Raw genomic sequence first — 113,935 nt, forward strand, 5'->3', positions numbered from 1 at the left:
TCCCGGCCGGCAGGCTGCGCGCCAGGGTAACATCACCGATACCGTTGCTGCCGTGTTTGCCGTCGTCGTAGTGGCCCAGATGCGTCAGTGCGATAATCACGTCCGGCTTCTCGGTGGCGCGTAACTCAGCCACCGCTTTGACCGTCTCGGCGACGGGATCACGAAATTCGATATCGGTTAAGCCGGCCGGATTGGCCAGCCGTGCCGTATCAGGCGTGATCAGCCCCAGCACCGCAATTTTCAGGCCGAGACGATTGAACACCGCCCAGGGTTTGAACATCCGCTCGCCGCTGCTTTTCTGGTAGACGTTGGCGGCCAGCAACGGGAATCGCGCCCACTTCTCCTGCTTGCGCAGCACCGCAATCGGCTTATCAAATTCATGATTGCCGAGCGCCATCGCATCGTAGCCAATCAGGTTCATGCCACGGAAATCGGGTTCGGCATCCAGTTCATCCGACTCCGGCACGCCGGTATTTACGTCACCCGCCGAAAGAATTAACGCGCCACCGCCTTTGGCCTGCACCTCGTAGCGCAGGCTATCCATCAGCGTTTTCTGTGCTGCCAGACCATATTCACCCTGCGGATTAAACCAGAAGTGACCATGTTCATCATTGGTGTGCAGCAGGCTAAAACGGTACGTGCGGTCTGGCTCTGCAGCCTGAGAAAACAGCGGCATTAACGCCAGTACCAGCGCACCGCCCAATCCTGCCCATCGTGATAACAACACCGTTAATCTCCTTATTTCTCTCTGGCCGGTTTCTCTCTGCGGGTTCGCTGACCGGACTGCCCCACTGTTTCGCACATTATTCTGATGAACTCAAGGCCAACGCACACTGGGTGCGCGATTAACCCTAACCGGGGGCGCGTTTTCAGCGCGCCGTAAGCGGGCCCGGCAGGCTGAATCGTGAACTCCAGCGCAAAACCGCGCCAGGATGAGGTTTATCAGGCGGCCAGGCGCATTTTCCGGTTATTCGCGTCACGCTTAGGGCATTTAACGGCATGCTTTTTTATTTAGCCGGCCCTTGATAAAGCGTCAATCCGGCCCATATTCTCGATAATCAGCCAAAACAGGCTTTCTGTTGCGTTTTCATCTCTTTTAATCGTTTTTTTCTGCTCTTCCCGCAAATTGCTCAGCGAAAGCGCCTGTTTTGCATTAAACTCATTTGTTACAAGCGGATACATTTGTATACAAGGAGACAGGCATGCATCACACCACACCGTTGATCACCACTATTGTCGGGGCGCTGGTTCTGGCCTTTCTCCTTGGGATGCTGGCAAACCGCCTGCGTATTTCACCGCTGGTCGGCTACCTGCTGGCGGGCGTGATGGCCGGCCCCTTTACGCCGGGTTTTGTCGCGGATACCAATCTCGCGCCGGAACTGGCGGAGCTGGGCGTGATCCTGCTGATGTTCGGCGTTGGCCTGCATTTTTCTATGAAAGATCTGATGTCGGTAAAGTCGATCGCCATTCCCGGTGCCGTCGCGCAGATCGCGGTGGCGACGTTACTGGGAATGGGGCTGTCATGGACGCTGGGATGGTCGTGGATGACCGGTCTGGTGTTTGGCCTCTGTCTCTCTACCGCCAGTACCGTGGTGTTACTGCGGGCATTAGAAGAGCGCCAGCTGATTGATAGCCAGCGCGGCCAGATCGCCATTGGCTGGCTGATTGTTGAAGACCTGGTGATGGTGCTGACGCTGGTACTGCTGCCCGCGATTGCCGGCATGATGGAACAGGGGAACGCCAGCGCCGGTTTGCTGGCGTGGGACCTGCTGTGGACCATCGGTAAAGTCGCCGCCTTTATGATACTGATGATGGTGGTCGGCCGCCGCGCCGTGCCCTGGATTCTTGCCCGCAGCGCCGCCACCGGCTCACGCGAGCTGTTTACGCTGGCGGTGTTAGCGCTGGCGCTGGGGATTGCCTTTGGCGCCGTTGAATTTTTCGATGTCTCATTCGCGCTCGGCGCCTTCTTTGCCGGTATGGTGCTGAACGAATCTGAACTGAGCCATCGTGCCGCCCGGGATACCCTGCCGCTGCGCGACGCCTTTGCCGTGCTGTTCTTCGTCTCGGTCGGTATGCTGTTTGATCCCGCCATCCTGGTGACGCAGCCGCTGGCGGTGCTGGGCGCGCTGGTGATTATTGTGGTGGGGAAATCGATGGCCGCCTGGCTGCTGGTGACGCTGCTGGGCCACTCCCGCCGCACCGCCTTAACTATCTCGGTCAGTCTGGCGCAGATTGGCGAGTTCGCCTTTATTCTCGCCGGACTCGGCATCTCGCTCGGCCTGCTCAGTGATGAAGGACGCAATCTGGTGCTGGCGGCCGCGATCCTGTCGATCATGCTCAACCCGATTCTGTTTACCCTGCTGGAGCGTTTTCTGGCGAAAACCGAAACCATCGAGGAGCAGACGCTGGAAGAAGCGATCGAGGAAGAGAAGCAGATTCCGGTGAATTTCTGCAATCATGCGGTGATTGTCGGCTATGGCCGGGTCGGTAGCCTGATCGGCCAGAAGCTGATTGAGGCCAACGTGCCGCTGGTGGTGGTTGAAAATTCTCGTCCACGCGTCGAAGCACTGCGCGAGCAAGGGATTAAAGCGGTGCTGGGCAATGCGGCACGCGCTGAAACCATGGAACTGGCGCGGCTCGATTGCGCCCGCTGGCTGTTGCTGACTATCCCGAATGGCTATGAAGCGGGCGAAGTGGTCACCGCCGCGCGCGAGAAGCATCAGAATATCGAGATTATCGCCCGCGCCCACTATGACGATGAAGTGGAATATATTATGGAACGCGGCGCAACCCGCGTGGTGATGGGCGAACGTGAGATCGCCAGCAGTATGCTGCAAATCCTGCAGGATGAGATGACGCAGGGCGAAGATTTACAGCCCTGCGATGTCGTGCGCTGATTCATCTGGCCCGGCTAGCTGTGAGACCGTGACGGCACAGGGAACAGGGTCAGATCGGAAAGACGCTAAAGCCAATCCATGACCTGCCCGGCCCGCCCGATTACGCACCTCATCCCTGAGGTGCGCCCGTTGCCGGGCCAACGCGTAGCGTTTTTATCCAGGCGGCGGGACGCTTTCCTCCTCTGACCCCGTTCCCTGCGCGTTAAGCTAATCCATCGCTGCCAGATTCAACCTGATTTGAGCTTGCCAACTGTCTGCCGCGCGGTAGCTGCCCGCTTTACCGATCCCAGTAGGACTCTTCCAGGCTGTCTTCCCGCTCCGGTAAGCCACGGGTTAAGCGTGGTGAATGCTGATTCAGCACCTGATAGCTAACGCGGTTGGCATACTTACACACCTGCGCCAGCGACGAATAGGTCAGATACGGACGCGCATGTTTGCTGGAGTTAGGGACGTTGAGGCGATGGTAGTTGTTGGCGGTAATGTCATGCAGTAACGCCGCCAGCGCGCCATCCCCGGCACCGTTGGTATTCATGATCTTCTCCGGTCCGCCCATGTAAGGCGCAATGTGCGAGAAAATCCGCAGCGGTTGCTGGCAATCCTGCTGGCGCATCACCCGGCTGAACTCATACTGGTTAAACTCAGCGATAGCGCCCGGCAACAGCGGATGGTTGGTTTTCCGTTTGAATTCGTCTTCGGTATAGCCCGCCATATACAGCCCGGTTGGTCCGGCGGTACAGAGCACCAGGTCGACCCACTCCAGCGCCATATCGGAGGCCAGCAGCGGATCGGCTTCGCCGGTCAGCGCCAGCGCTTCCTCTTCATTCATTGCCACGATCGTAACGTGCTCGCGCAGGAAGTCGCGCCAGAACTGCGGGTTATCGCCAATCACATGTTTGGTTCCCAGCGTCAGTACCACCGGCACATTATGACGTTTGGCGTACTCAATCGCCCGTAAGGTGGCCTGCGGCATCGGCTCGCCTTCCGCACAGCGCACCAGATAGGAGGTCAGCACCAGCGCCGAGGCTCCGGCAATCACCTCTTCCGGCACATTATCGGGATGCAGCTGGTTCATCTGGCCCGGGCTGATGGCGAAGGTTCGCTCACCGTTCTCACCAATCAGCGTAAAGCAGCGGCCAATCGCGCCGTCTACGCCCTGCAGGTAGTTGAGATCCATCCGGCTGGAGGTATTACACAGATAGCGATAGGCGTAGCCACCGATCTGGATGTTGTTGCACATCACGCCCAGCAGCACCGATCGATCATCGGCCAGCACCGAGAAGTTGTGCAGGGTATTGCCAATGGTACCGCCGGCAAACTGGTGGGTAATCAGCGCATCGCGCATCAGTTCGTTGTAGAGCGCTTCCGCCACCGCATCGTCAATCACCAGTGAATGGCCGGCACTGAGGCCATAACGGGTCAGGAAAGCCTCATCAACTTTCGCTTCGATATCGACCAGCGTCTGATCGATACCAACCACCCAGCTTCCGGCGTCAACGTCGTGTTGAGCAGGCTGTAACAGAGGATCGCGCGCGCTGACCGGGAAGTAGTGTTTGGATTTGCGTTTGCCGGGAAATTTCATGGGAATGCCGTCTGGAAAAACAGGCAGAGAATGATATCACACTCTCTGCCTTCGCTTAACGGCGTGCGCTGACCAGCTGGACCATCATTTCAATGTGGGCTTCGTCGGCGTTCAGGGCCGGAATGTACTCAAACTTCTCGCCACCGGCGTGCATGAAGATTTCGCAGTTTTCACCGCTGATCTCCTCCAGCGTCTCCAGACAGTCTGAAGAGAAGCCGGGGCTCATCACCTGTACGTGTTTGATCCCTTTGGCTGGCAGGCTTTTCATGGTTTCGTCGGTGTAGGGCATCAGCCAGGGTTCACGGCCAAAGCGCGACTGGAAGGTCAGCATGAACTGATCTTCTCGCAGGCCAAGCGCTTTGGTCAGTGCCGCGGTAGTGTCGGCACAGCGCTGAGGATAGTCATCGCCTTCATTAGCGAAGCGCTGCGGGATACCGTGGAACGACATCACCAGCAGATCGGGCTGACCGTGACGCTCAAAAGAGCGTTCAACAGAGGCCTTCAGCGCCGCGATATAGGCAGGATGCTCGGCGTAGTCGCGAATAAATTGCACTTCGGGCAACGAACGGTAATCTTTGAATACCGCGGTTAATCCATCCCACACCGCTGCCACCGTTGAGCAGGAGAACTGCGGATAAAGCGGCAGCACGATCAGGCGCGTCACGCCCTGCGCCATCAGCTTATCCACCGCGCTTTTCATGCTGGGATTACCGTAACTCATGCCAAGTTCGACCGGCATATCCACGCGCGCCGCCAGCGCATCACGCTGACGCTGGCTGTATACCAGCAGTGGCGAACCGCCTTCCATCCAGACTGAGGCGTAGAGCTTCGACACGCGCGGCGAGCGAAACGGCAGCACGACACCATTCAGAATCGGCCACCAGAGCCAGCGCGGGGTATCGACCACGCGAGGATCGCTTAAAAACTGTTTCAGATAGCGTTTAACAGCAGGTGTGGTTGGGGCGTCTGGCGTACCTAAATTAACCAGTAACACGCCGGGCTTATCTTGCCTCATTGTGATTCCTTGATGACGACGGGGATGCGTGAAAACGAGGAAATTGTAGCGGAATTAGTGGGAGGTAAAAGCAATTACTGCAAAAGGGGCCAGTAATACCGGCCCCGATACGCTTAGCCGAGGATCTTCGCCAGCTCAGCGCTTACTTCGGTCACCTTACGGGTGCCGTCGATTTTGTGATAAGCCGTGTGGCCTGCTTCCGCTTCTTTGCTGTAGTAAGCAATTAACGGCGCGGTCATCTGATGGTATTCCACCAGGCGCTTACGCACGGTCTCTTCCTGATCGTCTTTACGGGTGGTCAGCTCTTCGCCGGTCACGTCATCTTTGCCTTCCACTTTCGGTGGATTGAAAGTGACGTGGTAAACGCGGCCTGATGGCGCGTGAACACGACGGCCAACGATACGCTCAACGATCAGTTCGTCCGGTACCGCGAACTCCAGCACGTGATCCACGGTGATCCCGGCTTCTTTCATTGCATCCGCCTGAGGAATGGTGCGCGGGAAACCGTCCAGCAGGAAACCGTTTTTGCAGTCTTCCTGAGTGATACGCTCTTTAACCAGCGCAATCACCAGCTCATCGGTTACCAGTTTGCCAGCATCCATAATGGCTTTCGCCTGGTTGCCCAGCTCGCTGCCCGCTTTTACCGCTGCACGCAACATGTCGCCGGTGGAGATTTGCGGAATGCCGTACTTCTCCATGATGAATTGGGCCTGAGTCCCCTTACCTGCGCCCGGAGCTCCGAGCAGAATAATACGCATTGCGTAAATCCCCTTGCGAATCGCATTGATCTATCTTAGAAGGCGAAGAACATACCATTATGACCCGCTCATCACAAGGAAGGGCGCGGATCGCACCCGGCTACTTTACTGCCTTTCCGGCCCGATAACAGCGCCTGTCGACCTGCCCGCGCCTTTTTCAGATTTACCGCCAGCGCCAAACAACACCTGCAATCGCTTACCCAACTGATGGGTCATATTGATGCTCTTTTTGCCGCTGCCGCGCACGTTGGCATTGAGCTGCAGCCGCGCCTGCTGCGGCCATTTCACCACATCCTCTGCGTCACACAGGCTGGTGATGATTGCCGGCGGCACGCTAAAGCTGGCAAAGGGTAAACCTGGCTGGTGGCTGGAGTGCAGCACCGGCGGACCAGCAAGCGACAGCGCATCCACGGTAGCGGCGTTGTAAGGCCGCCACTGCGGATCGTCAAAGCGCCGCAGCGCGTGGTTAACCGCCGTCAGAGTCAGCCCCTGCTCAAACAGACGCAGTTCACTGCGCACCAGGGTACTGAAGTCACAGGTGCGCAGCGCCACCAGCACCAGATCGCCACAGATCTCGGCATGACGATCCAGCCGGGTGACAAACAGATGCGCATCATCGATCAGGTTATGGTGCAGCACGCTGGCAAAACTTTCGCTCGCCTCAGTGACGCCCTGATTCTGGCAATCGCGCAGCGGGCGAACCCGGCCGTTCGGCAGATCGACGTGCGGTACCAGCATGATGTTGCCGGCCATCAGTGGAATTGCCGGCAGCACGTTAAGTTCGGTCACCGGATAGTGGGAGGCATAGCGGGTCTGATTGCGCGCCTGCTCCTGGCGCAGAAACAGCTGCGACAGCAGCACCCGTGCCACATGCAGCGAAGGGGCGAAGAAAAGATCAAACTGCTCCAGCTTGTAAAAACGTGACAGCGCCAGGCGCAGACGGTCGCGCGTCTCTGACGGCGTGGCAGAGGAAGAAGGGGCGTGTGCCATGGTTGTCTCGTTTTAGTTATGTTGCGAGGTAGCGGAGCGCGAAGTGAGGCGGAATCGCCGGAAAAAACACAGATAGTGGGCTGAGTCAACCCGCCAGAATCTGCCCTGTAGAGTAGGGGAATGCGGCTGGACTTTAAAATGATATAAATGAACAATCGCTGTTAGATTTTTAAACAGGGGATGAGGATGACCGGACTGCCACCGCTGAGAGCGCTGCACTATTTCCACCAGGCGGCATTACACAGCAGCTTTAGCGTGGCGGCGGATCGGCTGCACGTTACGCACAGTGCGATCAGCCACCAGGTTCGGCAGCTGGAGAGCTGGATGGGTAAGCCGCTGTTTGTCCGCGGCAACGGCCGGGTAAAGTTAACCTCACACGGTGAACGTTTGCTGCTGAGCTGCCATCAGGCGTTCAGTGAATTACTCAGCAGTTGCGAAACCATTCGTACCGACCTGCGCCAGCATATCAGCCTCTCCTGCGCCCCCAGTTTTTTATCACAGTGGCTGATTCCGCGCATCGCCAGCTTCTACCAGCGTTACCCGGAAATTGAGATCCGCTTTCAGCCGCTGACCGCGGTATCGCAGTTGCGCAGTGAACATATCGATGTGCTGATCCTGAGCCACGGCGAACCGCCTGAGGATGACATTGACGCCACGCTGGTCAGTGAAGATGAGATCGGTCCGCTGTGCGCGCCGCAGTTTGCCAGCCAGTTGCAAAACGGCAGCGATCTCTCCGCCCTGCCGCTGCTGCATGCTGATACGCGCCTGCACGCCTGGAGAGAGTGGGCGGAAAAAGCGGGCGTCAGTGGCGGTTTTAGCGGCGGTAAGCATTTTGACAGCCTGACGCTGGGTATTCAGGCGGCACGCAGTGGGCTGGGGATATTAATGGCGCCGCGCCTGCTGGTCCGGCAGGAGCTGGAAGATGGCACTCTGATGGCGCCGCTCGGGTTTGTCCGGGTTGAACGGGCCACCTGGATGATGACCAAACAGAGCCGGCGTCACGATCCGGCCATCAGCCTGTTCCGCGACTGGCTGCGTGAGGCTGCGCAGCCATAAAAAAAGCCGGTGATGATCACCGGCTTCAGAGAACTGATAAATTCACTGCTTTTTAACCCTGAAAGCCCGCACACTCAGCGCTGAACGGCGTCAGCGTCAATGCGATGGGAGCAGGATATCTGCATTCAGGCCGATGAAAACTACCGGCCTGTTGTCATTATGCTGTCAGCAGCTGGTTCATGCGACGGATAAACTGGTTCGGATCGTCGAGGGTGCCGCGCTCAGCCAGCAGCGCCTGATCCAGCAGCAGTTCGATCCACTCGCCGAAGCGGGTTTCATCTTCGGTCTCCGCCACGCGTTTCACCAGCGAATGATCCGGGTTGATCTCGAAGATATACTTCACTTCCGGCACGTCCTGACCGGCGGCGGCAAACAGCTTCGCCATCTGGGTGGTCATTTCGTTGGCATCGGTGGTAACGATGGCTGGTGTGTCGGTCAGACGATGGGTCAGACGCACCTCTTTCACCCGCTCGCCCAGCAGCGTTTTCACCCGCTCAACAAACGGCTCCAGCGCTTTTTCCGCCTCTTTCTGCTCTTCGGTCTCTTCATCCGCCAGCTTGCTCAGCGACTCATCGGCTTTGCTCACCGACTGGAAGGTTTTACCGTCGAACTCCGTCAGGTAGCTCATCATCCACTCATCGATACGATCGGAGAGCAGCAGCACTTCAATACCTTTCTTGCGGAACAGCTCAAGATGCGGGCTGCTCTTCGCGGCCGCATAGCTGTCTGCGGTGATGTAGTAAATCTTCTCCTGACCTTCCACCATCCGGCTGACGTAATCCTCCAGCGAAACGGTTTGCGCCGCGCCTTCGCTCTGGGTGGTGGCAAAGCGCAGCAGTTTAGCAATCGCTTCCTGGTTAGCGTGATCTTCTGCCGGCCCCTCTTTCAGCACCAGACCGAACTCTTTCCAGAAGGTCTGATATTTTTCGCTGTCGTCTTTCGCCAGTTTTTCCAGCATCTGCAGGGTGCGTTTGGTCAGCGCGCCGCGCAGGCTCTGGGTCACACGGCTATCCTGCAGGATCTCACGGGAGACGTTCAGTGGCAGATCGTTAGAGTCGATCAGACCGCGCACAAAGCGCAGGTAGTTCGGCATGAACTGCTCGGCGTCGTCCATGATAAAGACGCGCTGTACGTAGAGTTTCAGGCCGTGCTTGTGATCGCGGTTCCACATATCGAACGGGGCACGCGCCGGGATGTAGAGCAGGCTGGTGTACTCCTGCTTGCCTTCCACACGGTTGTGGCTCCAGGCGACCGGATCGCTGAAGTCATGGGCAATGTGCTTGTAGAACTCGTGGTACTCTTCGTCGCTGATCTCAGACTTGTTGCGGGTCCACAGCGCCTGGGCTTTGTTGATTTTTTCCCAGCTGGTGCTGCCGCTCTCTTCATCTTTGCTTTCGATTTCAACCGGCAGCGCAATGTGATCGGAATATTTGCTGATGATGCTGCGAACGCGCCACGCGTCGAGGAACTCATCTTCACCTTCGCGCAGGTGCAGGGTAATTTCGGTGCCGCGATCGGCTTTCTCGATATCAGCCAGGGTATATTCGCCCTCACCCGCCGATTCCCAGTAAACGCCTTCGTCAGCTGACGCACCGGCTGCACGGGTGCGAACCGTGACCTTATCCGCCACGATAAATGCGGAGTAGAAGCCGACCCCGAACTGACCAATCAGCTGGCTGTCTTTGGCCTGATCGGAACCCAGTGATTCCAGAAACGCTTTGGTGCCCGATTTGGCGATGGTCCCGAGGTTCTCAATCACCTCGTCGCGACGCATACCGATACCGTTGTCGCTCAGCGTCAGGGTGCGGTTGTCCTTGTCAACAGAGAGACGGACGCGCAGTTCGCCGTCACCTTCATACAGGCTGGCATCGGACAGCGCACGGAAACGCAGTTTGTCTGCCGCATCCGAGGCGTTGGAAATCAGCTCACGCAGGAAAATCTCTTTGTTTGAATAGAGAGAATGGATCATCAGGTGCAGAAGTTGTTTCACTTCTGACTGAAAGCCACGGGTCTCTTGTCCTTTCATGGTCATTGCTACCTCAACAAAACAGGTTGAACAAACGTTGAGGTTGATGTGGGGATGACGGCGAGGTTTTCAAGCCGGTGTCTGTCACAACACCGGCAAGTGATTAAAATTTAATCTTGTGACGTCCGGCCAGTGAATGGGACAGCGTGGTGCCATCGACCATCTCCAGCTCACCGCCAACCGGGACACCGTGGGCGATGCGGCTGGCGTCAACGCCATACTGACCGCACAGCTCTGCAATGTAGTTGGCGGTCGCTTCCCCTTCCACCGTGGGATTGGTGGCGAGGATCACTTCCTGAATGGTTTCACTCTCCAGCCGCTGCTCCAGGCGATCCAGACCGATATCGGCCGGACCAATGCCATCCAGCGGCGACAGGTGTCCCATCAGCACAAAGTAACGACCGGCAAACTGGCCCGTTTGCTCAATGGCGTGAATATCCGCCGGACTCTCCACCACACAGATCAGTCCATTCTGCTGACGCCGTGGATTGGCGCAGATGGTGCAGATCTCCTGCTCGGTGAAGGTACGGCAATCGGCACAGTGACCGATCTCTGACATCGCCCGGGTCAGCGCCTGTGCCAGGCGCATCCCGCCGCTGCGATCGCGTTGCAGCAGCTGAAACGCCATGCGCTGCGCCGATTTCGGCCCAACGCCGGGCAGACAGCGCAGCGACTCCATCAGTGATTCAAGCAGTGGGCTGGTTTGCATCAGAACGGCATCTTGAAGCCTGGTGGCAGCTGCATACCGGAGGAGACAGAAGCCATCTTCTCTTTCTGGGTTTCATCAATGCGGCGTGCGGCATCGTTGAACGCCGCAGCGATCAGATCTTCCAGCATATCTTTGTCATCTTCCAGCAGGCTGGGATCGACTTCCACGCGGCGGCAGTTGTGCGCACCGTTGATGGTAACCTTCACCAGGCCTGCGCCTGATTCACCGGTCACTTCCAGCGCGGCGATCTCTTCCTGAACCTTAGCCATTTTGTCCTGCATCTGCTGGGCCTGTTTCATCAGGTTGCCCAATCCGCCTTTACCACCAAACATAGTTTTCTCTCTCAGCTGAGGCCACAACGCTATCGTTGAGATAGCGGCAGCGTGTTCAAACAGGTCGGATACTCTCCTCATCCAGATCGGCGTCAAAAAACCGCTGTAACGTCTGAATGTGGGTATCACAGGTGATCGACTGACGCGCCTGCGCCAGCTTCTCTTCGTAAATGGCCTGACGCCACTCCAGTGGCGTCAACACCGTTGAATTATCGTCTTCAACCACCGAGAGTTCAACTCCCTGCCCGGCGGCTTCACTCAGGGCGGCACTCAACACCTGCTGAGCGGACGCCGAATTGAGGTGGCGCTGGCTGGAACGCAGATGCAGGATAACCCCGGTTTCGGTGGTCTCTTTCCATGCGTTCAGCGCCAGCTGCTGCACCAGCTTAGGCAACGGCAGAGCGGCAATTTCCGCCGCCCAGGGATCGCGCTGCTGGGCTTCTTCCGCCAGGCGCGCCGCCAGCTCAGGGGTTTTCTCATGCTCCAGCGCAGAACGCAAGGCCTTTGGCGTGGCGACCGGTTCGGCCACCACCACCGGCTGAGTCTGCGCTTTCCAGCGATAGGCCTCTTCTTTTACCGGTGCCGCAGGCTCCCGCTCGCGGATACGCTGCTGGCTGCGCTCGGTAACCGAGGCCAGCCGCTCCAGCGCGGAGTTGGCCGGCCGCGCACCTGGCGCCGCCGGCTCACTCTTTTTTGGTTTGTTCGCTCCCTGACGCAACAACTGGGTGCGCGCCTGCAGGAGCTGACTGGTGGAACTGGAAAGCGCGCTATCGGTGGTCGGCGCTGGCGCGGCGGTCGGTGACTGTGGCACCGGCTCCGGCGCGGCCATCTGCGGCTGTGCCGCGACCGGCTGCTGTGCCGCCGGTGACGGTGCTGAAGAAGATGGTGCTGCCGTACGCACTGGCGATGGCGGTGACGTCGCAGAGGATTGCGACGGCGCTACCGAGGGCCGGGGCTGCGCCGCGGCCTGCGGTGACGGCGGCTGTTCCGTCGGTGGTACCGGCGCTGATTGCTGGGTTAACGCCGGGCGGGCAATCGGTTCAGCTACCGCAGCTTTGGGATGAAACGCCAGTGCGCGCAGCAGCGTCATCTCTACGCCCATCCGGCGATCGGGCGCAATCGGCAGATCTTTGCGGCCCATCAGTAAGGTCTGATAATAGAGCTGCAGATCGGCAGGCGGCACCACGCGCGCCAGCTCACGCAGCCTGAGCGCGTTGCTTTCGTCATCGTCGTTCAGCGAGGTTGGCAGCAGTTGCACCATCGCAATCTGGTGCAGTAAGCGCAGCATTTCAACCAGCAGCGCTTCCCACTCCACGCCGCGCGATGCGGCCTGACTCAGCAGCGACATCACCTGTTGACCATCACCATCGACCAGCGCTTCCAGCAGGCCGAGCGGCTGCTCGTCGTCCAGCGTGCCGAGCATGGCGCTGACCGTGGTGCTGGTCACGGCACCCTGCCCCATCGCGATCGCCTGATCGGTGAGACTCAGGGCATCACGCATACTGCCGTCAGCGGCGCGGGCCAGCAACTGCAGCGCCCGCGTTTCGCTGTCGATCTGCTCCTGCTGCAGAACATGCTCAAGCTGCTGACGGATCTGATCGACATCCAGCGCTTTGAGATGGAACTGCAGGCAGCGGGAGAGGATCGTCACCGGCAGTTTCTGCGGATCGGTGGTCGCCAGTAAAAATTTGACGTGTGACGGTGGCTCTTCCAGCGTTTTCAGCAACGCATTGAAGCTGTGGCGCGACAGCATGTGTACTTCATCAATCAGATAGACTTTGAAGCGGCCGCGCGCCGGTGCGTACTGCACATTGTCGAGCAGATCGCGGGTGTCTTCGACTTTGGTACGCGACGCGGCATCGATCTCGATCAGATCGACAAAACGGCCCTGCTCGATCTCCCGGCAATTATCACACTGTCCACAGGGCGTGGCGGTGATTCCGGTTTCGCAGTTAAGGCCCTTAGCCAGCAGACGCGCAATGGTGGTTTTCCCTACGCCGCGTGTGCCGGAGAAGAGATATGCATGGTGGATACGTCCCAGAGACAATCCATTCGCCAGCGCCGTCAGAACATGTTCCTGACCGACAACATCAGCAAAAGCCTGGGGACGCCATTTTCGCGCAAGTACCTGATAGCTCATGTGGATTCGACGAAGTTGGATGGAAAAGATGAGCGCAGACGCTCTGCAACCCCTGTACAGGATTGCAGTAGTCTAACAGCTACGCTTTTGCCTGGCACTCGTTATCTTGAACGAGAAGGCGTGACGACCCTGCCGCATGACAGGGTCGAAAAAAAGGCTTAATGGCCGGGGAAATTGACCAGGCTGTAGCTCTCAACACCGAGGGCTTTCAGACGCGTTTCACCGGTCAGATCGAACAGGTTAATAATGAAAGCGGCATCCCGGACTTCGCCGCCTGCGCGACGAATCAGTTTGACGGTGGCTTCAATGGTGCCGCCGGTCGCCAGCAGATCGTCCACCACCAGCACCACGTCGCCCGGCTGAATCGCATCTTTGTGCAGTTCCAGCCGATCGGTGCCGTACTCCAGCTCGTAAGCCTCGCTGTAGGTTTCACGCGGTAGCTTACCCGGCTTACGCACCGGAACAAACCCTACGCCCAACCCTAACGCCACTGGCGCGCCGAACAGAAAACCGCGCGCTTCGGTGCCGACCACTTTAGTGATGCCTTTATCACGATAGCGCTCAACCAGCAGCGCAATTGACGCGGCATAGGCTTTAGGATCTTCCAGCAGACTGGTTACGTCACGAAACAGGATGCCCGGCTTCGGATAATCAGGAATGCTTTTAATGCTGTTTTTAATGAATTCAAGCTGCTGCGCAGTGTCGGTCATAATGATACGCCTGGTAAAAAATTCTGTTTCGCGCAGCTTCAATAGCGCCAATACCTGGTAAAAGGCTCAGCGGAAGTCAATTCACAAAGGGAAGCCACGCACGAAGACGCCCAAATCTAAGCAAATGACCGGATAAATGCAACTTTATCGCGGCGGTGGCGGCGCATCCGCTGTTTCTGACACCACCGGAATCCGCCACATAAACAGCAGCAGTATCGTCAGCATCACCAGCAGCAGAATCCGTATCCACCACAGATGGACCAGCGCAATTGAAATGGCAAAGGTCACCACAATCAGGCAGATAGCGCGCCCTTTCGCACCGGGCGGCATGGCGCGATGCTGCTGCCAGTGGCGCAGATAACGCCCGAACGGCGAGCGCCACAGCAGCCAGTGATGAAAGCGCGGCGATGAGCGGGCAAAGCACCAGGCGGCCAACAGCATAAATGGCGTGGTAGGTAATAATGGTAATACAATGCCCAGGGTCCCCAGCATAATCGCCAGCCAGCCGAGGGTTAATAACAGAATGCGTTGCATGAATGCCGCCCAACTCTTTCCTCATCCGCCTACGTTAGCACAACGGAGCCTGACGGCATGAGCGCGATCTCCGCACAACAGCGTCTGCAGCAGGCACTTATTGCGCTACGTCAGGATATCGCGGCACATCCCGACGGACACTGTCGCCTGCCGCGCTTCGACAGTCAGCTGTTCCGCACCAAAGGAACCCGCCTCGCCGACTATCTGGCTGAGGTGGAGCAGAATTTTACCCGGCTATGCGACAGCGCCAGCGATCTGGTCCGTAGCGCCTGGCTGGCCGAACGACTGGTCGATCAGGTGGCGGCATTGCAACGTGAAGCGAGCACCCAGCAGCTGCGTACCCGGCGTGAAAAGCCACTGAGCAATCCTCGCGCCGTCAAATATCAGGAATATCGTGAATATGAGCGGCGGCTGCTGGCGATGATTGATCAGCGCGAACAGCGACTGGCGCTGGCGGAAACGCTGGCGGTTCAGCATCAGCTGAAGCAGGATCTGGAGACATTAGAGGGCCGTCTGGCACGCTGTCGGCAGGCGATTCGCTCGGTAGAATGGGCATTATCGCTGCGCGGCGGTCAGCAGGAGGAATAAAGCGCTGCGGCAAAAAAGCGCTTCTATACTCGTTAGGGTTCGGCACGGAGAAAAATAATGGGTTTACTGATCTGGCTACTCTGCGGATTGCTGTTAGGGTTGCTTAAACGCATCGTGATGCCCGGCCGGCCGGGTGGCCTGTTTGCGACTCTGACGCTGTCGATGATTGGCGCGCTGATTGGCGGATACATTGCCAGCTATTTTGAACTGGGTAGCCTGGCGACGCTGCACATCGGCGCATTAGGCATGGCGATTGCCGGTTCCCTGTTAATGCTGCTGGTGGCAGCGAAACTGCGTATATAGGAGGAGAGATGTCACTGGAGAATGCCCCGGATGACGTTAAACTGGCGGTGGATCTGATTCAGTTACTGGAAGAGCATCAGCTGCCGGTTGAAACCGTGCTGTCGGCGCTGGCAATAGTGCAGCGTGATTTTGAGAACAAACGTGACCGCCAGCCACCGGCTTAGCCGCGGGCGGTCAGGGTCGGGCTGAGGCGCAGCATATCGATAAAGGCATCCACCAGCGCAGGCGCATCGCCGGCTAAATCGAAACTTTCTGGCGTAAACAGCCAGCTTTCCATCATGCCATTAACGTAACCGCGCATAATCAGCGCCGCCTGGCGGGTATTGAGGCTACCCGGAAGCTGTTCCGCTTCGATGCACTGACGCAGCACATCTTCAATTTTGTCGTAGCATTCGAGCAGTAAGCTCTGCTGGATATTCTTCAGCGCCGCCATCTCGCCAACAAACTCGCATTTATGGAAAATAATCTCCATCAGTGCGCGGCGTTGCGGATCGTTTGCTGTTGCGTCAAAGATATAGACCAACATGGCGCGTAAAACAGAGAGTGGATCGCCGGGATATTTTGTTTGATACTCAAGTTCCACATTATCCAGCCCGGCATCACAGCGAAGCCAGATTTCATGCAAAACATCAGCTTTGTTTTTGAAATGCCAGTAGATGGCTCCCCGCGTGACGCTGGCCGCTGAAGCAATATCCGCCAGTGAAGTGGCAGAAACGCCCTGTTGTGAAAACAGGATGACGGCGGCATCGAGAATTTGATGCCGTGTTTCAAGTGCTTGCGCTTTGGTTTTTCGTGCCATAGGGGGCTTTTTTTACAGACGTGTAAGTTTACATACATTTGTGAATGTATGTACCATAGCATGACCCGCGATTTGACGCAGCAATGGGTTCTTCGGATTGTGATCCATTGATCAATTGATATCGGACACTAGAGGTTTATTTATGAATAAAATCAGAGGATTATCGCCTCTGGCGGCCGTCCTGATGCTATCAGGCAGCTTTTTGTTAACAGGATGTGATAACAATAAATCCGAACAAGCCGCCCAACAACAGGCGCCAGAAGTGGGCGTTGTCACCTTAAAAGCCGAACCGCTGAAAATTTCCACCGAACTGCCTGGCCGTACCTCTGCATATCGCGTGGCTGAAGTCCGTCCTCAGGTTTCCGGTATCATTCTGAAGCGTAATTTTATTGAAGGCAGCGATGTCAAAGCGGGTCAGTCGCTTTATCAGATCGATCCTGCAACCTACCAGGCCGCTTATGACAGCGCAAAAGGCGATCTGGTGCAGGCAGAAGCCAATGCCCGTATCGCCCAACTGACCGTTAAACGTTATAAGCCGCTGCTGGGCACCAAATATATCAGTCAGCAGGATTATGACACTGCCGTGGCTACCGCCGCGCAAAACGATGCCGCGGTTCAGGTCGCCAAAGCCAACGTTGAGACGGCTCGCATTAACCTGGCCTATACCAAAGTTACCTCCCCTATCAGCGGCCGCATCGGCAAATCATCGGTCACCGAAGGTGCGCTGGTGCAGAGCGCACAAACCACCGCGCTGGCCACCGTGCAACAACTCGACCCGATGTACGTTGACGTCACCCAGTCGAGCGAAGATTTCATGCGCTTACGTTCCGAACTGGAGTCAGGTCAGCTGAAGCAGAACGATGGCAAAGCCAACGTGACGTTGCTGATGCAAAACGGCAGCAGCTACGCCCAGCCGGGTACGCTGGAGTTCTCTGACGTGACCGTTGATGAAACCACCGGTTCTATTACCCTGCGCGCCATCTTCCCGAACCCGAACCATGTGCTGTTACCTGGCATGTTTGTTCGCGCCCGTCTGGATGAAGGCACCAACCCAAGCGCGCTGCTGGTACCGCAACAGGCGGTCACCCGTACGCCAACCGGTCAGGCGACCGTGATGGTCGTGGGTGCGGATAATAAAGTGGAATCACGTACCGTGACCGCCACGCAAGCAATTGGCGATAAGTGGTTAGTGACCGACGGTGTGAAAGCAGGTGAACGTGTGATCAGTACCGGTCTGCAACGCGCCAAGCCGGGTGCACAGGTTACTCCACAAGAAGTCTCAGACGATGCTAAAGCTGCGCCCGATGCAAAGTCGCAGTCTGATAAGTCATCGTCATAACAGGAGCCGTTGATTCATGGCTAAGTTCTTTATCGATCGCCCCATCTTTGCGTGGGTGCTCGCCATCATCATCATGATGGTCGGTGCGCTATCGATTCTCAAACTGCCGATCGAGCAATATCCCAATGTTGCGCCGCCGGCGATTGAGATTCAGGCCACCTACCCAGGTGCAGATGCGAAAACACTGCAGGATTCGGTGACCCAGGTCATCGAACAGAATATGAACGGCATCGACGGACTGATGTATATGTCCTCGAGCAGCGACTCATCCGGTACTCTGACCCTGACTATCTCGTTTGAGTCCGGCACCGATCCGGATATTGCGCAGGTTCAGGTGCAGAACAAACTGCAACTGGCGACGCCGTTACTGCCGCAGGAAGTGCAACAGCAGGGGATTCAGGTTAAAAAATCTTCCAGCAGCTTCCTGATGGTGGCCGGTTTCATCAGTGATGATGACAATATGACGCAGAATGATATTTCTGACTATATTGCCTCTACCATCAAAGATCCGCTTAGCCGTACCAAGGGCGTGGGTGACACTCAGGTGTTTGGTGCCCAGTACGCAATGCGTATCTGGATGGACCCGCACAAGCTGAACAACTACAACCTGACGCCGGTTGATGTGATCAGTGCGCTGAATACTCAGAATACCCAGGTAGCAGCCGGTCAGCTCGGTGGTACACCACCGGTGCCAGGCCAGCAGCTGAACGCCTCTATCATTGCGCAAACCCGTCTGACCTCTACCGATGAGTTCGGCAAAATTCTGCTCAAGGTGAATGAGGATGGCTCGCAGGTGCGTCTGCGTGACGTGGCGAAGATTGAACTCGGCGCTGAAAACTACGATATCGTAGCCCGGTATAACGGCAAACCGGCTTCCGGTATCGGTATCAAACTGGCGACCGGCGCCAATGCGCTCGATACTGCTAACGCGGTGAAAGCTGAACTGGCCCGGATGCAGTCTACCTTCCCGGCCGGTATGAAGGTTGTTTATCCTTACGACACCACCCCATTTGTGAAGATCTCCATCTTCGAAGTGGTGAAAACGCTGTTAGAAGCGATTGTGCTGGTGTTCCTGGTAATGTACCTGTTCCTGCAGAACTTCCGCGCCACGCTGATCCCGACGATCGCCGTGCCGGTGGTGCTGTTAGGTACCTTCGCCGTTATCAGCGCCTTTGGCTATTCAATAAACACCCTGACGATGTTCGCGATGGTGCTGGCTATCGGCCTGCTGGTGGATGACGCCATCGTGGTGGTCGAGAACGTTGAGCGCGTCATGGCGGAAGAGGGACTGCCGCCTAAAGAAGCGACCAAACGGTCAATGGAGCAGATTCAGGGCGCACTGGTCGGTATCGCCCTGGTGCTGGCAGCCGTATTTATCCCGATGGCCTTCTTTGGGGGTTCAACCGGGGTTATCTACCGCCAGTTCTCTATTACTATCGTTTCGGCGATGGCCCTGTCGGTGCTGGTTGCGTTCATTCTGACGCCAGCGCTGTGTGCCACCATGCTGAAGCCGGTTAAAAAAGGCGAACACGGCCAGACCACCGGTTTCTTCGGCTGGTTTAACCGTATGTTCGATAAGAGCACTAATCACTATGTGGATAGCGTAGGCCATATCGTTCGCAGTACTGGCCGCTATATGCTGATCTATCTGGTGATTGTGGTGGGCATGGCGTTTCTGTTCCTGCGCTTACCGACCTCATTCCTGCCGGAAGAGGACCAGGGCTTGCTGCTGGCACAGGCGCAGTTGCCTGCTGGCGCAACCCAGGAACGTACCCAGAAAGTACTGGACCAGGTGACCGATTACTTCCTGACGAAAGAGAAGGATTCGGTGAAGTCGGTGTTTACCGTTAACGGCTTTGGTTTTGCCGGTCGTGGACAGAATACCGGTATCGCCTTCGTCAGTCTGAAGCCGTGGGATGAGCGTGGCAGCAGCGATCTGAAAGTGCCGGCGATTGCGGGCCGTGCCATGCAGGCGCTGGGCGCGATCAAAGATGCGATGGTCATTCCATTCAACCTGCCCGCGATTATCGAACTGGGTAATGCCACCGGCTTCGACTTTGAGCTGATTGACCAGAATAACCTGGGTCACGAAAAGCTCACCGAAGCACGTAATCAGCTGTTCGGTATGATCGCTCAGCATCCGGATACGCTGGTCGGCGTACGTCCTAACGGCATGGAAGATACACCGCAGTACAAGCTGATTATCGATCAGGAGAAAGCGCAGGCACTGGGCGTTTCCCTGAGTGATATCAACACTACGCTGGCGGCCTCGTGGGGCGGCTCTTACGTCAATGACTTCATCGACCGCGGTCGCGTGAAGAAAGTGTACGTAATGGGACGTGCAGATTCCCGTATGCTGCCGGACGACATTGGTAAGTGGTATGTGCGCAACAGCAGCGGAACCATGGTGCCCTTCTCTGCCTTCTCGTCAGCAAAATGGCAATATGGTTCACCGCGTCTTGAGCGTTACAACGGTCTGCCAGCGATGGAGATCCTCGGACAGGCTGCGCCAGGTAAGAGCTCCGGTACGGCAATGGATCTGATGGAAGAGCTGGCCTCGAAGCTGCCTGCCGGTATCGGTTATGACTGGACCGGAATGTCCTATCAGGAACGGCTGTCAGGCAACCAGGCGCCTGCGTTGTATGCCATCTCGCTGATTGTGGTCTTCCTCTGTCTTGCGGCGTTGTACGAGAGCTGGTCGATTCCGTTCTCCGTTATGCTGGTGGTGCCACTCGGGGTCATCGGTGCACTGATCTTCACTACGCTGCGTGGATTAAGTAATGACGTCTACTTTGTGGTGGGGTTACTGACAACCATTGGCCTCTCGACGAAGAACGCCATCCTGATCGTCGAATTTGCTAAAGATCTGATGGATAAAGAGGGCAAAGGATTGGTTGAGTCGACGCTGGAAGCCTGTCGTATGCGTCTGCGTCCTATCCTGATGACCTCGCTGGCGTTTATTCTCGGCGTACTGCCGCTGGCGATCAGTACCGGTGCCGGTTCAGGTTCGCAGAATGCCGTCGGTACCGGCGTGGTCGGTGGTATGGTTACCGCGACCTTACTGGTTATCTTCTTCGTTCCGGTGTTCTTTGTGGTGGTCCGTCGCCGCTTTAATAAGAACAAATCGGAAATCGAAAAAGGTCACCCGGTTGAACACAACCCGACTCACTAATGCTTACTGAGTAGTGAAAAGGTAAAAGGCCGCGCAAGCGGCCTTTTTTATTTCTGTTTGCCGGACGGCGGCTGTCTGGTTTTCCCTTTTGCTGCGCTGACGCTTTTGCCCCGACCTTTGCCTGTACCTGGCCTTTCCTGCTCCCCTTTTTCTGCGCCAACGTTACTACGCCGTTGCCTGCCCTTGCGGCTTCCGATCCTGCCGACGGTTGCAATCCCGGTAAACCCGGCGCATAATATTGTTATATTATAACATTACATAGGTGAGTATTATGAAAGCGAATATCCATCCCGACTATCGCCATGTGGTTTTCCATGACACCTCGGCGGACGTCTGGTTCAAAATCGGTTCGACCATCCGCACTGACCGCACCGTGGAATTTGAAGGCGAAACCCTGCCTTACGTCACGCTTGATGTGTCGTCAGCCTCGCATGTGTTCTATACCGGTAAGCAGAAAGATTTTGCCAAAGAGGGCAGTACCGCACGCTTTAACCAGCGTTTTGGTCGCTTTCTGGGCCGTAAGTAAGGGAGAGGATCATGCAGGTATTAAGCTCGCTGCGCTCAGCAAAAAGTCGCCACCGGGATTGCAAAGTGGTGCGCCGTAAAGGCCGTATTTACGTCATTTGCAAATCAAATCCGCGCTTCAAGGCGGTGCAGGGAAGAAAGAAAAAACGCTAGTTTATGTCGTGATGAGTGGCCGGGGATGCCCGGCCTTTTTATCACTATTGCATACTCTTCAGCATCGCATTTACGTTGTGTCTGAATGCCGCTTCATAGGTTGGTGCCGGACCGGTCGCCGGTGACAACGCCTCGGGATAGAGCTCGCCGCCTGGCTGGGCACCGGTCGCGCTGGCAATCTGCTTCACCAGTCGCGGATCGGTCTGGTTCTCAATAAAGTAACGCTGGATATGCTGCTGTTTCAGCTGTGAGATCAGGCTGCCAACTTCACTGGCACTGGCCTCTGACTCGGTGGAGAAACCGACCGGCGCCAGGAAGGTGACGCCATATCGCTGACCAAAATAGCCAAACGCATCGTGGCTGGTCAGCACTTTACGTCGTCCGGCGGGCACCCGGTCAAACGCCGTTTTCGCCCAGAGATCCAGTGCCTGCAGCTGCTGAATGTAGTTTTCACCACGCTGACGAATCTGCGCGGCATCCTCCGGGTCAGCCATGACCAGCGCATTCATCACGTTGGTGGCGTAAATTACGCCGTTCTGCATACTGTTCCAGGCGTGGGGATCGGTGATGGTTTTCCCCTCTTCCTCCATGCTGCGCGTGGTGATGCCGGTTGAGGCCACCACCGGCTGCCCGCGATAGCCCGACGCGCTGACCAGCCGGTCCATCCACCCTTCCAGCCCTAAACCGCTGACAAACACCAGATCGGCTTTCGCCAATGCCTGACTGTCCTGTGGCGTCGGTTCGAAGGTGTGCGGGTCGCCATCCGGCCCGACCAGGCTTTTAACCCTGACATGATCACCACCAACCTGTTTTACGATATCTGCCAGCACTGTAAAACTGGCTACCACATCCACCGTTTTTGCCATGGCTAATGGCGCGGCAAACAGCGCGGCGAGCGCCAGACTAACCGGTAATTTCTTCATAGCTACCCCTTACGTTTAATGGCGGCGCAAAATGCCACCGCACGGCCCTGTCAGAATCGAAAGAAAAAACAGCATGGCGGCGCTCAGCACCACGGCGGGTCCGGCCGGCAGCGAAAAGTGCCAGGAGAGCATCAGCCCCGCCAGCGCCGAGATCACCGCCATCAGAATGGCAATCGCCAGCATCGCGGCGAGATGGCGGCTCCAGAACCGGGCGCTGGCGGCGGGCAGCATCATTAATCCCACCGACATCAGCGTGCCGAGCACCTGAAAACCCGCCACCAGATTCAGCACCACCAGCATCAGAAACAGGCCATGCACCAGCGGCGCGCTCCATCTGCCCTGCGCGCGCAGGAAGTCACTGTCAAAAGCGTCAATCACCAGCGGGCGATAGAGTATTGCCAGCAGGATCAGGGTAAAGGCGGCGATACCGCCGACCAGCAGCAGCGCACCGTTATCCACCGCCAGCAGCGACCCGAACAGCACATGCAGCAGATCCACGCTTGAACCGCGCAGTGAGACCAGCGTGACGCCAAGCGCCAGCGAACCCAGATAAAAACCGGCGAAGCTGGCATCTTCTTTCAGCGGCGTATAACGACTGACCGCCCCGGAGAGCAGCGCCACCGCCAGCCCGGCAATCAGGCCGCCAATGCCCATCGCCACCAGCGAAAGGCCGGAGATCAGGTAACCGATAGCGGCACCCGGTAACACCGCATGGGACAGCGCATCGCCAATCAGGCTCATGCGACGTAACGAAAGGAACACACCCAGCGGAGTCGCGCTGACCGCCAGTGCGATACAGGCCACCAGCGCACGTCGCATAAAACCAAATTCGATAAAGGGCTGAATCAGCGTCACGGTGCCACCTTCTGCATTGCTGAACCGGCGACTGGCGTCTGGCTGAAGGTGCCGTCATCCATCGACAGCACCTCGCTGAAGTAGCGCGCGACCAGAGGACGGTCGTGCAGCACCACCAGCAAGGTAGTGCCCGCCTGCTGCTGTTGCTCCAGGATCGACATCAGTAATGTCACGGTCTGGCTGTCAATGCCGTTAAAGGGTTCATCCAGCAACCACAGCCGGCTACGCTGCAGCATCAGTCGGGCAAACAGCACGCGTTGCAGCTGCCCACCGGATAAGGTAACCGGCTGCGCATCGGCGTACTCTGCCATCTGCACCGCCTCCAGCGCCTGCCAGATCTCCCGACGTAATGCCCGATGAATGCCGCCAAACCAGCCGCAGCGCGGCCAGCAACCGATCGAAACCAGTTCATATACCGTCAGCGGAAAACGGGTTTCCAGTTCACTACGCTGAGGCAGCCAGCCGGTATCACGGCGGGTGACCTGCAGCTGGCACCGCCCTTTTACGGGCGGTAGCAGCCCGGCAATGGTCTTTAGCAGCGTTGACTTGCCGCTGCCGTTAGCGCCGACCAGCGCGGTCATGCTACCCGGCACGATCTGACCGTTTATTTCCGGTGTCACCTGCTGTCCCTGGTAACCCGCCTGTAGCCCGTGAAACACAATCATCCGCTGATTCCCCACCACATGGCTGCCGTCAGTAGGGCGATGAAGAGCATCGCCACGGCCAGTCGTCCACCCAGTGACATTAACAGTCCACTCTGCCGCATCTTTTCACCATTATGTTATAACATAACAACTATACTATCTGATCTTGCCGCCCGGCAACCTGCCCAATGTGTATCAAAAAATATATTTAATCCGGCGGCGAGTCGGTCCCGATGCAGGCAGCATGGCGATGACGTCAGGTTTATCGTGGGGAAAATGCCCGAAATCGACAATTTCATTCGCGGCTGGCTTGCAAAGCGGTTGCAGAAAACCAATGATAGGTTTATCAACTGTTATTAACGGATCGGTTATGCTGTCACGAATTGAATGCGATATTGCACAGGACGAATCGGACTGCGCAAAAATAGCAGCGATTGTTCAGCGGAATATTCTCAAAATATCGGATGGGCTGGTAGGCGATTTACACTGGTATTCACAAGATGCCCGATTAGTTCCAGGCAGCCTGAAAATTATTTCTGTGGAAAAGCAGGGGCCCAATAGTTTTAAGTTACTTTACGATTTTGCCTGGAATTTATTTAGTCCCTGCCTGGATCTAAATGAAACCGTTAGCCAGTCAGAACGGGTTTCCTTTCATATTGAGCCCGGTGCGCTTGTGTTTGATGTGATCGGCAACCAGCGGCCTTCGCCCGCCGACGAATTGTAATATTTAGTAATGGAGGTGAGCAGAACTAATGGTTTTACACTATATTTGACGAATCCCGTTTAATAACTGCCTGATAAATCGCTTCCTGGCCGCTTTACCCTATATCGCCGCCGCGCGGCAACTGTGCTAGCTATGGAGGGGAAAAAGATGGACGAATACTCACCGAAACGGCATGATATTGCCCAGCTTAAATACCTGTGTGAGAGTCTGTTTGACGAGAGCATGGCAACATTAACGGATAGCCATCACGGCTGGGTTAATGATCCCACTTCTGAAAGCAATTTACAGCTCAACGATTTGATCGAGCATATCGCCTCTTTCACCATGAATTACAAAATTAAGCACGTTGAAGATGAAGCGCTGATTTCGCAAATCGATGAATATCTTGATGATACCTTTATGTTGTTCAGCAACTATGGTGTCAATACTCAGGATCTGCAACGGTGGCAACGTTCAGCTAAACGCTTATTTAACCTGTTCACTGAAGAGTGCGCTTTTCTCCAGCAACCGAGCCATTCATTATAAGTACTGACGTGAGAACGGTTTATTTATGAACAAAAACCTGACTAAAACGGATTATTTGATGCGACTGCGTCGTTGTCGCTCAATCGATACCCTTGAAAGGGTCATTGAAAAAAACAAGTATGAATTACCTGAAGATGAGTTAGCGGTATTTTACTCAGCGGCCGATCATCGCCTGGCTGAACTGACGATGAACAAGCTTTACGATAAAGTACCAGGTTCGGTGTGGAAATTTGTGCGTTAATTTGCACAACCCTTTCGTTCGATTGCCTCATCCTAAGCATTTAATACTCTCGCCTGCCGGCAATGGATCGGCCTCAGGCGAGTTTCGCCTGTCTGGAATCTGATAAGGGATAGGTTATGCGGGAGATAAAAATGGTGGGGGCCCTGCCAGCTACATCCCGGCACACGCGTCACCTGCTGCGGCTGCTTCCTTCCGGACCTGACCGAGTTCACAAGCTAGCATTGCGGGAGAACCAACAGGGCCCCCATTGACAAGCCCTCATTTCGAGAGCGCAGGCATTATCGGGGAAGGCCCTGGCAATTGCAAGCGCAGTCGGGACGACCGTTGGTTTCTTGAACAACCCACAGTTTGCCGCGTATCACTGGGGTTTGACGTGGTAAAGTTGACGCCCTTTTTCCAGACGGGATAAGCAGATGGATCAGCCTGACAGTTTTCAGCAACGCATCTGGCAAATTGTTGCCGCGATTCCTGCGGGCCAGGTAGCGACCTACGGCGATGTCGCGCTGCTGGCGGGCTCTCCACGCGCCGCCCGTCAGGTCGGCGGTGTACTGAGTCGCCTGCCGCAGGGCAGCACCCTGCCCTGGCATCGGGTGGTTAACCGGCATGGGGCGATCTCGCTTCAGGGGGACGGACTGTTTCGTCAGCGCGATGCGCTGGAGGCGGAAGGTGTAGTGGTGAGTGATGATGGCCGCATCGACCTTGAGGCCTACCGCTGGCGCTTTTAAGCCCGAAAAGGGGCGACAGAGTCGCCCCACAGTAAGTTACATGCTGGTCGGGGCTGGCACAGAAGCGGACGGCGTCACCTGAGTCGGTGATGTCGACGGCACGGTGGTCGCGGCACCCGGCTGGGTTGGCATCGCCATTGACGGAACCGGCACCAGCAGCAGCTCAGCTTTGGTGCCACCCTGGTTAATCACTGGCTTCACGCCTTCGGTAATAAAGGCCAGTTTGCCATCAATCGAGATAGCGGCGCTCAGCAGAATACGCGCGTTCGGCTGAATGTCGGCTGGGTTAAACGGCAGCACGAACTGGAACGGTGCCTGTTTACCTTCGGTGCGTACCACGCGCTGTGACAACACTTTCGATGGCGCATCGGCCACAGAGGCGTCAGAGAGCGTCACGGTGAGCACCGCATCCGGCGGCAGCGCAATACGCTGTCGGATATAGACCGAACCGCTGACGTTAGGCTGCGCAATCGCCGCCTGCTGTCCCGCCACGGCCGAGCCCAACGTTGGAGTTGGTACCGGTTTACCTTTGTCGGCGCATCCTGCAACAGCCACCGCCATAACTACCCCACTGAACACATGCCAGAGTTTCATTGATGTCGTCTCCTTTTGATCAAAATGATTTTCGGCAGCGAATCCTGCGTACAGCGCTTCACTCGCCGTATGTGCTTAATTCTGGCACAAAATCGGGAGTTTGCCTGGCGACGGCAAAGAGGAAAGTCTGATTGACGTGAACTGGTCGGATCTTTCACACTGAGCGGGTCACTATATTGAGGAATGCGCCATGAGCCAGGCACTGCAAAATTTGCTGAATTTATTAAATCTGGAAAAGCTGGAAGAGGGTTTGTATCGCGGTCAGAGTGAAGATCTGGGACTGCGTCAGGTGTTTGGCGGTCAGGTAGTCGGACAGGCGCTGTATGCAGCCAAGCAGACGGTCGCGGAAGATCGCATCATCCACTCCTTTCACAGCTATTTCCTGCGGCCCGGCGATAGCCAGAAAGCGATTATTTATGATGTTGAAACCCTGCGTGACGGCAAGAGCTTCAGCGCCCGGCGCGTCAGTGCGATACAGAATGGCCAGCCGATTTTTTATATGACCGCCTCATTCCAGGCACCGGAAAGTGGTTTTGAACATCAGAATGCGATGCCCGAGGTGGCCGGTCCTGAGAATCTGCTCTCCGAGCAGGTGATGGCGCAGAAAATGGCGCATATGCTGCCGGAAAAACTGCGAGAGAAATTTATCGCCGAACGGCCACTGGAGATTCGCCCGGTGCAGTTGCACAATCCGCTCAAGGGCCACGTTGATAAACCTGAACGTCAGGTCTGGATCCGTGCCAACGGCGTGTTACCGGACGATCTGCGTATCCATCAATATCTGCTGGGCTATGCCTCTGACCTCAATTTTCTGCCGGTCGCGCTGCAGCCGCACGGCAAGGGCTTTCTGGAAGCCGATATGCAGGTGGCGACCATCGATCACTCGATGTGGTTTCACCGTCCGTTCGACTTCAGTGAATGGCTGCTCTATAGCGTAGTCAGCACCTCGGCCTCGGGGGCGCGCGGTTTTGTGCGAGGCGAGTTTTATAATCAGCAAGGCGTGCTGGTAGCCTCGACGGTGCAGGAAGGGGTGATGCGCCAGCGCAGCGAATAAAAAAAGGGGCGATTGCTCGCCCCTGATTGGCTATTTAATAGTGAAGGTTACTGGTTATAGGCATTTTCGCCGTGGCTGTTGACGTCCAGACCTTCACGCTCATGCTCTTCCGGCACGCGCAGTCCCACAATCATATCCGCCAGCTTGAAGCCAATGAAGGCGACGACGCCAGACCAGACGATGGTCAGGCCGACGCTGAACAGCTGCACCCATACCTGATGGCCCATGGTCACGCCTTCTGCATAGCCGACACCGCCCAGCGAAGAAGAAGCAAAGACGCCAGTCAGGATACAGCCCACGATGCCGCAGACGCCATGCACGCCAAACACATCGCAAGGATCGTCGACCCGCAGCCATTTTTTCAGGGTGGTGACGCCCCACAGACCGGCCAGTCCACCGACCAGGCCAATGATTAACGCCCCGCCGACACCCACGTAACCACAGGCTGGGGTGATGGCGACCAGGCCCGCGATGAAGCCGGAACAGGCACCCAGCAGTGAAGGTTTACCGCGTACGGCCCACTCACCAAAGGTCCATGACAGTACCGCGCCCGCCGTGGCGACCACGGTGTTCAGGAAGGCCAGTGCTGCAATTTCGTTAGCCGCCGAGGCAGAACCGGCGTTAAAACCAAACCAGCCGACATAGAGGATGGCCGTACCGGTGAAGACCATTGGCAGGTTATGCGGTTTAAACGCTTCTTTGCCGAAGCCAGCACGTTTACCCACCAGGTAAGCGCCGACCAGTCCCGCCACGGCGGCATTGATATGCACCACGGTGCCGCCAGCAAAGTCCAGTGCGCCATCCTGCGCCAGGAAGCCGCCCGCCCACACCATGTGTGCGATAGGCAGGTAGGCCAGGGTCAGCCAGACGCCGACAAAAATCAGCACCGCAGAGAAACGGATACGTTCAGCGATAGCACCGACAATCAGGCCGACGGTAATACAGGCAAATGATGCCTGGAAGGCAACGTGGATATACTGGTAGAAGCTTCCCATCACCGCGGTCAGCTGAATATTTTTCAGCATCGCCCAGCCAAAGCCACCAAAGAAGGCGTTACCTTCGCTGAAGGCCAGTGAATAGCCATAAACCATCCATAATACGCACACCAGCGAGAAGGTCACCGCCACCTGAGTCAGCATCGACAGGACGTTCTTGCCGCGAATCAAACCGCCGTAAAACAGCGCAATCCCTGGAATCGACATAAACAGCACCAGCGCGGTGCAAATCATCATAAATGCGTTATCAGCCTTGTCCGCAACGGCAGGTGCAGCCATCGCGAGCGATGGTAACAGTGCCAGGCTGGTGAGGCCCAACTTAGCGAAAACTTTATTCATTTTTATCCATCCCATCACAGTACTGAGTCTTAATTACAGAGCGGCTTCGTCGGTCTCGCCGGTACGAATACGGATGACGCGCTGCAGTTCAGCCACGAAAATTTTACCGTCGCCAATTTTGCCGGTGTAAGCCGCTTTACTGATGACATCCACCACTTCGTCTAACTGGTCGTCGGCAATCGCGATATCGATTTTGACCTTAGGCAGGAAGTTCACGCTGTACTCTGCGCCACGGTAAAGCTCCGCATGGCCTTTCTGGCGACCAAATCCTTTTACTTCGGAGACGGTCAGCCCCTGAATGCCGATAGAGGATAAGGCTTCACGCACATCCTCCAGCTTGAATGGCTTAATTACGACGGTAACCAGCTTCATTGGATCCCCTCCAGCGATTAAATGAGTGAGTCTCACAGACACGCAGAGAGTTAAGCAAAGCCTGTGCCACAAATAAAAAAACAGCGGAATCAATCTCTGAGGCGAGACGGGGCAAGGCGTGTTTTAGCCGGGATCGGTGAGGAGAGGAAGGAATAGCCGCGCGTCAGCACAGCCAATGCACTCCTTTGGTGCGCCAGGCGTCAAAGGAGTGCATTTAACCAGATTATTCTGATAAAACCGCGCAAAAAAGGTGCAACTTACGCTTCAGTTGTTAAGGGGATGCCCGTCGCCAGATCATCGCCTACCTGCTGCAATTGGTACATCTGCCAGTAACGCCCCTGCAGCGCCAGTAATTGCGCGTGATTACCCTGTTCGACCACCCGTCCACGATGCAGCACCAGAATGTTATCGGCTTCGGTAATGGTTGAAAGCCGGTGCGCAATCACCACCAGCGTGCTGTGCTGGCGCAGAGTTCGCAGCGTCTGCTGAATCGCCTGCTCGGTACCCGAGTCGATATTGGCGGTCGCTTCATCAAGGATCATCACCTGCGGCAGGTCGACCAGCACCCGCGCCAGCGCCAGCAGCTGCTTCTGCCCTACCGACAGATTATTGCCCTGCTCACCCAGCCGGGTATGGATGCCGTCAGGCAATGCGCGCGCCAGAGGAGCCAGCTGTACCTGCTCCAGTACCGTCCAGACCACCTCTTCGCTGATATCACGGCCGAGCCGGACGTTGGCCAGCAACGTATCCGCCAGCACCACCGGGTCCTGCTGAACCATCGCGATACCCCGCCGCAGCACCGCATGACTGAGTTCACCAATCGGACGGTCATCAATGCGAATCTCGCCGCGGGTAATCGGGTAGTAGCCCATCAGCAGGTTCGCCAGCGTGCTTTTGCCGCTGCCGGTATGTCCGACCAGCGCCACAAAGCTGCGTGACGGCACCTCAAGATTGATATCGCTGAGCACGTCACGATCTTCACGGTAGGCAAAACTCAGATTCTTCAGAGTCAGGCGACCTGACGCCAGCGGCTGAGAATCGGGTCCATAGTGCTGCTGCGCTGCATCCATCAGTTCGAAGATACGCTCACCGGAGACCACCGCCTGCTGCAGCATCGACTGCTGCGTGGTGAGCTCAATCAGAGGCTCATTCAGCCGGCCCAGATAGGTAATAAAGGCGTACAGCACCCCGACTTCAAACACGCCAGGAACGGAGAAACTGAACAGCATCAGCAATCCGCACAGCACCATCGCCGAAAACAGGCTTAACAGCGGGCGCAGCAGAAAACCATCCAGCCGCAGCGTTTCCATCCGCGCCAGATAGTGAGAACGACTCGCCTCCCCCATCCGCTCGCCAAAGCGCGCCTGCTGACGAAACTGCTGGATGACGCTCATGCCGCTGATCACTTCGTTAAAGCCATTATTGATGTCAGCCAGATAGCTGCGGACCCGACGGGCAATCGGCGTGCTGTAACGCTGATATATCAGCATGACCACCAGCACCAGCGGAAAGATCATCATCGCCACCAGCGCCATGCGCCAGTCAAGGCTGAACATCGCCACCATCATGGCACCCACCAGCGCCGCGCTGCGCAGTACCGTCGCCACCACCGTGACATAGAGATCGCGGATCACCTCGGTGTCATTGGTCACGCGTGAAATAATCTGTCCGACCGGCTGGGTATCAAAGGCGCTGAGCGGCTGACACAGCGCAGCATTCATCACGTCGCAGCGCAACTGCTGCACCACGCCGATGGCGGCGCGATTAAACAGCAGTGCCTGCCAGTAATGCAGCGCTGCAGCCAGCAGTTGCAGCAAGATAAAGCTTACCGTCAGCCCGGCGACCAGCCCCCAGGGCATCTGATGTTTCGCCACCAGATTGTCGATAAAGTAGCTGACCAGCACCGGTCCGGTCACCTCGGCAGCGGCGGCAATCCATAACATCCCCACCGCCAGCGACAGGGATTTCCGCCACGGCTTGCCGTAACTGAGTAAACGTTTCAGGGTCGGCCACAAGCGTGCAGACTTAGCCATGCGGCACTCCTTTCTCATTCTCATCGTCATCCAGCGCGGCTTCCAGCTGCTGATAACGGTACATGTCGCGATACCAGCCGGGACGATCTGCCAGCGCATCATGATCGCCACGCTGGGCGATAGTGCCGTGCTGGAGCACCAGAATTTCACTGGCTTCCGTCAGCGCCGATAAGCGGTGCGCACTGATGATCAACGTCCGGCCCCGTCCCCACTGACGCAGGTTATGCAGAATTTCATGCTCGGTACGGCCATCCACCGCCGACAGCGCATCATCCAGCACCAGGATCTCGGCGTTCAGCAGCAGCGCGCGCGCTATAGAAATGCGCTGCTTCTGCCCGCCCGACAGCATGACGCCACGTTCCCCGACTTCGGTTTCATAGCCCTGCGGCAGCCGCAGAATATCGTCGTGGACGCAGGCCAGCGTGGCAGCCTGCTCAATCTCCTGCTGAGTTGCGCCCGGTTTCCCCAGCGCGATGTTGCTGGCGACGCTGTCGGAAAAGAGAAACGGCGTCTGACTTACCACCGCCAGCCGGCTGCGCCAGCTATCCAGCCGCAACTGCGGCAGCGGAATCTGGTGATAGCGGATATCGCCCTGCTGAATGTCAAAATGGCGCTGGATCAGGCTGAGCAGCGTGCTCTTGCCGCTGCCGGTCGGGCCGCATAGCCCCAGCATCTCGCCGGGCTTCAGTTCAAAGCTGACATTACTCAGCACCGGCTCGGCACTGGCCGGATAGTGAAACGCCCGGATCGCCACCTGCAGGGGACCGGCTTCCGGCGGCAGGATTTTATCCCCATCTTCCACTGCCGGTGCTTCCGCCAGCAGCGCGCGGATGCGGCTCCAGGCGGCGCTGCCGCGCTCGACGATGTTGAACATCCACGCCAGCGCCAGCATCGGCCAGATCATCAAACCGAGGTACATCACAAAACTGGTAAGCTGACCCAGCGTCATCTGATCGTGCCAGACCATCCAGCTGCCACCGCCGATCGCCAGCAGATTTGAGAAGCCGATGGCGATATAGATGGTGGGATCGAAACGGGCATCGACCCGCGCCACCCGCAGGTTTTTTTCGCCGGTATCGCGGGCGATCTCAGAGAACTGCTGCGACTGATGCTGTTCCAGACCAAAGGATTTGATCATCCGAATACTGGTCAGGCTCTCCTGTGTCTGGTCGTTGAGGCTGGAAAACGCGGCCTGCGCCACCTTAAAGCGGTGATGCAACTGATTGCCGTAGCGATGAATCACGATCGCCATGATCGGCATCGGCACCAGCGAAAGCAGCGTCAGCTGCCAGCTGATCTGGGTGCTCATCACCAGCAGCACGACGCAGCCCATCACCAGCGAATCGACCAGCGTCAGTACCCCTTCCCCGGCGGCAAACACCACCCGATCGACATCATTGGTGGCACGCGCAATCAGGTCGCCGGTACGGTGGCGCAGATAGAAGGCCGGTTGCTGGCGGCTGAGCTGGCGATAGAAATCTTCGCGCAGCTCAACCGCCAGCTGGTAAGAGGCACCAAACAGCAGCACGCGCCAGACGTAGCGCAGCAGATACACCACCACCGCGGTCGCCAGCATCACGCCGATCCACAGCATGATTTGACGCAGGCTCATGCTGTTTTGCGTCACGCCATCCACAATGACCCCGACCACATGCGGCGGCAGGAGTTGCAGAATGGCAATAATGATCAGTAAGGTGACCGCGCCCAGATAGCGCCGCCACTCACGCAGAAAATACCAACTTAGTTGACTGAATAATCGCACAACGCTGTTCTCAATCTCATGCCTTTATGAGGCGACGGGTAAAGCCGTGGTGTATTTAATCTCTTCCATGGCAAAGCTGGAGGTCACATCAATCAGGCCTGGGACGCCATTGACTAACCGCTTGTAAAAAGCATCATAACTTTTCATATCAGAGACCTGAATACGCAGCAGATAGTCATACTCACCGGCCATCCGGTAAAAGGCCATCACTTCCGGCATGCTGTTGACCACCGAGACAAACGCCTGATACCAGTCGCTGCTGTGCTGCTGGGTTTTCACAAACATAAACGCCGTCAGTGACAATCCGATTTTTTCACCATCCAGTAACGCCACCCGCGCGCGAATAATGCCATCATCTTCGAGCTTTTTCAGGCGCTTCCAACAGGGTGTGGTGGTGAGGTTGACCGCCTCGGCTAAAGCCTGCAGCGACAGGGTGCAATCGTGCTGCAGTAACGCCAGCAGTTTCAGGTCAGTTTTATCTAACATTCGCCACTCCGAGAGAATGATTTTCTCCATTAGCGCTATTTTAGCGTCAATATTGCAATCTCTTTTTCCTGCCCGTGCCTTAAAATAGCCGCAACTCTCACTGCCGGACGCTCAGAATGCACACCTGCTGGATTCGCCACGCTATCAACGAAATTAACGCCGATTTTCAACGATCGGCTGAGACCCATTTGATCCGTTTCGATCTGGCGGACTTTCCCGGCATCTGGTTTTACCTGAAAGATGAGAGTACCCATCCGAGTGGCAGCCTCAAGCACCGGCTGGCGCGCTCACTGTTTCTGTATGGCCTGGCGAATGGCTGGATTAAACAGGATACGCCAATAATTGAAGCCTCGTCAGGCAGCACTGCGGTTTCTGAGGCGTACTTCGCACGGCTGCTGGGCCTGCCGTTTATCGCGGTGATGCCCGCCAGCACGGCGAAACGTAAAATTGAGCAGATCACCTTTTATGGTGGGCAGTGCCATTTCGTTGAAGATCCCTGCCAGCTCTACGTGGAGTCGGAACGGCTGGCGCGCGAGCTGAACGGCCACTTTATGGATCAGTTTACCTATGCTGAGCGGGCAACCGACTGGCGCGGTAATAACAACATTGCCGAAAGCATTTTTCGCCAGATGCAGCACGAGCCTTACCCGGTTCCGCATACGCTGATCATGAGCGCCGGCACCGGCGGCACCTCCGCCACGCTGGGACGTTATATTCGCTATCAGGGCTTCGCTACCCAACTGCTGGTGGTCGATCCGCAGCACTCGGTGTTTTTTGATTACTGGCATCAGCGCGATGCCAGCCTGACCAGCACACGTGGCAGCCTGATTGAAGGCATTGGTCGTCCACGGGTAGAACCTTCATTTATGCCAGACGTGATTGATGAAATGATGAAAGTGCCCGATGGGGCGACGCTGGCCGCCATGCTGAAACTGGAAAAGATTCTGGGACGTAAACCCGGTGCCTCTACCGGCACCAACTTCTGGGGCATGATGCAGGTCGCGAAACGCTTACGGGCCGCCAATCAGCAAGGCGCACTGGTGACGCTGCTGTGTGACAGCGGCGAGCGCTATCCGGATAGCTATTACCAGCCGGAATGGGTGGCGAAGCACATTGGCGATATCACGCCGTGGCAGCGCGAGCTGGAATAAAAAACCGGACATCCTGTCCGGTACAAGGCAATCCTCAGCATTCGGGGGAATACGCGAGGCAGGGTGTGGCCAGCCAGTGATTTAAATAGTGAGACACCGCCTGTGTCTCGCAATGCCCCAATACCGGTAAATGCGGTAACGCCGCCTTTAACTGCGCCATCGCATTTCCCATGATGAAACCGTGGCCCGCCTGCGCCAGCATCTCCCGATCGTTCATCGCATCGCCGAACGCCATGCACTCCGCCAGCGTCAGTGAAAGATGATCGCATAACCGCGCCAGTGCGCTGCCTTTGTTGCAGTTTTTCGGCAACACCTCCAGGCAATCCAGCGCAGAGAAGCAGATATTGGCCTGCTCGCCCAGCGCGGCATCCAGCTGGGTTTTCAGCTGGCAGAGCGACGAGTGATGATCAACAAAACAGATTTTGGTGACCTGATGAGCCGGCATTGTTTTCAGATCACGCAGCTGATAGTGGAATCCGCTCATCTGATGGGCGGCCAGCAGCGCTGGCTGCGGACGATCAGTGAACCAGCCGCTATCGTTAAAGACATGCAGGCTGGCGTGGGTTTCCCAGTGGCTGTGGATCACCTCTTCCGCCACCTGAGGCGGCAGGTCGTGCGCATACAGCAGGTTACCCTGTTGATCGTGTATCCGGGTGCCATTACCGGTGATTAGCCAGGCTGGCAGGGTCATCTTTTGCCGCAGGATCTGCATCTCCAGAAGATGACGGCCGGTAGCCAGCGTCAGATGGATATCGCGCTGATGCAGCGCGTGCAGGCTCGCCAGCGTTTGCTGGCCCAACTGATGGTCAGGCAGTAATAACGTGCCATCCATATCAAAGGCGGCTAAGCGCACCATAATCATTCCTCTGCTGTCACAATGAGCACTACTATTGCCTGTTAATTACGGAACTAATAGTGAATACTTTGAAAAAACTGTTCCGGGTTTATGATGCGCCAGCTCAACCGTCTTAATCAGTTTCAGCGCCTGTGGCAGCAAAGCCAGGGCGCGGCTCAGCAAACCTGCGTCGCCGACATGGCGCGGCACTGCATCTGTAGTGAACGTCATCTGCGTACTCTGCTTTCTCAGTGGCAACATGCGGGCTGGTTGCAGTGGCACGGTGAGCCGGGGCGTGGCAAACAGGGCCAGCTCCGGTTTCTGCGCTCGCCTGAAGAGCTGCGTCAGCAGTTACTGCAACGCCAGCTCGATGCCGGAGATACCGCCGATGCGTTGCAGTTGCTGGATGTGCCGCCGGAACGGCTGATTAACATGCTGCGGCCACTGATGGGCGGACAGTGGCAGAACGATTCACCGGTGCTGCGCATTCCCTACTATCGTCCGCTGGAGAGTACCGAGCCGCGGCAGATCACGGGCCGCGCCGAGCAGCATCTGGTGCGGCAGCTCTATTCGGGGCTGACCCGCTTTGAACAGGATGAGCCGGTCGGGGATCTGGCCCATCACTGGCAACAGGATGCGTCAGCCTGTAGCTGGTTATTCTGGTTACGACCGCAGCTGGTGTGGCATAACGAGGAGCCGATACGGGCCGCTCAGCTGGTCGCGCAGTTCCGACAGCTGTTGCAGGAGCCGCGCGTCAGCACGCTGCTGGCTGATGTGGTCAGCGTTGATGCGCCTCATCCGCTGGCCGTGCGGTTTACCCTGAGACGCAGCGACTTCTGGCTGCCCCATCGACTCGCTCATCTGCTGTGCCTGCTACCGCATCCCGACGATAACCGCATCGGCAGCGGTCCGTGGAAGCTCATGCACTTCACCCCTGAACTGGTGAGAATCGAAAGCCATGCCCGCTGGCATCTGCGTCTGCCGTTGCTGCAGGCGGTGGAGTACTGGATCACCCCACAGCTGTTTGATCCGATGCTGGGCAGTAGCTGTCGTCATCCGGTACAGATTGCGATAGGCGATGCCGGTGATCTGAAATCCCTGCAACCGGTGAGCAGCAGTATCAGCCTGGGTTTTTGCTATCTGGCCTGTCGGCCCCGCGCGGGCTTCTCCCCGGATCAGGCGCGACGGCTGTTTCAGCTGATCCAGCAAAGCGGCATTATTGGTCGCTTACCGCTTGATGAGGGATTGATTACCCCCAGCCAGGAGTTGCTGCCAGGCTGGCCGGTGCCAGCTATTGATGCCGATCCGCTGCCGCTGCCTGCCCGCCAGCCTGACGCTGCATTATCAGCTGCCGGTGGAACTGCACCAGACGGCAGAGGCGCTGCGCCAGCTGTTGCAACAGCACGGTTGCCGGCTCAGCGTGGTGTTTCATCCGGTAAAGAGCTGGCACGGTATCCGGCAGCTGGATGAGGCCGATATCGTCATGGGTGACCGACTGATTGGCGATGCCCCGGTTTTCACCCTGGCGAACTGGTTACAGATCGATCGGCTGTGGCATCCCTTCTGGCCGACGCCGCAGGGCATCGCAGTTCAAACCCGTCTGCTGGCGATTCAGCAGGTTGCAGAGAGTGAGGCCCGCCGCCAGGCGCTGCACCAGCTCTATCAACAGCTGATGGCAACGGGCATCCTGCTGCCGCTGTTTAACTATCGCTATCAGATTTACGCCCCGCCCGGCGTTGAAGGAATCGAACTGAACACCCTGGGCTGGTTCGATTTTAGTCGCGCCTGGATCCCGCCACCGATTGATCCGCCACGCAGCTGTTCAGCGGCGGAATGAGGCATTACCATAAGCAGATAATTAACGATCAGGAAAACAGCATGAAACGCGCCGTTGTAGTTTTTAGTGGTGGACAAGATTCCACTACCTGCCTTATTCAGGCTTTGCAGCAATATGATGAAGTTCATTGTGTCACTTTCGATTACGGTCAGCGCCATCGCGAAGAGATCGATGTCGCACGCGATCTGGCCATCCGGTTAGGCGCTCGCGCCCATAAAGTGCTGGATGTCACGATGCTGAACGATCTCGCCGTCAGCAGCCTGACGCGGGATAATATTCCGGTGCCGACCTGGGACCCCAACGCCAGCGGTTTGCCGAGCACCTTCGTGCCGGGCCGCAATATCCTGTTTCTGACGCTGGCATCGGTTTATGCTTATCAGGTCGAAGCGGAAGCGGTGATCACCGGCGTGTGCGAAACGGATTTTTCCGGCTATCCCGACTGCCGCGACGAGTTTGTGAAAGCGCTGAATCATGCGGTCAGCCTGGGGATGGCGCGCGAAGTCCGATTTGAAACACCGCTGATGTGGCTGAACAAAGCGGAAACCTGGGCGCTGGCTGATTACTGGCAGCAGTTGCCGCTGGTACGCGAGCAGACCCTGACCTGCTATAACGGCATCAAGGGAGACGGCTGCGGTGAGTGTGCCGCCTGCCACTTACGCGCCAATGGTCTGCAGGGCTACCTTAACGATCGTAGCGGCGTGATGGCGGCGCTCAAGGCCAAAAGCGGCCTGAAATAACCGGCTTCGGGCGGCAATCAATCCCGGTTGCCGCTTCTGCTCTGTCAGGATGCAATCAGGCGTGTCAGCCGCTCACGTAACTCGCCCTCCAGCGGCACCGCTTTCTGACTGCGCAGATCGATGCAGACAAAGGTCAGCGCGGCATCGGCGACAACCGTTTCTCCTCCCGCCAGCAACACCCGCTGCGCAATAATGCCGCTTTTACCGTTCAGTTGAGTTATCTCGCTGTCGATAGCCAGCACGTCGCCCAGCACTGCCGGGCGACGATAGTTGATGTTGATGTTTACCACCACAAACGCCAGTTTTTGCTCAAGCAACCAGTGAAACGCCTCAACCTCTTCCAGCCATTGCCAGCGCGCCTCCTCAAGAAATTCCAGATAGCGCGCGTTGTTAACGTGCTGATAGACATCGAGATGGTAGCCGCGCACTTTAATTGTGGTCTGCATGTTTATGCTCTCCTGCTGCTGCGAGTTAACTGGTTGGACCTGTTCACTTTAGCAGAGTGGTTTCCCTACAGCAGAGAAAGCATCAGAGATGCGCGGCGCTTCACAATTTCAGTCGGGCCGCATTTCGCTCCACCAGGGCGTTACCGATACCCGGCACCTCATTTAATTGCTGAATCGCGCTGAACGGACCGTACTGTTCGCGATAGCTGACAATCGCCTGAGCTTTCTTCAGCCCGACCCCGTTCATCGCCGCCGAGAGCTGTTCTGCGGTCGCCTCATTGATGCTGACCTGCTCCTGCTGCGGTACGGCTGCAGATGGCGTTGAGGACAGGTCAGTTTTCGCGGCTGCGCGGCTGTCCGAAGCGGGCGCGGGTGCGGCAGAAAGTGAGGTCTGATAAAGCGCGCCGCCCAGCGCAAGTGAAAGGTAAAGGGCGAATAAAGTAGATTTAGCCATGCTGTATTTCTCCTTGTGGTTAACAGCCATCACAGAGTGTCACCAAAGAAGAGAGGCTTCAAAACAGCGATCTCAGATATGGAAAAGGCCGCGAATGCGGCCTTTGATTATTTCAGTTGTTACGCAGTTTTTGCGAGGCTTACTGCATTTGTGCGGCAGCGCCGTACTTAATTTTGGCCTCTTTACGCAGATTCTGCAGCAGCGCTTCGAAGGTCAGCTGGGCATTATTCTGCGTCACGCCTTTGACCATTTCATCAATCTGCGCCTGCGGCATGCTGCCGGTCGTCACTTTATCTACCGCCACCAGCACCACATTGCCCTGCATATCTTCGCTCACGCCCCAGGATGGCTTATTCTCTGCCGGCTGTGGCAGATTAAAGGCCGCCTGTGCTACCGGGTCCTGCGCGTTGCGATCAACCGTTTTGCTGGCGCTCAGAGTCAGGCCCGCAGCGGTTAACGCATCCTGTTTACCGGCTTTCAGGTCGGCCAGCAGCTTGTCCGCCTGCGATTTTGCCTGCTGTGTGGCTTTATCGTGTTTCAGGGTGTCCGCAATCTGGGTTTTAACCTGATCCAGCGGCTTGACCGCTTCCGGCTTGTGCTCGCTGATGCGCAGTACAAAGGCCCGGTCGCCGTCAACGCTGATGATGTCAGAGTTATTGCCAGGCGCACCGTTCTGACCAACCAGACCTCCGTTAAAGATCGCCTGTTTCACCGCGTCGAAGTCGAGCTCTTTCGGCAGCGCATCCTGACTGAACCAGCCGGTTTCTTTGGCTTTCAGACCGGAAGCCTGCTCGGCACCCGCCAGCGATTCATTATCGTTGCTGGCCGCTTCGCTGACTTTCTGCTGCAGTTTATAGAAGGCATCCACGCCCTTCTCCTGCTTCACTTTCGCGGCGATGGCATCACGCACTTCATCCAGCGGCTTAACCTGCTCTGGCTGAATATCGTCGAGGCGCACAATCAGGAAACCTACAGAGGATTTAATCACCCCGGACATCTGGCCTTTTTCAGTCAGACCCGCATTTTTCAGCTCATCTGGCGTGGTCGCAGGTTCCAGCCAGCCCATATCACCGCCTTTACGTGCGGAAATCGGGTCGATGGATTTGGTTTTTGCCAGATCAGCAAAGCTGGCACCGTCTTTCAGCTGGGCCAGCAACGCCGTGGCGTCCGCTTCGGTTTTGGTCTGAATCACGCTGTAGCGATTACGCTGCGGCTGGGTATAGTCTGCTTTATGCTGGTCGTACCAGGCCTGAATGTCGGCCTCGCTGGCAGCCTGCTGCATGCTGGCCGCATCCATCAGAATATAGCTGACACGGAACTGTTCCGGCGCCATGAAATTCGCTTTATGCTGCTGATAATACTGATTGATTTCATCATCAGTCACGGTCTGCTTTGCCGCCAGCGCGTTGACATCCAGCGTCGCCTGACGAATAGCGCGCTGCTGTGAAACCAGCTCCACCAGTTTGCTGGTTTCGCCCTTGAGCATAAAGTCCGTGTTCGCGACCGCGTTAATCAGCTGCTGATTAGAAAGTTGCTTACGCAGCGCTTCAGCATACTGGTCAGCACTGAAGCCCATGCTGCCGATCATGCCCAGATACTTAGCGTTATCAAATTTGCCGTTGGTCTGGAAAGCCTGCTGATTAAAAATCGCCTGCTTGACCTGATCGTCACTGATGCTGAGATGCAGATCTTTGATATAGCTGGCGAGCAGGGCCTGATCGACTAACTGCGACAGCGCCTGCTGGCGGATCTGCTGCATGTAACCGTCATTACTGGCCAGCTGAGAGAACTGATCGCCCAGCATCTGCTGCTGACGGCTGCGCTCACTGTTGAACGCCTGCTCCAGCTGCGCCCGGCTGATTTCCTGACCGTTAACTTTGGCTGCATAGTCATTGTTGCCGCCAATCAGATAGTTGCCAACGCCCGTCAGCACAAAGGAGAGGATAATCAACCCCAAAATAATCTTGAGCACGACATGGTTCGACGCCGCGCGTAAATTGTCCATCATGGTATGACAACACTCCGCTGTAGTGTGAATGTAAAGCTCGGGCGCAATACGCCGTTTCCTGACGCATTACGCAGCTGCAGACTTCGCTGTCAGCCTCAGTCCGGCTCAGGTCCCTGTTACGGCCTGATTATCGCCGGTTAAAACAAAAAAGGCACATCTGATTGATGTGCCCGTATGTTACATGAGAACGCGTTAACCGTCCTCTGATCCACTGAAGAAAATACGTCAATGAACGTTTTCGTTGTTATTAATTGACTGCGTCTTTCAATGCTTTACCAGCACGAAAACCCGGTACTTTACCGGCCGGAATAGTGATCTCTTTACCGGTTTGTGGGTTACGACCAGTACGTGCAGCACGCTCGCGCACAGAGAAAGTACCGAAACCAACCAGCGCCACTTCATCGCCGCCTTTCAGCGCGTCAGAAACAGAACCCATAAATGCATCTAAAACACGTCCCGCTGCTGCTTTAGAAATATCAGCATCCGCAGCAATTTTGTCGATCAACTGTGACTTATTCACTCTATTCATCCCCTCTTTTATTATTTCACATCGTCCCCGCGCTTCCCGCCGGATCCGAACGCGCAGCAAGTTATATCAAGCCTGTGGAGCCGAAACAACGTAATTTCTCCGAGAACACCGCTTCGGCAGCCACCTAAATTAGCGGCACAAAAAAAAGCTGGCAAGCACCATTTGCCCTGCCAGCTTCGCTTTTTAACGGTTTATGCCGTTAATCACTATTTTGCTGTCGCGACCTGCATACCGTAAGGCGCATTTTCCAGTGCCAGATTCAGCACTTCTTCAATGCGTTTCACCGGATGGATGTCGAGATCGGCAATCACGTTCTGTGGAATTTCTTCCAGATCGCGTTTGTTGTCATCCGGGATCAGGACCGTTTTAATCCCACCACGGTGGGCTGCCAGCAGCTTCTCTTTCAATCCGCCAATCGGCAGTACCTGACCACGCAGGGTGATTTCACCGGTCATCGCCACGTCGGCGCGAACCGGATTCCCGGTCAGACAGGACACCAGTGCGGTACACATGGCAATACCGGCACTTGGACCATCTTTTGGCGTCGCGCCTTCCGGAACGTGAACGTGGATATCACGTTTTTCGTAGAAGTCGCCATTGATGCCCAGTTTCTCTGCGCGGGCGCGGACCACGGTTAAGGCGGCCTGAATTGACTCCTGCATCACCTCACCCAGGGAACCGGTATAGGTCAGCTTGCCTTTACCCGGCACGCAGGCGGTTTCGATGGTCAGCAGATCGCCGCCCACTTCAGTCCACGCCAGACCGGTAACCTGACCCACGCGGTTTTCACTGTCAGCACGACCGTAGTCAAAGCGCTGCACCCCAAGGAAATCCTTCAGGTTTTCACCGTTGATGGTGATGTGCTTTTGCGTTTTGTCCATCAGCAGCGACTTCACGGCTTTACGGCACAGTTTCGACAGCTCACGCTCAAGGCTACGCACACCGGCTTCACGGGTGTAGTAGCGGATGATGCCGACGATTGCACTGTCTTCAACCGTGATCTCATGGGCTTTCAGTGCGTTACGCTCAATCTGCTTCGGCAGCAGATGCTGTTTGGCGATGTTAAGTTTTTCATCTTCGGTGTAACCCGACAGACGAATCACTTCCATACGGTCAAGCAGCGGTGCCGGAATGTTCATTGAGTTCGAGGTCGCCACGAACATCACATCCGACAGGTCATAATCAACTTCCAGATAGTGGTCGTTGAACGCAATGTTCTGTTCAGGATCAAGCACTTCCAGCAGGGCCGAAGCCGGATCGCCACGCATATCAGACGACATCTTGTCGATCTCATCCAGCAGGAACAGCGGGTTTTTGACCCCAACTTTCGCCATTTTCTGGATCAGTTTGCCCGGCATCGAACCGATATAGGTGCGGCGGTGACCGCGGATTTCAGCTTCGTCACGCACGCCGCCCAGCGCCATACGCACATACTTACGTCCGGTCGCTTTAGCGATTGACTGACCCAGCGAGGTTTTACCTACCCCTGGCGGTCCGACCAGGCAGAGGATCGGGCCTTTGATTTTGCTGACGCGACTCTGGACCGCAAGATACTCAAGGATACGATCCTTCACGCGCTCAAGGCCGTAATGATCGGTATCCAGCGTCTCCTGGGCTTTACGCAGGTCTTTTTTGACTTTACTGCGCGCATTCCACGGAACCTGCACCATCCAGTCAATGTAGCCGCGTACCACTGTCGCTTCGGCTGACATCGGTGACATCATTTTCAGCTTCTGCAGTTCAGCTTCCGCTTTTTCACGCGCCTCTTCCGGCATTTTTGCCGCGTCGATTTTGCGTTTTAACGCTTCGTACTCGTCAGGCGCATCGTCCATCTCGCCCAGCTCTTTCTGAATCGCCTTCATCTGCTCATTCAGATAGTACTCACGCTGGCTCTTTTCCATCTGCTTTTTAACGCGGTTGCGAATACGCTTCTCAACCTGCAGCAGATCGATTTCCGATTCCATCATCGCCATCAGATATTCCAGACGTTCGTTAACGTCGGACATCTCCAGCACAGACTGTTTATCAGCCAGTTTCAGCGGCATATGTGCAGCGACGGTGTCGGCAAGGCGCGCCGCATCGTCAATGTTGTTCAGCGAGGTTAATACCTCAGGCGGGATCTTTTTATTGAGTTTGATGTAGCCTTCAAACTGATTGATTGCGGTGCGCACCAGCACTTCCTGCTCGCGCTCTTCAATCTCTGGTGAAACCAGATATTCAGCTTGTGCCACAAAATGATCGCCGTTATCGGCCAGCGTCGTAATGTGGGCGCGCTGCAAACCTTCGACCAGCACTTTAACCGTGCCATCCGGCAGTTTCAGCATTTGCAATACAGACGCAACGGTCCCTACTGAGAAGAGATCGTTAATGCCAGGTTCATCCGTTGAAGCCTCTTTCTGTGCGACCAGCATGATCTTCTTATCATGATCCATTGCGGCTTCGAGGCACCGAATTGATTTTTCCCGGCCAACAAACAACGGAATTACCATGTGCGGATAAACCACCACGTCGCGCAGCGGCAACACGGGGATTTCAATGCGTTCAGAACGCTCAGGATTCATAGAGCTCTCTCTTAGTTTAATGTCCGCCAGGTGATGGGAACCGCATCAGGCAGGTATGCAGTTAAACCCACAGGTATCTGAGTATATGGGGATGATCGTCCGACATTCAACGTCACAGAGGTGAGAAAAGCAAAAGGGGAAACATTTTCCCCTTTTTTAAGATGACAACCTGGATGATCTGTTTATTTATTCGCCAGAAGCCTGCGCTTCGTGCTTACCGTAAATCAGCATCGGCTCAGACTGACCATCAATAACTGATTCATCAATCACCACTTTTTCGACATCTTCCATCGACGGCAGGTCGTACATGGTTTCCAGCAACGCCCCTTCGACGATTGAACGCAAACCACGCGCACCGGTTTTACGTGACATCGCTTTTTTCGCGATAGCGGTTAACGCCTCGTCACGGAACTCCAGCTCAACGCCTTCCAGGTTAAACAGCGCCTGGTACTGTTTTGTCAGGGCGTTTTTCGGTTCACGCAGAATCTGAATCAGCGCTTCTTCACTCAGTTCGCTGAGGGTGGCAACCACCGGCAGACGACCAATGAATTCCGGGATCAGACCAAACTTGATCAAATCTTCCGGTTCGCACTGTGAAAGCAGTTCGCCTTCGCTGGCTTTCTGCGATTTGCCTTTTACGGTGGCACCGAAACCGATACCCGATCCGGTTTCCACACGCTGGGCAATCACTTTATCCAGTCCGGCAAAGGCGCCGCCGCAGATAAACAGAATTTTCGAGGTATCAACCTGCAAAAATTCCTGCTGCGGATGCTTACGTCCACCCTGCGGCGGAACGGCAGCCACGGTGCCTTCAATCAGTTTCAGCAACGCCTGCTGCACGCCTTCGCCCGACACGTCACGGGTGATGGACGGGTTGTCAGACTTACGTGAAATCTTGTCGATCTCATCGATGTAGACGATGCCGCGCTGTGCTTTCTGAACGTCGTAATCACACTTCTGCAGCAGCTTCTGAATGATGTTCTCGACATCTTCACCCACGTAACCCGCTTCGGTCAGCGTGGTGGCGTCCGCCATGGTGAACGGGACATCCAGCAGGCGAGCCAGGGTTTCTGCCAGCAGCGTTTTACCGCTACCGGTTGGGCCAATCAGCAGAATGTTACTTTTGCCCAGTTCGATGCCATTGCTGGTATCACCATTGCGCAGGCGTTTGTAGTGGTTATACACCGCTACAGCCAGCACTTTCTTCGCCTTTTCCTGGCCGATTACATAATCATCGAGGTGATGGCGAATTTCATGCGGTGTAGGCAGCGCGCTACGTTCGCGATGCGGGGCAACTTCTTTAATCTCTTCGCGAATGATGTCGTTACACAGATCAACACACTCATCGCAGATATACACTGACGGCCCGGCAATCAGCTTTCGCACTTCATGCTGGCTTTTGCCGCAAAAAGAGCAGTACAGCAACTTTCCTGAACCGTCTTTGCGCTTATCTGTCATCAGTTAACCTCTTCTTGTTCTCAGGCCATACCGGCGTACGGCGCTGGCCGTGCGGAGACGGCCGAAATTCATTCAACCCAAACTATACCCTTATCCCGTTAACTATAGCGTAAGGACAAGGGTAAAGCGGGTCTTATTCTCGATGCGTCAGAATTGAATCGACTAATCCATACTCTACCGCTTCATTCGCCGAGAGGAAACGGTCACGCTCGGTATCACGCTCAATTTCTTCCAGCGTTTTACCGGTATGTTCAGCCATCAGCTCATTCATACGCTGCTTAACTTTCAGGATTTCACGCGCATGGATTTCAATATCTGATGCCTGACCCTGATAGCCGCCCAGCGGCTGGTGGATCATCACGCGTGAGTTTGGCAGGCAGAAACGCTTGCCTTTAGTGCCCGCCGTCAGCAGGAAGGCGCCCATTGAGCAGGCCTGTCCCATACAGATGGTGCTGACATCCGGTTTGATAAATTTCATGGTGTCGTAGATCGACATCCCGGCGGTAATCACCCCGCCTGGTGAGTTGATGTAGAGATAGATATCTTTTTCCGGGTTCTCTGCTTCCAGAAACAGCATCTGCGCCACGATCAGATTCGCCATGTGATCTTCAACCTGGCCGGTCAGAAAGATGACGCGCTCTTTGAGCAGACGGGAGTAGATGTCGTAAGAACGCTCACCGCGCGAAGTTTGTTCGACCACCATTGGCACCAGCGCATTGTGCGGTGCTGTATATTCACGATCGCCACTGTATGACATTACCGTCTCCTGGATAAATTTCATTGGCAACATTCTGTACCGATTCTACGTAAGACGAGCGGGAAAAACCACGCTGCGCCTCTTTCCGACACCTCAGGACGGTTAATCAGTCAGCATAACTGTTTTCTTGCATACTCCCTGTATCTGGGGATGCTGCCCAGTTGTTTCAAGCATAACAACCTTTTCCTCAATCGCTAACCCGGAAAAAGCGATGCGTGAAGAATTTGCCGATTAATTAGGCAAATAGCGGTCAGGAGTGTGCGCTCAAACGCGAAACACAAAAAAGCCCGCGACTTTTCAGTCACGGGCTTAGCACAGACGGTTAACTGCGTGATCAGGCCTGAGCGGTCTGATTCATCAGATCCTGGAAGTTGGTCTCTTTCTCGGTCACTTTAGCTTTCGCCAGTACCGCTTCAACCGCTTGCTCTTCCAGCGCGACGTTGCGCATGTTGTTCATCAGCTCGTTATTCTTGCTGTAGAACTCGATGACTTCCTGCGGATCTTCATACGCAGACGCCATCTCTTCGATCAGCGCCTTAACGCGATCTTCATCAGCTTTCAGCTCGTGGGTACGAATCACTTCGCCCAGCAGCAGGCCCACGACTACACGGCGTTTCGCCTGCTCTTCAAACAGTTCGCGTGGCAGTTCCAGCGCTTGCTGCTCGTTGCCACCGAAACGCTGTGCAGCCTGGCGACGCAGAACGTCGATTTCGCTGTCGATCAGGGCAGCTGGCACGTCGATTTCGTTAGCGGCAACCAGGCCATCAATCGCCTGAGTTTTCACGCGGTTACGGATTGCGCCTTTCAGCTCACGATCCATGTTCTTACGCACTTCTGCACGCAGACCGGCAACTGAACCATCTTCAACGCCGAAACGTTTGATGAACTCTTCAGTCAGTTCTGGCAGTTCGCGCGTCTCAACTTTCTTCAGCACGATCTCGAACTTCGCATCTTTCCCTTTCAGGTTTTCTGCGTGGTAGTCGTCCGGGAATTTCACGTCGATAGTGAAAGTCTCGCCCGCTTTGTGGCCCACAACGCCTTCTTCGAAGCCTGGGATCATGCGGCCCTGGCCCATCGCCAGGACGAAATCAGAGGCTTTGCCGCCTTCGAATTCTTCACCGTCTACTGAACCGTTGAAATCGATAGTGGCACGATCTTCCGGACCCGCTGCTGCATCGCTTTCGATCCAGTTAGCCTGCTGCTTGCGCAGAGTGTCCAGCATGGTGTCCACATCAGCATCGGTCACTTCAACCAGTGGTTTTTCGACTTCGATGTTTTCCAGGCCTTTCAGCTCAACTTCCGGATAGACTTCGAACTCAACCGCGTAGGTGAAATCCTGACCTTCTTTGTATTCGCCCGGCACATAGTTTGGTGCGCCAGCCGGATTGATCTTCTCTTTGATGATGGCGTCAACGAAGTTACGCGTCATCAGATCGCCCAGCACGTCCTGACGGACAGAAGCGCCGTAACGCTGCGCCACGATGTTCATCGGCACTTTGCCTTTACGGAAACCATCGATGCGGACTTTCCTGGCAACGTCAACCAGTTCTTTTTTTACTGCGCTTTCGATGCTGTCAGCAGCGACAGTAATCGTAATGCGACGGCCCAGGCCCTGAGTGGTCTCTACAGAAACTTGCATCTTGTTACCTCAAAAAATCACGTGCTCGGTCAACTTCAGACACCACACATAGTGAAATGCGCCGTATCCAACAACCGGGACGGCTTCCGTGAAGAGAACCTGATCCCTGTTACCAGAAGCGTCCCGAAGACATTCCGGAAAAATAGACGCAGCATTATAGCGGCATCGCTGGAATGAGTCGAGGATGCTAACTCACCACTTTTCAGCAGCTTTGCTGCTTTTTTGAGCCGGAGATCGCGTTTCTGGCGAAATAACAGAAAAAAACGGCCCGCAGGCCGTTTCAGAGGAGAGCGTCAGGCGAGCGTTCCGGCACCGCGACAGTTTGGCGAAGCCAGCACTGTATCCTGCAGTCCTTCCCACTCTTTCAGGGTATAGGTATGAAGGGCTAAAGCATGCACGCTGCCAGCTAATTCGGCCGCGAGTTCACCGTAGATGGCACGATGTCGCGCCAGGAAACGTTGACCAGCAAAGCAATCACTGACAATAACCACTTTGAAATGGCTCTCAGACCCGGCAGGAACGTTGTGGCGATAACTTTCGTCATGCACTTCCAGATGAGCCGGCTCAAAAGCCAGGCGCAGCTTTTCTTCTATTTGTTCGCGAATCATGGGTATTACTCCTCAATGGCGAGCGCTGTGCCCCATCTCTTTCAATCTTAGTCGCTTTTCCCGCGCTTTCCCGCAGCCCGACGGTAAATATTACATTTGCGGGCCGGGCCACAACGGCGCGCATGATAACGCAGAGGAAAGCGGCAGCAAACCCTGACCTGAACGATCCCGTTTAAAATCTGCCTGAGACGTATTTTCCCCTTTAACGGGGCTTTTTTCACTGCCGGGCAATGCTATGATGGCGGCAGTTTTTGCAAACCAACCCCCGACACCCACGAGAAAAAGTATGTTGAAAAAACTGTTATTCCCGCTGCTGGCTGCCTTCATTTTGGCCGGCTGTGCAACCAGCAATAATACCCTTACTATCCAGCCCAAAATTCAGCTGCCTCAGCAGGACCCTGGCCTGATGGGCGTAACTGTCAGCATCAACGGCGCCGATCAACGCAGCGATCAGGCGCTGGCAAAAGTGAACCGTGATGGTCAGCTAGTGACGCTGACGCCTTCGCGCGATCTGCGTTTCCTGCTGCAGGAAGTGCTGGAGAAGCAGATGACCGCACGCGGTTATATGGTGGGCCCGAATGGCGCGGTCGATCTGCAGATTGTGGTGAACAACCTCTATGCCGACGTGACCCAGGGCAATGTGCGCTACAGCATTACCACCAAAGCGGATATCTCCATCATCGCTACCGCGAAAAATGGCAACAAGCAGGTTAAAAACTACCGCCAGACCTACAGCGTAGAAGGTGCTTTCAGCGCCAGTAACCAGAAGATCACCGACGCCGTCAACTCCACCATGAGCGATGTCATCGCTGATATGGCGCAGGACACCAGCGTCAACGACTTCATCAAGCAAAACGCCCGTTAATTCCGCTTCACGCCTGCCCGGCGCTGCGCCGGGCACATCGTTACCATCAGGGTCAGCATGAACCACTATCTTCGCCTCTTCAGTCAGAAAAACGCCGCCGTCTTATTGCTGCTTGGCTTTGCTTCCGGGCTACCGCTGGCCCTGACCGCCGGTACGTTGCAGGCGTGGATGACGGTGGAAAATGTTGACCTGAAAACCATCGGCTTCTTTTCGCTGGTGGGACAGGCGTACGTGTTTAAGTTTCTCTGGTCGCCGATGATGGACCGCTACACGCCGCCGTTTCTTGGGCGACGTCGCGGCTGGTTACTGCTGAGTCAGCTGGCGCTGGTCGGCGGCATTGTGGCGATGGGTTTTCTGCAACCCAGCCGGGATCTGACTCTGATGGCCGCGCTGGCCGTGCTGATCGCTTTCTGTTCTGCGTCACAGGACATCGTATTCGACGCCTGGAAAACGGACATCCTGCCGCCTGAAGAACGCGGCAGCGGCGCGGCAATTACCGTACTGGGCTACCGGCTGGCGATGCTGATTTCGGGTGGACTGGCGCTGTGGCTGGCTGACCGCTATCTGGGCTGGCAGGCGACCTACTGGCTGATGGCGCTGATGATGGTGCCGGGCATCATTGCCACGCTGATGGCCAGTGAGCCGGATACACGCATCTCCACGCCGCATTCACTGCGGCAGGCGGTGGTCGACCCGCTTAAAGACTTTTTCCAGCGCAACAACGCCTGGCTGCTGATCACGCTGATCATCCTTTATAAGCTGGGCGATGCCTTTGCCGCCTCGCTGACGACCACCTTCCTGATCCGGGGTGTGGGCTTCAACGCCGGGGATGTCGGGCTGGTGAATAAAACGCTGGGGCTGCTGGCTACCATTATCGGCGCGCTGTATGGCGGCGTGCTGATGCAGCGTCTGAGCCTGTTCCGGGCACTGATGATTTTTGGCGTACTGCAGGCGGTGTCGAATTTTGGCTACTGGCTGCTGGCGGTGACCGACAAGCATCTGTGGAGCATGGCGAGCGCAGTCTTTGTTGAAAACCTGTGCGGCGGTATGGGAACTGCCGCGTTTGTGGCGCTGTTAATGACGCTGTGCAACAAGTCCTTTTCCGCGACGCAGTTTGCTCTGCTGTCGGCGCTCTCCGCCGTTGGCCGGGTTTATGTCGGTCCGGCTGCCGGCTGGCTGGTGGAACTCTGGGGCTGGCCGACGTTTTATGCCTTTACCGTGGTCGCTGGCTTACCGGGATTAGTGCTGCTGGCATTCTGCCGCCAGACGCTGGATCAGGTACAGCAAAGCGGCACCTTCCTGGTGCGCTGCTGCTACCCGCAAGGCTATCGCTGGACCAACCGTCTGTTCGCCACAGGGTGCGGCGTACTGGCGCTGTGGTTGCTGACGCTGGCGCTTAACGCGCTCGGCGTAACAGCCCTGGCACCGTGGCTTTCAACACTGTTTGAAATCGGAATGGCGCTGACCTTGCTGGCGGTGCTGGCGGGCGTGCTGCTCGACTATCGGGCGCTGAAAAACACGCCATCCTCTGCCGCCACCAGTCATTAGCGGAATCAATGTTTCACCGGTGACCGCTTATTGTTTGCCTGCAGCCAGAGGTCGCTGAGTTTTATCATCGCGTGTTATTTTTAAAAAAAACATTCTTGCTAAAATAGGAACCTCTGAAATACTAAAAACCGGTGAGCAATTAGTTTGGTTAAATTTCATCGATCAAATGATGCGAATTTGTTAAATAATCTGGAGATAAAAGTAAGGGTTATTCCTTTCCCTGATTTTTTAGCGGTTACTTCCATTGGTTTTTGTTATATTGGCCCCAACTGCTTGTCTGCGTTAATAATTTGTCACCTGAAGCAACATCTGTGACACCCTTAGCAAAAGGTGTCAACACGCCTCTGACACATCCTTAAGCTGGTTTACACTGCATAAACCTTCCCGTAAAATGCGCGCACACTTAAACGACAATAGAGCCCTTTGTCATTGAGGTCGTTAAATGAGACTCAGTAAATACAATAAAAGTTTGGGGATTTTGTCATTAATTGCAGGCACTTTATTAATGAGTGGCTGCGATAGTGCATTGTTAAATCCCAAAGGACAGATTGCACTGGAGCAACGTTCGCTGATACTGACTGCCTTTGGCCTGATGTTGATCGTCGTCATCCCCGCAGTCTTGATGGCCGTGGTGTTTGCCTGGAAATATCGGGCGTCCAACACGAATGCGAAGTATAGCCCGAACTGGTCACACTCTAACAAAGTGGAAGCCGTGGTCTGGACCATTCCGATCCTGATCATTCTCTTCCTCAGCGTGCTGACCTGGAAATCAACCCACGCACTGGAGCCCAGCAAACCGCTGCAATCTGATGTGAAACCGGTTGAGATCGATGTGGTTGCGCTGGACTGGAAATGGTTGTTCATTTACCCGGAACAGGGTATTGCGACCGTGAACCAGATTGCCTTCCCGGCAAATACGCCCGTGAACTTCAAAATCACGTCCAACTCCGTCATGAACTCTTTCTTCATCCCGACGCTCGGCAGCCAGATTTATGCGATGGCTGGTATGCAGACCAAGCTGCATCTGATTGCGAATGAGCCAGGGATTTTCGACGGTATCTCTGCGAACTTCAGTGGTCGCGGTTTCTCTGGCATGAAGTTTAAAGCCATTGCAACCAAAGACGATGCGGAATTCCAGCAGTGGGTGGCTAAAGTTAAAGCAGCCCCTAACACGCTGAACACTATGGAAGATTTCGAGAAAGTGGCTGTGCCAAGCGAAAATCATCCGGTGGAATATTTCTCTTCAGCTGATCCGAAACTGTTCTTGCAAGTCATTAACAAGTTCAAGATGAGCCACGGGAAAATGGACATGCCAGAGCACGAAGGTATGGACATGAGTCACGCCGCTTCCGCGGGAGCCGAGGAATAATACGATGTTCGGAAAATTAACACTGGATGCAGTGCCGTACCATGAGCCGATTATCATGGTTACGGTCGCCGGTATCATCTTAGGTGGTCTGGCGGTCATTGCTGCCATCACCTATTTTGGTAAATGGCAATATCTGTGGTCAGAATGGCTAACGTCTGTTGACCACAAAAAACTGGGTATCATGTATATCATCATGGCCTTCGTCATGCTGCTGCGTGGCTTTGCCGATGCGATCATGATGCGTACCCAACAGGTTCTGGCTTCGGCCGGGGAAGCAGGCATATTGCCACCGCATCACTACGACCAGATCTTTACCGCGCACGGCGTGATTATGATCTTCTTCGTGGCGATGCCGTTCGTGGTTGGCCTGATGAACATCGCCGTTCCGCTGCAGATTGGCGCACGCGACGTTGCGTTCCCGTTCCTGAACAACCTGAGCTTCTGGTTTACTGCGGTCGGTGTGATCCTGGTTAACCTGTCGCTGGGTGTGGGCGAGTTCGCACAGACCGGCTGGCTGGCCTATCCGCCGCTCTCCGGCGCGGAGTACAGTCCCGGCGTCGGGGTCGATTACTGGATCTGGAGTCTCCAGCTCTCCGGTATTGGTACGACCTTAACCGGTATTAACTTCTTCGTGACCATTCTGAAGATGCGCGCACCGGGCATGAGCCTGTTCAAAATGCCGGTCTTTACCTGGACTGCGCTGTGCACCAACGTCCTGATCATCGCTGCGTTCCCGGTTCTGACCGTTACGCTGGCGCTGCTGACGCTTGATCGTTATCTCGGCTTCCATTTCTTCACCAATGAAATGGGCGGGAACATGATGATGTACGTCAACCTGATCTGGGTCTGGGGTCATCCGGAAGTGTACATTCTGGTCCTGCCGGTGTTTGGTGTGTTCGCAGAAATTACCGCGACCTTCTCCAAAAAACGTCTGTTTGGTTACACCTCGCTGGTGTGGGCGACCATCGCCATTACCGTTCTGTCGTTCATCGTCTGGCTGCACCACTTCTTCACCATGGGTGCGGGTGCCAACGTTAACGCCTTCTTCGGTATCATGACGATGATCATCGCGATTCCGACCGGGGTTAAAATCTTTAACTGGCTGTTCACCATGTATCAGGGCCGCATTCAGATGCACTCTGCCATGCTGTGGACCGTTGGCTTCCTGGTAACCTTCTCCGTAGGGGGTATGACCGGCGTACTGCTGGCCGTTCCGGGTGCTGACTTCATTCTGCACAACAGCCTGTTCCTGATTGCACACTTCCATAACGTGATTATCGGTGGTGTGGTGTTCGGTTGTATGGCGGGCGTGACCTACTGGTTCCCGAAAGCCTTCGGCTTCACCCTGAACGAAACCTGGGGCAAGCGCGCATTCTGGTTCTGGATTATTGGCTTCTTCGTTGCCTTTATGCCGCTGTACGCACTGGGCTTCATGGGTATGACCCGTCGTCTGAGCCAGGATATCGATCCACAGTTCCACTCCTTGCTGGTGGTTGCTGCGGTCGGTGCCGGTCTGATTGCAATGGGTATCCTGTGTCAGCTGACCATGTTCTACGTTTCGGTCCGTGACCGTGACCAGAACCGCGATCTGACCGGTGACCCGTGGGGCGGCCGTACGCTGGAGTGGGCAACCTCTTCACCACCACCGTTCTACAACTTTGCCGTGATCCCGCATGTGCATGAGCGTGACGCTTTCTGGGAAATGAAAGAGAAAGGCGAAGCGTACAAACAGCCGGAAAAATATGAAGAAATTCATATGCCGAAAAACAGTGGTGCCGCGTTGATCATCTGTGCATTCGCCACGGTTATGGGCTTCGCGCTGATCTGGCACATCTGGTGGCTGGCAGGTCTCTCTTTCCTCGGCATGATCGTTACCTGGATCGTGAAGAGCTTCGACGAGGACGTGGATTACTACGTACCGGTTGCCGAAGTTCAGAAGATTGAGAAGCAGCACTTTGACGATATCAGCAAAGCAGGTCTGAAATAATGTCAACTGAAACTCTGATTAAGCATCACCACGACGCCCATGCGGAGCATGGGCATCACGATGCAGGAGCCAATAAAGTCTTTGGCTTCTGGATCTACCTGATGAGTGACTGCATTATCTTCGCAACCCTGTTTGCGACCTATGCAGTTATGGTCAACAACACTGCCGGTGGCCCGGCAGGTAAAGATATCTTTGAACTGCCATTTGTTCTGGTAGAAACCGCCCTGCTGCTGTTGAGTTCGATCACTTACGGCATGGCTGTTATCTCCATGAACAAGGAGCAAAAAGGTGCCGTTATCGGCTGGCTGGCGCTGACCTTCCTGTTCGGTCTGGGCTTCATCGGCATGGAAATCTATGAATTCCATCACCTGATTGCCGAAGGCTTTGGTCCGGATCGCAGTGGCTTCCTGTCTGGCTTCTTTACGCTGGTCGGTACCCACGGTCTGCACGTGACCTCAGGTCTGATTTGGATGCTGGTGCTGATGTTCCAGGTCTCTAAACGCGGCCTGAATGCCACTAACCGTACCCGTATCATGTGTCTGAGCCTGTTCTGGCACTTCCTGGACGTGGTCTGGATTTGCGTCTTCACCGTTGTATACCTGATGGGAGCCATGTAATGAGTCATTCTGTTAACGAACATGGCGCTTCTCACGGTAGCGTGAAGTCTTACATGATCGGCTTCATCCTCTCTATCATCCTGACGGCGATCCCGTTCTGGATGGTAATGGATGGCAGTGCCTCTCACGGTACCATTCTCGGTGTTGTGCTGGTCTGTGCAGTGATTCAGGTGCTGGTGCACCTGGTTTACTTCCTGCACTTAGACAGCAAATCTGAGGGTGGCTGGAACATGGTGGCCATTGTCTTCTCGGCAATCATCATCCTGATTGTCGTTGTAGGCTCACTGTGGATCATGTGGAACCTCAACTACAACATGATGCCTCACTAAAGAGTCGCGCGTAATGTTTAAGCAATACCTGCAAGTTACAAAACCAGGAATTATTTTCGGGAATTTAATTTCTGTGATCGGCGGATTTTTGCTGGCTTCTAAAGGCAGCATTGATTACGCCCTGTTTCTCACCGCACTGGTTGGCGTGTCACTGGTGGTCGCATCAGGTTGTGTTTTCAACAACGTGATTGACCGCGACATCGACATCAAAATGGAGAGAACCAGGAATCGGGTGCTGGTAAAAGGCCTCATCTCCGCGAAAGTAAGCCTGGTTTATGCCACTGTATTGGGTATTGCTGGCTTTGCGTTGCTCTATTTCGGCGCTAACCCGCTGGCCATGTGGCTGGCGGTGATGGGCTTCGTGGTGTACGTGGGCGTTTACAGCCTCTATATGAAGCGTAATTCTGTCTACGGTACGCTGATCGGCAGCCTGTCTGGCGCCGCGCCGCCGGTGATCGGTTACTGCGCGGTCTCCAACGAGTTTGATGCGGGCGCGTTAATCCTGCTGGCGATCTTTAGCCTGTGGCAGATGCCGCATTCGTATGCGATTGCTATCTTCCGCTTTAAAGATTACCAGGCCGCCAACATCCCGGTTCTGCCGGTGGTGAAAGGTATCTCGGTGGCGAAGAATCATATTACGCTCTACATTCTGGCGTTTATGATTGCCACGCTGATGCTGACGCTGGGGGGTTACGCTGGCTACAAATATCTGGTGGTCGCTGCGGCCGTCAGCGTCTGGTGGCTGGGCATGGCGTTATCGGGTTACAAGACCTCTAACGATCGTGTCTGGGCGCGGAAGCTGTTCGTTTTCTCTATCGTCGCTATCACCGCGCTGAGCGTGATGATGTCGGTAGATTCGATGGCACCCGCCTCAAAAGACCTGCTGACTTACATCGGGTAACCGATACCGCAACAGCATGAAAAGGGCGCGATTTTCGCGCCCTTTCTTTTTGTTACCACTGCTTAAAAACTATTATTTTACCCGCCCTGCCCCGCCCCCTAGAATGAACGCAGCACATTAACAGAGGTTGGAATGAACGATAATAAAATGACTCCGGTGGAGCTGCGCGCCACATGGGGCCTCGGTACGGTCTTTTCCCTGCGCATGTTGGGAATGTTCATGGTCCTGCCGGTCTTGACCACTTATGGCATGGCGTTACAGGGTGCGAGCGAAACCTTAATCGGCCTGGCGATTGGCATTTATGGCCTGGCTCAGGCGATATTTCAGATTCCTTTTGGTCTGCTCTCAGACCGTATCGGTCGTAAGCCGCTGATCGTTGGCGGGCTGCTGCTGTTTGTGCTCGGCAGCGTCATCGCGGCCTGCACCGAATCGATCTGGGGGATTATCCTGGGGCGCGCTCTGCAGGGCTCCGGGGCGATTGCCGCCGCGGTGATGGCGTTACTGTCCGATCTGACCCGTGAACAGAACCGCACCAAGGCGATGGCCTTTATCGGCATCAGTTTCGGTATCACTTTCGCGATTGCGATGGTGGTCGGCCCGATCGTCACTCATGCGCTGGGTCTGCATGCGCTGTTCTGGATGATCGCGATCCTGGCTTCGCTCGGCATTGTGATTACCCTGCTGGTGGTGCCATCTGCCTCTCACCATGTGCTGAACCGTGAATCCGGCATGGTTAAAGGCAGCTTCCGCAAAGTGCTGGCCAATTCCCGACTGGTTAAACTCAATATCGGTATTTTCTGCCTGCATGTGCTGTTGATGTCGAGCTTTGTCGCCCTGCCCGGCCAGTTTGAACAGGCGGGCTTACCGGCTCCGGAGCACTGGAAAGTCTATCTCGCGACGATGCTGATTGCCTTTGCCGGCGTGGTGCCGTTCATCATCTACGCCGAAGTGAAACGCCGCATGAAGCGAGTGTTTGTGGGCTGCGTCGGGACGATCGTGGTGGCTGAGATCGTGCTGTGGGGCGCGGCGGGTCACTTCTGGACGCTGGTGATCGGCGTTCAGCTGTTCTTCTTTGCCTTTAACCTGATGGAAGCGATTCTGCCGTCGCTGGTGAGTAAAGAGTCGCCCGCTGGCTATAAAGGCACGGCGATGGGTCTTTACTCCACCAGCCAGTTCCTCGGCGTGGCGGTAGGCGGCAGCATGGGCGGCTGGGTATTCGGTCACTTCGATGCGCAGACCGTATTCCTGGTCGGTGCCATCGTTGCCGCCGCCTGGCTGTTTGTCAGCATGACAATGCAGGAGCCGCCATACGTCAGCAGCCTGCGTCTGGTGCTGAGCGATGCGGCACTGGCGGCCCCCAATCTGGAGCAGCGCCTGAAAGCGCAGCCTGGCGTCAACTCGGTGTTCATCGTGCCGGAAGAGAAAAGCGCTTACATCAAAATTGATAGCAAGATTACCAGCCGCCCTGAGCTGGAAGCTCTGCTGGGTAGTTGCTAGCTTAAAAAAGTTTAGTGATAACGTCAGCTCGTTTCGCTTCAGGATCGAGCTGGCTCAGGGAACACGGTCAGATCGGAAAGTCGCAAAAGCCGCCATCCATGGCGCTTTCGCGTCTTTGCGAAAGGCACATGCTCCCTGAACAAGCGCGCGATCGCACAAACGCCCTACAGCTCCCAACTCCCTCCAGAATTTCGACTTTTTTAAAGCAACAGAAGCCCACCCAAACTCAACAACAAAAAACCCGGCCTTAGCCGGGTTTTTATCACTGCATTCATGCTGAAACTCAGCCTGCTGCCGCTTAATCGCGGAAGTTTTTAAACTGGAATGGCTGTCCCAGATTGCTGCCGCGCACGATTGCCATCGCACCCTGCAAATCATCACGCGCTTTGCCGGTCACGCGCAGGGCTTCACCCTGAATCTGCGTCTGCACTTTCAGCTTGCTGTCTTTAATCAGCTTCACCAGCTTCTTCGCGACATCGCTTTCAATGCCTTTTTTCAGTTTGGCATCCACCGCCCAGCTTTTACCGCTGTGCTCAATCTCTTCCGGCACCTCTAAAGCACCGCCTTCAATTCCGCGCTTCAGCAGTTTCTCACGCAAAATATCGACCAGCTGTTTGACCTGAAAATCGGACTCGCTGGTGATTTTGATGGTTTCATTCTTTTCGTTGAGCTCAAATTCGGCGCTCACGTTGCGGAAATCAAAGCGGGTAGACACTTCACGGTTGGCATTTTCCACCGCATTGCGAATTTCCTGCAGATCGACTTCTGAAACGATATCGAAAGATGGCATCTCTTCTTCTCCTGACGCTAAAGTGACATGCATAATACGCGTCTTAAGGCGCTAAATAAAATCAGGCTGCGTACAACGCTATACTTGTACAGTGACAGTAAATAATAAATGGATAGCCCGCCAGCGGGAGGCAGTATGAAAATTACCGTGTTAGGTTGCGGTGCTCTGGGGCAGGTCTGGCTCACGGCGCTGGCTCGCCAGGGACACGAGGTTCAGGGATGGTTACGGGTCCCTCAGCCTTATTGCTCAGCCAATGTCGTCGATCCGCAAGGCAACATTTCAAACCGTACGTTTATCGCTAACGATCCGCTGTTTCTGGCTGAAAGCCAGCTGCTGCTGGTGACCCTGAAAGCCCCGCAGGTCTCCCCGGCGGTTAAAAATCTTGAAAGCGTGCTGGCAGAAAACTGCCCGGTGCTGCTGTTGCACAATGGCATGGGGACGCTGGAGGAGCTGAAAGGGCTGACTCAGCCGCTGCTGCGCGGCGTCACCACTCATGCCGCGATGCGCGACGGCACGGTGATTAAACACATCGCCAGCGGCATCACTCATATCGGTCCCGGCAACCGCAAAAGCGCCGCTTACAGCGACCTGGCTGAGATTCTGCATCATGCGCTACCCGACGTCGCCTGGCACGACAATATCCGCGCCGCCTGCTGGCGCAAGCTGGCGGTCAACTGCGTGATTAATCCGATGACGGTAGAGTATGAGTGTCAGAACGGTGCGTTACGCGCCTATGCCGACCCGATCGCACGCTTGTGCGAGGAGATCAGCTGGGTCATGGAGCGCGAAGGTCAGGCCGTCGCCAGCGAAAGCCTGCAGGATATGATTTTCGACGTGATTGAAAGCACCGCCGCCAATACCTCGTCGATGCTGCAGGATATCCGCGCTCAGCGGCTGACTGAAATCGACTATATCAGCGGCTTTCTGCTGCGCCGCGCCCGCGCCCACGGCCTGGTGCTGACTGAAAACAGCCGTCTGTATGACATTGTTAAACGTAAGGAGTCTTATTATGTCCGCGAACGCATCGGTACTGGTTTGCCTGGCACATGGCAGTGAAGAGACCGAAGCCGTTACCACTATCGACCTGCTGGTGCGGGCCGGACTGAAAGTGGTAACCGCCAGCGTTGAGAGTGATGGCAGCCTTGAAATCCGCTGCTCACGTGGCGTTCGCCTGCTGGCCGATGCGCCCCTGGTCGAGGTGGCAGATAACGATTATACGGCGATAGTGCTGCCCGGCGGGCTGAAAGGCGCAAAGACATTCCGCGACAGCCCGCTGCTGGTCGAAACGGTGCGGCAGTATCATCTTAACGATAAAATTGTTGCGGCCATCTGTGCCGCGGCCGGTACGGTACTGGTGCCGCACGATCTGTTCCCGGTAGGCAACATGACGGGCTTTCCCGGCCTGAAACAGACAATTCCTGAAGAGAAATGGATGGAGCGTCGGGTGGTCTGGGACCCGCGGGTGAAGCTGCTGACCAGTCAGGGACCCGGTACTGCGATGGATTTTGCCCTGAAGCTGATTGATCTGCTGGTGGGAAAAGAGATGGCGCGCGAAGTAGCGGCACAACTGGTGCTGGCTCCGGGCATTTACGACTATCAGGCCTGATGATAACAGCGGCGGCCAGTCAGGACGGTGATCGTCCCGACTGGCGTTGTTACCGGCGGAGAAGCCCTACGGGCGGTAAACTTTAACGTTTTTAAAGCCCTGCTCATGCAGATAAAGCGCCTGCAGACGACTCATCACGCCGCGATCGCAATAGAGCAACCAGGTACGGTTCTGATCGAGATCGCCAAACTGGCTGCTGAGCTTATAAAACGGCAGCGATTTAACCTCAGTCGCACTGAGCTTGAGCGGATTCTCTTCCTGCTCATCAATCGCCCGAATATCCAGCACGATATCGTTATCGCCCAGCGAGGCCACAGTTTCAACTTCCACCACCTCTTCTTCGGTCTGCTCAGCGATGGTACGGATATCGACGTTGGTCGCCTCTTCCACTACCCGATTGAGAATAGCGAAGTCGAAATTCTGCTCCTCTGCCTCAATCTTCGCCTTAACCGCTTTCACCGTCGGGCTTTTTGAGATCACGCCGCAATACTCCGGCATGGTGCTGGCAAAATCTTCAGTACCGATCTCACGCGCCACCTTGATGATGTGCTCTTTATCATGCGAGATCAGCGGACGCAGAATCAGGGTGTCCGAGGCGTTATCGATCAGGCGCAGGTTAGTCAGCGTCTGGCTGGAGACCTGGCCGACCGCTTCACCGGTCACCAGCGCCTGCACGCCGTAGCGCTCAGCAATGATGGAGGCGGCACGCACCATCATGCGTTTCAGCACCACGCCCATCTGGCCATCATCCACTTTTTCCAGGATTTCACCCACCACCGGCTCGAAATTGATCGCCACAAAGCGAACCCGATGCGAACGGCCAAAGCGATTCCACAGGTAGTGCGCGACCTGACGAACGCCGATTTCATGCGCTGCGCCGCCCAGATTAAAGAAGCAGTAGTGCACGCGGCTGCCGCGACGCAGCAGCATATAGCTGGAGACGCCGGAGTCGAAGCCGCCAGAAATCAGCGACAGCACATCTTCCTGAGTGCCGATCGGGAATCCGCCCAGCCCTTCATAGCGCGCCGTCACCAGCGTCAGCCGGTTCTCTTCCACTTCAAGATTGACCGTCACGTCCGGGTTTTTAAGCTGAACGCGCGCGCTTTCGATGTGCTGATTCAGTCCGCCACCGACATAACGTTCCACATCCTGTGAACTGAAGCTGTGCTTACCGCGACGCTTAACGCGGACGCAGAAGCTTTTTCCTTCCAGGCTGTCGCGGTACTGGGCTAAGGTCTGCTCAAAGATATGATGAATATCGGTGTATTCGCGATCTTCTACCGCTAAAACGTGGTGGATCCCTGGAATGCGCGTCAGCTCATCAGGAATAATCTCCCCGAGCGCCGGATTTTTAGAACGCACTTCAATATGATCCCAATAGCGCACGACCGCGATATCCTCACTGACAGTCTTAAGGACATTGCGGATATTGCTGGCAAGAATCTTAATAAAGCGCAAACGCACCGACGGACTCTTGATGGTGATTTCAGGAAATAACTTGATGATAAACTTCATGGCGACACAGCTTCGTTGGGCAAATAAGTGCTAAAACAGGCAGCACTTAGCTGGTAAAATCACAAAATTGCGGGCTGCATGGCGCAACCGCATCCGAGGCGCAGGAGTATATCACCTTTGTCAGGTGACTGCTTCTTCAACAGCCGCCGCATTGATTATTTTGCTAATCATTTGGTCTCAGCTACCATGACCGATTGCAGGATAATGTCCCAACCGTGAGTCGACCCAAAATATGCCGAAAAAAGCCGAACAGCCAGCCAGCTTTGAAACGTCATTGCAGCAGCTGGAACAGATTGTCAGCCGTCTGGAAAGTGGTGAACTGCCGTTGGAAGAGGCACTGAATGAGTTTGAGCGGGGCGTGCAACTGGCGCGTACCGGTCAGCAAACGTTGCAACAGGCTGAACAGCGTGTGCGCATTTTGCTGAGCGACGATAAAGATGCCGAACTCACCTCTTTTACCCCGGAAAACGACTAATGGATTTTGCCCAGATGCTGAATGGGTATCACCAGCAGGTGAATGCCGCATTGACGCGCTTTATAGAGCCACTCCCTTTTCAGAGTTCTCCTCTGGTTAATGCCATGCATTATGGGGCATTATTAGGCGGTAAACGCCTGCGCCCTTTTCTGGTTTATGCCACCGGCGAAATGCTTCATGCCGACCCGGCGAGTCTGGATGCGCCCGCTGCGGCGGTTGAATGCATTCACGCGTACTCTCTGATTCATGACGATCTCCCTGCGATGGACGACGACGCACTGCGTCGCGGGCAGCCGACCTGCCACATTAAGTATGGCGAAGATACCGCGATACTGGCCGGCGATGCCTTACAGACGCTGGCCTTCTCGATTCTGACCGATACGCCAATGCCGGGCGTCAGCGCAGAGTATCGGCTTATGATGCTGTCGGAACTGGCGCAGGCCAGCGGCGTGGCGGGGATGTGTGGCGGTCAGGCACTGGATCTGGCGGCAGAGGGTCAGTCGGTGGATCTGGTTCAGCTGGAGCAGATTCATCGCCATAAGACCGGCGCGCTGATTCGCGCCGCAGTGCGGCTGGGTGCGCTGGCGGCAGGCGAAACGGGTCGGGCAGCTTTACCGGCACTCGACCGCTATGCTGAGGCTATCGGCCTCGCCTTTCAGGTACAGGACGACATTCTGGATGTGGTGGGCGATACCGCGGTTATCGGAAAACGTCAGGGAGCCGATCAACATCTCGGCAAAAGCACCTATCCTTCACTGTTAGGGTTAGAACAGGCCCGTGCTAAAGCGCGGGATTTGTATCAGGAAGCCCTTGATGCATTAGAAATTCTCGCAGCGCAATCCTATAACACCACAGCATTGCAGGCGCTGGCGAGCTTCATAATTGAACGCGACAAATAACTTCCATAATGAGTCTCTGATGAGTTTTGATATTGCAAAATACCCGACACTGGCGCTGGCAAATACGGTTCAGGAGCTGCGCGCCCTGCCGAAAGAGAAGTTGCCCGCGCTCTGTGATGAACTGCGTCAGTATCTGCTAGACAGCGTGAGCCGCTCAAGCGGCCACTTTGCGTCGGGTTTAGGCGTGGTCGAACTGACGGTTGCGCTTCATTATGTCTACAACACCCCGTTCGACCATCTGGTCTGGGATGTGGGTCATCAGGCTTATCCGCATAAAATCCTGACCGGTCGTCGCGATCGCATTGGCACTATTCGCCAGAAAAATGGCGTGCATCCGTTTCCCTGGCGCGGCGAAAGTGAATATGACGTGCTGAGCGTCGGCCACTCGTCAACCTCAATCAGCGCGGGTCTCGGCATGGCGGCGGCGGCAGAGCGCGAAGGCCTGGGTCGTCGCACCGCCTGTATTATCGGCGACGGTGCCATCACCGCGGGCATGGCATTTGAAGCGATGAACCACGCGGGCGATATCAAACCAGACATGCTGGTGATCCTGAACGATAACGAGATGTCGATCTCGGAGAACGTCGGCGCGCTGAACAATCGCCTGGCGCAGATCCTGTCGGGCAAAACCTATGCGCGACTGCGCGAAGGCGGAAAGCGCGTGCTGACCGGCCTGCCGCCGATTAAAGAGCTGGTGCGCCGCACCGAAGAGCATCTGAAAGGCATGGTGGTGCCGGGTACGCTGTTCGAAGAGCTGGGCTTTAACTATATCGGTCCGGTCGACGGTCACGATGTGCTGACGCTGGTCAATACCCTGAGCAACATGCGCAGCCTGAAAGGGCCGCAGTTCCTGCACATCATGACCCGAAAAGGCAAAGGCTACGCGCCGGCAGAAGAAGATCCGATCGCCTGGCATGCGGTACCGAAATTTGATCCCGCCAGCGGCGAACTGCCCAAAAGCGCAGAAGGCTTGCCGAGCTACTCGAAGATTTTCGGTAACTGGCTGTGCGAAATGGCAGCCGACGATCCGAAACTGATGGCGATCACCCCCGCGATGCGTGAAGGCTCCGGTATGGTCGGCTTCTCACGCGAATATCCTAACCAGTATTTTGACGTGGCGATTGCTGAGCAGCATGCAGTGACCTTCGCGGCCGGGATGGCGATTGGCGGCTACAAACCGATCGTTGCCATCTACTCCACTTTCCTGCAGCGCGCCTACGATCAGCTGATCCACGACGTGGCTATCCAGAAACTGCCGGTCCTGTTTGCTATCGATCGCGGCGGCATTGTTGGTGCCGATGGTCAGACCCATCAGGGCGCGTTTGATCTGGCCTATCTGCGCTGCGTGCCGGATATGGTGATCATGACGCCGAGCGATGAGAACGAATGCCGGCAGATGCTCTACACCGGTTATCACTATCAGGATGGTCCAAGCGCGGTACGTTATCCGCGCGGCACCGGCATCGGCACGCCGCTGGCACCGTTGCAAAGCCTGCCGCTGGGTAAAGGCGTGGTGAAGCGTCAGGGCGAAAAACTGGCGATCCTCAACTTCGGTACGCTGTTACCGGAAGCGGCTGCCGCAGCAGAAGCGCTTAATGCCACGCTGGTGGATATGCGCTTCGTTAAGCCGCTGGATGAGGCGCTGATCGCTGAGCTGTCGGCCAGTCACGAAGCGTTGATTACGCTGGAAGAAGGCGCCATCAAAGGCGGCGCGGGCAGTGGCGTCAACGAACTGGTGATGGCGAAGCGTCTGCGCATTCCGGTTCTGAATATCGGCCTGCCTGATGAGTTCATCCCGCAGGGTACGCAGGACGAAATCCGTCATGACTATCTGCTGGATGCAGAAGGTATTCAGCAACAGATCGCCAGCTGGCTGGCGCAGTAATCCCCTCCTCTGCGCTCCCCTCGGGGAGCGCAACCCTTGCTATGCTTATTCTCTGCTAAAAATCATGCGCTATGCCGCTGGAGCCATTATGAAAACCATTCAACTGGGTAATACCGATCTGCAGGTTTCGCGTCTCTGTCTCGGCTGTATGACCTTTGGAGAGCCGACCCGCGGCAATCACGCCTGGACGCTGCCGGAAGCGAGCAGTCGTCCGCTGATCCAGCAGGCGCTGAATGCCGGCATCAACTTTTTTGACACCGCCAACAGCTACTCCGATGGCAGCAGTGAAGAGATCCTCGGCCGGGCGCTGAAAGACTTTGCCCGCCGCGACGAGGTAGTGGTCGCTACCAAAGTCTACTTTCCGCTGAGTAACCTGTCGCAGGGCCTGTCGCGCCAGAATATCCTGCAATCGATTGATGACAGTCTGCAGCGCCTGGGAATGGAGCATGTCGATCTGCTGCAAATCCACCGCTGGGATTACGACACGCCGCTGGAGGAGACGCTGGAAGCGCTGCACGATGTGGTGCAATCCGGCAAAGCGCGCTATATCGGTGCCTCATCGATGCATGCCAGCCAGTTTGCTCAGGCACTTACGATGCAGAAGGATCGGGGCTGGCATCGCTTCGTCAGCATGCAGGATCAGTACAACCTGATTCAGCGTGAGGAGGAGCGTGAAATGCACCCGCTCTGCCTGCAGGAACAGATCGCCGTGCTGCCGTGGAGTCCGCTGGCGCGCGGCAAGCTGACCCGTCCGTGGGGCGAAACCACCGCGCGTTCCAGCTCAGATAAGGTGATGGAATCACTGTATGCCAACACTGAAGAGAACGATGCGGCGATCGCGCAACGGCTGGCGCAGGTCGCTGAGGATAAAGGGGTTAGCCGGGCGCAGGTAGCGCTGGCATGGCTGTTGAGTAAGCCAGCCGTCACCGCACCCATTATTGGTGCTTCGCGAGCTGAGCAGTTTGATGATTTGGTGAGGGCGGTAGAGGTGACGCTGAGTGAAGCTGAGATTGCCGCGCTGGAAGAGGTCTATCAACCGCATCAGGCGGTCGGATACGAGTAAACGCTGACGCGCGCACCTTAACCGCGGAGTTAAGGTGCGCGGCAATAACGGCATTCCATGCGGGATGCCAACAACCGTCTTAACCGGCCAGCCAGACCCCAAAGCCATACAGCATCGCCGCGGCAATCACGCCGGCAATAATATCGTCAACCATGATGCCCATACCGCCATGCACGTTGCGATCGAACCAGCGTATCGGCCAGGGTTTCCACATATCCAGAATGCGGAACAGCACAAAGCCGCCCAGCACCCACTGCCAGCTGTTAACCGGGATCGCCATCAGCGTGATCCACATGCCGATAAACTCGTCCCAGACAATGCTGCCGTGATCGTGTACGCCCATATCTTTGGCGGTACGATGACAGAGGTAAACGCCGACGCAGATCCCCACCAGCACCACCAGCGAGTAAAGATCCTGCGGCAGAGATGTCATCAGCCACCAGAAGGGAATCGCCGCCAGCGATCCCATGGTGCCAGGCACCACCGGGCTGAGTCCGCTGCCAAAACCGGTCGCCAGCAGATGCCAGGGATTGCTCATCCGCAGCCGGCCTTTTGCCACGTCGTTATTTAGCATCAAAGTGATCAAACCCTTTATGGCGGAACGTCGCTGGCTTGCCGTTTTCCAGCAGCAGCAGCCCTTCCGACTCCGGTGCCATCTGACCAATGCAGGTATAAGGCACGCCAAGATGACCCAGCGCCACGTCCAGCGCGCCGCGGTTCACCTCAGGCACGGTAAAGCAGAGCTCATAATCTTCGCCGCCGCTCAGCGCCCAGCGTAACACCTGATCGGGCTCGAAGTGATCGCGTAGCGCGGCAGAGAGCGGTAACGCGTCGAGGTTTAGCCGCGCGCCACAACCGCTGGCTTTCAGCACATGACCGAGGTCAGAGATCAACCCGTCAGAGAGATCCACCGTCGAGGAAGCCAGAGAGCGCAGCGCCTGCCCCTGCAGAATGCGCGGCATCGGCCGCAGATGGCGTTTAATCAGCGCTTCATGCACCGCCGGATCGCTGATACGGCAGTGATGTTGCAGCAGCGCCAGACCGGCCGCACTGTCACCCAGCGTGCCGGTGACGTAGATCCAGTCACCCGGTTTTGCGCCCGAACGTTTCAGGGCGCGGCCCTGCGGCACCAGGCCATGAATCGCCAGCGTCAGGCTCAGCTGGCCGCGCGTGGTATCGCCGCCCACCAGCTGCATATCATAATATTCCAGCAGCTCGAACAGGCTTTCGCTGAACGCAGAGAGCCAGCTCTCATCGACCTGCGGCAGGGTTAAGGCCAGCGTCAGCCACGCCGGATCGGCGCCCATCGCGGCGAGATCGCTGAGGTTAACCGCCAGCGCTTTGTAGCCTAAATCGGCAGGATGGATATCCCGTAAGAAATGCACGCCCGCGACCAGGGTATCGGTGCTGATCGCCAGCGTCTGTTTTTCCGGCACGCTAAGTAACGCACAATCGTCGCCGATGCCGAGTTCGACGTCACGACGGCTGCGCGTTCTGCGGTTGAAGTAGCGTGCGATGAGTTCAAATTCACCACAAGACATAATTGCGTTCCGCTTAACCCTTTATGAAAAAAGGCCGGCAAGCCGGCCTTTTTGTTTATTTGCGATGGGGTCGAATCTGTGGACCGGCTTTATCCAGTACGCCGTTAACAAATTTATGGCTGTCTTCAGCGCCGAACACTTTCGCCAGCTCAATCCCTTCGTTGATGGCCACTTTATAGGGCACATCATCGCGTTTGCTCAGCTCATACAGCGAGATACGCAGGATAGCTTTTTCGACCTGGCCCAGCTCTTCGAGCTGACGCGACAGGTAAGGCTTCATCAGTCCATCCAGATACGCACTGTTGGTCGCCACACCGGACAGCAGTTCGCGGAAATAGCTAATGTCGACGTCTTTGACGTCTTGTTCCGCCAGAAACTGGTATTCCACATCGGCAATGTCGTTGTTAGACAACTGCCAGGAGTAAAGCGCCTGAACAGCGCACTCACGGGCGCGACGACGAGCAGCAGGTTTCACAAAATTCCCCTTACAAAAATCAGGCTTTAATGGCTTTCAATACGTTGATCATTTCGAGCGCAGTCAGGGCCGCTTCGGCACCTTTATTACCGGCTTTGGTGCCAGCACGCTCAATGGCCTGCTCGATATTTTCGGTGGTCAGCACGCCGAACGCGACTGGAATCTCGCTGTTCATGGCGACGCTGGCGATACCGGAGCTGGCTTCACCGGCCACATATTCGAAGTGAGCGGTGCCACCACGAATCACGGTACCCAGTGCAATAACGGCGTCATACTTGCTGGTTTTTGCCAGCGCGCGCGCTGCCAGAGGCAGTTCATACGCGCCAGGAACCCAGACTACGGTGATATTGTCATCTTTGACCTGGCCAATACGTTTCAGGGCATCAACTGCACCATCCAGCAGGCTGTCATTAATGAAGTTGTTAAAACGCGCAATAACGATGGCAACATTGGCCTCAGGCGTTGCAACAGCAGCTTCGATAACGTTCATACTTATCCTTTCAGGGGGTTTGTTTGGCCCCGCGCAGGGGGGCGGATTCTATCATACTCTTCGGCGGCGTGCTCTCGCTTTTCCGTCCGTGTTATTGCGGCGTCAGGGTCAGGCGTAAATCCTCGCCGACCTGACGAACGTCGCGGAAAACAAAGTTCGGCGCATCGGCCAGCCGATCAAGGCCCGGCAGCTGGCACAGGCCGCGACCCTGGTCGCCAAGTAACTTCGGTGCCAGATAAACAATCAGTTCATCCGCCAGTCCGGCCTGCAGCAGCGCGCCCGCCAGGCTGGCACCCGCTTCGACCCAGACGCTGTTCACCTGACGCTGACCCAGCAGCATCATCATCGCCACCAGGTCCAGCTGCTGTTCGCGCAGCGGTACCGCGATTTGCGTGACGCTGGCAGGCCACGACTGCTGATCGGGTTGATGGCGCATCAGCCAGGTTTCGCCCGGCTGGTCAATCAGGCGATGCTGCGGTGTCACCCGGTTCTGGCTGTCGATGATCACCCGCAGCGGCTGCCGCAGTTGCTGCTCATCCAGTAATGCTTGGGTGTCGGCGTTGAGTTCGGACCAGCGCACCGTCAGTGAGGGATCGTCAGCCAGCACCGTGGCGCTGCTGCTGAGGATCGCGGCGCTTTGCGCCCGTAACCGCTGAACATCACGACGCGCGGCCGCTGAGGTGATCCACTGGCTTTCGCCATTCGCCATCGCAGTGCGACCATCCAGCGAGGCACCCAGTTTGAGCTGGATCCACGGGAAACCGGTACGCATCCGCTTCAGGAAACCGCGGTTCAGGGCTTCCGCTTCGTCCATCATCAGCCCATGACTGACCGCAATCCCGGCCTGATGCAGACGGTGCAGACCGCGACCGGCAACCTGCGGATTGGGGTCCTGCATCGCCGCGACTACCCGGCTGACACCGGCGGCGATCAGCGCATCGCTGCAGGGCGGCGTGCGGCCATGATGGCTGCATGGCTCCAGCGTGACATAGGCGGTCGCGCCACGCGCTTTTTCACCGGCCATCCGCAGAGCATGGACTTCAGCATGGGGTTCACCGGCACGCTGATGCCAGCCCTCGCCCACCACCTGACCGTCGCGTACGATCACACAGCCGACGTTCGGATTCGGCATGGTGGTAAAACGGCCGCGCCGCGCCAGTTCCAGCGCGCGCGCCATATAGATTTCATCGGTCATCGCTTAATCCTGTAACCGGGCGATCTCTTCGCCAAAATCACGTATATCTTCGAAACTGCGGTAAACCGAGGCAAAACGAATATAGGCGACTTTATCGAGCTTTTTCAGCTCATCCATCACCAGATTGCCAATCAGTTTGCTGGGAATTTCGCGTTCGCCGGTGGCGCGCAGCTGGGTTTTAATGTGGTTTACCGCGCTCTCAACCGCGTCGGCACTAACCGGACGCTTCTCAAGCGCCTTCATCATCCCGCTGGCCATTTTGTCTTCATTGAAAGGTTCGCGTACGTCATTACTCTTCACCACGCGCGGCATCACCAGTTCTGCCACCTCAAAAGTGGTAAAACGCTCATGACACATCAGACACTGGCGGCGGCGTCGCACCGACGATCCTTCACTAACCAGACGAGAATCAATCACTTTGGTGTCCACAGCGGAGCAGAATGGGCAATGCATGACGTTTCCTGACGCGAGAGAAATGGGCCTGACAGTGTAGCGCGAACTGCCGATCAACAAAATCTCTTCCGTGCGTTTGCAGGATTCACCTCGCAGCATAAACAGTGGTAAATTTCACCTGCGGCAAAAGGGACTACGCTTAATGAGCTGCAAGTAAAATAATTTACCTGACACATTGGAGGTTTTATGGGTTTGTTCAATTTCGTGAAAGAAGCGGGTGAAAAGCTGTGGGATGCCGTGAATGGCGGCGATGACCAGAGTAAAAAATTGCAGGATCACATCAATAAGCTCGGCCTGCCGGACAGTGACAAAGTGAATGTGAAAGTGGATGGCGACACCGTTACAGTCAGCGGTGATGGCCTGTCACAGGAGCTGAAAGAGAAGATTCTGGTTGCCGCCGGCAACGTAGCGGGCATCACCAAAGTGGAAGACAAGGTGACCGTGAACGACAGCGCAGCCGAGTCGGAACTCTACACGGTGAAAAAAGGCGACACGCTGAGCGCTATTTCAAAACAGGTTTATGGAAATCCTAACGAATACAACAAGATTTTCGAAGCTAACAAGCCAATGCTGTCGCATCCTGATAAGATCTATCCTGGCCAGGTTTTACGCATTCCAAAATAAGCGACAAGGATAACTTATGATCAGGACGGTTTGGGCGCCAGCAGCACTTTCACTGGCGTTACTGAGCGGTTGTAGTACCCCGGTGACGAACCCGCAGGTTAAACAGTTGCATCAGGAAGTGAGCCAGCTTAATCAGCAGATGCAGCACTTAACCACCCAGGCGAGTGCGCTGGAGATTCAGGGGCAGCTTAACAGCCACTCAACCAACGGCGCATGGCTGGTGCCGCAGGCGAATACCCCGGTGGCGTTGCAAACTCAGCTCGGCACGCTACGGCTGACGCTGTCGCCGGTGGTGGCAGAAGCCAGTGGATCGCGGGCTACGCTGTCGATCCGCTCGATGGGCGATCAACCGTTGCCTGCGCTGCACGCGACGGTAATCTGGGGCGTACTGGACCCGGCAACCGGCAAGCCGCTTAACAGCGACAGCCTGAGCCAGACCATTGCCGTTCCCGCCTCGCTGTTACCGCAACACTCAGCGGATGTTCCGCTGCGGCTGAGTGGCCTGACGCCGGATCAGCTGGGATATCTCCGAGTGCACGATGTGACCGCTGACTCACCGACTCAAACCACTCCTGCTGCGCCTTAACCGGCGCAAATAAAAACGGGCGACCCTCACAGGCCGCCCGTTTTTCATCACTCTGCCACGCTTACGGCAGAATAGAAGGCTGATCCGCGCCCTCTTTTTCGACTTTCTGCACCAGCATATGTTCACGCTTCATGCCCAGCTTCAGCGCCAGCGCCGACGAGACATAAATCGATGAAATCGTACCGATGGTCACACCGATCAACATGGTCAGTGAGAAGCCTTTCAGCAACGCGCCACCAAAGATGAACAGGATGAGGATCATCGCCAGCGTGGTCAGTGAAGTAATCAGGGTACGGCTTAACGTCTGGGTCAGCGACACGTTGGTAATGTCGTAAGAGCTGCCGCGGCGAATCTTGCGGAAGTTCTCACGAATACGGTCGGAAACCACGATTTTATCGTTAAGCGAGTAGCCAATCACCGACATCAGCGAGGCGACAATCGTCAGGTCGATCTCAATCCGGAACAGCGCCAGCAGGCCGCAGGTGATGATCACGTCATGCGCCAGCGCCAGTACGGTACCCAGCGCCAGACGCCACTCAAAGCGAAAACCGATATAGATCAGAATCGCAACCAGTGCCGACAGCAGCGCCATCGCACCCGCCTGCGCCAGATCGCTACCGACGCTCGGGCCAACGAACTCGATACGCTTCACGGTGGCGTTCTGCTGGGTGGTCTGGTTAATCACCGAAACCACTTTGTTGCCTAACTCGGTGCCTGCCGGTCCGCTGACCGGTGCCATGCGCACCATCACGTCACGGCTGCTGCCAAAGTTCTGCACCAGCGGCTCGTCAAAGCCCGCTTTCACCAAATCACCACGCAGCGTATCGAGATCGGCCGGTTTTTCCAGCGCGATCTCAATCACCGTACCGCCGGTGAAATCGAGTCCCCAGTTGAAGCCACGGATGCCGACAATGGCAATCGCGGCGATAATCAGCAGACCTGAGATGATGAAGGCCAGCTTATCCCAGCGCATAAAGTCGACGACTTTACGCCCGTGGTTCAACTGCTCAATGTTATATTCCTGTGCCACAACGCACTCCTCAGATAGACAGCTTGTTGATGCGTTTGCCACCGTAAACCAGGTTAACAATGGCACGGGTACCGACGATCGCGGTGAACATTGAAGTCGCGATACCAATTGCGGTGGTAATCGCAAAGCCTTTGATCGAACCGGTGCCGACCGCGTAAAGAATAATGACTTTGATCAGGGTGGTCACGTTCGCATCGACAATACTGGAGAAGGCGCCTTTATAGCCCTCATGAATCGCCTGCTGAACCGAGCGCCCGTTACGCAGCTCTTCTTTAATACGTTCGTTAATCAGTACGTTAGCATCGACTGCCACCGCCAGCGTTAACACAATACCGGCAATACCCGGCATAGTCAGGGTCGCGCCAGGCAGCAGTGACATAACGCCGACAATCAGCACCAGGTTCACCAACAGCGCACTGGTCGCAATCAGACCAAACTTCTTGTAGAACACCACCATAAACAGGATCGAGGCGAGCAGGCCCCACAGGCAGGCTTCCAGACCCTGAGTAATGTTTTGCTGACCCATGGTCGGGCCGATGGTGCGCTCTTCCACAATCTGGATTGGCGCAATCAACGCACCGGCACGCAGCAGCAGCGACAGTTGACGCGCTTCGTTCGGATTGTTGATGCCGGTGATGCGGAAGCTGTTACCGAGGCGAGACTGGATGTTAGCGACGTTAATCACCTCTTCCTGTTTCACCAGAATCGAACGGCCATTGGCATCTTTTTTACCGCTGTCTTTGTACTCCACAAACAGGGTCGCCATCGGCTTGCCGATGTTGTCCTTGGTGAAGTTAGACATGATGTTACCGCCTGCGCCATCCAGTGAAATGTTCACCTGTGGCTGGTTGTACTCATCCATGCTGGAGGTCGAGTCGGTGATGTGGTCACCGGTCAGGATCACCCGCTTGTAGAGCACCACCGGCTGGCCGTCACGCATATCTTTGACTTCAGAGTCACCCGGCACCCGTCCACTGGCCGCCGCGGTAGGATCAACGCTGGTGTTAACCAGACGGAATTCCAGCGTCGCGGTCGCACCCAGAATCTCTTTCGCGCGGGCCGTGTCCTGAATCCCTGGCAGCTCAACCACAATGCGATCGGAACCCTGACGCTGCACCAGCGGTTCGGCTACGCCCAGCTGGTTCACACGGTTACGCAGGATAGTAATGTTCTGCTGAACCGCATATTCACGCGCTTCGCTCAGGCGCGCATCGCTCATGGTAGCGCGCAGCGCATCGTTGCCGCTGCTGTTGATCACCAGGTCCTGATGACGGGAGGTCAGCCAGGAGACAGCAGCATCACGGCTGGCGGCGTCACGGAAACGAATTTCCACGCCGTAGTTCGCGATTTTGTTGACGTTGGTATAAGGAATATTTTTGGTGCGCAGATCGCTACGCAGCGTATCGGCATTCTGCTCCTGCAGCTTGCCTAAGGCGGTATCCATGTCCACTTCCATCAGGAAGTGCACACCACCACGCAGATCGAGACCGAGTTTCATCGGTTCCGCTGACAGCATCGTCAGCCAGCGCGGCGTGGCCGGTGCCAGGTTCAGCGCCACGACGTAGTCTTCACCCAGCGCTTTCATGATCGCTTCACGGGCGCGCAACTGCACGTCGGTGTTAGCAAAGCGCGCAGTAATCGCCCCGTTTTCCAGCGCAACGGATTTGCTCTGGATATTGTCTTGTTTTAATGCGGACTGAATGTGATCCAACGTCTGCTCACTGGCGGCGCTTCCGCGCGCGCCAGTGATTTGAACGGCCGGATCCTCACCATAGAGGTTGGGAAGCGCATACAGCAGGCCGACGAGAATCACGACGACCAGCATCACATACTTCCACAAAGGATAACGATTTAACACGGCAGTTCCCTTAGGGAAGATAGAATTACAGCGCCTTCATAGTACCTTTCGGCAGAACGGCAGCGACGAAATCACGTTTAATGACCACTTCATTGGTCTCATTCAGCGCGATAGAGACGTAGCCAGTGTCAGACACTTTTGTTACGCGACCTACCAGGCCACCGCTGGTCAGCACTTCATCGCCCTTTGAGATGGAATCCATCAGCTTCTTGTGCTCTTTCGCACGTTTCTGCTGCGGACGCAGGATCATGAAGTAAAAAATCAGACCAAACACCACCAGCATGATCACCAGAGAATACGGACTTCCCTGCGACGGTGCGCCTGCTGCGGCCACGGCGTCAGAAATGAAAAAGCTCATTAAATTTCCCTCATAGATGAATTATCAGACGTTAAAGGCGGAACTTCTTTGCCCGTCCGTTGGTAGAACTCGTTTACAAAGCGCTCTAATTTACCCTCTTCGATGGCCTGGCGTAAACCTGCCATCAGGCGCTGGTAATAGCGCAGATTGTGAATCGTATTGAGACGCGCGCCCAGTATTTCGTTACAACGGTCCAGATGATACAAGTAGGCGCGGCTGTAATTGCGACAGGTGTAACAATCACATTCCGCATCCAGTGGTGCGGTGTCATCTTTGTATTTCGCGTTGCGGATTTTCACCACACCGTCAGTGACAAAAAGATGGCCGTTACGCGCGTTGCGGGTTGGCATCACACAGTCGAACATATCGACGCCGCGACGGACCCCTTCCACCAGATCTTCAGGCTTACCGACACCCATCAGATAGCGCGGTTTATCCTGCGGCAGCTGCGGGCAGACGTGCTCAAGAATACGGTGCATGTCCTGTTTAGGCTCACCCACCGCCAGGCCGCCCACAGCGTACCCATCAAAGCCAATCTCTACCAGACCTTTCACCGACACATCTCGTAAATCTTCGTAAACCGAGCCCTGGATGATACCGAACAGCGCATTTTTGTTACCCAGGCTGTCAAAACGGTCACGGCTGCGTTTTGCCCAGCGCAGCGACATCTCCATTGAACGTTTGGCATAGTCCCAGTCCGCCGGGTACGGCGTACATTCGTCGAAGATCATGACGATGTCGGAGCCGAGGTCATACTGAATCTCCATCGACTTTTCAGGATCGAGGAAAATGGCGTCGCCGTTGATGGGGTTACGGAAGTGCACGCCCGCTTCGGTGATCTTGCGGATGTCGCCCAGGCTGAAGACCTGGAAACCGCCCGAATCCGTCAGGATCGGCCCTTTCCACTGCATAAAGTCATGCAGGTCGCCATGCAGTTTCATGATCTCCTGGCCGGGACGCAGCCAGAGATGGAAGGTATTGCCCAGAATGATCTGTGCGCCGGTCTCCTGCACTTCTTCCGGCGTCATGCCTTTTACCGTGCCGTAGGTACCGACCGGCATAAACGCCGGGGTTTCCACCACGCCGCGATCAAAAACCAGACGGCCACGGCGCGCGCGCCCGTCTGTGGTATCAAGTTCAAATTTCACAAAGCCTCCACCGGAGAAACAGTCCGATGTCTAATTAAACGTGGCGCATGATAACAACCACAGAAGCTGCTATACAAGCCAGCCAGTCACCCGATCGGGGACGCCGTCATTGTATTACAGGATTTATCGATTTCTGCGCAATTGTGTCAATTTTTTGTCACAAATTTGTCACACTTAAAACATAAGGGAGCGGGTTTTCAGAAGATGCACCATCTTTCCAGGAGTTCTTGATCATGGCCTCATCCAGTGACAAAATCCTCCGACTTTAACTATGGACACAAGAATGTTTAATCTGTTCGCGCGGTATACAACCGTAGGCATAATCAACACGCTAATTCACTGGCTGACTTTTGCAATTTTCTACAAGTCTGGTCAGCCTCAGGCACTTGCTAATTTCATCGCATTCTGTGCAGCTGTAACATTCTCCTTCTTTGCAAATGCAAGATGGACGTTCAGCACTGAAGCGACGACGATCAGATACATCATGTATGTTTTCTTCATGGGGATAGTTGCCATCATGATTGGATCATACTCTGACAGATTACACGTCCCTCCTGTCATGACGTTGTTTGTATTCTCATGCGTAAGCCTGGTGTGTGGTTTTTTTTATTCTAAGTTCATAATATTCAGGAAGAAAAAATGAAAATATCTCTTATTGTCCCTGTTCTCAATGAAGAGGAAGCGATACCTATTTTCTATTCAGCAGTGAGGGAGTTAGACCAGTTCAAAGGGAAAGATGTTGAGATAGTATTTATTAATGACGGCAGTTCAGATGGCACCGAAAGCATTATTAATCGCCTTTCATCTGAAGATGACCTTGTTAAGGCCATATCTTTCACAAGGAATTTCGGCAAAGAGCCAGCGCTTTATGCGGGACTGGAATTTGCCACCGGTGACGCCATCATACCTATAGATGTTGATCTACAGGACCCTATCGAAGTCATTCCTGAGCTTATCGCTAAGTGGCAAGAAGGTTATGATGTCGTTCTTGCAAAGAGAGCAGACAGAAGCTGTGACAGCTACCTGAAGCGTAGAACTGCATCAGCTTTCTACAGGATGCACAATAAAATAAGCAATCCAAAAATAGAAGAGAATGTCGGCGACTTCCGCCTTATGTCGAAAGACATTGTGAAAAGCATTTTGCGCCTTAAAGAAAGAAATATTTTCATGAAGGGTTTACTTAGCTGGGTCGGAGGAAAGACTGCTGTCGTTGAGTATCGCCGGGAAGACCGGGTGGCTGGAAAGAGTAAATTCAATGGCTGGAAGTTGTGGAACCTGGCGCTAGAGGGGTTTACATCTTTTTCAACTTTCCCACTTCGTATATGGTCATACATAGGATTGACTGTGGCCGGTCTTTCTTTCTTTTATGGATTATTCATGATTTTTGAAAAGTTAGTATATGGAAATGCGGTGCATGGATATACGTCCATTATGGTTTCAATACTTTTCCTCGGCGGTGTTCAGTTGATCGGCATCGGCGTTCTGGGTGAATATATCGGAAGGATATATATCGAATCAAAAAGGAGACCAAAGTTTATTTTAAAAAACAACACAGATAAATAAATCATTTAAATTATCGGACTCCCTTATAATGACAAACACAGAACAGAATAAATCATACCTATTTTTTTTAATTTCAACATTTTCACTTATTTTATCAATATATACCTCTGGCAAGTACTTTACGCTTGATGCAGATACAATAAACTCTGCATTAGTCTGGGGAGAAATAGAAAGAAGCGGATTTCATGCAATAAAAGAATGGATCCCAACTGATGACAATTGGTATCTCTCAGTATACCCTATTCATTTTATTATTTATAAAATATTCGGATATGAGTCAATAAACACTCTTATTGCAATATCATCTCTACAGGTCTTCACTTGCGCCATTATATCATTCCTGATATTAAGCAAAATAACATCAAATAAAAACTCTATCTTTATAGTTCCTTTTTTATGTTTCCTCCCTTATTTTTGTTACAAGGTTGGATTTATCTCCCATCCATTTTCTCATAACACATCGAATCTTTATGGTCTTTTGTTAATTTACGTAAACCTGCGAATAAATCGTAAGATTTTAGCATCCATAATCTCCTCACTAATAATATTGATTGCTGGCGTCTCTGATCCCTGGTATATTGCATCATTTGGTATTCCTTTTTTATTGTACCAACTTTTAAGTGACAGCACGGATAAAAAAAATAAATTCATCCCTTCTACAATAGCACTCATTTCCTTATTGATTTATTTCAGCCATATAATCCAGAACTGGCTCGCAGTGCCTTTATCCCATTTTCATCTGGCCAGCATTGAAGTAATAAAATCCAATATATATTGGTATGCGTATGGGATAGGTTCTATGTTAAACTTATTCTACGCTGACAATGAAATTTCAAGGATTGCATCATTTGTCGTTATCATGACCCTTGGCGTTTATGGTTTATACAAATTATATTTCGCTGAAAAAAACGCAATATCTTTCTTACTTGTTATGAGTGTGGCAGGGATATCTGGAGCTTATATATTGGGCTCCCCAGAAAAACAATACTATTCCGCCAGGTTCTTAGTAAACATAGTTTATGTATTTTATATAATATCTTTTTTTATGATATTATCAAAGCATGGTTCAAAACATCTTTACATTATTGCAATTTCATTTATTTCCATCTCTTCCTTAGTTGTTCATTTGAAACAAAATAGTGACAATCTTGTCTCCTCTGCCGAATCTCAAGTTAAATTCATGGAACAAAACGGCCTGAATTATGGCTTTGGTCCATATTGGTCGGGTAATCCAAACGTCGTAAACTGGCTTTCGAAAGGGGAAATTGATTTCAGCCCTGTTATATTTAGAAATGACAATGGCTTTATTGATTGGAATACCCCCCATGCTCAATCTTTCAGAAACAAAATTAAACCTGGAAATAAGAAAACATTCATAATGTTATCTTCTGATGGCGAGTCATGCTCAAATATAGATCTATGCATTGATGGCATCAATAAACAATATGGAAAGCCCGATACAATCATAAAGTACCAAAGTTCTCTTTTCTACGTTTATGATAAAGGGTTAAATTAACATCTTATCCTGTCATTTATTAAAGGGGCTTAACGCCCCTTTTTTATGCATCATGATATGCTTTTTTTAATATTTCTGTCGAGATAGGCAGGAAACCTCTGCACCATAAATATATCAGGTTAGTTGCTGATACCTACTCTTTTACTGACGAAAAACCAGTTAGAGGATATGATATAGAAAAGGTCCTGAAGAGAATCCCTGATAGCCTTAACGCCTCCCCGCTTCCAAAAAAGTTAGCCATCCCCATCAACACCTTTTCAGAATGCTAACCTAAATTCGATGCAGATAAAGTACACTTCACCACAGCAGCGGCTGTTCAGATTCAGTGTGGCCGCGAAGCAGGCCGGATAATACCTGTGGTTGATAAGGGAATAAGAGAATTGGGTTTATGCAAAGGTAATTTGCATTGACCCTGTAACGGAACCGACATAGCAGTTTTTTTCTGTCATAACCTTCCCACCCGGCGAGCATTCCGTCTTGCGCGCCATTGAGCAGCAACTGGTCTGGTGCGCGCGACGCGGCAAGTAACACATGTACTGCCTGAATACCACGCGGCGCAACAGGTCATGGGTTAATAAATCAGTCGCCAACTTTTTCCAGCGGCGCCTGCGGATTTTTGCTGATAAACATCGCGTCACCATAACTGAAGAAACGATATTGCTCAGCCACGGCAGCGCGGTAGGCTGCCATGGTGTGCTGGTAACCGGCGAACGCCGAGACCAGCATAATCAGGGTAGATTCGGGCAGGTGGAAATTGGTGATCAGCGCATCGATCACCTGATAGTGGTAGCCCGGATAGATAAAAATCTGGGTATCGTCGAAGAACGGCGCAATCAGTGCATCCTGACTCGCTTTGGCCGCGCTCTCCAGCGAACGTACCGAAGTGGTGCCGACCGCGACCACCTTATTGCCGCGCGCCTTACAGGCCAGCACCGCATCCACCACCTCCTGCGGCACTTCCGCATATTCGGCGTGCATATGATGCTCTTCAATGTTGTCGACGCGCACCGGCTGGAAGGTTCCGGCCCCGACATGCAGCGTAACAAAGGCCATCTCAACGCCCTTCTCTTTCAGCGCCTGAAGCAGCGGTTCATCGAAGTGCAGACCGGCGGTCGGGGCCGCGACGGCACCCGGACGGGCGCTGTAAACGGTCTGATAAAGCTCGCGGTCAGCCTCTTCATCCGGGCGATCGATGTAAGGAGGCAGCGGCATATGACCGACGCTGTTCAGGATATCGAGCACCGCACGCTCATCGTCAATCACGATCTCGAACAGCGCATCGTGGCGCGCCACCATGGTCGCTTTAACGCTCTCATCTTCACCCAGCAACAGGGCGGCGCCCGGCTTAGGCGCTTTTGAGGCGCGCACATGGGCCAGCACGCGCTTGTCGTCAAGCATCCGCTCCACCAGCATTTCGATTTTGCCGCCGCTGGCTTTACGACCAAAGACGCGCGCCGGGATCACGCGGGTGTTGTTGAACACCAGCAGATCGCCTGGATTGAGCTTATCCAGCACGTCGGTGAAGACACCGTGCGTCAGTGCGCCGCTGGGACCATCGAGCGACAGCAGACGACAGCCGCTGCGCTGCGCCTGCGGATAGTGGGCAATCAGGGATTCGGGCAATTCAAAAGCAAAATCGGCGACACGCATGAAAGAGTTCTTTCTCAGGCAAAAACAGGCGGCACAGTTTAGCGGAAAATCGACCAATTCTGAACAACTGGCTGCGCAAAGGCAGTTCAGCCTATAATGCAGCATGAACTTTCTTGCACATCTCCATCTGGCCCAACTGGCTGACAGCTCGTTGCTCGGCAATTTAATGGCTGATTTTGTCCGGGGTAACCCGCACCAGCACTGGCCCACGCCGGTGGCGGACGGTATTCTGATGCATCGCCGGCTCGACGTGATGACCGATGCGCTGCCAGAAGTCCGCCGTGCCCGTCAGCTGTTCCGCCCGGAAACCTACCGCGTCGCCCCGATCACCCTCGATGTCATCTGGGACCATTTTCTCGCCCGTCACTGGCCGCAATTCACTCCCGACCTGACCCTGACGCAATTTTCGGCCGCCGCCGAGCGCGAAATCATGCCGCAGCTGGCGGCGACGCCCGAACCCTTTCAGCAACTGAACGCGGTGATGTGGCGCGAGCGCTGGTTTGAGCACTATGCCGAGCCTGCACGTCTGGAGCGAGTGCTGCAGGGTATGGCCAGTCGCCGCCCGCGCCTGGCGGCGCTGCGCGACTCTTATCAGGATTTCACGGAAAATTACGATCAGCTCGAAGCGCTGTTTTTCATTTTTTATCCGCGTTTAATGGCGCTGGCGACGGCCAGAACGCTGTAAAACCTGATTCTCTTCTGTCAGCCGGCGGCTGCCGGCCATTAACGCACAAAAAAGCGGGCTGACCGCCCCTTCCCCATCTTGCCATCGCGTCTCATCTGCGGCTTAATGAAGCCTTTCTTAACAATAGTTAAGCAAACCACACAGCCAGAACGCCTGTTCAGGCGCGACTTCCGTTCGCTATGGCAAAAAAATCATAAGAGGGAAAGATGTCATCCGCTTCGCATTCTGAAATTGACGCGCGTTATCGTTACGCCTGCGACATCGCCCGTGCGGCGGCCAGCCGGGCTTATTCCTGGTATCAGCAGCGTCAAAACCTGGTGGTGGAACACAAGAGGGATCTGCAGGACGTGGTCAGCGAAGCCGATCGCAACGTCGAAGCCTTAATCAAAACGCTGATTGAGGAGCGCTTCCCGGAGGATGCCGTTTACGGTGAAGAGAGCGGCGGCGAAATGGGTCATGCCCGGTTTATCTGGGTCGTCGATCCGATTGACGGCACCGCCTGTTTCGTTAACGGCCTGCCTAACTGGTGCGTTTCACTGGCGGTGGTGTGTGACGGTGAACCGGTGATTGGCGTGGTATGCGATCCCAATCATCAGGAGCTGTTCCATGCCCGACAGGGCCAGGGCGCATGGGTCAATGAGACCCGGCTGCAGGTTCACGCCGCGCAGCAGCTCAACGAAGGCTTGCTCGGCATCAGCAACTCCAGCCGCACCGGCGCGGAAAGCGTCACCCGACTGATCGGCGGGCTGATTCAACAGGGCGGGATGTTTATCCGCATCGGTTCCGGCGCGCTGACCAGTGCCTGGACGGCGGCGGGCCGGCTGATTGGCTACTACGAAGCGCATATGCATCCTTGGGATAGCCTGCCGGGTATCGTGCTGATGCGCGAGGCGGGCGGCATGACCAACGATTACCTCGCTAACGACGGCCTGAAAAACGGCAATCCGGTATTGCTGGCGAACGCTGCACTCTATCCACAGATCAAAGCGCTGACCGGCAATCGCGCGCTGGATGAATAAATGATGCGTAACCGGTGGCGCGGCTGGGTGTTAACGCTAAGTTCACTCTGGCTGCTGAGTCTGCCGCTGCAGGCGGCACCGCAGCCCCACTACCAGCTGGAGAAAGTGGTTGAGCTGAGCCGCCACGGCGTGCGGCCACCGACCCCCGGCAACCGGAAAGAGATCGAAGCCGCCAGCCAGCAATCCTGGCCGGTGTGGTCAACGGCGGATGGCGAGCTGACCGGTCACGGTTACAGCGCCGTAGTCAACAAGGGGCGCTGGCAGGGCGAGCACTATCGCCAGCTCGGTTTGCTGCCGGCTGGCTGTCCCTCCTCAGCCGAGGTCTATCTGCGCGCCAGCCCGCTCCAGCGCACCCGTGCCACCGCTCAGGCGATCGCTGACAGCGCGTTTCCGGGCTGCGGCGTGCCAATCCATTACGTGGCGGGTGAGATTGATCCGCTGTTCCAGAGCGATAAGCTGGAAATCGCAAAAACCGATCCCGATCGGGAGTTAGCGGCAAAGCAGCAGAAAGCGGGCGATCTGGCACAGCTACAGCAGCAACTGCAGCCGGCGATTCAGCAGCTGAAAGCGGCGGTCTGCCCACCCACCGATCGCTGTGATTTTTTTGATCGGCCATGGCAATTCAAACAAACCCGCAGCGGCAACACCTATGTTCAGGGGCTGAGCGTGATGGCCAGCATGGTGGAGACGCTGCGGCTGGGTTACAGCGAAAATCTGCCGTTCGATCAGCTGGCGTGGGGACATATCACCCGTGCGGCGCAGATCACCTCGCTGCTGCCGCTGCTGACCGCCAATTATGATCTCAGCAACGACCTGCTCTATCAGGCGCAGCGTCGGGGCTCAATTCTGCTTAACGCGATGCTGACTGAAATGACCAGCACAACCTCTTCTACCCGCTGGCTGATTCTGGTGGCGCATGACACCAATATTGCGATGGTGCGTACGCTACTGGGATTTGACTGGCAGTTGCCCGGCTACGCCCGTGGCAATATCCCGCCCGGCAGCAGCCTGGTGCTGGAGCGCTGGCGCGACAGCCAGAGCGGCGAGCGTTTTCTGCGGCTTTACTTCCAGGCGCAGAGCCTGGATGGCCTGCGGCAGTTACAGCCGATTGATGATACACAGGGTTTATTACGTCAGGAGTGGCATCAGCCAGACTGCAGGATCACCGATGTCGGCCTGCTTTGCCCTTATCAATCGACGCTGACGCAATGGCAAAAACGGCTGGACAACAGCGCCACGATGCCGGTTTCGGTCAGATTACCCTGATCCTGCGGCTAATCAAATTTACGCCGCTGTGGCTGTGCAGCGCTGCCACGATTAATTAATTGAATCAGCGCGGGCGGGGAGTTTTCTTATTTAAAATAGCCTGGCTACCAGCGGCGTTAATTTTGTTTTACGATAACCCCGTCAATCATCCCTTTTTATTTCTCTGATTCTCTTGAATATTTCGGCGACTGGTTTCGCCGTTTTTTTATTTGTTCGCCGCTCCCTGCCATGCACTCATCCTCCAGCCTGACCTCCTCACCGCCGGGTTTTACCTGACGGCCAGCTCAATCCCTGTCAATCATCCGTTGCCCACGCTAAAGGATATTCCACCCTCTGTAACCTGCCGCCGTCACGCCTGTTCTGGCGCAGAGAGGTTGCTAAGAAGATGATGCCGGGAAGGTCAAAGGTTGGGATCAGGGAAGAGAATGGCAGAGGCGGCATGACGCCTGCGGCTCCCCGGATGCCGGGGAGCCGCAAAGGGATTAGTGTGGCTTACGCACCAGCTTATAGCCCAGCAGCAGCACCACTATCCACACCACGCCGACATAGAGCGACACCCGGGTATCCGGGAAATAGCCAATCAGCGCAATGATGAAGCAGAGGAAGGCGACACCGACACCGGCGGTCCAGCTGCCGCCTGGCAGCGCGAACTTCAGCTGGCTGGCGGCCTGTTTGCCGATTTTGCGGCGGAAGGCGATCTGCGACAGCAGAATCATGATCCACACCCAGACCGTGGCAAAGGTCGCCAGCGAGGCGATCACCAGGAACACCTTCTCCGGCATCAGGTAGTTGAGATAGACCGCAATCAGCATCGCGAACATCATCACCACCACCGTCACCCACGGAATGCCGCGGGAAGAGACTTTCATAAACATCTTCGGTGCATGTCCCTGCTGGGCCATACCGTGCAGCATACGGCCCACGCCAAACACGTCGCTGTTAATGGCGGAGAGTGAGGCGGTCAGCACCACAAAATTCAGAATCGAGGCCGCCGCCGCAATTCCCAGATGCTGGAAGGTCAGCACAAACGGACTGCCAGAGGTGCCTACCTGGTTCCACGGATAGATCGACATAATCACAAACAGGGTGCCGACATAAAACACCAGGATGCGCCACGGCACCGAGTTAATGGCACGGGGAATCGACTTCTCCGGGTCCTTCGCTTCCCCGGCGGTGATACCGATAATTTCGATCCCGCCGTAAGCAAACATCACCATTTGCAGCGACAGCAGCATCCCGACCACGCCGTGGGCAAAGAAGCCGCCGTTGGTCCACAGATTGTGGATGCCGGTCGGCTGGCCACCGTTGCCGATGCCCCAGATAATCATGCCGAAACCGGCGAGGATCATCACGATAATGGTGGCGACCTTAAAGAAGGAGAACCAGAACTCCACTTCGCCGAACACCTTCACGCTCATCAGGTTGACCGCGCCGATAATCAGCACCACGCTCAGTACCCAAATCCAGTGCGGCACCTCAGGAAACCAGACGCCCATATAGATGCCGAACGCCGTCACATCGGCGATCGCCACAATCAGGATTTCAAAGCAGTAAGTCCAGCCGGTGATGTAACCGGCCATCGGGCCGAGATAGTCCTGGGCGTAGCGTGAGAAGGAGCTGGCCTGGGGATTGTTGACGGACATCTCGCCCAGCGCGCGCATGATGATGTAGGCCACTGCCCCGCCGATAATATAGGCGAGCAGCACGCTGGGTCCGGCCATTTTGATCGCATCGGCGGAACCGTAAAACAGCCCGGTGCCAATCGCCGATCCCAGCGCCATAAAGCGGATGTGGCGCGTGCTCAGTCCGCGTTTGAGCTTGTTGGTTTCTTGCATAACAACCTGTACCTGTGAAATGAAAAAACCACGGGCAAGCCCGTGGTTAAAGAAAAATCAGTGCCGTCTGTTACGAGTGAACGGTGACCTGTTCGCGTCCCTTAACCCGATCGACCACGGCGGCAATCAGCAGCATCACCAGCGATGGCGGCAACCAGGCAAGACCCTGATCGGCCAGCGGCAGATGCTGACTGAATGCAGGCAGCAAATCTTTAAACCCGGTAGTTTTAATCGCATCCACAATACCGAACAGCAGGCTGATCAGCATAGCAGGCGCGATAATCCGGCTGCTCTTGTTCCACCAGTTCAGGGTGAAGCTCAGCACCACCAGCACGATACAGGGCGGATAAATTGCCGTCAGTACCGGGATGGAAATCTGAATCAGGTGGCTCAGGCCGAGGTTCGACACCACCATCGAGAACAGACCAAGGATAAACACCAGCGTTTTATACGACAACGGCAGGTATTGCGCAAAAAATTCCGCACAGGCGCAGGTCAGACCCACGGCAGTGACCATACAGGCGATGAAGATCAGCGTGGCCAGGAAGAAGCTGCCCATGTTACCAAAGGTGTGCTGAACATAGGCATGCAGAATCGCTGCACCGTTGGCGTTTTGATCCACCAGCGCCCCGCTGCCCGCGCCCAGTTTAAACAGGCAGAGATAAACCAGCGTCAGGCCAACACCGGCAATCAGGCCGGCCAGCACGGTATAGCGCGTCAGCAGCGCGGCATTATCTACGCCGCGTGAACGGGCAGCATTGACGATGACGATGCCAAACACCAGCGCGCCCAGCGTATCCATGGTCAGATAACCATTAACAAAGCCGCTGGAGAAGGCCGCACGCTGATAATCGGCCGTGGCCGGAATGGTGCCGCCTGCTGGCCACACCAGCGCGGCAACGCCCAGCACGGTCAGCGCCACAATTTTCAGCGGTGCCAGGAAGTGGCCCACGGTATCGAGCAGTTTGCCTGGATAAAGCGACACGCCAATCACCAGCGTAAAGTAGACCAGACTGTAGATAAACAGCGGCATCGCGCCTTCACCGGTCAGCGGGGCAATCCCCATCTCAAACGAGACGGTCGCGGTGCGCGGCGTGGCGAACAGCGGCCCGACCGCCAGATAGCAGACGGTGGCCAGCACCAGACCGGCAACCTTACCGATAGGCGTACTGAGCGCATCGACGCCGCCGCCGACGCGCGCCAGCGCGACCACGGTCATTACCGGCAGACCCACAGCGGTGATCAGAAAGCCAATAGCGGCGGTCCAGACGTGTTCACCAGACTGGATGCCCACCATCGGCGGGAAAATGATGTTGCCCGCGCCAACAAACAGGGCAAATGTCATGAAGCCCAGCGCGAGAATGTCTTTCGAAGTTAAACGATGTGTCATACGGCCTGTCACTGATGTTGCGGTGGAAGTTGAGTGAGTGTTGTCCCCTTGCTGCGTTAAAACCCCGACCAGCCAGCCAATGTCAGCGCATTATGCTCGTCGTGAGGTGAAGCGCAGGTGATTTAAACTGCTTTTTTTCTGTTCACGGAGGGATGGATCGACAACGGGGCTAAGTAAAACGTTTATAGCGGGGAAAGGCAATACGGGATCGGAAAACCAGAAGGATATCCCGCTATTTAGAACGGAGCCAGTGGATAGCGTTGATTTTTAGCGCAGGCACCCAAGATGATGTGCCTAAATAATAAACAGACCGCGAGAATTACCCGCATCAGGCCGCTGATAAATGCACAAAAGGCGCGTTTTACGCGCCTGTTTGCACAGCTTTACAGCATTACCACACCTGTTTTGCGATATCGACCACCAGCCGAATCTTCTGCCACTGCTGATCTTCGCTCAGGCTGTTGCCCTCTTCGGTGGAAGCAAAGCCGCACTGCGGGCTAAGGCAGATCTGGCTGAGGCTCACATATTGTGCGGCTTCGGCCAGTCGCGCTTTCACCTGCGCCGGATCTTCCAGTTCACCCGATTTGGTGGTGATCAGACCCAGTACCACCTGCTGATGTCCCGGCTTAATGAAGCGCAGCGGCTCGAAACCGCCGGAGCGGGCATTATCATATTCCAGGAAGAAGGCGTCGACGTTGACGCTGCCAAACAGGATCTCCGCCACCGGCTCGTAGCCGCCTTCTGAGATCCAGGTTGAACGGAAATTGCCGCGACAGACATGCAGGCCCACGGTCAGGTCGGCCGGTTTATCTTCCAGCGCCTTGTTCAGCACCTGCGCATAGGTCCGCGCCAGCGCTTCCGGATCGTCGCCACGCGCCCGGATCTCACGCTTCTGATCTTCTGAGCAGAGGTAGGCCCAGACGGTGTCATCCAGCTGCAGATAACGGCAGCCCGCATCGTAAAACGCTTTGATCGCATCTTTGTAAGTCTGGGCCAGATCGTCAAAGTAATCCGCCAGATCCGGGTAAACCTGCGCGTCGATCACTTTGCGCCCGCCGCGGAAGTGCAGCACGCTGGGGCTGGGAATGGTCATTTTCGGCACGGCGTCACCGGCAACGCTTTGCAGGAAACGGAAGTGATCCAGCATCGGATGGCTGGAAAAGCCGAGCTTGCTTACCACTTTCACGCCATGGGCTTTGGTCTGCACACCGTTGAACTGAATCCCCTGCTCGGCTTCATATGCTTCTACCCCATCCAGGCCGTAGAAAAAGTCGAAGTGCCACCAGCCGCGACGAAACTCGCCATCGGTCACCACCTGCAGACCATTTTCACGCTGCTTCGCGACCACATCACGAATGGCGTCATCTTCAACCTGGCGCAGGGCGGCGGCATCAATCTCTCCGGCAGCAAACTGCTCACGCGCCTGCTTAATGGCGGCGGGACGGAGGAAACTGCCAACGGTATCGGCACGGAACGGGGCGGTTTGTCTTTGCATGATCACTCCTGACTCGCCTGCCGATGGTTACGGCAGGAAATAATTGCATTCTGATATAAATAGACATCTGGATGGCTAAACGTCTAAGCGGAGAGTGACATGGGTTGCGTTCCGTTGCAACAGAAGAAAATTCAACAGACGTGAAGAAAATTCATGTTGATGGCAGCAAGGCGGCAGCGCATCGCCGTTACCATCAGTGCAGCGCTGCGCGTGCCTCTGCCATCTGACGATCAGAGAGCGGCAGGTAACCCGCTTCGCTGACGCGACGCTGTCCCTGCACCGAGAGCACCTGTTGCAGAAAGGCGGCGACCAGCGGCGGTAACGGCTTACCCGGTGCCTTGTTGACGTAGAGATAGAGCGGACGCGCCCACGGATAGCGGCCGCTGCGGATCGCTTCCGCATCGGGTGGCACAGCTTCGCCCTGCGGGTTAACCACCGACAGCATCTTTACGCCGCTGAGATGGAAGCCAAAACTGGCGTAGCCAATGCTGCGGGGATTGCCGGCCACCGCCTGCACCACCGCCGCCGATCCGGGAAATTCCGCGACGTCGTTGCGAAAATCGCCCTGACAGAGCACCTGCTGCTTGAAGAAACCCCAGGTGCCTGAGGCGGAGTTGCGGCCGTAGCGCTGGATGGGTCGTCGGGCCCACCCGGCGCCCTGGGCACCGAGATCGCCCCAGCGCTGCGGCACTGACGTTGCGCCGCACAGTCGGGTAATGGAGAAGATGGCGTCGAGCTGACGCGGCGTGATCTGCTGTAGCGGGTTGCGCTGATTCACCACCACCACTAGCGCATCCATGGCCACCGGCACCGCCAGCGGCGGATAACCATAGCGCGCTTCAAACGCCTGACGCTCATCTGCCTGCATCGGCCGGCTCATCGGGCCGAGCTGCGCGGCGCCAGCCGCCAGCGCCGTGGGTGCGGTCGAGGAGCCGGATGCCTGCACCTGCACATTGACCCCCGGTGCCTGTCGGCTGAAATCCTCACCCCACAGCGTCATCAGATAACCGAGAGTATCGGAGCCAACGCTGCTGAGGTTGCCCGACAGCGCGCCGGACTGTGCCAGCGCCATGCCCGGCAGCAGCGTAACGATCAATAAAAGAAAGAGGCGCATCAGGGAGATCCGGCAGCGATTAATGAACGGCATTCTCCTGCATCCCACCGCTGACAATCAACCTTGCTGGCAGGGTAAAGGTAAAACAGGTCTCCTGATGCGGCACGCTGGTGATATCCAGCCGCGCATTATGGTGGCTCAGGGCATGTTTCACGATCGCCAGCCCCAGCCCGCTGCCGCCGGTGGCGCGCGATCGCGCTTTATCGACCCGGTAGAAGCGCTCGGTGAGACGGGGAATATGTTCCGCGGCGATGCCCGGTCCATTGTCGCAGACCCGGAAGGTGGCGCCCTGCTTGCTGCGCAGCCAGCTGATATCGATGCGGGTACCGTCTGGCGTGTGGTTCACCGCGTTGTAGACCAGATTGGAGATAGCACTGCGCAGCTGCTCATCGTTGCCGAACACTTTCAGATGCGGGTCGGTATGGAAATGGAGGTCGTGCCGCCCGTTGCTCAGGGTCGCGGCCTCATGCTGCAGCAGCTTCAGCATCACCGGCACGTCAACCTTCTCTTTCAGGTCGATCGCCGGTGCGGCTTCAATTCGCGACAGCGTCAGCAGCTGTTTGACCAGGCTGTCCATGCGGCGCGTCTGCTCCGACATGGTGTGCAGCGCTTTGCCGCGCGAACGCTCGTTCATCACCGAGTCGTTCATCATCTCCAGATAGCCCTGCAGCACCGTCAGCGGAGTCCGCAGCTCATGGCTGACGTTGGCAAAGAAATTACGCCGCGCGCCTTCCAGCTGATGCATCTGCGTCACGTCGCGCGCCACCAGCAGCCACTGCCCTTCGCTGTAGGGCATGACGCGAAACTCCATGTGATACTGGTTATTCAGCACCAGCGTTAACGGCTTATCGAAATCACGCTGGCGGATATAGCGCGAGAACTCCGGGTAACGCAGCAGGTTAAGGATGTTCTGGCCATTATCTTCCGGCCAGCGTAGCCCGAGATGCTGTTGCGCCAGCCCGTTGCACCAGAAGATGGTGCCCTCTTCGGTGGTGAGGATCACCGCATCCGGCAGCGACTCGGCGCCGCTGCGAAAGCGTTTAATCAGGTTGCCGAGCTCACGCCGCCGCCGCCGGTTGCGTAACTGCATCTGATAAAGCCCGTAAAACAGCGGTTCCCAGCTGGCGCGTCCGGCAGGCGGCGTCATGGTACGATCGAGCCATAACCAGTGCGACAGCCGCATCAGGTTGTGAAAATGCCACAGCAGCACCGCCAGCACGCTCAGCAGCAGCCACCACGGCAGATAGCCGAACAGCAGACCGAGCAGCAACGCAGGCAAACAGGCCAGCAGCAGTTCTGACAGTAATCTCTTCCAGGAGAGGCGTTCCAGCACGGTGAAAACTCCGTTTAGTAGCGGGCAGAGAAACGATACCCTGTTCCACGGACGGTTTGTACCATGCGATCGTGGCCGGAGACTTCCAGCGCTTTACGTAAACGGCGAATGTGAACATCGACGGTGCGATCTTCAACATACACATTGGTGCCCCAGACGTGGTTCAGCAACTGTTCGCGGCTGTAGACCCGCTCCGGGTGCGTCATAAAGAAGTGCAGCAGTTTGTATTCGGTCGGTCCCATTTCCAGCGGCGTGGTTTCCGACATCACCCGATGCGAGGAGGGGTCCAGACTCAGCCCCTGCATCTCAATCACCTCTTCCACCGCCATCGGAGAGATACGGCGCATGACCGCTTTGATGCGCGCCATCAGCTCTTTCGGCGAAAAAGGCTTGGTGATGTAATCGTCAGCACCGACTTCCAGCCCGCGCACCCGGTCTTCCTCTTCACCGCGGGCGGTCAGCATCATCACCGGGATATCACGGGTCATCGCTTCGCGTTTCAGGTGTTTGATAAACTGAATGCCGCTGCCGCCAGGTAACATCCAGTCCAGCAGGATCAGATCGGGCCAGGGTTCAATCAGCTTACCCACTGCGCTGTCATAATCTTCCGCCTCGATTGGCTGATAGTCGTTCTGCTCCAGAACAAAACACAACATTTCACGGATTGGGGCTTCATCTTCCACAACCAAAATGCGCTTAGCCATTATTACTCCTGCTGATATGACGGCTGTCACTGAGATTCGCGGCGCCATTATGCGTCAGATTTGTGACACTTTTATGAAAAACATAACCCGCCTGTAACCCCGTTGGTAATCATTTATGACAGCGCAGCGACAATTTTTTGCTTTGGCCGCAGAGCCAGTATAATCGCCGGGCGAATCACAACGGCAGGGACTCTTATGCGCATCATTCATACTGCGGACTGGCATCTGGGGCAGTTCTTTTACAACAAAAGTCGGGCGGCGGAACATCAGGCGTTTCTCGACTGGCTGTTGATCCAGATTGAACAGCATCAGGTGGATGCGTTAATCGTCGCCGGCGATCTGTTCGATACCGGCACCCCGCCCAGCTACGCGCGCGAAATGTTCAACCGCTTTGTGGTGGCGCTGCAACCCAGCGGCTGCCAGCTGATTGTGCTGGCGGGTAATCACGACTCGGTGGCGACGCTCAATGAGTCGCGCGAGCTGCTCGCCTGTCTGAATACCCGGGTGATCGCCACGCCGCAGGCGGAGAGTGACGTGATGGTGCTCACTACCCGTCAGGGCGAACCGGGCGTGCGGCTGTGCGCCATTCCTTACCTGCGACCGCGCGACATCCTGCGCAGCCGCGCCGGTCAGTCCGGACGTGACAAGCAGACGTCGCTGCTGGAGGCGATTGCTCACCACTATCAGCAGCGCGTTGCCGCCGCACGGGCGCTGGAGCCGGCACTGCCGATCGTGGCGACCGGCCATCTCACCACCGTCGGCGTCAGCCAGAGCGACTCGGTGCGTGACATCTATATCGGCACGCTGGACGCCTTTCCGGCCTCCGCCTTTCCGGACGCTGATTACATCGCGCTGGGCCACATTCATCGTGCTCAGCGGGTAGCGGGCAGTGAGCATATCCGCTACAGCGGCTCGCCGATTCCGCTCAGTTTTGATGAGCTGGGCAGTGAAAAAAGCGTCTTCCTGCTGGAATTTACCGCCAGCGGTCTGCAATCGGTGAGCCCGCTGGTGGTGCCGCAGGTGCAGCCGATGCAGGTGCTGAAAGGCTCGCTGGCGCAGATTGCGCAGCAGCTCAGCGCATTCAGCGACGTGCCGCAGGAAAAGCCGACCTGGCTGGATATCGAAGTCACGACCCAGGAGTACCTCAGCGATCTGCAGCGACAGGTGGAAACCCTGACCGCAGAACTGCCGGTGGAAGTCTTACTGTTACGCCGCAGCCGTGAGCAGCGCCAGCACAGCCTGGCACGGCTGGATAACGAAACCCTGAGCGAGCTGAAAGTGGAAGAGGTGTTTGCCCGTCGGCTGGCGCTGGATAGCGAACTGCAGCCGCAGCAGATCGACCAGATGACCACGCTATTCCGCCAGACGCTGGCCGATATCGGGGAGCCACAATGAAGATCCTCACGCTACGCTTTAAAAACCTCAACGCACTGCGTGGCGAATGGTTTATCGATTTCCGTGCCGAACCCTTTGCCAGCAACGGCCTGTTCGCGATTACCGGCGCAACCGGCGCAGGCAAAACCACCCTGCTGGATGCTATTTGTCTGGCGCTCTATCACCAGACGCCGCGCCTCGGAGCCATTTCCCAGAGTCAGAATGCGCTGATGACCCGCGACTGCGCCGAGTGTCTGGCCGAAGTCGAATTTGAGATCAAAGGCGAAGCCTGGCGCGCCTTCTGGAGCCAGAACCGCGCCCGCGGCACCGCCGACGGCAAACTGCAGGCACCACGGGTTGAGCTGGCGCGCTGTGCCGATGACACCATCGTCGCCGACAAGGTCGGCGACAAGCTCAGGCTGATCGAGACCCTCTCCGGTCTCGACTTTGAACGCTTTACCCGCTCTATGATGCTGTCACAGGGCCAGTTCGCCGCTTTCCTCAACGCCAAAGCCAGCGAACGTGCCGAACTGCTGGAGGAGCTGACCGGCACCGAAATTTACGGCCTGATCTCCATGGCGATCTATGAACGTCATAAAGAGGCCAGGACCGCGCTGGATCTGTTGCGCAGCCGGGCGGGAGCGATGGCGCTGCTGGATGATGAAACACGCACCGCGCTGCAACAGCAGATCGCCCGGCTGAGCGAGGCGGAACAGACGCTGAGCCGCGATTATCAGCAGGCTCAGCAGCAGCAGCAGTGGCAGCAACAGGCGCTGCAATTAGAGCAGGAGATCGCCACGGCGAACACGGCTCTGCAGCAGGCTGAAGCAGCAGCACAGGCCGCCGAAGCGGATCGGCAGCGACTGGCGCGCAGCGAACCGGCTGAAAAACTGCGACCAGCTCTGCAACAGCGCGACCAGCTGGCGCAGGAGCAGCATGAAGTGCGCGGCCGCCAGCAGCAGCTCACCGAGGCCCATCAGCGGGCGCAGACTGAACAACAGCGCCAGCAGCAGCTTACCGCCGCGGCGCAGGCCGCCGCTGAACAGGCGCACCAGCAACAGCAGCAGCAGGAGAGCCTGCTCAACGAACAGGTCATCCCGCTTGATCAGTCACTGCGCGTGCTGCAACAACAGCTGACCCGGCAGCAGCAGGAAAAAGATCGCCAGCAGCAGCAGTACGATCAGACCCAAAGCGCGTTAACGGAACAGACCCGCCAGCTAACCGCGTTACAACAGGCGATCGCCGGGCAACAAACCCTGCGACAGCAGTTAGCCGATATGGCGCAATGGGGCGCTTTGCTGCCGCTGTGGCAGGAACGCTTCGCCCAGCTGGCGCAGCGTGAAGCGACGCTGGCCGGACTGGCCCAACAGCAGCAGCAACAGCAGCAGAAGATCGCGGCGCAGCAGGCCGAACGGGAGCAGCAGGCGCAGCAAGCATTACCGCGCCAGCAAGCCGAACAGGCCGCTGCGCAGGCGCTGCTGCAAGCGGAGCAAGCACTAACTTCGCTCCAGGAGCAGCACCCGCCAGCGGCGCTGCGTGAAGCGCTGAGCCAGCTGCACGCCAGCCGCGCGGCGCGCCAGCAGCTGCTGCTGCTCTCGACTCAGTGGCAACCGCTGCATCGGCAACAGAGTCAGCGCCAGCAGCAGCTGGCCGGGCTGGAAAAGGCCCACCAGCAGGCGGAGGTGGAATTACAGAGCCTGCGCGATCAGTGGAAACGCGAAAAACAGCAGCTGGACGATGTGGAGAAAATTTGCGCGCTGGAGCAGCAGATTGCCGATCTGTCGCACTATCGCGCCCAGCTGACGCCTGACCAGCCCTGCCCGCTGTGCGGCTCCTGCAGCCATCCGGCGATTGAGGCTTACAGCACGCTGGAAATCAGTGCCAGTCAGCAGCGGCGTGCGGCTCTGCAACAGCAGGTCGACGCGCTTCGCGAAGCGGGCACCGCCAAAAAAGAGCAACTGAAACAGTCGGCGATCCAGCAGCAGTCGCTGCGCGACGATATTGCAGAAACCCAGCGGCACATCACCGCGCTGGAGCAGCAATGGCAGGCGCTCAGCGGTGAGCTGGCACTTACCTTCACCTTGTCAGACGCTGACGCATTAGCCCAGTGGCGGCAGCAGCAAAGTGAACGGGAACAGCAGCTTGAGCAGCAACGGCTGGCGCTGGAAACCGCTGAACAGGCGCGCCAGGCGGCTAAAGACCATCATCTTCAGCAGGCGCAGATCTGGCAGCAGCATCTGCAGGCTGAGCAGCTGGCACAGCAGTCGCTGGATAACCTGCAGCAGGCACTCATCGCGCTACAACAGCACCAGCAGCAGGAACAGCATGACTGGCAGCAGGTGCAGGATGGGCTGCAACAGCAGTTCAGCCAGCATAACCTGACCTTGCCTGCCGCCGCTGAACGCGCGTCATGGCTGGAGACTCAGCAGGCCCGCTGGCAGCGCTGGCAGGAAAGTGAGCAGTTACTCGCTAACCTGCAGCCGCAGTTGCTGCGCGGCGAAACCCAGCTGGCTGCCCTGCAACAGCAGGCAGAACGGGAACAGCAGCAGCTGACCGCTCAGCAGCAGCAGTTGCACCACGAGCAGACCCGGCTCGATGAGATGCGCCAGCAGCGCCAGGCGCTGTTTGGCGATCGCGAGGTGGCTGACGCCCGTCAGCAGATGCAGCAGAGCCTCCGCCAGCACGAGGCGCAGCTCGCGCAGCTGCGGGATGGCTTACAGCAGACGCAAAGCGAGGTCAGCAGCCTGCAGGGTCAGCTGGCGATAGTGGCGAGTCAGCAGCAGACGCTTACCGCGCGCCTGGCCGAGGCGGAACAGCGGTTGCAGCAGGCGCTGGCCGCCACCGGTTTCAGTGATGAAGCCCGACTGCGCGCCGCGCTACTCGATGAACAGACGGTGCAGCAACTGCGCCAGCAGCTACAGCAGATCGATCAGCAACGGCAGCAGCAGCAGGCGCGGCTGACGGATCTGCATCAGCGGCTGGCGACCCACCAGCAGGCACAGCCTGCCGCGATGCCCGCTTCGGCCGAGGTCCTGGCGCAGCAGCTGGAACAGCTCCGGCTGGCGCTGCGTGACAATGCCAGCCAGCAGGGCCAGATCCAGCAGCAGTTGCAGAGCGATGCCCACCTGCGTGACCAGCAGCAGAGCCTGATGACGCAGATTGCCGGGGATGAAGCAGTGCTGGCGCAGTGGGGACTGCTTAACGATTTGATTGGCTCGGCCAGCGGCGATAAGTTCCGCCGCTTTGCTCAGGGCTTAACGCTGGATCATCTGGTGGCGCTGGCGAATCGCCAGCTCGATCGGCTGCATGGCCGCTATCTGTTGCAGCGTCGCGCGCAGGATCTGCTGGAGCTCGACGTGGTGGATACCTGGCAGGCTGACACGGCGCGCGATACCCGGACGCTGTCGGGTGGCGAGAGCTTCCTCGTCAGCCTGGCGCTGGCGCTGGCGTTATCTGACCTGGTCAGCCACAAGACCCGCATTGAATCGCTGTTTCTGGATGAAGGGTTTGGCACGCTGGATGCGCAAACGCTCGATACCGCGCTCGACGCGCTGGATGCGCTCAACGCCAGCGGCAAAACCATCGGCGTGATCAGCCACGTTGAAGCGATGAAAGAGCGGATACCGGTGCAGATTAAAGTGCGGAAAATGAACGGGCTGGGCTACAGCCAGCTGGAGCTGCCGCAGGGATAGCGGGCGCCGCAGCGCCCGCTCTGCCACCGATCAGCGGGCGCTGATCAGCTTATAGCGCGGGCCGGTCAGCAAACCGCCCTGCTCGTTCTGCGCCAGCAGGCGATTGCTGGTGAGACCGGCAATCGAATGGGCTTTGTCGCTGACGTTGCTGGCGATCTGGTTGATTGCCGCACTGACCAGCATGCCGACCAGACCACCGCTATTGTTGTTACCATCTTCATTGTCACTGGCGGAAGCGGAGCCCTGCCAGAGTTCTTTGCCACTGCGCAGATCCACCAGGCGCGCGGTCGCCGACACGGTGGTGACGCTGTCGATCACCCGGTAGCTGCTGCCGTACTCGCTGATGGAGATATAGAGCGCGCTATCGGCGTGAAAGATTTTATTCAGACGCGCCGGGCTGACCGCCTGGATTTCGCTGCCGCTGGTCAGGCCATTCTGCTGGAAAGTCTCTTCCACCACCGCCACCGGAAAAACGTAATAACCCGCTTCAGCCAGTGGCCGGGTAACCAGCGACGTAAGGCTGTGAGCGGCATTGATATCCGGCGCTTTGTTCTCGGCGGGTAACACCAGAATCGACGCCGGTTTACTGGCACGGAACGCGCTATAGTCATAGGGTTTTTTATGCTGCGCACAGCCGGTCAGCAGCAGCGCGGCCAGGGCGCCACACAGAACAATCAGTTTTTTCACCGGGTCACTCCTTGTTTGTTACTCATCAGAAAATCCATGTATGGGCCCGCTTCCGGAAACAGCTGCTTTTCGGTCGCAAACTGGCCGAAGGCTTTATGGGTATCGCCGGTTTTGGCGTAGAGCAGGCCGAGTTGCGCGTGCAGCCCTGGCGCAACCGGCTGGTTTGCCGCACGGGCTTTTTCAACGTCGAGATTCAGCGCGTCGATCTGCTTCAGTGGATCGCTATCCTTCTGATAGTAGCTATACAGCTGCTGCTGATAGTCGCCCCAGTAGTAAATCGTTTTCGGCGCTTTTGGCGCGCAGCCAGCCAGCAGTGCAGCCGCCATCAGCAGGCCGCCCAGTGTGATCGCTTTCATTTATGACTTCCTTATTTAGCCGGACGCCAGGCGCCGTTGTTGATTCCATCCACTAAATGATCGACTGCTTCGCGAATCGCCAGATCCATCACTTTGCCATTCAGCGTCGAGTCATAACTGCTGGTGCCGCCAAAACCGATGATCTCACGGGCTGAAAGCTGGTATTCGCCAGCGCCCTGCGCGCTGAACACCACTTCAGAGGTGGTGACATCCACCACGTTGAGATTGACTTTGGCATAGGCGATCTGGCTCTTACCGCGGCCCAGAATGCCCCACAGCTGCTGGTCACCCACTTCTTTGCGACCAAACTCGGTGATATCACCGGTGATGATATAGTTCGCGCCTTTGATATTTTGCTGACTGCGTTTGAAGTCGGCTTCCTGCTCCAGCTCTTTCAGGTTGCTGCGATCCAGTACGCTGAAACGGTTAGTCTGCTGCAGATGGGTGATCAGAATGGTTTTTGACTGATTACCCAGCCGATCAACGCCATCCGAGAAAATTCCGTTCATGTAAGCGGAGCGGTTATCAAACTGACCAACCGCAATCGGGCTGCGCACGCCCTGGTAAGCGGGCTGGCTGGCTGCACGAACCTGGGGTGCTTCAATCGCACGGGAGGATTCAGTCGCGCAGCCGCTGAGCAGCGAAGCACTGAGTAAGGTGAGTGCCGCAACGGCATATTTTTTCTGCATTTCTGTTCCATGAATAAATAATAAGAAACCGCGCTCGGGGCGGTAAATTCTGGTTCTGCCGACAGTCGGAGTAATGCCATAGCATTCGCCAGTCCGGTCTGTAGACTGTCGGCAGCAGAAGAAGAGAACTTTAATCAGAATTGGTCAGTTCAATGAATTTAATTAATATAAAGATGAAAGTGTTGCCGGGCGTAATTATTGCGATCGTCCTGAGCGGCTGCCAGCATTCTGAACCAAAGCAACGGGATAGTGTGGTCAACCTCTGTCAGCCCGCGAAGGACCCCAACAGCGCATCCTGTCAGTGGACTAATCAAATGCAGCACCGGCTGAATCAGCAGTTCAGCGATGCGGCGCGCTATGCGGGCCAGCAATGTCTGGTCCGGCTGGAGTGGCAACAGAGTGGACGCTATGCGGTGACGCAGACGCAGGGCGATGAGGCGTTGTGCTTACGGGCCTGGCAGCTGGCTGCGCAGACCAAAGGTTTGCCGCCGCCGCCGGTGCGTACTCAGCCGGCGTGGTTTGGCTTTGCGCCGCGCAAGTCTAGCTTGCCAGCCCGTGCTGGCGCCACTGACGCGGACTGATGCCGAACCAGCGCCGAAACGCGCGTGAGAAGGCGCTGACTTCCGAGTAGCCCAGCAGCAGTGCCATTTCGGAGATCGGCAGCTGCTTCTGCTGCAGATAGTGCGTCGCCATTTCGCAGCGTACCTGATCCACCAGCGCGCTGAAGCTGCAGCCCTCTTCACGCAGCCGCCGCTGCAGTGACCAGCTCGATAACCCCAGCTTATCAGCCACCTCCTCCAGCACCGGTTCGCCCTGCATCAGCGACAGGTTTACCTGTGAGCGCGCCTGCTCCACCATGCTCTGCTGTGAAGCGGCCCGATTGAGCCGCCGGATGGCATCCTGCATCACCATCAGCAACATGGGATCGCTTTCCGGCATGCTGCGCAGCAGATCGCGCTTTGGGATCACCAGCGAGTTAAAGGGCTGATCGAACCAGACCGGCGCATCAAACACTTTCCCGTGATCGTGCCACTGTTCCGGGCGCGGATGTTCAAAATGCACCTCGCGCGGTGCCCAGTTTTTACCCGCCACATGACGAATCAGATTCATGAACATCCCCAGCGTCAGCTCCGCATCCTGACGGCGCGTCAGAATCGCCCCGTGGCGAACCTGATAGTCGAGCCGCCAGCACTCTCCTTTGTCCACCAGCCGGGTTAAGGTGTCGTGCTGATGCCACGGAAAGGCGTTGACCACATTGTGTAGCGCCTGTTCCAGCGTGGCGGAACAGAGGCCGATGTAGCCAATCAGGCCTAATGACTGCGGTTTAAACTGCCTGCCGTAGTGCAAACCGAAGTTATCAAAACCGGAGTGTCGTGCCGCTTCCTCCAGCACCCGACAGTAGTTAACCAGCCCAAGGCTCAGCGTCGGGCTGGTGAGCCGCTCCGGATCGATACCGCTGATGCCGAAGATACGGTCCACGTCACCGCCACGGGTATGAATAAAATCGCTCAGGCCGGTGGCCGCAGCGGCCAGCACGCCGTGATTACCGGCCTCCGCCGCAGCGGAGCAGGCAGCAAATGCATCGGGCTGTTTTATCATCATCGGATTCATGGTCGCCTCAGTCAGATTCAGGGGAAAACCCATTAACAGACTGAGCAATTTCCGTACCAGCTTAATCCTTCAGGATTTCAGCGGGTTAGACCGCGGCGGTTGGACGCACAGCACTGCGGCGGCGCACCTGCGCCCGCCGCTGGTGCATCAGACCCCGACCGGCAACTGCTCGCTCTCCAGATAACGCCGGCAGAGCCGCACTGAATGGCGGGCCCATTCCGGACCCAGGCTCTGCGCCATCTCCGTTTCGGCGTGCGATCCTACCCACGCGGTGAGCTGGATACGGCGCTGGATCAGCAGCGTTGGCAGCATCGCCATCTCCCGATCGCTGATGTGCGACACCTGCTCGTAGCCGCGAATCCAGTGATCGATCCACTCTGCCGCCCGCGGATGATGCTCGACAAAACTGATCGCTGCCGCCAGATCGTGCAGATACCAGCCCAGCCCGCAGTCATCGAAATCGATCACCCGGGTTTCACCCTGGTGCAGCAGCAGATTAGTCAGTCGCAGATCGGCGTGGATCAGGCCAAATCGATCCGATCCTTTGCCAAACGCCGTCAGCGCCTCGCCCGCCTGAGCGATCGCCTGTTCGATGATCCCATGATCGGCGGAAGGCAGATTGGGCGCATCCTGCCAGCGTCCCCAGTGGCTCTGCGCGCTGGTCATGGTGTGGTGATCCCAGAGGATGCGCTGGAAACCAGCCGGCGGCTGCCACTGTTTACTGTGCTGATGCAGCCGGGCCGTAATCTGCCCCAGTTGCTGAAAGGCGCGCGGGTCCACCTCGGTGGTCGGCATCTCGCCGTCGATCCAGTGAAACAGCACCACATACCGCTCGCCACCGTCCGGCAAACGCAGCGTCAGTACCCTTTCGCCCTGGCTGTCCGGCACCGCCTCGGGTACTACGATGCCGGTTTCGCGCAGCGCGTCCAGCCACAGCAGCTCGCTGAGGATATCCGCTTTTTGATGGTAGTCGCCGCGATGCAGCCGCAGCGCATAACGCCGGCTGCCCGCCTGCAGCAGAAACGTGGCGTTCTCCGAACGACACAGCAGCCGCAGGGTGCCCTGCAGTGCGGCGGGATAACAGCCCAGCGCCTGCTGTGCCAGTGCGGTAAGTTGAGAATCAGTCAGGTTGTCATATTGTTTCGCGCTCATCATTCCGGCTCCTGTCACTTGCGTAACCTCAGCATGCGTTGCCAGAACCTGAGCTGCTTGACCGCAGAGGAGTCAAAGTTGACCGCAGCGTGCATCTGGCCCGGTGTTGCCTGTGAGTTGACCGTGGAGGACAGCATTGACCGCGCCGGCGTCAAGTCGCGGCCCGTCAGGCAACGGCATTATCCCTTCACTGTAGCGTAAACCATGAGGTGCGGTATCACTGCCGCGCGGCACCAACAACGACGGGGATAACAGTATGACAAACAGACTCAAGCCCACGCTGGGCACCCTGCATCTGTGGGGAATTGCGGTTGGCCTGGTTATCTCAGGCGAATATTTTGGCTGGAGTTACGGCTGGGCGGTGGCGGGCACGCTGGGCTTCCTGGTCACCACCGCGCTGATAGCCACGCTCTATACCTGCTTTATTTTCAGCTTTACCGAGCTGACCACCGCAATTCCTCACGCCGGCGGGCCGTTTGCCTACAGCCGCCGCGCCTTTGGCGAAACCGGCGGGCTGATTGCCGGTCTGGCCACGCTGATTGAGTTCGTCTTTGCGCCACCGGCGATTGCGATGGCAATTGGTGCCTACCTCAACGTGCAGTATCCGGCACTCAACCCGAAAACCGCCGCGGTCGGCGCTTATCTGCTGTTTATGACGCTGAATATTCTTGGCGTAAAACTGGCGGCGATGTTCGAGCTGGTGGTGACCATTCTGGCGGTGATTGAGCTGCTGGTGTTTATGGGCGTGGTCTCGCCCGGTTTCAGCCTGGCGAACTTTGCCGCGCACGGCTGGGCCGGCAGCGACAGCTTCGGTATGCCGGCGTTTTCCGGTATTTTTGCCGCAATCCCATTCGCCATCTGGTTTTTCCTTGCCATTGAAGGTGCTGCGATGGCGGCGGAAGAGGCGAAAGATCCGACCCGTACCATCCCGCGAGCCTATATCAGCGGCATTCTGACGCTGGTGGTGCTGGCAATTGGCGTGATGCTGATGGCGGGCGGCGCGGGTGACTGGCGTAAACTGTCCGACATCAACGATCCCCTGCCGCAGGCGATGAAAATGATCGTCGGCGAACACTCTAACTGGATGCACATGCTGGTGTGGATCGGCCTGTTTGGCCTGATCGCCAGCTTCCACGGCATCATCCTCGGCTATTCACGCCAGTTCTTTGCGCTGGCCCGCGCCGGCTATCTGCCGCCCGGGCTGGCGAAACTGTCGCGCTTTCAGACGCCGCATCGCGCCATTATTACCGGCGGGATACTGGGGATCGCCGCCATTTACAGCGACGGAATTATTAATCTGCAGGGGATGACGCTGACGGCGGCGATGATCACTATGGCGGTGTTCGGCGCCATTGTGATGTATATCATGAGTATGCTGAGCCTGTTCCGGCTGCGCCGTTCGGCACCGGATCTGGCGCGCAGCTTCCGTGCGCCAGGTTATCCGATCGTACCGGGCATCGCCCTGCTGTTATCGGTGATCTGCCTGCTGGCGATGCTGTGGTTTAACCCGGTGATCGGCGCGCTGTTCGTCGCCTTTATGCTGGTGGGCTATCTCTACTTCCTGGCGACTAAGGCACAGCGCGATCGCGCGCCGCAGGACAGTATGCTGGTGGGTGAATAGCAGGGCGCGGCCTGAGGTCGCGCCCCGGACAGGCTAGCTAAAATCAGTGGTTGAGCGGCCAGAGCCAGGCTGCTCCACGCACGCCACTCGAATCGCCGTGTTGCGCCTTCAGCACCGGCGTTTCGCATTCGCCACCGAATACCCATTTTTTCATCAGCGTCGGCACCGTCTGATAGAGACGATCCACATTGCTCATGCCGCCGCCCAGCACGATCACGTCCGGATCGATCAGATTCACCACCTGCGCCAGCGATTTTGCCAGCCGCAGTTCATATCGGCTCATCGCCAGTTCAGCGATCGGATCCTGCTGTTCCAGCAGCGCCACGATCTCCGCCCCTTTACGTGACACGCCGCTCAGCCGCTGATAATCAATACCGAAACCGGTGCCTGAGACGAAGGTCTCAATACAGCCCTGCTGCCCGCAATAACAGGGCACTTCCTGCCGATAGCGCAGCTCATCTTCATCCATCCACGGCAGCGGATTGTGGCCCCACTCGCCAGCATTGCCGTTACCGCCGATACGAGACTGGCCGTTGATTGCGATCCCGGCACCCGATCCGGTGCCGATGATCACCGCAAACACCAGCGGCTGTCCGGCACCCGCTCCGTCAACCGCCTCGGAAACGGCGAGACAATTCGCGTCGTTGGCGATGCGCACGTCACGATTCAGCGCCTGCGCCAGATCTTTATCCAGCGGCTGACCGTTAAGCCAGGTGGAGTTGGCATTTTTGACCCGCTTGCTGTAGGGCGAAATCGTGCCGGGAATACCGAGGCCAACGGTGCCGGTCTGACCGGTTTTCTGCTCTGCCAGCCTGACCAGATCGACAATCGCCTGGACCGTTGCCTGATAGTCATCACGCGGGGTATTGACCCGGTGACGAAACAGCTCCTGTCCGGCGTTGGATAACGCAATCACTTCTGTCTTGGTGCCACCCAAATCAATGCCTATGCGCACGGTTTATTCCTCGTTATTCGTTCAGGTGGAACATACAGTAGAAGGCGTCAGCCGGAAAGGCAATGAAACCACTCCGATGTTTCGCTATCATGCGCGCTGACTCTGTTAGACTTGTGCGCCCGATCGCGCCACGGTAAGGAATCCCGATGTTGTGGTTTAAAAATATGATGGTTTATCGTCTGAATCGTGACATTCCGTTGTCCGCAGATGAGATGGAAAAACAGCTCGACGCCTTCACTTTTTCGCCGTGTGGCAGTCAGGATATGAGCAAAACCGGCTGGGTGCCGCCGATGGGCAACCGCAGCGATGCGCTGACCCATGAAAACAACGGTCAGATCGTGATTTGCGCCCGCAAAGAAGAGAAAATGCTGCCGTCACCGGTCGTGAAACAGGCGCTGGAAGCGAAAATCGACAAGCTGGAAGCGGAGCAGAGCCGCAAGCTGAAGAAGACCGAAAAAGATTCGCTGAAAGATGAAGTGCTGCACAGCCTGCTGCCGCGTGCCTTCAGCCGCTTTAGCCAGACCTGGCTGTGGATCGACACGGTGAACAACCTGATTATGGTTGACTGCGCCAGCGCCAAAAAAGCGGAAGATACGCTGGCGCTGCTGCGCAAAAGCCTCGGCTCATTGCCGGTGGTGCCGCTGACGCTGGAAAGCCCGATTGAACTGACCCTGACCGAATGGGTACGTTCTGGCGAGGTGCCCGCCGGTTTCGCCCTGATGGATGAAGCCGAGCTGAAAGCGCTGCTGGAAGATGGCGGCGTGATCCGCTGCAAGAAACAGGATCTGGTCTGTGATGAGATCGCGAATCACATCGAAGCGGGTAAACTGGTGACCAAACTGGCGCTGGACTGGCAGGAGCGCATTCAGTTTATGCTGGCCGACGACGGTTCAATCAAACGCCTGAAGTTCAGCGACACGCTGCGCGACCAGAACGATGATATTGATCGGGAAGATTTTGCCCAGCGTTTTGACGCCGACTTTATTCTGATGACCAGCGAACTGGCTGCGCTGACCAGCAACCTGGTGGAAGCGTTAGGCGGCGAAGCACAGCGTTAAGCTGGCGTCGCTCTGAAAGAAAATGGCCGCATTGCGGCCATTTTTTTATCCTTTCAGGTAGCGACAGAGATAAGAACTGGGTTCGCCAACCTGTAAGTGAAATTCGCTGTGGCCCGGCACGTTAAACACCGAACCCGCCTCAAACCATTGCCACTCGGTTTCACCCGGCAGCAGTACCTTCAGCGAGCCGCTCACCACGGTCATCTCTTCCGGCTGACCGGTACCAAAGGTATATTCGCCTTCAGCCATCACGCCCACGCTGGCACGGCCGGTGCTCGCACTGTCAAAACCGATGGATTTAACTTTTCCGTCAAAATACTCACTAATGTTGAGCATAATACTTCCTCACAGCACATTAAGGTGTCTGGCAGTGTAGAAGGGAACTCGCTGATCTGTCACGCGAAATGATGGTCGTTTGTGATCTCTCCCGTCAGCCCAGCAGTTCTGCCGCCAGCCTGGCCACCAGCTGATTCGAAAGCAATACCGGTACGCCGAGCCGCGACTGCAGCGCAGCCCGATGCTGCTGGTGATAGCCAAAACAGTCCAGCACCACCAGACCGACATCGGCAGCCTGTAGCGTGCGGGCCGCCGCCGCGAAGGTGGCCTCATCGGCCTGATAGGGGCTGGCGACGGCGTAATGGGCTGGCGTGGGCAGCAACTGCCACTTCGCCGCCTGTTCCACCACCTGCTCTTCAACCGGCACCACAATCCCGACCCGCTGCTGCTGAACCATCGCGCAGATCAGCGGCGGGATAATGCGATCCGGCTCCAGCAGCAGCGCGCGCCGGGTGCGTAAGGTGCCAAATTCGCCGGTACAGAGCAGCAGAATGGTGTCGTAACCCGCCTGCTCCAGAGCGCTGATTTTGCGCTGCAATCCCTGCTCCACTCTGGATGCCGCCAGCCGTACCTGCTCACCACTCTGCAGCCGGGAAACCAGGATCTTCTCGCCCGCCGCCGGACCATACTGCGCCGCGATATCGGCCGCGCTTAATCCATCAAGCAAGCCGGCATGATCGGTCACGGCGTCCGGCAGATGCAGACGCAGCAGCGGCAGAATGTCGCTGCGCGGTGACTGACCGATGGTCAGAGTGACCAGGGATTTAGCCATCTCAGTGATTCCGCTGACGCAAATGTCCCAGGCTGCCGTAGAGCGCCAGCAGCCGCGCGTATTCTTCTGCGTCATAAAAGTGGCAGGTCTCGCGACCAAACTCTTTCGCCACTTCCACCGCAAATTTCGCCGCAGCGGCGATATCCACCTCATGACTGGCACCGGTACCGCAGCCCGGCACCACCGATTCTGCGGTGATCGCCACCCCCACCACCGGCACATCGGTGGCGGTCGACGGTTGCAGAATGCTGTTCAGATGGTAGATGCCATTTCCGTAAGGGGTGATGTCCTGAGTAGTGATGGGAAAAGTGACGGCAGGACGACCGGTGGTCATCTCCATGATGCGCAACAGATCCTCAGAGACCCGCAGAATGTAACCCTCTTTCACCGTGGGCGAGAGCGCAAAGCCCTTGTGGTTGATGATGCGGTTCCCTTTGGTGGTGTCGATGGAGAGAATCGCCTCCACGCCCTCGACCACTTCGTTATCATTCATGGTGATATCGTCAATCGGCGAATCCATAAAGTCGACCGGTTGATGCGGCCGGGTGGGCGCATCCGGGCAGATATGAGTGGTGACAATTACGTCACCCGCCAGCCGGTCGCCTTTGCTCTGCATCTGCGCCAGCTTGAGCGCACTGGCGATCGCCGCCACGGCTCCGTCGGCATCGGATACCATGCCGATGCGCCCAGGCCGGGCGCCGATGCCCCCAAGACGACCAATAATGCCCAGCGTCGGTGCCGTCCCGCCGCTGGCTTTGCCCTGCGTGCCAGCAATCGCGATGCGTACAAAATCGGTCCGGCCTTTGGGACCGGAAACCCGCTTCACGCTGGCCTGCACTTCCGGGTACGCGGCGAACAGATCCACTACCTGCTGCCCGTCAATCAGGGCGCTATCCAGTAACTCAAAGACCTGCAAGGTCTGCTGTAAACTCATGGTTAATCCTTAGCTATTTTTTACTGCTGCTGGCAAACAGTGAATTAAAGAAGCTGAAGAGCGCATCACCGGCAATAAAGCCCGCGGCCATCACTTCCATTGGCGAACGGCCACGCTCGCCCCAGACGCGAATGATCACGATACGCAGCGCGATCCCCACCACCACCGCCCAGCCGGCCATGGCGTTATTGATCAGTAAACCGGTGGCTAACAGCACGCCTAACTGGCGCTTTGGCCCGCCGATCAGCTGAATTATCGCGCCAGGGATCGCCCAGATCAGCAGGTTGCCGGCAATGCCTGGCTCTGCGCCAGCCTGAATGGTTTTGGCATAGACCCGCGCCACTGGCGGCAGCAGGTTGTCGGTGAAGAACAGCGTGTGGGCATACCAGACCAGCGGAATCGACACCACGAAGGCGATCATCGCGGCGATCAGCTGGATGCGGCGGCCCCACAGCTCCTGCTGCATATCTGCGCCGTTACCGCGCAGGATAAAGCCCGCCTTGAGGTCGTAACCCATATCGGCAAAGGCTGGTCCGGTGGCGGCGGTAAAGCCGCACAGCAGGCAGAGTGCCAGCGGTGGAAAGCCAATCAGGATGCCAATAATGAGGGTGATCAGCGCCACCGCAAACGCCGGGAACCAGCCGGAGTGCATGGCGGCAATGCCGACAATCAGTTCGTGAACGAAGGCGGCAAAGGCGGCGTACAGAATAAACAGCAGCAGCATCGCCAGCCCCATTTCACTCCATAATCCGCCGGCCAGCGCCAGCAGCGCCGAGATGAGGATGTAGCCAACGCTGCCCAATCCCAGCGCCCGCTGCACCTCATTACCATTACGGCTGACCACCAGCGCATCGTTTTTGCGGCTGCGGATCACCATCACCACCTGAATCAGCGCCACCAGACCGGCACCGACCATCACGCCATGCGGAATGTAGAGGGCGTTAATATCAATACCGGCCACCGGCTGAGCATAAGCGCGCAGCAGGAAGCCGATGCCGAGCATCGACAGCGCCCAGATGTTGCCGATAAAAGCCGTGCCGAAAGCGGACATCGGAATCTTCAGCATCGCGCCGACGATGCCACCCACAATGCCCATCACCAGCAGCCACGCCTGACGTCCGCCTTTATCGCCAGCCTTAATCGCTTCTGCCGCCGCAACGCCCGGCGGCCAGGCATTGCTGGCCGGGAAGACGCGGGTATCAAACAGTCGATAGAGCAGCCAGGCATCCAGCAGCATGGCCGCGCTGACGCCACAGAACAGCGGCAGTACCAGTTGCGGTTCACCCAGCGCCCAGGGCACGGCAATCGGCATCAGCAGGCTATTTGCCGCACCAAAGGTGGCCGAGGAGATGGCGGTCTGCGCCAGGTTCTGGATTTCAATTGAGCGATAACGGCGAAAAGCCTGTAGCGGAATGCGCGCCAGCAGCATGGCAAACAGCGCGCCAATAATGGAGGTATTGGGTGTCACCCCAATGGTGGTGATCAGCTGAATACCAATAATGGCACCCGCAATTGAAAGAAAAATTAAAACCAGCGCAACGCCAGCGTGCTTAATCGGATTGACCCGTTCCATATATTCCCACCCCTCCCTACCCAGACGAAATGAAATAACGTATTGCCAGCCAGCTGGCTTACGTCGTTTTTATATTTCACCGATCGGACACGCCGCAGCAGCCAGCTACAGGCGCGCGCAGCCCAGGCTTTAAGCCGTAAAAAGACGTGGGGAGGCGCGCACAGCAACCGATGCTGCGCAAAGAGTGACGATCAGATTGAAAGAAAAAGGCCCGAAGGCCTTTGTTTTCCCTGGTGTGGCGAAATATTACGCCGATAAAATCGTTGTGAAGTTACGCGCCATATTTTTCGGCTATCTCTGCAGCCGTTGCGCGTAATGCTTCGAGCAGGTCTGACGGGTAGCCCGGCTCACTCTCCTGCGACAGAAACGAGAGGCAGAGCGCCACCGTTTCGCCATGATGTTTGTTATGCACGCAGACCGACAGCGAGCTGATGCCGGGCAGTGACTCATTGCGCGCCAGTGACCAGCCGTGCTGACGCACTTCAGCTAATCGTGCACAAAGCGCGTCAGGCGTTTGAGGTGAATTTGCGGAAACCACCTGCCAGTTATCGAGATAACGCGCCTGAACCTCTTCATCACTCAGCTGGGCTAACAGCGCCCGGCCGGTTGAGGTTGCGGCCGCCGGCATACGACTGCCTGGCGGCGTCACCATCTGGGTGAAATGGCGACCATGAAACATACGCATGACTAATATTTCGCGTCCGGCCAGCTTAGAGACATAGCCCATACAGCCGGTGCTCTCTGCCAGCCTGACCATGGCCGCGGAGACGCTATCAACCAGCGGCGCCGAGAGATAATGTCCGGCTGCAGCCAACAGGACGCGACCAATATGAAAGCAACGCGTTTCGGCATCCCGCTCCAGCAGCCCCTGACTCTCCATCGTGGCCAGCAGACGTGAAACGGTGCTTTTCGGCAGCGTCAGCGCATCAACCACTTCACTAAATGTCAGCCCGACATGTCCCTGAGTCACGCCTTTGCGCTGGAACAGTCTGAGTACGGCGGCGGCATTTTCGAGTGTGGTCATGCAGCGAGTTTCACTATATGGAACTGAGTTCCTGATTCGGTAAATCGAAAATAAAACGTTGCGCTGAATCGGTCAAGAGACAATTTTTAGCTGAACCGATCGACAGGCGGACAAAATCAGGGCGGAAGAATGATTAGCGGGGCTTTATCTGGCGGGAGTCCGGTGAGGCAGAACAGAAGGGAAGGCTAAATGGATTCAGCCAAAAAATTGCGTCATTCTGGCATGATGTCGGCTGGCATCCCTGCCAGCGGCAACGTTTTACTCTTTTTCGACGTCTTCGTAACGCAGCTTGGCGTCACGCGCTTCCTCTTCCGTTTCGTGCTCACTGATTAATGAATTTGGTTTGGGATGGTCAGCACGTAATTCATACGATGTGACTTTATTAGCTTCGGTGCCCTTTTCAACCGGCACAATTCGCGCTTCGCGTGGGTACGGTGGTCTTGTCGGCATACTGTGTCCCTCTTAGCTGAATCACATTCCACAAGACAGGCCGATGCCTGTCAGAAGCTAAGTATAGACAACCGCACTGTAAGCGGGATCAAAGCGGGAAAAATCTGAGGGTTAGCTGGCGCGCGCCAGCGATAACGAGTGCAGGATCTCATCGACGACGCCCTCAGGCGACTGCATGGCATTGACCTGATGATGAGCCGCCGCGCGGTATAAATGGGCGCGCTCACGCAGCACCTCTTCCATCTCATCGGCAATCGGGCGTCCGGTTAGCGTTGGGCGCTGTGCCGTTTCGGGCTGGCTCTCCAGCCGCTCCGCCAGCACCTCCGGCGAGGCGCTAAGCCAGATGACACGGCCCTGCTCCTGCATAAAGCGGCAGTTCTCTTCGGCCAGCACCATGCCACCGCCGGTCGCAATCACCGTCAACGGCGCGGTCACCGCCCTGAGCGACTCGGTTTCCCGTGCACGGAACCCTTCCCAGCCTTCAGCTGCCACTATCTCCGCCACGCTGCGCTGCGTGGTGAGCTGCAGATGATGATCGGTATCGCAAAAGGCGTAGCCCAACGCCTGCGACAACGCTTTGCCGACAGTGGTTTTGCCGCAACCGCGTGCGCCAATCAAAAAGATGGGTAGAGACATCAGGGCCATTCCTCCGCCTTGCCGCATGCTGCGGCTGGATATTTCGCTCAATAATGCGACGCATGATAACTGGATTTCTTTTTTGCCTCTACCCATCAAGCATGAAATGCGCAGCCAGACCCGACAACTTCAGACAATTCCTTTATTTTCAAAGCGAAACGCATGCACGTTTTGTGCATGGAGGGTGCGTGGTGACGTCCGCAACATTTGCTTACCGCCACAATTTTACTTTGCAGCCTGGCAGCCCCATATACTGAATAGAATCGCAACAGGAGAGTCATCATGCAACGCGAAGAACAACAACTGATCGAAGGGCTGTTCAGCCGTCTTAAACAGGCAGAAAGCCAGACCGTGGCACGCGATGCCGCTGCCGAACAACTGATTAACCAGCATCTGCAGGCGCAGCCGGGCGCGCCCTATTACATGGCGCAGGCGATTCTGATTCAGGAAGCCGCGCTGAAAAAACTCAATGATCGGGTAACTGAGCTGGAGAGCCGACTGGCGCAACAGCAACAGCAGCAACAGCAGGCACAGAGCAGCGGAGGGTTTCTGTCGGGCTTATTTGGCAGCGGATCACGCCAGCAGCCGCCTGCGCAACAGCAGCCTCCGGCGTGGAACAGTGCGCCGCAGCAGCAGGCGGCACAGCCACCGCAATATGCCAGTGCGCCAGCCGCACGCGGTACCGGTTTCCTGGGCGGTGCGCTGCAAACCGCGGTGGGCGTTGCGGGCGGCGTGGTGATGGCGGATATGCTGACCAGCATGTTTCATCACTCCCAGCCGGAAGAAATTGTGAACATCATTAACGAGCCGCCGCTGCCGGATGTTAATGACAACCTCAACACCTTTAATGGTGGCGGTGAGGACAGCGCATTCCTCGATCAGAATGCGGGCTGGGATAATGGCTTCGCCGATAACAGCGATCTCAACGATTTTGGCGGTAACGATTTCGACGACGATAACTTCGTCTAAGCTCAGCGTTTTTGCTGTCTGAGCCAGCTGTCCAGTTCGTTAGCAAACTGCTGGCGGTCACGCGGATTCATCGCCGCGGGGCCGCCGGTCTGCACGCCACTTGCCCGCAGGGTATCCATAAAATCACGCATCGTCAGCCGTTCACGAATGGTGGCCGGTGAGTAGCGTTCACCGCGCGGATTCAGCGCCGCCGCCCCCTTTTCAATCACTTCAGCCGCCAGCGGAATATCCGCCGTGATCACCAGATCGCCCGGCTGCGCCCGCCGGACAATTTCGTTATCCGCCACATCAAATCCCGCCGGTACCTGCAAAGTACGCAGATAAGGCGAAGAGGGTACGCGCAAAAACTGGTTGGCGACAAAGGTCACAGTGGTTGCGGTGCGGTCCGCAGCACGGTAGAGCACCTCTTTGATCACATTCGGACAGGCGTCAGCATCGACCCAGATAGCCATCATGATTCCTTCTTATCAGAGAATGCGTCGATCTTGCCGGACTCATCCGCAATGGCAAATTTTATTTGCAGCGCGGTGCCTGGGCCTGGGCGCGGCTGACTTGTTATTCAGGCTGGCTGCAGTAAGCTAGCCCGTTAAGAACAGCGAATAATGACTAAGGAGATGGCGATGCTGGCAAAGAAAATCGGGTTTATTGGCGGTGGCAACATGGCAAAAGCGATTATTGGCGGACTGGTAGACAGTGGCAAAATCGCGCCGTCTGATATCTTTATTTACGATCGTAAAGCCGAGACTAACCAGGCGATGGCGCAGCAGTACGGCATTAACGCCGCCGAGAGCGCCGAGGCGATGGCGCGTGACGTCGATATCCTGTTTGGCGCGGTCAAACCCAACGTCATCCTTAAAGTGCTGAAAGATCTGGCGGGCAACCTGAAGAAAGAGGCGCTGGTGGTGTCGATTGCCGCTGGCGTAACGCTGGATTCGCTCTCTTCGGTGCTGGGTTACGATCGCAAAATTATCCGGGCGATGCCAAATACCCCGTCACTGGTGGGCGAAGGCATGACCTCCGTTACCCCTAACGCGCTGGTTGATCAGAGTGAAACGGATGAGGTGGTGGCGATTTTTGAGAGCTTCGGCAAAGCCGCTGTGGTGGATGAGTATCTGATTCATTCGGTGGTTGGCGTCAGCGGTTCTGCGCCAGCCTACGTGTTTATGTTTATTGAAGCGATGGCCGATGCGGCCGTGGCGGGCGGGATGCCGCGCGCCCAGGCCTATCAGTTTGCGGCGCAGGCGGTAAAAGGCGCGGCGCAGATGGTATTAGCCACCGGTAAGCATCCGGCCGAGCTGAAAGATATGGTCTGTTCGCCTGGCGGAACCACCATTGAAGCAGTAAAGGTACTGGAAGAGAAAGGGCTGCGTTCGGCGGTTATCGAAGCAATGCAGCAGTGCATGGCGAAATCGGAAAAACTGAGCCGCAGTTAACGCCGCATTTCATGGCGCAGAAACAGAGCAGGCCCGCGCCTGCTCTTTTCCGCGACGAATTAGCCCTGCTGCGCCTGATAAAGCGCGACTGCCTGCGCCAGCGTCATCGGTTGCTGCATCCGCTCAATCAGTTCAGCGGTCAGGGTGTAGAGCCCACATGAGCAGACCGCAGCCAGCTGCCCGTGATGACCATACAACGCAATAAAGGTCTTATCTTCCAGCGATCCCAGCAGCTGGTATTCATCCCATTCGGCAGCATGGCCCAGATATTCATAACGCGTGCCATATTGAGTGGTCCAGAAGAACGGCACCCGATCGTAAGCGACCGCCTGATCCAGCATATTGCGCGCTGCCGTCTGACCCTGCTGGTGCGCCACGCGGTAGTGCTCAATGCGCAGCGGCCCCTGTGCCGACGGCCAGGTGGCAATATCGCCCGCTACCCAGATGTTTTCTGCCACCCGGAGCTGTTCATCCGTCTGCAGGCTGCCATCCTCCGCCAGCGGTAGATCGTGGATAAAGGGCGTTGCCGGTTTTACCCCGGTGGCAAACAGCACCACATCCGCCGCCAGCTGCTGCCCGGTTTTTAGCCGCACGCCGGTGACATGTTTGTCGCCCTGTAACGCCTCGATCTCCCCCTCAACCCATTTGACGCCATTTTCCTGATGTAGCTGATAAAAATAGCGGCCAATCTGTTCGCCGAACTGTTTTACAAACGGCAGCGGCTGACGGGCAATCACCGTGACGTCGATATTGCGATTACGCAGCGCCGAAGCCATTTCGGTGCCGATAAAACTGTTGCCGATAATCACAATTTGCTGGCTGGCATCTACCGCCTGCAGCAGCGCCTCGGTCTGGTCTTTACTGCGCAACAGATGCACGCCGGTCAGATCGTTGCCCGGCAGCTCAGGAAGAACCGGCGTGGCACCACTGGCGATCAACAGTTTGTCGAACGGCAGCGACTCCCCCGAGTCGAAAATCAACCGTTGCTGCTGACTGTCGAGGCGGGTGACGGTGGCGCTGAT

General features: G+C 56.3%; 111 protein-coding genes, 1 other RNA gene, 1 pseudogene and 1 other annotated feature (2 of these 114 only partly in view). Of the genes and pseudogenes, 46 read left to right on the forward strand and 67 right to left on the reverse strand.

The genetic code is table 11. The features are described from left to right. Together ushA and LZU96_RS15375 are read right to left on the reverse strand one after the other, a co-directional pair. On the reverse strand, positions 1-727 hold the 5' portion of the coding sequence (gene ushA / locus LZU96_RS15370) for a bifunctional UDP-sugar hydrolase/5'-nucleotidase UshA (RefSeq protein ID WP_233985081.1). It extends 1,040 nt beyond the left edge of the window; the window shows 727 of its 1,767 coding nt (coding positions 1-727); its start codon is at positions 725-727; its stop codon lies beyond the left edge, outside the window. Positions 728-1,011: 284 nt separating this feature from the next. Further along, positions 1,012-1,182, reverse strand: coding sequence for a hypothetical protein (locus LZU96_RS15375; protein ID WP_233985082.1), 171 nt, complete (start codon positions 1,180-1,182; stop codon positions 1,012-1,014). Between the two features lie 20 nt (positions 1,183-1,202). Between LZU96_RS15375 and ybaL the strand changes: the two genes are divergently transcribed. Continuing rightward, positions 1,203-2,897 (forward strand): YbaL family putative K(+) efflux transporter, encoded by a 1,695-nt coding sequence (ybaL, locus tag LZU96_RS15380; protein WP_233985083.1) that lies wholly within the window; start codon positions 1,203-1,205, stop codon positions 2,895-2,897. A 277-nt stretch (positions 2,898-3,174) separates the two neighbouring features. On the opposite strand, the gene LZU96_RS15385 is transcribed toward ybaL, so the two are convergent. The 4 genes from LZU96_RS15385 to LZU96_RS15400 all read right to left on the reverse strand — a co-directional run bounded on the left by LZU96_RS15385 (position 3,175) and on the right by LZU96_RS15400 (position 7,239). Beyond that, complete coding sequence (locus LZU96_RS15385; RefSeq protein ID WP_233985084.1) at positions 3,175-4,476, reverse strand: inosine/guanosine kinase; 1,302 nt, start codon at positions 4,474-4,476, stop codon at positions 3,175-3,177. 55 nt (positions 4,477-4,531) lie between these two features. Then, positions 4,532-5,491 carry a ferrochelatase gene (gene hemH / locus LZU96_RS15390; protein ID WP_094121395.1) on the reverse strand — a complete coding sequence of 320 codons (960 nt, stop codon included), beginning with the start codon at positions 5,489-5,491 and terminating at the stop codon, positions 4,532-4,534. A 113-nt stretch (positions 5,492-5,604) separates the two neighbouring features. Then, positions 5,605-6,249, reverse strand: coding sequence for an adenylate kinase (adk, locus tag LZU96_RS15395; RefSeq protein ID WP_233985085.1), 645 nt, complete (start codon positions 6,247-6,249; stop codon positions 5,605-5,607). A 105-nt stretch (positions 6,250-6,354) separates the two neighbouring features. Beyond that, positions 6,355-7,239 (reverse strand): DUF6024 family protein, encoded by an 885-nt coding sequence (locus LZU96_RS15400; RefSeq protein WP_233985086.1) that lies wholly within the window; start codon positions 7,237-7,239, stop codon positions 6,355-6,357. A 186-nt stretch (positions 7,240-7,425) separates the two neighbouring features. Here LZU96_RS15400 and LZU96_RS15405 point away from each other — a divergent pair, with 186 nt between their 5' ends. After that, positions 7,426-8,295: a LysR substrate-binding domain-containing protein gene (locus LZU96_RS15405; RefSeq protein WP_233985087.1), complete on the forward strand. Its 870-nt coding sequence runs from the start codon at positions 7,426-7,428 to the stop codon at positions 8,293-8,295. Between the two features lie 157 nt (positions 8,296-8,452). Here the strand turns inward: LZU96_RS15405 and htpG are convergent, their stop codons facing one another. The 6 genes from htpG to LZU96_RS15435 all read right to left on the reverse strand — a co-directional run bounded on the left by htpG (position 8,453) and on the right by LZU96_RS15435 (position 14,746). Further along, positions 8,453-10,327: a molecular chaperone HtpG gene (gene htpG / locus LZU96_RS15410; RefSeq protein ID WP_233985088.1), complete on the reverse strand. Its 1,875-nt coding sequence runs from the start codon at positions 10,325-10,327 to the stop codon at positions 8,453-8,455. Between the two features lie 97 nt (positions 10,328-10,424). Continuing rightward, a complete protein-coding gene (recR, locus tag LZU96_RS15415; RefSeq protein ID WP_031377861.1) occupies positions 10,425-11,030 on the reverse strand; it encodes a recombination mediator RecR in 606 nt (201 codons plus the stop codon). Continuing rightward, a complete protein-coding gene (locus LZU96_RS15420) occupies positions 11,030-11,362 on the reverse strand; it encodes a YbaB/EbfC family nucleoid-associated protein (RefSeq protein WP_094121390.1) in 333 nt (110 codons plus the stop codon). Before LZU96_RS15420 ends, recR begins: the two co-directional genes overlap by 1 nt. 55 nt (positions 11,363-11,417) lie before the next feature. After that, positions 11,418-13,502 (reverse strand): DNA polymerase III subunit gamma/tau, encoded by a 2,085-nt coding sequence (gene dnaX / locus LZU96_RS15425; protein ID WP_233985089.1) that lies wholly within the window; start codon positions 13,500-13,502, stop codon positions 11,418-11,420. Then, positions 12,015-12,076: a sequence feature (DnaX frameshifting element), on the reverse strand. It overlaps the preceding gene by 62 nt. Positions 13,503-13,660: 158 nt before the next feature. Further along, positions 13,661-14,212, reverse strand: coding sequence for an adenine phosphoribosyltransferase (gene apt, locus LZU96_RS15430; protein WP_233985090.1), 552 nt, complete (start codon positions 14,210-14,212; stop codon positions 13,661-13,663). 144 nt (positions 14,213-14,356) lie between these two features. Next, positions 14,357-14,746, reverse strand: coding sequence for a DUF454 family protein (locus LZU96_RS15435; protein WP_233985091.1), 390 nt, complete (start codon positions 14,744-14,746; stop codon positions 14,357-14,359). Between the two features lie 57 nt (positions 14,747-14,803). On the opposite strand from LZU96_RS15435, the gene priC reads away from it, so the two are divergent. Genes priC through rsmS form a run of 3 tightly spaced genes read left to right on the forward strand, consistent with a single transcriptional unit; the run spans position 14,804 to position 15,801 of the window. Further along, complete coding sequence (gene priC, locus LZU96_RS15440; protein ID WP_233985092.1) at positions 14,804-15,334, forward strand: primosomal replication protein PriC; 531 nt, start codon at positions 14,804-14,806, stop codon at positions 15,332-15,334. Positions 15,335-15,391: 57 nt separating this feature from the next. After that, positions 15,392-15,637 carry a GlsB/YeaQ/YmgE family stress response membrane protein gene (locus tag LZU96_RS15445; RefSeq protein WP_094122031.1) on the forward strand — a complete coding sequence of 82 codons (246 nt, stop codon included), beginning with the start codon at positions 15,392-15,394 and terminating at the stop codon, positions 15,635-15,637. Positions 15,638-15,645: 8 nt separating this feature from the next. Then, positions 15,646-15,801 carry a pleiotropic regulatory protein RsmS gene (gene rsmS / locus LZU96_RS15450; RefSeq protein WP_233985093.1) on the forward strand — a complete coding sequence of 52 codons (156 nt, stop codon included), beginning with the start codon at positions 15,646-15,648 and terminating at the stop codon, positions 15,799-15,801. On the opposite strand, the gene acrR is transcribed toward rsmS, so the two are convergent. Then, positions 15,798-16,436, reverse strand: a complete 639-nt coding sequence (gene acrR / locus LZU96_RS15455) for a multidrug efflux transporter transcriptional repressor AcrR (RefSeq protein ID WP_094122029.1) — start codon at positions 16,434-16,436, stop codon at positions 15,798-15,800. The two genes, rsmS and acrR, sit on opposite strands and share 4 nt — an antisense overlap. A gap of 142 nt (positions 16,437-16,578) precedes the next feature. Here acrR and LZU96_RS15460 point away from each other — a divergent pair, with 142 nt between their 5' ends. From LZU96_RS15460 to ykgO, 4 genes are all read left to right on the forward strand, one after another. Continuing rightward, positions 16,579-17,775 carry an efflux RND transporter periplasmic adaptor subunit gene (locus LZU96_RS15460; RefSeq protein WP_233985094.1) on the forward strand — a complete coding sequence of 399 codons (1,197 nt, stop codon included), beginning with the start codon at positions 16,579-16,581 and terminating at the stop codon, positions 17,773-17,775. A 16-nt stretch (positions 17,776-17,791) separates the two neighbouring features. Next, positions 17,792-20,947 (forward strand): efflux RND transporter permease subunit, encoded by a 3,156-nt coding sequence (locus LZU96_RS15465; RefSeq protein WP_233985095.1) that lies wholly within the window; start codon positions 17,792-17,794, stop codon positions 20,945-20,947. A 271-nt stretch (positions 20,948-21,218) separates the two neighbouring features. Then, positions 21,219-21,473, forward strand: coding sequence for a type B 50S ribosomal protein L31 (locus tag LZU96_RS15470; protein ID WP_233985096.1), 255 nt, complete (start codon positions 21,219-21,221; stop codon positions 21,471-21,473). 11 nt (positions 21,474-21,484) lie between these two features. Next, entirely contained in the window at positions 21,485-21,625 is a 141-nt protein-coding gene (gene ykgO, locus LZU96_RS15475) for a type B 50S ribosomal protein L36 (RefSeq protein WP_233985097.1), read from the forward strand. Positions 21,626-21,669: 44 nt separating this feature from the next. Here the strand turns inward: ykgO and LZU96_RS15480 are convergent, their stop codons facing one another. The 3 genes from LZU96_RS15480 to LZU96_RS15490 are packed head-to-tail and all read right to left on the reverse strand — an operon-like array spanning position 21,670 to position 24,068. After that, positions 21,670-22,548 (reverse strand): metal ABC transporter substrate-binding protein, encoded by an 879-nt coding sequence (locus LZU96_RS15480; protein WP_233985098.1) that lies wholly within the window; start codon positions 22,546-22,548, stop codon positions 21,670-21,672. Positions 22,549-22,563: 15 nt separating this feature from the next. Further along, positions 22,564-23,403, reverse strand: coding sequence for a metal ABC transporter permease (locus LZU96_RS15485; RefSeq protein WP_233985099.1), 840 nt, complete (start codon positions 23,401-23,403; stop codon positions 22,564-22,566). Beyond that, the gene (locus tag LZU96_RS15490; RefSeq protein ID WP_233985100.1) at positions 23,400-24,068 is read right to left on the reverse strand and encodes a metal ABC transporter ATP-binding protein; all 669 of its coding nucleotides are present in this window, start codon (positions 24,066-24,068) and stop codon (positions 23,400-23,402) included. The genes LZU96_RS15485 and LZU96_RS15490 overlap by 4 nt, the downstream gene beginning before the upstream one ends. A gap of 349 nt (positions 24,069-24,417) precedes the next feature. Between LZU96_RS15490 and LZU96_RS15495 the strand changes: the two genes are divergently transcribed. The 3 genes from LZU96_RS15495 to LZU96_RS15505 all read left to right on the forward strand — a co-directional run bounded on the left by LZU96_RS15495 (position 24,418) and on the right by LZU96_RS15505 (position 25,537). After that, on the forward strand, positions 24,418-24,771 hold the full coding sequence (locus LZU96_RS15495; RefSeq protein ID WP_233988214.1) for a hypothetical protein: 354 nt from the start codon (positions 24,418-24,420) through the stop codon (positions 24,769-24,771). Positions 24,772-24,918: 147 nt separating this feature from the next. Further along, complete coding sequence (gene tomB, locus LZU96_RS15500; RefSeq protein WP_031374658.1) at positions 24,919-25,296, forward strand: Hha toxicity modulator TomB; 378 nt, start codon at positions 24,919-24,921, stop codon at positions 25,294-25,296. Between the two features lie 25 nt (positions 25,297-25,321). Then, entirely contained in the window at positions 25,322-25,537 is a 216-nt protein-coding gene (locus LZU96_RS15505) for an HHA domain-containing protein (RefSeq protein WP_031374659.1), read from the forward strand. A 141-nt stretch (positions 25,538-25,678) separates the two neighbouring features. On the opposite strand, the gene ffs is transcribed toward LZU96_RS15505, so the two are convergent. Continuing rightward, positions 25,679-25,775, reverse strand: an RNA gene (gene ffs / locus LZU96_RS15510) — signal recognition particle sRNA small type. A 175-nt stretch (positions 25,776-25,950) separates the two neighbouring features. Here ffs and LZU96_RS15515 point away from each other — a divergent pair. Continuing rightward, positions 25,951-26,262 carry an MGMT family protein gene (locus LZU96_RS15515; protein ID WP_233985101.1) on the forward strand — a complete coding sequence of 104 codons (312 nt, stop codon included), beginning with the start codon at positions 25,951-25,953 and terminating at the stop codon, positions 26,260-26,262. A 36-nt stretch (positions 26,263-26,298) separates the two neighbouring features. Here LZU96_RS15515 and LZU96_RS15520 read toward each other — a convergent pair whose 3' ends face one another. Further along, the gene (locus tag LZU96_RS15520) at positions 26,299-26,856 is read right to left on the reverse strand and encodes a YbaY family lipoprotein (RefSeq protein ID WP_233985102.1); all 558 of its coding nucleotides are present in this window, start codon (positions 26,854-26,856) and stop codon (positions 26,299-26,301) included. A 190-nt stretch (positions 26,857-27,046) separates the two neighbouring features. Between LZU96_RS15520 and tesB the strand changes: the two genes are divergently transcribed. Beyond that, a complete protein-coding gene (gene tesB, locus LZU96_RS15525) occupies positions 27,047-27,910 on the forward strand; it encodes an acyl-CoA thioesterase II (protein WP_233985103.1) in 864 nt (287 codons plus the stop codon). 47 nt (positions 27,911-27,957) lie between these two features. Here the strand turns inward: tesB and amtB are convergent, their stop codons facing one another. The 5 genes from amtB to LZU96_RS15550 all read right to left on the reverse strand — a co-directional run bounded on the left by amtB (position 27,958) and on the right by LZU96_RS15550 (position 33,897). After that, positions 27,958-29,244, reverse strand: a complete 1,287-nt coding sequence (gene amtB / locus LZU96_RS15530; RefSeq protein ID WP_069727946.1) for an ammonium transporter AmtB — start codon at positions 29,242-29,244, stop codon at positions 27,958-27,960. A 33-nt stretch (positions 29,245-29,277) separates the two neighbouring features. Then, complete coding sequence (gene glnK, locus LZU96_RS15535; RefSeq protein ID WP_003850469.1) at positions 29,278-29,616, reverse strand: P-II family nitrogen regulator; 339 nt, start codon at positions 29,614-29,616, stop codon at positions 29,278-29,280. 257 nt (positions 29,617-29,873) lie between these two features. Then, positions 29,874-31,649: a SmdB family multidrug efflux ABC transporter permease/ATP-binding protein gene (locus tag LZU96_RS15540; protein WP_233985104.1), complete on the reverse strand. Its 1,776-nt coding sequence runs from the start codon at positions 31,647-31,649 to the stop codon at positions 29,874-29,876. Beyond that, the gene (locus LZU96_RS15545) at positions 31,642-33,411 is read right to left on the reverse strand and encodes a SmdA family multidrug ABC transporter permease/ATP-binding protein (RefSeq protein WP_233985105.1); all 1,770 of its coding nucleotides are present in this window, start codon (positions 33,409-33,411) and stop codon (positions 31,642-31,644) included. Before LZU96_RS15545 ends, LZU96_RS15540 begins: the two co-directional genes overlap by 8 nt. Positions 33,412-33,435: 24 nt before the next feature. Further along, a complete protein-coding gene (locus LZU96_RS15550) occupies positions 33,436-33,897 on the reverse strand; it encodes an Lrp/AsnC family transcriptional regulator (RefSeq protein WP_233985106.1) in 462 nt (153 codons plus the stop codon). A 116-nt stretch (positions 33,898-34,013) separates the two neighbouring features. Between LZU96_RS15550 and LZU96_RS15555 the strand changes: the two genes are divergently transcribed. Then, positions 34,014-35,048 (forward strand): PLP-dependent cysteine synthase family protein, encoded by a 1,035-nt coding sequence (locus tag LZU96_RS15555; protein WP_233985107.1) that lies wholly within the window; start codon positions 34,014-34,016, stop codon positions 35,046-35,048. Positions 35,049-35,082: 34 nt separating this feature from the next. Here the strand turns inward: LZU96_RS15555 and cof are convergent, their stop codons facing one another. Then, on the reverse strand, positions 35,083-35,904 hold the full coding sequence (gene cof, locus LZU96_RS15560; protein ID WP_233985108.1) for an HMP-PP phosphatase: 822 nt from the start codon (positions 35,902-35,904) through the stop codon (positions 35,083-35,085). Positions 35,905-35,997: 93 nt separating this feature from the next. Between cof and LZU96_RS15565 the strand changes: the two are divergent. Then, positions 35,998-37,720 (forward strand): annotated as a pseudogene (locus tag LZU96_RS15565) (SgrR family transcriptional regulator). Between the two features lie 41 nt (positions 37,721-37,761). Beyond that, positions 37,762-38,457: a 7-cyano-7-deazaguanine synthase QueC gene (gene queC, locus LZU96_RS15570; protein WP_233985109.1), complete on the forward strand. Its 696-nt coding sequence runs from the start codon at positions 37,762-37,764 to the stop codon at positions 38,455-38,457. Positions 38,458-38,501: 44 nt separating this feature from the next. Here the strand turns inward: queC and LZU96_RS15575 are convergent, their stop codons facing one another. From LZU96_RS15575 to bolA, 9 genes are all read right to left on the reverse strand, one after another. After that, positions 38,502-38,903 carry an acyl-CoA thioesterase gene (locus tag LZU96_RS15575; protein ID WP_233985110.1) on the reverse strand — a complete coding sequence of 134 codons (402 nt, stop codon included), beginning with the start codon at positions 38,901-38,903 and terminating at the stop codon, positions 38,502-38,504. Between the two features lie 100 nt (positions 38,904-39,003). Further along, complete coding sequence (locus LZU96_RS15580) at positions 39,004-39,357, reverse strand: helix-hairpin-helix domain-containing protein (protein WP_233985111.1); 354 nt, start codon at positions 39,355-39,357, stop codon at positions 39,004-39,006. Between the two features lie 139 nt (positions 39,358-39,496). Beyond that, positions 39,497-41,365: a peptidylprolyl isomerase gene (gene ppiD, locus LZU96_RS15585; RefSeq protein ID WP_233985112.1), complete on the reverse strand. Its 1,869-nt coding sequence runs from the start codon at positions 41,363-41,365 to the stop codon at positions 39,497-39,499. 247 nt (positions 41,366-41,612) lie between these two features. Next, positions 41,613-41,885, reverse strand: coding sequence for a nucleoid-associated protein HU-beta (gene hupB, locus LZU96_RS15590; protein ID WP_014606441.1), 273 nt, complete (start codon positions 41,883-41,885; stop codon positions 41,613-41,615). 215 nt (positions 41,886-42,100) lie between these two features. Beyond that, positions 42,101-44,455 carry an endopeptidase La gene (gene lon / locus LZU96_RS15595; protein WP_094120192.1) on the reverse strand — a complete coding sequence of 785 codons (2,355 nt, stop codon included), beginning with the start codon at positions 44,453-44,455 and terminating at the stop codon, positions 42,101-42,103. 186 nt (positions 44,456-44,641) lie between these two features. After that, positions 44,642-45,913, reverse strand: a complete 1,272-nt coding sequence (gene clpX / locus LZU96_RS15600) for an ATP-dependent protease ATP-binding subunit ClpX (protein ID WP_233985113.1) — start codon at positions 45,911-45,913, stop codon at positions 44,642-44,644. 133 nt (positions 45,914-46,046) lie between these two features. Further along, positions 46,047-46,670 (reverse strand): ATP-dependent Clp endopeptidase proteolytic subunit ClpP, encoded by a 624-nt coding sequence (gene clpP, locus LZU96_RS15605; RefSeq protein ID WP_094120191.1) that lies wholly within the window; start codon positions 46,668-46,670, stop codon positions 46,047-46,049. 334 nt (positions 46,671-47,004) lie between these two features. Then, positions 47,005-48,309, reverse strand: a complete 1,305-nt coding sequence (gene tig / locus LZU96_RS15610) for a trigger factor (protein ID WP_233985114.1) — start codon at positions 48,307-48,309, stop codon at positions 47,005-47,007. Between the two features lie 293 nt (positions 48,310-48,602). Then, on the reverse strand, positions 48,603-48,917 hold the full coding sequence (gene bolA, locus LZU96_RS15615; RefSeq protein ID WP_094120189.1) for a transcriptional regulator BolA: 315 nt from the start codon (positions 48,915-48,917) through the stop codon (positions 48,603-48,605). 286 nt (positions 48,918-49,203) lie between these two features. Between bolA and LZU96_RS15620 the strand changes: the two genes are divergently transcribed. From LZU96_RS15620 to LZU96_RS15655, 8 genes are all read left to right on the forward strand, one after another. Continuing rightward, positions 49,204-49,782: a lipoprotein gene (locus LZU96_RS15620; protein WP_233985115.1), complete on the forward strand. Its 579-nt coding sequence runs from the start codon at positions 49,204-49,206 to the stop codon at positions 49,780-49,782. Positions 49,783-49,839: 57 nt separating this feature from the next. Beyond that, a complete protein-coding gene (gene ampG / locus LZU96_RS15625) occupies positions 49,840-51,330 on the forward strand; it encodes a muropeptide MFS transporter AmpG (protein ID WP_233985116.1) in 1,491 nt (496 codons plus the stop codon). A gap of 442 nt (positions 51,331-51,772) precedes the next feature. Next, a complete protein-coding gene (cyoA, locus tag LZU96_RS15630; RefSeq protein WP_233985117.1) occupies positions 51,773-52,699 on the forward strand; it encodes a cytochrome o ubiquinol oxidase subunit II in 927 nt (308 codons plus the stop codon). Between the two features lie 4 nt (positions 52,700-52,703). Further along, positions 52,704-54,686, forward strand: coding sequence for a cytochrome o ubiquinol oxidase subunit I (gene cyoB / locus LZU96_RS15635; RefSeq protein ID WP_233985118.1), 1,983 nt, complete (start codon positions 52,704-52,706; stop codon positions 54,684-54,686). Continuing rightward, the gene (locus LZU96_RS15640; protein ID WP_013356987.1) at positions 54,686-55,303 is read left to right on the forward strand and encodes a cytochrome o ubiquinol oxidase subunit III; all 618 of its coding nucleotides are present in this window, start codon (positions 54,686-54,688) and stop codon (positions 55,301-55,303) included. Before cyoB ends, LZU96_RS15640 begins: the two co-directional genes overlap by 1 nt. Next, positions 55,303-55,632, forward strand: coding sequence for a cytochrome o ubiquinol oxidase subunit IV (locus LZU96_RS15645; RefSeq protein ID WP_008924889.1), 330 nt, complete (start codon positions 55,303-55,305; stop codon positions 55,630-55,632). Before LZU96_RS15640 ends, LZU96_RS15645 begins: the two co-directional genes overlap by 1 nt. A gap of 13 nt (positions 55,633-55,645) precedes the next feature. Next, the gene (gene cyoE, locus LZU96_RS15650) at positions 55,646-56,533 is read left to right on the forward strand and encodes a heme o synthase (RefSeq protein ID WP_094120184.1); all 888 of its coding nucleotides are present in this window, start codon (positions 55,646-55,648) and stop codon (positions 56,531-56,533) included. A gap of 132 nt (positions 56,534-56,665) precedes the next feature. Beyond that, complete coding sequence (locus LZU96_RS15655) at positions 56,666-58,030, forward strand: MFS transporter (protein ID WP_233985119.1); 1,365 nt, start codon at positions 56,666-56,668, stop codon at positions 58,028-58,030. Between the two features lie 298 nt (positions 58,031-58,328). Here the strand turns inward: LZU96_RS15655 and LZU96_RS15660 are convergent, their stop codons facing one another. Then, positions 58,329-58,820, reverse strand: a complete 492-nt coding sequence (locus LZU96_RS15660) for a YajQ family cyclic di-GMP-binding protein (protein ID WP_003852530.1) — start codon at positions 58,818-58,820, stop codon at positions 58,329-58,331. 135 nt (positions 58,821-58,955) lie between these two features. Between LZU96_RS15660 and panE the strand changes: the two genes are divergently transcribed. Next, entirely contained in the window at positions 58,956-59,876 is a 921-nt protein-coding gene (panE, locus tag LZU96_RS15665) for a 2-dehydropantoate 2-reductase (RefSeq protein WP_233985120.1), read from the forward strand. Continuing rightward, positions 59,830-60,426 (forward strand): protein deglycase YajL, encoded by a 597-nt coding sequence (gene yajL, locus LZU96_RS15670; RefSeq protein WP_233985121.1) that lies wholly within the window; start codon positions 59,830-59,832, stop codon positions 60,424-60,426. The genes panE and yajL overlap by 47 nt, the downstream gene beginning before the upstream one ends. 66 nt (positions 60,427-60,492) lie before the next feature. On the opposite strand, the gene thiI is transcribed toward yajL, so the two are convergent. Then, on the reverse strand, positions 60,493-61,941 hold the full coding sequence (thiI, locus tag LZU96_RS15675; RefSeq protein WP_233985122.1) for a tRNA uracil 4-sulfurtransferase ThiI: 1,449 nt from the start codon (positions 61,939-61,941) through the stop codon (positions 60,493-60,495). 232 nt (positions 61,942-62,173) lie between these two features. Between thiI and xseB the strand changes: the two genes are divergently transcribed. The 4 genes from xseB to LZU96_RS15695 all read left to right on the forward strand — a co-directional run bounded on the left by xseB (position 62,174) and on the right by LZU96_RS15695 (position 66,263). Further along, positions 62,174-62,416, forward strand: a complete 243-nt coding sequence (xseB, locus tag LZU96_RS15680; protein WP_094120180.1) for an exodeoxyribonuclease VII small subunit — start codon at positions 62,174-62,176, stop codon at positions 62,414-62,416. Next, positions 62,416-63,315, forward strand: a complete 900-nt coding sequence (ispA, locus tag LZU96_RS15685; RefSeq protein ID WP_233985123.1) for a (2E,6E)-farnesyl diphosphate synthase — start codon at positions 62,416-62,418, stop codon at positions 63,313-63,315. The genes xseB and ispA overlap by 1 nt, the downstream gene beginning before the upstream one ends. Before the next feature lie 19 nt (positions 63,316-63,334). After that, on the forward strand, positions 63,335-65,200 hold the full coding sequence (gene dxs / locus LZU96_RS15690; protein ID WP_233985124.1) for a 1-deoxy-D-xylulose-5-phosphate synthase: 1,866 nt from the start codon (positions 63,335-63,337) through the stop codon (positions 65,198-65,200). A gap of 88 nt (positions 65,201-65,288) precedes the next feature. After that, the gene (locus LZU96_RS15695; protein ID WP_233985125.1) at positions 65,289-66,263 is read left to right on the forward strand and encodes an aldo/keto reductase; all 975 of its coding nucleotides are present in this window, start codon (positions 65,289-65,291) and stop codon (positions 66,261-66,263) included. A gap of 79 nt (positions 66,264-66,342) precedes the next feature. On the opposite strand, the gene pgpA is transcribed toward LZU96_RS15695, so the two are convergent. The 6 genes from pgpA to nrdR all read right to left on the reverse strand — a co-directional run bounded on the left by pgpA (position 66,343) and on the right by nrdR (position 70,417). After that, on the reverse strand, positions 66,343-66,837 hold the full coding sequence (pgpA, locus tag LZU96_RS15700; RefSeq protein ID WP_233985126.1) for a phosphatidylglycerophosphatase A: 495 nt from the start codon (positions 66,835-66,837) through the stop codon (positions 66,343-66,345). Continuing rightward, on the reverse strand, positions 66,827-67,804 hold the full coding sequence (thiL, locus tag LZU96_RS15705; RefSeq protein WP_233985127.1) for a thiamine-phosphate kinase: 978 nt from the start codon (positions 67,802-67,804) through the stop codon (positions 66,827-66,829). Before thiL ends, pgpA begins: the two co-directional genes overlap by 11 nt. A gap of 55 nt (positions 67,805-67,859) precedes the next feature. Next, a complete protein-coding gene (gene nusB / locus LZU96_RS15710) occupies positions 67,860-68,279 on the reverse strand; it encodes a transcription antitermination factor NusB (protein ID WP_094120174.1) in 420 nt (139 codons plus the stop codon). Positions 68,280-68,298: 19 nt separating this feature from the next. Next, positions 68,299-68,769 (reverse strand): 6,7-dimethyl-8-ribityllumazine synthase, encoded by a 471-nt coding sequence (gene ribE, locus LZU96_RS15715; RefSeq protein ID WP_094120173.1) that lies wholly within the window; start codon positions 68,767-68,769, stop codon positions 68,299-68,301. A gap of 91 nt (positions 68,770-68,860) precedes the next feature. Beyond that, the gene (gene ribD, locus LZU96_RS15720) at positions 68,861-69,964 is read right to left on the reverse strand and encodes a bifunctional diaminohydroxyphosphoribosylaminopyrimidine deaminase/5-amino-6-(5-phosphoribosylamino)uracil reductase RibD (RefSeq protein WP_233985128.1); all 1,104 of its coding nucleotides are present in this window, start codon (positions 69,962-69,964) and stop codon (positions 68,861-68,863) included. 3 nt (positions 69,965-69,967) lie between these two features. Beyond that, the gene (gene nrdR / locus LZU96_RS15725; RefSeq protein WP_009091750.1) at positions 69,968-70,417 is read right to left on the reverse strand and encodes a transcriptional regulator NrdR; all 450 of its coding nucleotides are present in this window, start codon (positions 70,415-70,417) and stop codon (positions 69,968-69,970) included. 186 nt (positions 70,418-70,603) lie between these two features. On the opposite strand from nrdR, the gene lysM reads away from it, so the two are divergent. Together lysM and LZU96_RS15735 are read left to right on the forward strand one after the other, a co-directional pair. Beyond that, a complete protein-coding gene (gene lysM / locus LZU96_RS15730; RefSeq protein WP_233985129.1) occupies positions 70,604-71,041 on the forward strand; it encodes a peptidoglycan-binding protein LysM in 438 nt (145 codons plus the stop codon). A gap of 16 nt (positions 71,042-71,057) precedes the next feature. Further along, entirely contained in the window at positions 71,058-71,627 is a 570-nt protein-coding gene (locus tag LZU96_RS15735) for a DUF3251 domain-containing protein (protein ID WP_233985130.1), read from the forward strand. Positions 71,628-71,688: 61 nt separating this feature from the next. Here LZU96_RS15735 and secF read toward each other — a convergent pair whose 3' ends face one another. From secF to tgt, 4 genes are read right to left on the reverse strand one after another with little or no spacing between them, the layout of a single operon-like run. Further along, positions 71,689-72,657 carry a protein translocase subunit SecF gene (gene secF / locus LZU96_RS15740; protein WP_233985131.1) on the reverse strand — a complete coding sequence of 323 codons (969 nt, stop codon included), beginning with the start codon at positions 72,655-72,657 and terminating at the stop codon, positions 71,689-71,691. Between the two features lie 10 nt (positions 72,658-72,667). Continuing rightward, positions 72,668-74,515, reverse strand: coding sequence for a protein translocase subunit SecD (secD, locus tag LZU96_RS15745; protein ID WP_233985132.1), 1,848 nt, complete (start codon positions 74,513-74,515; stop codon positions 72,668-72,670). A 25-nt stretch (positions 74,516-74,540) separates the two neighbouring features. Next, positions 74,541-74,873 (reverse strand): preprotein translocase subunit YajC, encoded by a 333-nt coding sequence (yajC, locus tag LZU96_RS15750; protein WP_031374695.1) that lies wholly within the window; start codon positions 74,871-74,873, stop codon positions 74,541-74,543. Beyond that, a complete protein-coding gene (gene tgt, locus LZU96_RS15755; RefSeq protein ID WP_233985133.1) occupies positions 74,873-76,021 on the reverse strand; it encodes a tRNA guanosine(34) transglycosylase Tgt in 1,149 nt (382 codons plus the stop codon). Before tgt ends, yajC begins: the two co-directional genes overlap by 1 nt. Before the next feature lie 283 nt (positions 76,022-76,304). On the opposite strand from tgt, the gene LZU96_RS15760 reads away from it, so the two are divergent. The 3 genes from LZU96_RS15760 to LZU96_RS15770 are packed head-to-tail and all read left to right on the forward strand — an operon-like array spanning position 76,305 to position 79,100. After that, positions 76,305-76,664, forward strand: coding sequence for a GtrA family protein (locus LZU96_RS15760; RefSeq protein ID WP_233985134.1), 360 nt, complete (start codon positions 76,305-76,307; stop codon positions 76,662-76,664). Further along, complete coding sequence (locus LZU96_RS15765) at positions 76,661-77,584, forward strand: glycosyltransferase family 2 protein (RefSeq protein ID WP_233985135.1); 924 nt, start codon at positions 76,661-76,663, stop codon at positions 77,582-77,584. The genes LZU96_RS15760 and LZU96_RS15765 overlap by 4 nt, the downstream gene beginning before the upstream one ends. A gap of 28 nt (positions 77,585-77,612) precedes the next feature. Beyond that, complete coding sequence (locus LZU96_RS15770) at positions 77,613-79,100, forward strand: hypothetical protein (protein ID WP_233985136.1); 1,488 nt, start codon at positions 77,613-77,615, stop codon at positions 79,098-79,100. A gap of 579 nt (positions 79,101-79,679) precedes the next feature. Here the strand turns inward: LZU96_RS15770 and queA are convergent. After that, positions 79,680-80,750, reverse strand: coding sequence for a tRNA preQ1(34) S-adenosylmethionine ribosyltransferase-isomerase QueA (gene queA, locus LZU96_RS15775; protein WP_233985137.1), 1,071 nt, complete (start codon positions 80,748-80,750; stop codon positions 79,680-79,682). 103 nt (positions 80,751-80,853) lie between these two features. On the opposite strand from queA, the gene LZU96_RS15780 reads away from it, so the two are divergent. The 3 genes from LZU96_RS15780 (at position 80,854) to LZU96_RS15790 (ending at position 83,720) form a co-directional block, all read left to right on the forward strand. Further along, a complete protein-coding gene (locus tag LZU96_RS15780; RefSeq protein WP_233985138.1) occupies positions 80,854-81,435 on the forward strand; it encodes an ACP phosphodiesterase in 582 nt (193 codons plus the stop codon). A 206-nt stretch (positions 81,436-81,641) separates the two neighbouring features. Further along, positions 81,642-82,454: an inositol monophosphatase family protein gene (locus LZU96_RS15785; protein WP_233985139.1), complete on the forward strand. Its 813-nt coding sequence runs from the start codon at positions 81,642-81,644 to the stop codon at positions 82,452-82,454. Beyond that, complete coding sequence (locus tag LZU96_RS15790) at positions 82,455-83,720, forward strand: histidine-type phosphatase (protein ID WP_409520439.1); 1,266 nt, start codon at positions 82,455-82,457, stop codon at positions 83,718-83,720. 482 nt (positions 83,721-84,202) lie between these two features. Here the strand turns inward: LZU96_RS15790 and proY are convergent, their stop codons facing one another. The 6 genes from proY to phoB all read right to left on the reverse strand — a co-directional run bounded on the left by proY (position 84,203) and on the right by phoB (position 91,591). Then, the gene (proY, locus tag LZU96_RS15795) at positions 84,203-85,555 is read right to left on the reverse strand and encodes a proline-specific permease ProY (protein ID WP_233985140.1); all 1,353 of its coding nucleotides are present in this window, start codon (positions 85,553-85,555) and stop codon (positions 84,203-84,205) included. Positions 85,556-85,625: 70 nt separating this feature from the next. Then, complete coding sequence (gene brnQ, locus LZU96_RS15800) at positions 85,626-86,945, reverse strand: branched-chain amino acid transporter carrier protein BrnQ (protein ID WP_233985141.1); 1,320 nt, start codon at positions 86,943-86,945, stop codon at positions 85,626-85,628. Between the two features lie 391 nt (positions 86,946-87,336). Beyond that, the gene (locus tag LZU96_RS15805; protein WP_233985142.1) at positions 87,337-88,440 is read right to left on the reverse strand and encodes a cobalamin-independent methionine synthase II family protein; all 1,104 of its coding nucleotides are present in this window, start codon (positions 88,438-88,440) and stop codon (positions 87,337-87,339) included. Between the two features lie 193 nt (positions 88,441-88,633). After that, a complete protein-coding gene (locus LZU96_RS15810; RefSeq protein WP_233985143.1) occupies positions 88,634-89,554 on the reverse strand; it encodes a PstS family phosphate ABC transporter substrate-binding protein in 921 nt (306 codons plus the stop codon). Positions 89,555-89,573: 19 nt separating this feature from the next. Continuing rightward, positions 89,574-90,887 (reverse strand): phosphate regulon sensor histidine kinase PhoR, encoded by a 1,314-nt coding sequence (gene phoR / locus LZU96_RS15815; protein ID WP_233985144.1) that lies wholly within the window; start codon positions 90,885-90,887, stop codon positions 89,574-89,576. Between the two features lie 14 nt (positions 90,888-90,901). Further along, a complete protein-coding gene (gene phoB / locus LZU96_RS15820) occupies positions 90,902-91,591 on the reverse strand; it encodes a phosphate response regulator transcription factor PhoB (protein WP_003852491.1) in 690 nt (229 codons plus the stop codon). A 195-nt stretch (positions 91,592-91,786) separates the two neighbouring features. Between phoB and sbcD the strand changes: the two genes are divergently transcribed. Together sbcD and LZU96_RS15830 are read left to right on the forward strand one after the other, a co-directional pair. Further along, positions 91,787-92,986 carry an exonuclease subunit SbcD gene (gene sbcD / locus LZU96_RS15825; RefSeq protein ID WP_233985145.1) on the forward strand — a complete coding sequence of 400 codons (1,200 nt, stop codon included), beginning with the start codon at positions 91,787-91,789 and terminating at the stop codon, positions 92,984-92,986. Next, a complete protein-coding gene (locus LZU96_RS15830) occupies positions 92,983-96,657 on the forward strand; it encodes an AAA family ATPase (RefSeq protein WP_233985146.1) in 3,675 nt (1,224 codons plus the stop codon). Before sbcD ends, LZU96_RS15830 begins: the two co-directional genes overlap by 4 nt. Before the next feature lie 30 nt (positions 96,658-96,687). Here the strand turns inward: LZU96_RS15830 and LZU96_RS15835 are convergent, their stop codons facing one another. The 3 genes from LZU96_RS15835 to LZU96_RS15845 are packed head-to-tail and all read right to left on the reverse strand — an operon-like array spanning position 96,688 to position 98,389. Further along, complete coding sequence (locus LZU96_RS15835; RefSeq protein WP_233985147.1) at positions 96,688-97,344, reverse strand: DUF799 domain-containing protein; 657 nt, start codon at positions 97,342-97,344, stop codon at positions 96,688-96,690. Beyond that, entirely contained in the window at positions 97,341-97,700 is a 360-nt protein-coding gene (locus LZU96_RS15840) for a DUF4810 domain-containing protein (protein ID WP_233985148.1), read from the reverse strand. Before LZU96_RS15840 ends, LZU96_RS15835 begins: the two co-directional genes overlap by 4 nt. A gap of 11 nt (positions 97,701-97,711) precedes the next feature. Next, on the reverse strand, positions 97,712-98,389 hold the full coding sequence (locus LZU96_RS15845) for a CsgG/HfaB family protein (protein WP_233985149.1): 678 nt from the start codon (positions 98,387-98,389) through the stop codon (positions 97,712-97,714). Positions 98,390-98,541: 152 nt separating this feature from the next. Between LZU96_RS15845 and LZU96_RS15850 the strand changes: the two genes are divergently transcribed. Continuing rightward, the gene (locus LZU96_RS15850) at positions 98,542-98,970 is read left to right on the forward strand and encodes a cell envelope integrity TolA C-terminal domain-containing protein (protein WP_233985150.1); all 429 of its coding nucleotides are present in this window, start codon (positions 98,542-98,544) and stop codon (positions 98,968-98,970) included. Here LZU96_RS15850 and LZU96_RS15855 read toward each other — a convergent pair. Both LZU96_RS15855 and LZU96_RS15860 read right to left on the reverse strand, forming a co-directional pair. Next, on the reverse strand, positions 98,930-100,000 hold the full coding sequence (locus tag LZU96_RS15855) for an AraC family transcriptional regulator (RefSeq protein WP_233985151.1): 1,071 nt from the start codon (positions 99,998-100,000) through the stop codon (positions 98,930-98,932). The two genes, LZU96_RS15850 and LZU96_RS15855, sit on opposite strands and share 41 nt — an antisense overlap. A 147-nt stretch (positions 100,001-100,147) precedes the next feature. After that, a complete protein-coding gene (locus LZU96_RS15860) occupies positions 100,148-101,152 on the reverse strand; it encodes a phosphotransferase enzyme family protein (protein ID WP_233988216.1) in 1,005 nt (334 codons plus the stop codon). Positions 101,153-101,408: 256 nt separating this feature from the next. Between LZU96_RS15860 and eat the strand changes: the two genes are divergently transcribed. Next, positions 101,409-102,773, forward strand: coding sequence for an ethanolamine permease (gene eat / locus LZU96_RS15865; protein WP_233985152.1), 1,365 nt, complete (start codon positions 101,409-101,411; stop codon positions 102,771-102,773). 43 nt (positions 102,774-102,816) lie between these two features. On the opposite strand, the gene mak is transcribed toward eat, so the two are convergent. After that, positions 102,817-103,728, reverse strand: coding sequence for a fructokinase (gene mak, locus LZU96_RS15870; protein WP_233985153.1), 912 nt, complete (start codon positions 103,726-103,728; stop codon positions 102,817-102,819). A 146-nt stretch (positions 103,729-103,874) separates the two neighbouring features. Here mak and rdgC point away from each other — a divergent pair, with 146 nt between their 5' ends. Further along, positions 103,875-104,786: a recombination-associated protein RdgC gene (rdgC, locus tag LZU96_RS15875; RefSeq protein ID WP_094120152.1), complete on the forward strand. Its 912-nt coding sequence runs from the start codon at positions 103,875-103,877 to the stop codon at positions 104,784-104,786. Between the two features lie 45 nt (positions 104,787-104,831). On the opposite strand, the gene ppnP is transcribed toward rdgC, so the two are convergent. The 7 genes from ppnP to aroL form a co-directional block, all read right to left on the reverse strand. Continuing rightward, entirely contained in the window at positions 104,832-105,122 is a 291-nt protein-coding gene (gene ppnP, locus LZU96_RS15880) for a pyrimidine/purine nucleoside phosphorylase (protein ID WP_094121675.1), read from the reverse strand. 94 nt (positions 105,123-105,216) lie between these two features. Then, positions 105,217-105,894 carry an AroM family protein gene (locus LZU96_RS15885; protein WP_233985154.1) on the reverse strand — a complete coding sequence of 226 codons (678 nt, stop codon included), beginning with the start codon at positions 105,892-105,894 and terminating at the stop codon, positions 105,217-105,219. Position 105,895: 1 nt separating this feature from the next. Further along, positions 105,896-106,828, reverse strand: a complete 933-nt coding sequence (locus LZU96_RS15890) for a DUF1177 domain-containing protein (RefSeq protein WP_233985155.1) — start codon at positions 106,826-106,828, stop codon at positions 105,896-105,898. Positions 106,829-106,841: 13 nt separating this feature from the next. Then, positions 106,842-108,401, reverse strand: a complete 1,560-nt coding sequence (locus tag LZU96_RS15895; protein ID WP_233985156.1) for an OPT/YSL family transporter — start codon at positions 108,399-108,401, stop codon at positions 106,842-106,844. Positions 108,402-108,672: 271 nt separating this feature from the next. Further along, positions 108,673-109,425, reverse strand: coding sequence for an IclR family transcriptional regulator (locus LZU96_RS15900; protein WP_233985157.1), 753 nt, complete (start codon positions 109,423-109,425; stop codon positions 108,673-108,675). Between the two features lie 258 nt (positions 109,426-109,683). Beyond that, positions 109,684-109,875 carry a YaiA family protein gene (locus tag LZU96_RS15905; protein WP_031377596.1) on the reverse strand — a complete coding sequence of 64 codons (192 nt, stop codon included), beginning with the start codon at positions 109,873-109,875 and terminating at the stop codon, positions 109,684-109,686. Between the two features lie 111 nt (positions 109,876-109,986). Beyond that, positions 109,987-110,511 carry a shikimate kinase AroL gene (gene aroL / locus LZU96_RS15910; RefSeq protein ID WP_233985158.1) on the reverse strand — a complete coding sequence of 175 codons (525 nt, stop codon included), beginning with the start codon at positions 110,509-110,511 and terminating at the stop codon, positions 109,987-109,989. Between the two features lie 282 nt (positions 110,512-110,793). On the opposite strand from aroL, the gene LZU96_RS15915 reads away from it, so the two are divergent. Beyond that, positions 110,794-111,480 carry a DUF2076 domain-containing protein gene (locus tag LZU96_RS15915; RefSeq protein WP_233985159.1) on the forward strand — a complete coding sequence of 229 codons (687 nt, stop codon included), beginning with the start codon at positions 110,794-110,796 and terminating at the stop codon, positions 111,478-111,480. Positions 111,481-111,482: 2 nt separating this feature from the next. Here the strand turns inward: LZU96_RS15915 and LZU96_RS15920 are convergent, their stop codons facing one another. Next, the gene (locus tag LZU96_RS15920) at positions 111,483-111,932 is read right to left on the reverse strand and encodes a YaiI/YqxD family protein (RefSeq protein WP_031377593.1); all 450 of its coding nucleotides are present in this window, start codon (positions 111,930-111,932) and stop codon (positions 111,483-111,485) included. Positions 111,933-112,100: 168 nt separating this feature from the next. Here LZU96_RS15920 and proC point away from each other — a divergent pair, with 168 nt between their 5' ends. Continuing rightward, on the forward strand, positions 112,101-112,913 hold the full coding sequence (proC, locus tag LZU96_RS15925) for a pyrroline-5-carboxylate reductase (RefSeq protein ID WP_233985160.1): 813 nt from the start codon (positions 112,101-112,103) through the stop codon (positions 112,911-112,913). A 59-nt stretch (positions 112,914-112,972) separates the two neighbouring features. Here proC and LZU96_RS15930 read toward each other — a convergent pair whose 3' ends face one another. After that, a protein-coding gene (locus LZU96_RS15930) for an FAD-dependent oxidoreductase (protein WP_233985161.1) crosses the window boundary here: on the reverse strand, positions 112,973-113,935 show its 3' portion. It continues 564 nt past the right edge of the window; 963 of the gene's 1,527 nt are visible here — the last part of the coding sequence; its start codon lies beyond the right edge, outside the window — the gene reads right to left on this strand; its stop codon occupies positions 112,973-112,975.

It is taken from the genome of Pantoea agglomerans (genome assembly GCF_021397715.1).
GTDB classification, from domain to species: domain Bacteria; phylum Pseudomonadota; class Gammaproteobacteria; order Enterobacterales; family Enterobacteriaceae; genus Pantoea; species Pantoea astica.

Coding starts and splice junctions, on each gene's coding strand:
- LZU96_RS15405 (WP_233985087.1), top strand. CDS start 7,426: ATGACCGGACTGCCACCGCTGAGAGCGCTGCACTATTTCCACCAGGCG.
- LZU96_RS15580 (WP_233985111.1), bottom strand. CDS start 39,357: ATGGCTAAATCTACTTTATTCGCCCTTTACCTTTCACTTGCGCTGGGC.
- LZU96_RS15660 (WP_003852530.1), bottom strand. CDS start 58,820: ATGCCATCTTTCGATATCGTTTCAGAAGTCGATCTGCAGGAAATTCGC.
- LZU96_RS15785 (WP_233985139.1), top strand. CDS start 81,642: ATGTCATCCGCTTCGCATTCTGAAATTGACGCGCGTTATCGTTACGCC.
- xseB (WP_094120180.1), top strand. CDS start 62,174: ATGCCGAAAAAAGCCGAACAGCCAGCCAGCTTTGAAACGTCATTGCAG.
- brnQ (WP_233985141.1), bottom strand. CDS start 86,945: ATGACACATCGTTTAACTTCGAAAGACATTCTCGCGCTGGGCTTCATG.
- clpX (WP_233985113.1), bottom strand. CDS start 45,913: ATGACAGATAAGCGCAAAGACGGTTCAGGAAAGTTGCTGTACTGCTCT.
- LZU96_RS15555 (WP_233985107.1), top strand. CDS start 34,014: ATGCACACCTGCTGGATTCGCCACGCTATCAACGAAATTAACGCCGAT.
- rdgC (WP_094120152.1), top strand. CDS start 103,875: ATGTTGTGGTTTAAAAATATGATGGTTTATCGTCTGAATCGTGACATT.
- LZU96_RS15375 (WP_233985082.1), bottom strand. CDS start 1,182: ATGTATCCGCTTGTAACAAATGAGTTTAATGCAAAACAGGCGCTTTCG.
- LZU96_RS15890 (WP_233985155.1), bottom strand. CDS start 106,828: ATGAGTTTACAGCAGACCTTGCAGGTCTTTGAGTTACTGGATAGCGCC.
- ampG (WP_233985116.1), top strand. CDS start 49,840: ATGAACCACTATCTTCGCCTCTTCAGTCAGAAAAACGCCGCCGTCTTA.
- phoB (WP_003852491.1), bottom strand. CDS start 91,591: ATGGCTAAGCGCATTTTGGTTGTGGAAGATGAAGCCCCAATCCGTGAA.
- apt (WP_233985090.1), bottom strand. CDS start 14,212: ATGACCGACACTGCGCAGCAGCTTGAATTCATTAAAAACAGCATTAAA.
- LZU96_RS15920 (WP_031377593.1), bottom strand. CDS start 111,932: ATGGCTATCTGGGTCGATGCTGACGCCTGTCCGAATGTGATCAAAGAG.
- ribD (WP_233985128.1), bottom strand. CDS start 69,964: ATGACCGATGAAATCTATATGGCGCGCGCGCTGGAACTGGCGCGGCGC.
- LZU96_RS15420 (WP_094121390.1), bottom strand. CDS start 11,362: ATGTTTGGTGGTAAAGGCGGATTGGGCAACCTGATGAAACAGGCCCAG.
- tig (WP_233985114.1), bottom strand. CDS start 48,309: ATGCAAGTTTCTGTAGAGACCACTCAGGGCCTGGGCCGTCGCATTACG.
- yajL (WP_233985121.1), top strand. CDS start 59,830: ATGTCCGCGAACGCATCGGTACTGGTTTGCCTGGCACATGGCAGTGAA.
- LZU96_RS15460 (WP_233985094.1), top strand. CDS start 16,579: ATGAATAAAATCAGAGGATTATCGCCTCTGGCGGCCGTCCTGATGCTA.
- sbcD (WP_233985145.1), top strand. CDS start 91,787: ATGCGCATCATTCATACTGCGGACTGGCATCTGGGGCAGTTCTTTTAC.
- LZU96_RS15765 (WP_233985135.1), top strand. CDS start 76,661: ATGAAAATATCTCTTATTGTCCCTGTTCTCAATGAAGAGGAAGCGATA.
- LZU96_RS15470 (WP_233985096.1), top strand. CDS start 21,219: ATGAAAGCGAATATCCATCCCGACTATCGCCATGTGGTTTTCCATGAC.
- ispA (WP_233985123.1), top strand. CDS start 62,416: ATGGATTTTGCCCAGATGCTGAATGGGTATCACCAGCAGGTGAATGCC.
- lysM (WP_233985129.1), top strand. CDS start 70,604: ATGGGTTTGTTCAATTTCGTGAAAGAAGCGGGTGAAAAGCTGTGGGAT.
- LZU96_RS15520 (WP_233985102.1), bottom strand. CDS start 26,856: ATGAAACTCTGGCATGTGTTCAGTGGGGTAGTTATGGCGGTGGCTGTT.
- LZU96_RS15770 (WP_233985136.1), top strand. CDS start 77,613: ATGACAAACACAGAACAGAATAAATCATACCTATTTTTTTTAATTTCA.
- acrR (WP_094122029.1), bottom strand. CDS start 16,436: ATGGCACGAAAAACCAAAGCGCAAGCACTTGAAACACGGCATCAAATT.
- LZU96_RS15915 (WP_233985159.1), top strand. CDS start 110,794: ATGCAACGCGAAGAACAACAACTGATCGAAGGGCTGTTCAGCCGTCTT.
- ribE (WP_094120173.1), bottom strand. CDS start 68,769: ATGAACGTTATCGAAGCTGCTGTTGCAACGCCTGAGGCCAATGTTGCC.
- LZU96_RS15845 (WP_233985149.1), bottom strand. CDS start 98,389: ATGCAGAAAAAATATGCCGTTGCGGCACTCACCTTACTCAGTGCTTCG.
- LZU96_RS15620 (WP_233985115.1), top strand. CDS start 49,204: ATGTTGAAAAAACTGTTATTCCCGCTGCTGGCTGCCTTCATTTTGGCC.
- pgpA (WP_233985126.1), bottom strand. CDS start 66,837: ATGCTAAATAACGACGTGGCAAAAGGCCGGCTGCGGATGAGCAATCCC.
- LZU96_RS15640 (WP_013356987.1), top strand. CDS start 54,686: ATGTCAACTGAAACTCTGATTAAGCATCACCACGACGCCCATGCGGAG.
- LZU96_RS15895 (WP_233985156.1), bottom strand. CDS start 108,401: ATGGAACGGGTCAATCCGATTAAGCACGCTGGCGTTGCGCTGGTTTTA.
- yajC (WP_031374695.1), bottom strand. CDS start 74,873: ATGAGCTTTTTCATTTCTGACGCCGTGGCCGCAGCAGGCGCACCGTCG.
- LZU96_RS15900 (WP_233985157.1), bottom strand. CDS start 109,425: ATGACCACACTCGAAAATGCCGCCGCCGTACTCAGACTGTTCCAGCGC.
- LZU96_RS15840 (WP_233985148.1), bottom strand. CDS start 97,700: ATGAAAGCGATCACACTGGGCGGCCTGCTGATGGCGGCTGCACTGCTG.
- cof (WP_233985108.1), bottom strand. CDS start 35,904: ATGGTGCGCTTAGCCGCCTTTGATATGGATGGCACGTTATTACTGCCT.
- LZU96_RS15810 (WP_233985143.1), bottom strand. CDS start 89,554: ATGCGCCTCTTTCTTTTATTGATCGTTACGCTGCTGCCGGGCATGGCG.
- cyoE (WP_094120184.1), top strand. CDS start 55,646: ATGTTTAAGCAATACCTGCAAGTTACAAAACCAGGAATTATTTTCGGG.
- LZU96_RS15905 (WP_031377596.1), bottom strand. CDS start 109,875: ATGCCGACAAGACCACCGTACCCACGCGAAGCGCGAATTGTGCCGGTT.
- LZU96_RS15515 (WP_233985101.1), top strand. CDS start 25,951: ATGGATCAGCCTGACAGTTTTCAGCAACGCATCTGGCAAATTGTTGCC.
- proY (WP_233985140.1), bottom strand. CDS start 85,555: ATGCAAGAAACCAACAAGCTCAAACGCGGACTGAGCACGCGCCACATC.
- LZU96_RS15505 (WP_031374659.1), top strand. CDS start 25,322: ATGAACAAAAACCTGACTAAAACGGATTATTTGATGCGACTGCGTCGT.
- htpG (WP_233985088.1), bottom strand. CDS start 10,327: ATGACCATGAAAGGACAAGAGACCCGTGGCTTTCAGTCAGAAGTGAAA.
- LZU96_RS15445 (WP_094122031.1), top strand. CDS start 15,392: ATGGGTTTACTGATCTGGCTACTCTGCGGATTGCTGTTAGGGTTGCTT.
- LZU96_RS15885 (WP_233985154.1), bottom strand. CDS start 105,894: ATGGCTAAATCCCTGGTCACTCTGACCATCGGTCAGTCACCGCGCAGC.
- LZU96_RS15400 (WP_233985086.1), bottom strand. CDS start 7,239: ATGGCACACGCCCCTTCTTCCTCTGCCACGCCGTCAGAGACGCGCGAC.
- LZU96_RS15790 (WP_409520439.1), top strand. CDS start 82,455: ATGATGCGTAACCGGTGGCGCGGCTGGGTGTTAACGCTAAGTTCACTC.
- aroL (WP_233985158.1), bottom strand. CDS start 110,511: ATGTCTCTACCCATCTTTTTGATTGGCGCACGCGGTTGCGGCAAAACC.
- dxs (WP_233985124.1), top strand. CDS start 63,335: ATGAGTTTTGATATTGCAAAATACCCGACACTGGCGCTGGCAAATACG.
- LZU96_RS15575 (WP_233985110.1), bottom strand. CDS start 38,903: ATGCAGACCACAATTAAAGTGCGCGGCTACCATCTCGATGTCTATCAG.
- amtB (WP_069727946.1), bottom strand. CDS start 29,244: ATGAATAAAGTTTTCGCTAAGTTGGGCCTCACCAGCCTGGCACTGTTA.
- thiI (WP_233985122.1), bottom strand. CDS start 61,941: ATGAAGTTTATCATCAAGTTATTTCCTGAAATCACCATCAAGAGTCCG.
- hemH (WP_094121395.1), bottom strand. CDS start 5,491: ATGAGGCAAGATAAGCCCGGCGTGTTACTGGTTAATTTAGGTACGCCA.
- rsmS (WP_233985093.1), top strand. CDS start 15,646: ATGTCACTGGAGAATGCCCCGGATGACGTTAAACTGGCGGTGGATCTG.
- tesB (WP_233985103.1), top strand. CDS start 27,047: ATGAGCCAGGCACTGCAAAATTTGCTGAATTTATTAAATCTGGAAAAG.
- ppnP (WP_094121675.1), bottom strand. CDS start 105,122: ATGCTCAACATTAGTGAGTATTTTGACGGAAAAGTTAAATCCATCGGT.
- LZU96_RS15495 (WP_233988214.1), top strand. CDS start 24,418: ATGCTGTCACGAATTGAATGCGATATTGCACAGGACGAATCGGACTGC.
- LZU96_RS15855 (WP_233985151.1), bottom strand. CDS start 100,000: ATGAATCCGATGATGATAAAACAGCCCGATGCATTTGCTGCCTGCTCC.
- nrdR (WP_009091750.1), bottom strand. CDS start 70,417: ATGCATTGCCCATTCTGCTCCGCTGTGGACACCAAAGTGATTGATTCT.
- queA (WP_233985137.1), bottom strand. CDS start 80,750: ATGCGTGTCGCCGATTTTGCTTTTGAATTGCCCGAATCCCTGATTGCC.
- LZU96_RS15465 (WP_233985095.1), top strand. CDS start 17,792: ATGGCTAAGTTCTTTATCGATCGCCCCATCTTTGCGTGGGTGCTCGCC.
- ppiD (WP_233985112.1), bottom strand. CDS start 41,365: ATGATGGACAATTTACGCGCGGCGTCGAACCATGTCGTGCTCAAGATT.
- LZU96_RS15435 (WP_233985091.1), bottom strand. CDS start 14,746: ATGCAACGCATTCTGTTATTAACCCTCGGCTGGCTGGCGATTATGCTG.
- LZU96_RS15540 (WP_233985104.1), bottom strand. CDS start 31,649: ATGGCTAAGTCTGCACGCTTGTGGCCGACCCTGAAACGTTTACTCAGT.
- cyoB (WP_233985118.1), top strand. CDS start 52,704: ATGTTCGGAAAATTAACACTGGATGCAGTGCCGTACCATGAGCCGATT.
- priC (WP_233985092.1), top strand. CDS start 14,804: ATGAGCGCGATCTCCGCACAACAGCGTCTGCAGCAGGCACTTATTGCG.
- thiL (WP_233985127.1), bottom strand. CDS start 67,804: ATGTCTTGTGGTGAATTTGAACTCATCGCACGCTACTTCAACCGCAGA.
- proC (WP_233985160.1), top strand. CDS start 112,101: ATGCTGGCAAAGAAAATCGGGTTTATTGGCGGTGGCAACATGGCAAAA.
- LZU96_RS15830 (WP_233985146.1), top strand. CDS start 92,983: ATGAAGATCCTCACGCTACGCTTTAAAAACCTCAACGCACTGCGTGGC.
- LZU96_RS15655 (WP_233985119.1), top strand. CDS start 56,666: ATGAACGATAATAAAATGACTCCGGTGGAGCTGCGCGCCACATGGGGC.
- bolA (WP_094120189.1), bottom strand. CDS start 48,917: ATGATTCGCGAACAAATAGAAGAAAAGCTGCGCCTGGCTTTTGAGCCG.
- LZU96_RS15760 (WP_233985134.1), top strand. CDS start 76,305: ATGTTTAATCTGTTCGCGCGGTATACAACCGTAGGCATAATCAACACG.
- cyoA (WP_233985117.1), top strand. CDS start 51,773: ATGAGACTCAGTAAATACAATAAAAGTTTGGGGATTTTGTCATTAATT.
- LZU96_RS15850 (WP_233985150.1), top strand. CDS start 98,542: ATGAATTTAATTAATATAAAGATGAAAGTGTTGCCGGGCGTAATTATT.
- LZU96_RS15780 (WP_233985138.1), top strand. CDS start 80,854: ATGAACTTTCTTGCACATCTCCATCTGGCCCAACTGGCTGACAGCTCG.
- LZU96_RS15490 (WP_233985100.1), bottom strand. CDS start 24,068: ATGATTGTGTTTCACGGGCTACAGGCGGGTTACCAGGGACAGCAGGTG.
- LZU96_RS15480 (WP_233985098.1), bottom strand. CDS start 22,548: ATGAAGAAATTACCGGTTAGTCTGGCGCTCGCCGCGCTGTTTGCCGCG.
- dnaX (WP_233985089.1), bottom strand. CDS start 13,502: ATGAGCTATCAGGTACTTGCGCGAAAATGGCGTCCCCAGGCTTTTGCT.
- ykgO (WP_233985097.1), top strand. CDS start 21,485: ATGCAGGTATTAAGCTCGCTGCGCTCAGCAAAAAGTCGCCACCGGGAT.
- LZU96_RS15805 (WP_233985142.1), bottom strand. CDS start 88,440: ATGCAAAGACAAACCGCCCCGTTCCGTGCCGATACCGTTGGCAGTTTC.
- LZU96_RS15695 (WP_233985125.1), top strand. CDS start 65,289: ATGAAAACCATTCAACTGGGTAATACCGATCTGCAGGTTTCGCGTCTC.
- queC (WP_233985109.1), top strand. CDS start 37,762: ATGAAACGCGCCGTTGTAGTTTTTAGTGGTGGACAAGATTCCACTACC.
- glnK (WP_003850469.1), bottom strand. CDS start 29,616: ATGAAGCTGGTTACCGTCGTAATTAAGCCATTCAAGCTGGAGGATGTG.
- LZU96_RS15645 (WP_008924889.1), top strand. CDS start 55,303: ATGAGTCATTCTGTTAACGAACATGGCGCTTCTCACGGTAGCGTGAAG.
- LZU96_RS15385 (WP_233985084.1), bottom strand. CDS start 4,476: ATGAAATTTCCCGGCAAACGCAAATCCAAACACTACTTCCCGGTCAGC.
- panE (WP_233985120.1), top strand. CDS start 58,956: ATGAAAATTACCGTGTTAGGTTGCGGTGCTCTGGGGCAGGTCTGGCTC.
- ybaL (WP_233985083.1), top strand. CDS start 1,203: ATGCATCACACCACACCGTTGATCACCACTATTGTCGGGGCGCTGGTT.
- tomB (WP_031374658.1), top strand. CDS start 24,919: ATGGACGAATACTCACCGAAACGGCATGATATTGCCCAGCTTAAATAC.
- clpP (WP_094120191.1), bottom strand. CDS start 46,670: ATGTCATACAGTGGCGATCGTGAATATACAGCACCGCACAATGCGCTG.
- lon (WP_094120192.1), bottom strand. CDS start 44,455: ATGAATCCTGAGCGTTCTGAACGCATTGAAATCCCCGTGTTGCCGCTG.
- eat (WP_233985152.1), top strand. CDS start 101,409: ATGACAAACAGACTCAAGCCCACGCTGGGCACCCTGCATCTGTGGGGA.
- LZU96_RS15550 (WP_233985106.1), bottom strand. CDS start 33,897: ATGTTAGATAAAACTGACCTGAAACTGCTGGCGTTACTGCAGCACGAT.
- recR (WP_031377861.1), bottom strand. CDS start 11,030: ATGCAAACCAGCCCACTGCTTGAATCACTGATGGAGTCGCTGCGCTGT.
- LZU96_RS15735 (WP_233985130.1), top strand. CDS start 71,058: ATGATCAGGACGGTTTGGGCGCCAGCAGCACTTTCACTGGCGTTACTG.
- adk (WP_233985085.1), bottom strand. CDS start 6,249: ATGCGTATTATTCTGCTCGGAGCTCCGGGCGCAGGTAAGGGGACTCAG.
- LZU96_RS15860 (WP_233988216.1), bottom strand. CDS start 101,152: ATGAGCGCGAAACAATATGACAACCTGACTGATTCTCAACTTACCGCA.